At 60.9% G+C, this 105,284-nt stretch carries 90 protein-coding genes, 2 tRNA genes and 3 rRNA genes; 40 read left to right on the top strand and 55 right to left on the bottom strand.

Annotated elements, in window-relative coordinates:
* On the top strand, positions 1–575 hold a 575-nt coding region (locus tag HMPREF1219_RS00470), incomplete at its 5' end, for an IS110 family transposase (protein ID WP_016457022.1).
* A 326-nt stretch (positions 576–901) separates the two neighbouring features.
* Here the strand turns inward: HMPREF1219_RS00470 and HMPREF1219_RS00465 are convergent.
* Entirely contained in the window at positions 902–2,377 is a 1,476-nt protein-coding gene (locus HMPREF1219_RS00465) for a C4-dicarboxylate transporter DctA (RefSeq protein ID WP_016457021.1), read from the bottom strand.
* Between the two features lie 168 nt (positions 2,378–2,545).
* On the opposite strand from HMPREF1219_RS00465, the gene HMPREF1219_RS00460 reads away from it, so the two are divergent.
* The 3 genes from HMPREF1219_RS00460 (at position 2,546) to HMPREF1219_RS00450 (ending at position 6,022) form a co-directional block, all read left to right on the top strand.
* Positions 2,546–4,183, top strand: coding sequence for a peptide chain release factor 3 (locus tag HMPREF1219_RS00460; protein WP_016457020.1), 1,638 nt, complete (start codon positions 2,546–2,548; stop codon positions 4,181–4,183).
* Between the two features lie 130 nt (positions 4,184–4,313).
* Positions 4,314–4,910 carry a TetR/AcrR family transcriptional regulator gene (locus tag HMPREF1219_RS00455; protein WP_016457019.1) on the top strand — a complete coding sequence of 199 codons (597 nt, stop codon included), beginning with the start codon at positions 4,314–4,316 and terminating at the stop codon, positions 4,908–4,910.
* A gap of 20 nt (positions 4,911–4,930) precedes the next feature.
* Complete coding sequence (locus tag HMPREF1219_RS00450) at positions 4,931–6,022, top strand: DUF6882 domain-containing protein (protein WP_016457018.1); 1,092 nt, start codon at positions 4,931–4,933, stop codon at positions 6,020–6,022.
* A gap of 318 nt (positions 6,023–6,340) precedes the next feature.
* Here HMPREF1219_RS00450 and HMPREF1219_RS00445 read toward each other — a convergent pair whose 3' ends face one another.
* The 8 genes from HMPREF1219_RS00445 to HMPREF1219_RS00410 all read right to left on the bottom strand — a co-directional run bounded on the left by HMPREF1219_RS00445 (position 6,341) and on the right by HMPREF1219_RS00410 (position 15,222).
* Positions 6,341–7,312, bottom strand: coding sequence for a hypothetical protein (locus HMPREF1219_RS00445; protein ID WP_016457017.1), 972 nt, complete (start codon positions 7,310–7,312; stop codon positions 6,341–6,343).
* Positions 7,313–7,631: 319 nt separating this feature from the next.
* Positions 7,632–8,690, bottom strand: a complete 1,059-nt coding sequence (locus HMPREF1219_RS00440; RefSeq protein ID WP_016457016.1) for a 3-hydroxyisobutyryl-CoA hydrolase — start codon at positions 8,688–8,690, stop codon at positions 7,632–7,634.
* A 63-nt stretch (positions 8,691–8,753) separates the two neighbouring features.
* Positions 8,754–9,077 carry a putative quinol monooxygenase gene (locus tag HMPREF1219_RS00435; RefSeq protein ID WP_016457015.1) on the bottom strand — a complete coding sequence of 108 codons (324 nt, stop codon included), beginning with the start codon at positions 9,075–9,077 and terminating at the stop codon, positions 8,754–8,756.
* Between the two features lie 99 nt (positions 9,078–9,176).
* On the bottom strand, positions 9,177–10,976 hold the full coding sequence (locus tag HMPREF1219_RS00430; protein ID WP_016457014.1) for an ABC-F family ATP-binding cassette domain-containing protein: 1,800 nt from the start codon (positions 10,974–10,976) through the stop codon (positions 9,177–9,179).
* A gap of 38 nt (positions 10,977–11,014) precedes the next feature.
* Positions 11,015–11,905: a 4-(cytidine 5'-diphospho)-2-C-methyl-D-erythritol kinase gene (locus tag HMPREF1219_RS00425; protein ID WP_016457013.1), complete on the bottom strand. Its 891-nt coding sequence runs from the start codon at positions 11,903–11,905 to the stop codon at positions 11,015–11,017.
* Positions 11,899–12,756, bottom strand: coding sequence for a 16S rRNA (adenine(1518)-N(6)/adenine(1519)-N(6))-dimethyltransferase RsmA (rsmA, locus tag HMPREF1219_RS00420; RefSeq protein WP_016457012.1), 858 nt, complete (start codon positions 12,754–12,756; stop codon positions 11,899–11,901). The genes HMPREF1219_RS00425 and rsmA overlap by 7 nt, the downstream gene beginning before the upstream one ends.
* A 65-nt stretch (positions 12,757–12,821) precedes the next feature.
* Entirely contained in the window at positions 12,822–14,042 is a 1,221-nt protein-coding gene (locus tag HMPREF1219_RS00415; protein WP_016457011.1) for a resuscitation-promoting factor, read from the bottom strand.
* A 328-nt stretch (positions 14,043–14,370) separates the two neighbouring features.
* On the bottom strand, positions 14,371–15,222 hold the full coding sequence (locus HMPREF1219_RS00410) for a TatD family hydrolase (protein ID WP_040426681.1): 852 nt from the start codon (positions 15,220–15,222) through the stop codon (positions 14,371–14,373).
* Here HMPREF1219_RS00410 and HMPREF1219_RS00405 point away from each other — a divergent pair.
* Entirely contained in the window at positions 15,221–15,865 is a 645-nt protein-coding gene (locus HMPREF1219_RS00405; RefSeq protein ID WP_156823182.1) for a GNAT family N-acetyltransferase, read from the top strand. The two genes, HMPREF1219_RS00410 and HMPREF1219_RS00405, sit on opposite strands and share 2 nt — an antisense overlap.
* A gap of 280 nt (positions 15,866–16,145) precedes the next feature.
* On the opposite strand, the gene metG is transcribed toward HMPREF1219_RS00405, so the two are convergent.
* The 3 genes from metG to rsmI all read right to left on the bottom strand — a co-directional run bounded on the left by metG (position 16,146) and on the right by rsmI (position 21,144).
* Positions 16,146–17,972 (bottom strand): methionine--tRNA ligase, encoded by a 1,827-nt coding sequence (gene metG, locus HMPREF1219_RS00400; RefSeq protein WP_016457008.1) that lies wholly within the window; start codon positions 17,970–17,972, stop codon positions 16,146–16,148.
* A 267-nt stretch (positions 17,973–18,239) separates the two neighbouring features.
* On the bottom strand, positions 18,240–19,967 hold the full coding sequence (locus tag HMPREF1219_RS00395) for a BCCT family transporter (protein WP_016457007.1): 1,728 nt from the start codon (positions 19,965–19,967) through the stop codon (positions 18,240–18,242).
* 289 nt (positions 19,968–20,256) lie between these two features.
* Positions 20,257–21,144 carry a 16S rRNA (cytidine(1402)-2'-O)-methyltransferase gene (gene rsmI, locus HMPREF1219_RS00390; RefSeq protein WP_016457006.1) on the bottom strand — a complete coding sequence of 296 codons (888 nt, stop codon included), beginning with the start codon at positions 21,142–21,144 and terminating at the stop codon, positions 20,257–20,259.
* A 24-nt stretch (positions 21,145–21,168) separates the two neighbouring features.
* Here rsmI and HMPREF1219_RS00385 point away from each other — a divergent pair, with 24 nt between their 5' ends.
* Positions 21,169–22,689, top strand: a complete 1,521-nt coding sequence (locus HMPREF1219_RS00385) for a dolichyl-phosphate-mannose--protein mannosyltransferase (RefSeq protein ID WP_016457005.1) — start codon at positions 21,169–21,171, stop codon at positions 22,687–22,689.
* Positions 22,690–22,755: 66 nt separating this feature from the next.
* Here the strand turns inward: HMPREF1219_RS00385 and HMPREF1219_RS00380 are convergent, their stop codons facing one another.
* From HMPREF1219_RS00380 to HMPREF1219_RS00350, 7 genes are all read right to left on the bottom strand, one after another.
* On the bottom strand, positions 22,756–23,427 hold the full coding sequence (locus HMPREF1219_RS00380; protein ID WP_016457004.1) for a zf-HC2 domain-containing protein: 672 nt from the start codon (positions 23,425–23,427) through the stop codon (positions 22,756–22,758).
* Positions 23,420–23,827 (bottom strand): DoxX family protein, encoded by a 408-nt coding sequence (locus tag HMPREF1219_RS00375; RefSeq protein ID WP_040426988.1) that lies wholly within the window; start codon positions 23,825–23,827, stop codon positions 23,420–23,422. Before HMPREF1219_RS00375 ends, HMPREF1219_RS00380 begins: the two co-directional genes overlap by 8 nt.
* Before the next feature lie 578 nt (positions 23,828–24,405).
* A tRNA-Ala gene (locus HMPREF1219_RS00370) sits at positions 24,406–24,478 on the bottom strand.
* A 47-nt stretch (positions 24,479–24,525) separates the two neighbouring features.
* A complete protein-coding gene (gene sepX, locus HMPREF1219_RS00365; RefSeq protein ID WP_016457002.1) occupies positions 24,526–25,647 on the bottom strand; it encodes a divisome protein SepX/GlpR in 1,122 nt (373 codons plus the stop codon).
* 103 nt (positions 25,648–25,750) lie between these two features.
* Positions 25,751–26,416 carry a GNAT family N-acetyltransferase gene (locus HMPREF1219_RS00360; protein WP_016457001.1) on the bottom strand — a complete coding sequence of 222 codons (666 nt, stop codon included), beginning with the start codon at positions 26,414–26,416 and terminating at the stop codon, positions 25,751–25,753.
* 3 nt (positions 26,417–26,419) lie between these two features.
* The gene (gene glp, locus HMPREF1219_RS00355; protein ID WP_016457000.1) at positions 26,420–27,691 is read right to left on the bottom strand and encodes a molybdotransferase-like divisome protein Glp; all 1,272 of its coding nucleotides are present in this window, start codon (positions 27,689–27,691) and stop codon (positions 26,420–26,422) included.
* A gap of 165 nt (positions 27,692–27,856) precedes the next feature.
* A complete protein-coding gene (locus HMPREF1219_RS00350) occupies positions 27,857–28,756 on the bottom strand; it encodes a UTP--glucose-1-phosphate uridylyltransferase (protein WP_016456999.1) in 900 nt (299 codons plus the stop codon).
* A gap of 71 nt (positions 28,757–28,827) precedes the next feature.
* On the opposite strand from HMPREF1219_RS00350, the gene HMPREF1219_RS00345 reads away from it, so the two are divergent.
* The 3 genes from HMPREF1219_RS00345 (at position 28,828) to HMPREF1219_RS00335 (ending at position 30,825) form a co-directional block, all read left to right on the top strand.
* Positions 28,828–29,376 carry a 5-formyltetrahydrofolate cyclo-ligase gene (locus HMPREF1219_RS00345; protein ID WP_040426677.1) on the top strand — a complete coding sequence of 183 codons (549 nt, stop codon included), beginning with the start codon at positions 28,828–28,830 and terminating at the stop codon, positions 29,374–29,376.
* 14 nt (positions 29,377–29,390) lie between these two features.
* Positions 29,391–30,197, top strand: a complete 807-nt coding sequence (locus tag HMPREF1219_RS00340; protein ID WP_016456997.1) for a hypothetical protein — start codon at positions 29,391–29,393, stop codon at positions 30,195–30,197.
* An 85-nt stretch (positions 30,198–30,282) separates the two neighbouring features.
* The gene (locus HMPREF1219_RS00335; protein WP_016456996.1) at positions 30,283–30,825 is read left to right on the top strand and encodes an SAF domain-containing protein; all 543 of its coding nucleotides are present in this window, start codon (positions 30,283–30,285) and stop codon (positions 30,823–30,825) included.
* On the opposite strand, the gene HMPREF1219_RS12690 is transcribed toward HMPREF1219_RS00335, so the two are convergent.
* From HMPREF1219_RS12690 to HMPREF1219_RS00305, 7 genes are all read right to left on the bottom strand, one after another.
* Positions 30,770–31,006, bottom strand: a complete 237-nt coding sequence (locus HMPREF1219_RS12690) for a hypothetical protein (RefSeq protein ID WP_156823181.1) — start codon at positions 31,004–31,006, stop codon at positions 30,770–30,772. The two genes, HMPREF1219_RS00335 and HMPREF1219_RS12690, sit on opposite strands and share 56 nt — an antisense overlap.
* Positions 31,007–31,012: 6 nt before the next feature.
* Complete coding sequence (locus tag HMPREF1219_RS00330) at positions 31,013–31,543, bottom strand: MogA/MoaB family molybdenum cofactor biosynthesis protein (RefSeq protein WP_016456994.1); 531 nt, start codon at positions 31,541–31,543, stop codon at positions 31,013–31,015.
* A gap of 10 nt (positions 31,544–31,553) precedes the next feature.
* Positions 31,554–32,705 (bottom strand): S1C family serine protease, encoded by a 1,152-nt coding sequence (locus HMPREF1219_RS00325; RefSeq protein ID WP_016456993.1) that lies wholly within the window; start codon positions 32,703–32,705, stop codon positions 31,554–31,556.
* An 11-nt stretch (positions 32,706–32,716) separates the two neighbouring features.
* Positions 32,717–34,105 (bottom strand): HAMP domain-containing sensor histidine kinase, encoded by a 1,389-nt coding sequence (locus HMPREF1219_RS00320; protein WP_245554355.1) that lies wholly within the window; start codon positions 34,103–34,105, stop codon positions 32,717–32,719.
* A 110-nt stretch (positions 34,106–34,215) separates the two neighbouring features.
* Positions 34,216–34,908: a response regulator transcription factor gene (locus HMPREF1219_RS00315; RefSeq protein WP_016456991.1), complete on the bottom strand. Its 693-nt coding sequence runs from the start codon at positions 34,906–34,908 to the stop codon at positions 34,216–34,218.
* Between the two features lie 499 nt (positions 34,909–35,407).
* Entirely contained in the window at positions 35,408–35,581 is a 174-nt protein-coding gene (gene rpmF, locus HMPREF1219_RS00310; protein ID WP_005391778.1) for a 50S ribosomal protein L32, read from the bottom strand.
* On the bottom strand, positions 35,581–35,856 hold the full coding sequence (locus HMPREF1219_RS00305; RefSeq protein WP_016456990.1) for a type B 50S ribosomal protein L31: 276 nt from the start codon (positions 35,854–35,856) through the stop codon (positions 35,581–35,583). The genes rpmF and HMPREF1219_RS00305 overlap by 1 nt, the downstream gene beginning before the upstream one ends.
* 416 nt (positions 35,857–36,272) lie before the next feature.
* On the opposite strand from HMPREF1219_RS00305, the gene HMPREF1219_RS00300 reads away from it, so the two are divergent.
* From HMPREF1219_RS00300 to rpsR, 5 genes are all read left to right on the top strand, one after another.
* Positions 36,273–36,827 carry a GNAT family N-acetyltransferase gene (locus tag HMPREF1219_RS00300; RefSeq protein ID WP_211212587.1) on the top strand — a complete coding sequence of 185 codons (555 nt, stop codon included), beginning with the start codon at positions 36,273–36,275 and terminating at the stop codon, positions 36,825–36,827.
* A gap of 172 nt (positions 36,828–36,999) precedes the next feature.
* On the top strand, positions 37,000–37,236 hold the full coding sequence (gene rpmB, locus HMPREF1219_RS00295; RefSeq protein WP_005391774.1) for a 50S ribosomal protein L28: 237 nt from the start codon (positions 37,000–37,002) through the stop codon (positions 37,234–37,236).
* Positions 37,237–37,241: 5 nt separating this feature from the next.
* On the top strand, positions 37,242–37,406 hold the full coding sequence (rpmG, locus tag HMPREF1219_RS00290) for a 50S ribosomal protein L33 (protein ID WP_005391772.1): 165 nt from the start codon (positions 37,242–37,244) through the stop codon (positions 37,404–37,406).
* A gap of 3 nt (positions 37,407–37,409) precedes the next feature.
* Positions 37,410–37,715, top strand: coding sequence for a 30S ribosomal protein S14 (rpsN, locus tag HMPREF1219_RS00285; RefSeq protein ID WP_016456988.1), 306 nt, complete (start codon positions 37,410–37,412; stop codon positions 37,713–37,715).
* A gap of 18 nt (positions 37,716–37,733) precedes the next feature.
* Positions 37,734–37,982 carry a 30S ribosomal protein S18 gene (rpsR, locus tag HMPREF1219_RS00280; protein WP_016456987.1) on the top strand — a complete coding sequence of 83 codons (249 nt, stop codon included), beginning with the start codon at positions 37,734–37,736 and terminating at the stop codon, positions 37,980–37,982.
* A gap of 61 nt (positions 37,983–38,043) precedes the next feature.
* Here rpsR and HMPREF1219_RS00275 read toward each other — a convergent pair whose 3' ends face one another.
* From HMPREF1219_RS00275 to HMPREF1219_RS00260, 4 genes are all read right to left on the bottom strand, one after another.
* Entirely contained in the window at positions 38,044–38,895 is an 852-nt protein-coding gene (locus HMPREF1219_RS00275; protein ID WP_016456986.1) for an HpcH/HpaI aldolase/citrate lyase family protein, read from the bottom strand.
* Positions 38,896–39,241: 346 nt separating this feature from the next.
* The gene (gene purH / locus HMPREF1219_RS00270; protein ID WP_016456985.1) at positions 39,242–40,789 is read right to left on the bottom strand and encodes a bifunctional phosphoribosylaminoimidazolecarboxamide formyltransferase/IMP cyclohydrolase; all 1,548 of its coding nucleotides are present in this window, start codon (positions 40,787–40,789) and stop codon (positions 39,242–39,244) included.
* Complete coding sequence (gene purN, locus HMPREF1219_RS00265; protein WP_040426668.1) at positions 40,776–41,348, bottom strand: phosphoribosylglycinamide formyltransferase; 573 nt, start codon at positions 41,346–41,348, stop codon at positions 40,776–40,778. The genes purH and purN overlap by 14 nt, the downstream gene beginning before the upstream one ends.
* Positions 41,263–42,951, bottom strand: coding sequence for an ICP22 family protein (locus tag HMPREF1219_RS00260; RefSeq protein ID WP_016456983.1), 1,689 nt, complete (start codon positions 42,949–42,951; stop codon positions 41,263–41,265). Before HMPREF1219_RS00260 ends, purN begins: the two co-directional genes overlap by 86 nt.
* Before the next feature lie 434 nt (positions 42,952–43,385).
* On the opposite strand from HMPREF1219_RS00260, the gene HMPREF1219_RS00255 reads away from it, so the two are divergent.
* Positions 43,386–44,108, top strand: a complete 723-nt coding sequence (locus HMPREF1219_RS00255) for a M23 family metallopeptidase (RefSeq protein ID WP_016456982.1) — start codon at positions 43,386–43,388, stop codon at positions 44,106–44,108.
* Positions 44,109–44,453: 345 nt separating this feature from the next.
* Here the strand turns inward: HMPREF1219_RS00255 and pcrA are convergent, their stop codons facing one another.
* Positions 44,454–46,658 carry a DNA helicase PcrA gene (gene pcrA / locus HMPREF1219_RS00250; protein WP_016456981.1) on the bottom strand — a complete coding sequence of 735 codons (2,205 nt, stop codon included), beginning with the start codon at positions 46,656–46,658 and terminating at the stop codon, positions 44,454–44,456.
* Positions 46,659–46,680: 22 nt separating this feature from the next.
* On the opposite strand from pcrA, the gene HMPREF1219_RS00245 reads away from it, so the two are divergent.
* Positions 46,681–46,956 carry a chorismate mutase gene (locus HMPREF1219_RS00245; protein ID WP_016456980.1) on the top strand — a complete coding sequence of 92 codons (276 nt, stop codon included), beginning with the start codon at positions 46,681–46,683 and terminating at the stop codon, positions 46,954–46,956.
* 64 nt (positions 46,957–47,020) lie between these two features.
* Here the strand turns inward: HMPREF1219_RS00245 and HMPREF1219_RS00240 are convergent, their stop codons facing one another.
* From HMPREF1219_RS00240 to HMPREF1219_RS00220, 5 genes are all read right to left on the bottom strand, one after another.
* The gene (locus HMPREF1219_RS00240) at positions 47,021–48,721 is read right to left on the bottom strand and encodes a dipeptide ABC transporter ATP-binding protein (protein WP_016456979.1); all 1,701 of its coding nucleotides are present in this window, start codon (positions 48,719–48,721) and stop codon (positions 47,021–47,023) included.
* A gap of 53 nt (positions 48,722–48,774) precedes the next feature.
* Entirely contained in the window at positions 48,775–49,737 is a 963-nt protein-coding gene (locus HMPREF1219_RS00235; protein WP_051120492.1) for an ABC transporter permease, read from the bottom strand.
* A 154-nt stretch (positions 49,738–49,891) separates the two neighbouring features.
* The gene (locus tag HMPREF1219_RS00230; protein WP_016456977.1) at positions 49,892–50,818 is read right to left on the bottom strand and encodes an ABC transporter permease; all 927 of its coding nucleotides are present in this window, start codon (positions 50,816–50,818) and stop codon (positions 49,892–49,894) included.
* Between the two features lie 218 nt (positions 50,819–51,036).
* On the bottom strand, positions 51,037–52,632 hold the full coding sequence (locus HMPREF1219_RS00225; protein ID WP_016456976.1) for a peptide ABC transporter substrate-binding protein: 1,596 nt from the start codon (positions 52,630–52,632) through the stop codon (positions 51,037–51,039).
* 484 nt (positions 52,633–53,116) lie between these two features.
* Entirely contained in the window at positions 53,117–54,529 is a 1,413-nt protein-coding gene (locus tag HMPREF1219_RS00220; RefSeq protein ID WP_040426664.1) for an NAD-dependent succinate-semialdehyde dehydrogenase, read from the bottom strand.
* Between the two features lie 448 nt (positions 54,530–54,977).
* On the opposite strand from HMPREF1219_RS00220, the gene HMPREF1219_RS13020 reads away from it, so the two are divergent.
* Positions 54,978–55,958, top strand: a complete 981-nt coding sequence (locus HMPREF1219_RS13020) for a hypothetical protein (protein ID WP_040426662.1) — start codon at positions 54,978–54,980, stop codon at positions 55,956–55,958.
* A gap of 190 nt (positions 55,959–56,148) precedes the next feature.
* A complete protein-coding gene (pgi, locus tag HMPREF1219_RS00210; RefSeq protein WP_016456973.1) occupies positions 56,149–57,789 on the top strand; it encodes a glucose-6-phosphate isomerase in 1,641 nt (546 codons plus the stop codon).
* A 102-nt stretch (positions 57,790–57,891) separates the two neighbouring features.
* Here the strand turns inward: pgi and HMPREF1219_RS00205 are convergent, their stop codons facing one another.
* Complete coding sequence (locus HMPREF1219_RS00205) at positions 57,892–58,305, bottom strand: YccF domain-containing protein (RefSeq protein ID WP_016456972.1); 414 nt, start codon at positions 58,303–58,305, stop codon at positions 57,892–57,894.
* 290 nt (positions 58,306–58,595) lie between these two features.
* On the opposite strand from HMPREF1219_RS00205, the gene HMPREF1219_RS00200 reads away from it, so the two are divergent.
* Positions 58,596–59,216, top strand: a complete 621-nt coding sequence (locus tag HMPREF1219_RS00200; RefSeq protein ID WP_016456971.1) for a DedA family protein — start codon at positions 58,596–58,598, stop codon at positions 59,214–59,216.
* A 61-nt stretch (positions 59,217–59,277) separates the two neighbouring features.
* Here the strand turns inward: HMPREF1219_RS00200 and HMPREF1219_RS00195 are convergent, their stop codons facing one another.
* Positions 59,278–60,099, bottom strand: coding sequence for a DNA-formamidopyrimidine glycosylase family protein (locus tag HMPREF1219_RS00195; protein WP_016456970.1), 822 nt, complete (start codon positions 60,097–60,099; stop codon positions 59,278–59,280).
* Positions 60,086–65,107, bottom strand: a complete 5,022-nt coding sequence (locus HMPREF1219_RS00190) for an Lhr family ATP-dependent helicase (protein WP_016456969.1) — start codon at positions 65,105–65,107, stop codon at positions 60,086–60,088. Before HMPREF1219_RS00190 ends, HMPREF1219_RS00195 begins: the two co-directional genes overlap by 14 nt.
* A 34-nt stretch (positions 65,108–65,141) precedes the next feature.
* On the opposite strand from HMPREF1219_RS00190, the gene HMPREF1219_RS00185 reads away from it, so the two are divergent.
* From HMPREF1219_RS00185 to HMPREF1219_RS00170, 4 genes are all read left to right on the top strand, one after another.
* Positions 65,142–65,900 carry a 3'(2'),5'-bisphosphate nucleotidase CysQ gene (locus tag HMPREF1219_RS00185; protein ID WP_016456968.1) on the top strand — a complete coding sequence of 253 codons (759 nt, stop codon included), beginning with the start codon at positions 65,142–65,144 and terminating at the stop codon, positions 65,898–65,900.
* 93 nt (positions 65,901–65,993) lie between these two features.
* The gene (locus HMPREF1219_RS00180) at positions 65,994–66,794 is read left to right on the top strand and encodes a thymidylate synthase (protein ID WP_016456967.1); all 801 of its coding nucleotides are present in this window, start codon (positions 65,994–65,996) and stop codon (positions 66,792–66,794) included.
* A gap of 8 nt (positions 66,795–66,802) precedes the next feature.
* Positions 66,803–67,315 (top strand): dihydrofolate reductase, encoded by a 513-nt coding sequence (locus tag HMPREF1219_RS00175; protein ID WP_016456966.1) that lies wholly within the window; start codon positions 66,803–66,805, stop codon positions 67,313–67,315.
* A gap of 11 nt (positions 67,316–67,326) precedes the next feature.
* Positions 67,327–67,590, top strand: coding sequence for a mycoredoxin (locus tag HMPREF1219_RS00170; RefSeq protein ID WP_016456965.1), 264 nt, complete (start codon positions 67,327–67,329; stop codon positions 67,588–67,590).
* 105 nt (positions 67,591–67,695) lie between these two features.
* Here HMPREF1219_RS00170 and cobF read toward each other — a convergent pair whose 3' ends face one another.
* Positions 67,696–68,448 (bottom strand): precorrin-6A synthase (deacetylating), encoded by a 753-nt coding sequence (gene cobF / locus HMPREF1219_RS00165; protein WP_016456964.1) that lies wholly within the window; start codon positions 68,446–68,448, stop codon positions 67,696–67,698.
* Positions 68,441–68,719 carry a cg0963 family protein gene (locus HMPREF1219_RS00160; RefSeq protein WP_016456963.1) on the bottom strand — a complete coding sequence of 93 codons (279 nt, stop codon included), beginning with the start codon at positions 68,717–68,719 and terminating at the stop codon, positions 68,441–68,443. The genes cobF and HMPREF1219_RS00160 overlap by 8 nt, the downstream gene beginning before the upstream one ends.
* Positions 68,720–68,850: 131 nt before the next feature.
* Between HMPREF1219_RS00160 and HMPREF1219_RS00155 the strand changes: the two genes are divergently transcribed.
* A tRNA-Arg gene (locus tag HMPREF1219_RS00155) sits at positions 68,851–68,923 on the top strand.
* 306 nt (positions 68,924–69,229) lie between these two features.
* Positions 69,230–70,114, top strand: a complete 885-nt coding sequence (locus tag HMPREF1219_RS00150) for a DUF1906 domain-containing protein (protein WP_016456962.1) — start codon at positions 69,230–69,232, stop codon at positions 70,112–70,114.
* A gap of 713 nt (positions 70,115–70,827) precedes the next feature.
* Here HMPREF1219_RS00150 and HMPREF1219_RS00145 read toward each other — a convergent pair.
* From HMPREF1219_RS00145 to HMPREF1219_RS00135, 3 genes are all read right to left on the bottom strand, one after another.
* Positions 70,828–72,192, bottom strand: coding sequence for a cation:proton antiporter (locus HMPREF1219_RS00145; protein WP_016456961.1), 1,365 nt, complete (start codon positions 72,190–72,192; stop codon positions 70,828–70,830).
* 121 nt (positions 72,193–72,313) lie between these two features.
* The gene (locus HMPREF1219_RS00140; RefSeq protein ID WP_016456960.1) at positions 72,314–73,015 is read right to left on the bottom strand and encodes an enoyl-CoA hydratase-related protein; all 702 of its coding nucleotides are present in this window, start codon (positions 73,013–73,015) and stop codon (positions 72,314–72,316) included.
* Positions 73,016–73,018: 3 nt separating this feature from the next.
* Positions 73,019–73,867, bottom strand: coding sequence for an aldo/keto reductase (locus HMPREF1219_RS00135; RefSeq protein ID WP_040426985.1), 849 nt, complete (start codon positions 73,865–73,867; stop codon positions 73,019–73,021).
* 90 nt (positions 73,868–73,957) lie between these two features.
* On the opposite strand from HMPREF1219_RS00135, the gene HMPREF1219_RS00130 reads away from it, so the two are divergent.
* Complete coding sequence (locus HMPREF1219_RS00130) at positions 73,958–75,499, top strand: carboxyl transferase domain-containing protein (RefSeq protein WP_040426984.1); 1,542 nt, start codon at positions 73,958–73,960, stop codon at positions 75,497–75,499.
* Between the two features lie 54 nt (positions 75,500–75,553).
* Here the strand turns inward: HMPREF1219_RS00130 and HMPREF1219_RS00125 are convergent, their stop codons facing one another.
* Both HMPREF1219_RS00125 and HMPREF1219_RS00120 read right to left on the bottom strand, forming a co-directional pair.
* On the bottom strand, positions 75,554–75,922 hold the full coding sequence (locus HMPREF1219_RS00125) for an FKBP-type peptidyl-prolyl cis-trans isomerase (protein ID WP_016456957.1): 369 nt from the start codon (positions 75,920–75,922) through the stop codon (positions 75,554–75,556).
* Positions 75,923–76,148: 226 nt separating this feature from the next.
* Complete coding sequence (locus HMPREF1219_RS00120) at positions 76,149–77,447, bottom strand: citrate synthase (RefSeq protein WP_016456956.1); 1,299 nt, start codon at positions 77,445–77,447, stop codon at positions 76,149–76,151.
* Positions 77,448–77,986: 539 nt separating this feature from the next.
* Between HMPREF1219_RS00120 and serC the strand changes: the two genes are divergently transcribed.
* From serC to HMPREF1219_RS00105, 3 genes are all read left to right on the top strand, one after another.
* Positions 77,987–79,111 carry a phosphoserine transaminase gene (serC, locus tag HMPREF1219_RS00115; protein WP_016456954.1) on the top strand — a complete coding sequence of 375 codons (1,125 nt, stop codon included), beginning with the start codon at positions 77,987–77,989 and terminating at the stop codon, positions 79,109–79,111.
* 147 nt (positions 79,112–79,258) lie between these two features.
* Complete coding sequence (gene sepH, locus HMPREF1219_RS00110; protein WP_016456953.1) at positions 79,259–80,170, top strand: septation protein SepH; 912 nt, start codon at positions 79,259–79,261, stop codon at positions 80,168–80,170.
* On the top strand, positions 80,171–81,070 hold the full coding sequence (locus HMPREF1219_RS00105) for a DUF6928 family protein (protein WP_016456952.1): 900 nt from the start codon (positions 80,171–80,173) through the stop codon (positions 81,068–81,070).
* Positions 81,071–81,180: 110 nt separating this feature from the next.
* Here the strand turns inward: HMPREF1219_RS00105 and HMPREF1219_RS00100 are convergent, their stop codons facing one another.
* From HMPREF1219_RS00100 to HMPREF1219_RS00085, 4 genes are all read right to left on the bottom strand, one after another.
* Positions 81,181–82,707 (bottom strand): peptide MFS transporter, encoded by a 1,527-nt coding sequence (locus tag HMPREF1219_RS00100; RefSeq protein WP_016456951.1) that lies wholly within the window; start codon positions 82,705–82,707, stop codon positions 81,181–81,183.
* 40 nt (positions 82,708–82,747) lie between these two features.
* Entirely contained in the window at positions 82,748–83,566 is an 819-nt protein-coding gene (locus tag HMPREF1219_RS00095; RefSeq protein WP_016456950.1) for a TrmH family RNA methyltransferase, read from the bottom strand.
* 10 nt (positions 83,567–83,576) lie between these two features.
* A complete protein-coding gene (locus HMPREF1219_RS00090; RefSeq protein ID WP_016456949.1) occupies positions 83,577–85,127 on the bottom strand; it encodes an NCS2 family permease in 1,551 nt (516 codons plus the stop codon).
* Between the two features lie 301 nt (positions 85,128–85,428).
* Positions 85,429–86,223 (bottom strand): DUF3027 domain-containing protein, encoded by a 795-nt coding sequence (locus HMPREF1219_RS00085; protein ID WP_016456948.1) that lies wholly within the window; start codon positions 86,221–86,223, stop codon positions 85,429–85,431.
* A gap of 58 nt (positions 86,224–86,281) precedes the next feature.
* Between HMPREF1219_RS00085 and HMPREF1219_RS00080 the strand changes: the two genes are divergently transcribed.
* A complete protein-coding gene (locus HMPREF1219_RS00080) occupies positions 86,282–87,154 on the top strand; it encodes a glutaminyl-peptide cyclotransferase (RefSeq protein ID WP_016456947.1) in 873 nt (290 codons plus the stop codon).
* A gap of 18 nt (positions 87,155–87,172) precedes the next feature.
* Positions 87,173–87,685 (top strand): DUF2771 domain-containing protein, encoded by a 513-nt coding sequence (locus HMPREF1219_RS00075; RefSeq protein ID WP_016456946.1) that lies wholly within the window; start codon positions 87,173–87,175, stop codon positions 87,683–87,685.
* A gap of 179 nt (positions 87,686–87,864) precedes the next feature.
* Here the strand turns inward: HMPREF1219_RS00075 and HMPREF1219_RS00070 are convergent, their stop codons facing one another.
* A complete protein-coding gene (locus tag HMPREF1219_RS00070) occupies positions 87,865–88,254 on the bottom strand; it encodes a cold-shock protein (RefSeq protein ID WP_016456945.1) in 390 nt (129 codons plus the stop codon).
* 674 nt (positions 88,255–88,928) lie between these two features.
* On the opposite strand from HMPREF1219_RS00070, the gene HMPREF1219_RS00065 reads away from it, so the two are divergent.
* Entirely contained in the window at positions 88,929–89,573 is a 645-nt protein-coding gene (locus HMPREF1219_RS00065) for a resuscitation-promoting factor Rpf1 domain-containing protein (RefSeq protein ID WP_016456944.1), read from the top strand.
* Between the two features lie 311 nt (positions 89,574–89,884).
* Here HMPREF1219_RS00065 and HMPREF1219_RS00060 read toward each other — a convergent pair whose 3' ends face one another.
* Positions 89,885–90,112, bottom strand: coding sequence for a hypothetical protein (locus tag HMPREF1219_RS00060; protein ID WP_016456943.1), 228 nt, complete (start codon positions 90,110–90,112; stop codon positions 89,885–89,887).
* 67 nt (positions 90,113–90,179) lie between these two features.
* On the opposite strand from HMPREF1219_RS00060, the gene HMPREF1219_RS00055 reads away from it, so the two are divergent.
* From HMPREF1219_RS00055 to HMPREF1219_RS00020, 8 genes are all read left to right on the top strand, one after another.
* Positions 90,180–92,618 (top strand): helicase-associated domain-containing protein, encoded by a 2,439-nt coding sequence (locus HMPREF1219_RS00055; protein ID WP_016456942.1) that lies wholly within the window; start codon positions 90,180–90,182, stop codon positions 92,616–92,618.
* A 149-nt stretch (positions 92,619–92,767) separates the two neighbouring features.
* Complete coding sequence (locus tag HMPREF1219_RS00050; RefSeq protein ID WP_016456941.1) at positions 92,768–94,435, top strand: DNA repair helicase XPB; 1,668 nt, start codon at positions 92,768–92,770, stop codon at positions 94,433–94,435.
* A 3-nt stretch (positions 94,436–94,438) separates the two neighbouring features.
* Positions 94,439–95,071 carry a DUF3239 domain-containing protein gene (locus tag HMPREF1219_RS00045; RefSeq protein ID WP_016456940.1) on the top strand — a complete coding sequence of 211 codons (633 nt, stop codon included), beginning with the start codon at positions 94,439–94,441 and terminating at the stop codon, positions 95,069–95,071.
* A 144-nt stretch (positions 95,072–95,215) separates the two neighbouring features.
* The gene (locus HMPREF1219_RS00040) at positions 95,216–95,419 is read left to right on the top strand and encodes a heavy-metal-associated domain-containing protein (RefSeq protein ID WP_016456939.1); all 204 of its coding nucleotides are present in this window, start codon (positions 95,216–95,218) and stop codon (positions 95,417–95,419) included.
* Positions 95,420–95,485: 66 nt separating this feature from the next.
* On the top strand, positions 95,486–97,756 hold the full coding sequence (locus HMPREF1219_RS00035) for a heavy metal translocating P-type ATPase (protein ID WP_016456938.1): 2,271 nt from the start codon (positions 95,486–95,488) through the stop codon (positions 97,754–97,756).
* Positions 97,743–98,048, top strand: coding sequence for a metal-sensitive transcriptional regulator (locus HMPREF1219_RS00030; protein ID WP_016456937.1), 306 nt, complete (start codon positions 97,743–97,745; stop codon positions 98,046–98,048). The genes HMPREF1219_RS00035 and HMPREF1219_RS00030 overlap by 14 nt, the downstream gene beginning before the upstream one ends.
* 12 nt (positions 98,049–98,060) lie before the next feature.
* Positions 98,061–99,077 carry a cation diffusion facilitator family transporter gene (locus HMPREF1219_RS00025; protein WP_016456936.1) on the top strand — a complete coding sequence of 339 codons (1,017 nt, stop codon included), beginning with the start codon at positions 98,061–98,063 and terminating at the stop codon, positions 99,075–99,077.
* Between the two features lie 106 nt (positions 99,078–99,183).
* Positions 99,184–99,477 carry a DUF2316 family protein gene (locus HMPREF1219_RS00020; protein WP_016456935.1) on the top strand — a complete coding sequence of 98 codons (294 nt, stop codon included), beginning with the start codon at positions 99,184–99,186 and terminating at the stop codon, positions 99,475–99,477.
* A 537-nt stretch (positions 99,478–100,014) separates the two neighbouring features.
* On the opposite strand, the gene rrf is transcribed toward HMPREF1219_RS00020, so the two are convergent.
* The 3 genes from rrf to HMPREF1219_RS00005 form a co-directional block, all read right to left on the bottom strand.
* A 5S ribosomal RNA gene (gene rrf / locus HMPREF1219_RS00015) occupies positions 100,015–100,131 on the bottom strand.
* A gap of 133 nt (positions 100,132–100,264) precedes the next feature.
* A 23S ribosomal RNA gene (locus tag HMPREF1219_RS00010) occupies positions 100,265–103,351 on the bottom strand.
* Positions 103,352–103,704: 353 nt separating this feature from the next.
* Positions 103,705–105,232, bottom strand: a 16S ribosomal RNA gene (locus tag HMPREF1219_RS00005).
* Together the 16S, 23S and 5S rRNA genes form the textbook arrangement of a ribosomal RNA operon.
* Between the last annotated feature and the right edge of the window lie 52 nt (positions 105,233–105,284).

Genomic DNA, 105,284 nt, shown 5'->3' with positions numbered 1-105,284 from the left:
GAAACCCCGAGAAAATCATCGATGGCCTGCTGGATGCCATCAAGAATCAAACCGTCGTCATCCCTGGATCTGAATATGTCGAACTCGGTGTCGCCATGTCCGCCACTGATGCCTTGGCAAAGCTTGACCACCGAAAAGTCATCGAAGAAGAGGTATGCGCCCTCATTGAGGACATCCCCCACACCCACATCCTCTTGTCTATGCCCGGCATCGGCCCGAAAACCGCAGCCCAGATCCTCATGACCGTCGGCGACTTCTCGGACTTCAAGACAGCTTCCCACATGGCCTCATACGCAGGGTTATGTCCTCAGACCAACCAGTCAGGCACATCCATCAACACGAAATCACCGAACAGGGCGGGAAACAAGAAACTAAAGAACGCCCTATGGCAATCCTCATTTTCAGCGATCAGATACCACGAGCGTTCACGCCAATACTACGAGCGGAAGCGTAAAGAAGGCAAGAGACACAACGCCGCAGTCGTAGCCCTAGCAAGAAGACGCCTCACCGTCTTGTTCACCATGATGGCAAATCACAGCCTCTACCAAGAACCAGAAGAGCAGAAAATAGCCTAGCCGGCTAGGCACCACCCCAGCCGATTGGCAATACGCCAATCGGCTCCTAGGCGTACCCAAAAACAACCCCACATCGAACGTCACCCCCATCCAATTACCCCCTCAGGTTGACGAACTATATAGGAACACCCCCCCAAGGGTGTCACACAAGCCTTTCACAGACACCCCCAAACGGGAGCAACCCAAAACGGGCTTCGACGTCAGGACCAGGACATCGAAGCCCGTTTCACATACCCCCACAAATCTGCCACACCCCGTGCCGGTGAGAGGGTACAACGCCAAAGAAGCCGGGTACCCCAGCGGGTACCCGGCCGTAGCGCGTGAGTTTATAAGACTGTCTGGTTCTCGTAGTGCTTGAGGTTCACCTGAGGCGTTGGTGCCAGCGTGTGGGTTGCCGGGTTTTCTACGTCCGGTTTGCGCATGTCCACACGGGAATCCTCGTCCGTCTCCTTGTAAGGAATCTTGCCGGTAAGAACGTCGTGAACGCGGTCGAGATCAGCGGTACCGGTCCACTTGCCCACGAGGATTGTTGCCACCGCGTTACCGGAGAAGTTGGTGAGGGCACGGGCCTCGGACATGAACTTATCAATGCCCAGCAGCACCGGCACGCCGGAGAGCAGCTGCGGCGAGTGGGACTGCAAGCCGGCCGACAAAACGGCGATGCCGGCGCCGGAGACACCGGCTGCACCCTTGGAGGCGATGATCATGAACACGAGGAGCCCAATCTGTTCATCCAGCGACAGCGGCATGTGCATCGCGTCGGAGATGAAGATGGCGCTCATGGTGAGGTAGATGGCTGTGCCGTCCAGGTTGAAGGAGTAGCCGGTGGGGACCACGATGCCAACAGTGGACCGCTCGACGCCCACGTGCTCCATCTTGCGCATGAGGTTTGGCAGAGCCGACTCGGAGGAGCTTGTCGCCACGATGAGCAGGTACTCGTGGGCGAGGTATTTGGCCAGACGGAAAATGTTTTGCCGTGTGAATACCCACAACACGAATCCCAGCACGACGAAGATGAAGAGGAAGCACGTGATGTAGAAGGCGAGCATGAGGATCGCCAGCTGCTTGACGGCGTTGAGACCGGTGGAACCAACAACGCCAGCCATGGCGCCAAAGGCGCCGACAGGCGCGAGCCACAGGATCATGGTCAACAGCTTGAAGATGACCTTTTGCAGGTGCCCCACGAAGTTGAGGATGGGCTGGCCTGCCTGCCCCATGGACTGGACGGCGAAGCCGAACATGAGGGCGATAAACAGCACCTGCAGCACCGACCCGGAGGTGAACGCAGAGAAGAAGGTATCAGGGATGATGTCAGAGATCATCTTCCACATTCCGCCGCCAGTATCGTCGGCTGCCTTAGCGGCGGCTGCGGCTGCGGCCTCCTCGCTTGGCTCGATCTTCATCCCGGAGCCCGGCTCAATGATGTTGCCCACCACGAGTCCCACGGCAAGCGCCAGGGTGGACATGGTGATGAAGTAGATGAGTGCGAGCCCACCAGCTTTGCCCACGCTGGCGGCGGCGCGCACGGAGCCAATCCCCAGCACGATGGTGCAAAAGATAATGGGCGGGATAATCATGGTGATGAGCTTGACAAACAGCGTGCCAAGCGGCTTGAACATGACGGCCACACCGGGGGCGGCAATACCGAGGATGATACCGCCGACCACGGCGACGATCACGCCGATATACAGCCAGTGCGTCCTATCTTTCGGAGGTTGTTTTTCCTTCGGGATCTGCGGAGAATCGGACACGTAGTCCTCAATGTCCACCTTGTGTGAATCCGCCTGAGATTGTTGGGTCATCAGGGTCCTTTCTGCATGATTTTATTGCTTAATTGTAACCACCATCACACCTTAAAATTCATTTTTTTCTCCGGTTACCCCCCATTTTCTTACCTTCGGTTCCGAAGCCTGTCACCGTGTCCACCGCGATTCTGTCCGTCCGCACACCGCCGGGTAGCCTTAAACGTTATGAATCAATCCATCCTTTCTCAGGCCTCACGCCGCCGCACGTTCGCCGTTATCGCGCACCCCGATGCCGGTAAATCGACGCTCACCGAGGCGCTTGCCCTGCATGCTCACGTCATCGCCGAGGCCGGCGCGGTCCACGGTAAAGCCGGGCGCAAGGCGACGGTGAGCGACTGGATGGACATGGAGAAGGACCGTGGAATTTCCATCGCCTCCTCGGCGCTGCAGTTTGAGTACAAACCCGAGGGCCACGAGGGCGAGCCCTACATGATCAACCTCGTAGATACCCCCGGCCACGCCGATTTCTCCGAGGACACCTACCGCGTTCTCACCGCCGTCGATGCCGCCGTCATGCTTATCGACGGCGCCAAGGGCCTCGAGCCGCAGACCCTCAAGCTGTTTCGAGTGTGCAAGGCCCGGGGGTTGCCTATCATCACCGTGGTGAACAAGTGGGACCGCCCCGGTAAGGAACCACTCGAGCTTGTCGACGAGATCGTGAGCGAGATCGGGCTCCAACCCACGCCCCTCTTCTGGCCCGTAGGGGAAGCCGGCAACTTCAAGGGACTGGCCAAACTCTCACTCGAGGGCGAGCCGGAGGAATACATTCACTTCCTGCGCACCGCCGGTGGCTCCACCATCGCACCCGAGGAGCACTACGCCCCGGAGGAGGCGGGCGAGAAGGAACCGGAGGATTGGGCGCGCGCGGTTGAGGAGACGGAACTCCTCGCCATGGATGGTGCCGTGCACGACGAGGAGCTGTTCCTCGACTGCGTCACCTCGCCGATGATTTTCGCCTCGGCGATGCTCAACTTCGGCGTGCACCAGATCCTCGATACCCTGTGTGCGCTGGCTCCCCGCCCGCACTCGAGGCAGGGGGACCTGAAAGCCGTGGAGGAGTCAACCACCGCCATCGACAGCGCCCGCGAGGTGGACGACGAGTTCTCCGGCGTGGTGTTCAAGGTACAGGCGGGCATGGACAAGAAACACCGCGACACGCTTGCCTTCATGCGGGTGGTCTCCGGCGAGTTCGACCGCGGAATGCAGGTCACACACGCGCAGTCTGGGCGCACCTTCTCCACCAAATACGCGCTTACCGTCTTTGGCCGTTCCCGCGAGACCGTTGAATCGGCGTTCCCCGGCGACATCGTGGGCCTGGTCAACGCGGGGTCGCTGGCCCCGGGCGACACTATTTACTCCGGCAGGAAGGTACAGTTCCCGCCGATGCCGCAGTTCGCGCCTGAGCACTTCTGCACCCTGCGGGCGAAATCGCTGGGCAAATACAAGCAGTTCCGCAAGGGGCTCGAGCAGCTCGATTCCGAGGGCGTGGTGCAGATCCTCCGCAACGATGCCCGCGGCGATGCCAACCCGGTCATGGCGGCCGTTGGCCCCATGCAGTTCGAGGTTATGCAGGCGCGGATGGAAAACGAGTACAACGTGGAGACGGTGACGGAGCCGGTTCCCTATTCCGTGGCGCGCAAGACCACCGAAGAAACGGCTGAGGAACTGCGCAAGCAGCGTGGTGTGGAGATCTTCACGCGGTCGGACGGCGAGCTCATCGCGCTGTTTGGGGATAAGTGGCGCCTCCAGTTCATTGAAAAGGAACACCCCGAGTTCACCCTCGAGACGCTCGTGGCAGACTAAACCTGAGACTAGGCAAAGAAACAGTTTAATTCAATTAATTGAGGTATTTTCCTTTCCATTTGGAAAATACCCCTCTTCTATGCCCTGGGGTTTACCTATCTAGTTTTGCAAGGTAGAGTTTGGTATTATTATGAACGGTTTGAGAGAGTCCAAGAAAGCGGCCACAAAGGAACTCATCGCCGAGTGCGCCGTGAAGATTACCCTTTCCGAAGGAATCGATAAGCTGACCGTCGCCCGGATTACCGCCGATGCAAACGTGTCTCCACGGACTTTCCACAACTATTTCCCCACTCGTGATTCAGCTCTCCGCTGGTACCTTGACACTCACCTAGAGGTGCTCAAGGAGCGTGTCGTCGAGCATGTTCACCGCGAGGAATCCATCCTCACCGCCTTCGAATCCATTATCATTGAGGGGCTCAAATCTGATCCATACTCCCCCGATTCCCTCCTCTCGCTGTATCACCTGGCGCGAATCATGGAAAACGTCGAGCTCGGGTCCGTGACTAAGCTGTGGTCCGATAAACTCGCTGATGGCCTCAATAAGGTGGAGCCGATGACGGATCTCTCGGAGTTCGAGTGCTACACAATCGTCAATCTCGCCGCAGAGGCAGGACTCAAAGCCACCGGTTACCAGTACCCGCACCAGCCCAAGGAGTCGGTGGTAAAGAATGTGCGGTGGACATTCGATCTCCTTCGCAACGGCGTGGACGCAACATTCCATACGTAGCGGTTCGCTACCATAGTCGGGTGAGCACCATCGAACCGCACGAGTACCAGCCTCAGCAACCCGTGGCGCGGGTGGGCGTCGACAAGTTGCCACTGCCCCGTACCCTGGGCGAGGTGATTGCCGACGGCATCATCACCCGCGTAGGCTCCACAGTCCCCACAACCGATGTCACGTCGGTCCAGCTGGGGACAGATGAAAACACCGTTCGGATCGTAACCAGCCGGGGCACGCAGGATTTTGACGCGCTCGTCCTGGCAACCATCGATGGCGCCACGATGCGCTGGGTCGCCCCCGAGGTCACTGAGCGTGGGCTCGGGATCCCGGAGCTCACCACCACTGAACCGCAGCCGTTGCGTGACGAGCTGTTCACCGCAGCGTGCGCACTGTTCAACGCAGGACCCGTCGTTCTCATCCCCCGCGCCGCCACGCAGCCGGCCCGCGGCGTGTGGAAGCGTGTCGGCTCCCTCCTCAGCAGGTGGACAACCGAGGAGCCCGAACCAGGTGCCGAATGCGTGGCCGTGCTGGTCAACGGCACGCGCCTGCCTCCCCGTGAGGCGATCCTGGCGGCCAGTACTTTCCTCATCAACAAGCCGAATCTGGCGCGACGCGCGCTGGCGACGTACTTGCACCGCAACCCCGCGCGCATTGAGCTTCACGTGCATCCGCACGGTCACCTGGTGGGAATCGGTGACGCGGACCTTGACTCCCTCACGGCGAAGGCCGCCCCCGCCTCGGCGGCCGCGCAGGCGTCTCTCGTGCGCGCGATGGGCAACACCCCTCCGCGGTTGTCAGACGACATGGCTACCGTCGCGTTTCCCAACGCCGCAACGGCCCGCTGCGTGCCCGTCGCCACGGTGACGGCTGGCACGTGGACGTGGGCGTGGGCGGACGGCACACTTCCTCGGTCCGCGGCGTTCAAGTTGCGGCAGTTTGGGGAGCGCAACGGGATTTTCCCGCTCGCCGCCACCCACCTGGCCAAGTCCGTGGCCGATGATCTCAAGCTCACGGAGGTGGCGAAGGCAATCTTCGGTCTTCCCGGTCACGCCTGGGTTCCGCTCACCGACACAACCTCGGTGCTTGTTTTGTTCCATCCCCTGGACGCCGGGCTGTAGCCCCCAACCCAGGCGGGCTGAGGGGCCCCAATCAAGGTCTGCCCGGGTCTCTGTTCCTCCCGGCTTCAGGTCGCCCCGGCTTCAGGTCGCCCCAGCTTCAGGTCTGCTTCAACTCCAGAGCTCTGTCTCGCCTCAGGTTGTGGCTTGTCGACGATCAATGCCCGCAAGCCGTGTGCCGGGAACCATCCCCGTGCTACCCCGCCAAGATCCGGGCTTCAGCCCCTCACGAGCCATTGCGCAAGGTAGCAAAATTAAAAATCCCCGCCACACCAGGTCGCGATCGACCTGACGGACGGGGATGCGGAGCAAGTACAGCCCTTACTGCACCACAGTCGCGGGGATGTTGCCCTTGCTCATCTGGCGGTAGACAAGCGCGCGACCGATCATAACGGGCCCCTGTACTAGGGGAAGCAGAATACCGAAGGAAACCGCACCGATCACCAGCGTGATCAGCCCAGCAACAATCTCAAAGCCGAGAACATTGGCGTAGTTCTTCAGGCCGTCGTTGAATCCACCGGAGATGGAGCCGCCGATACCTGCGCGGTGGTCTGCCGCGTAGTAGGTCCAGTATTCCAGCAGCGGGGCGAGAAGCACCCCGATAATGACAACGACGATGATGGAGAGGCCAAAGCCGCCCCACGGCAACTGGCCCAGGAGCTCAAACACCTTCGATGCTGCAGCAGGGTCGTCCGGCGCGTACCCATCGAGCGAGTCCCAATCCAGGGTGATCAACTTGTTGAGGAATCCCCTGGTGGTAGGCAGAAGGAAGAAAATTCCGACGGAGATGAAAGTACCGATGAGCCCACTGATGATGGACACGACGATAATCTGCAGCCACGCCACATCCTTGGGGAACTCACCAAAGGGGAGCTTCACGCGGTCGACCGACTTCACGGCACCCGTCAGCAAGATGCAGGCGAAAACAACCGAGAGGATGCCGGAGATCGAGCCACCAATCAGCTGGCCTGTGGGCGTGCGGATAGCTACCGATACAGCGAAGGAAACAGCAAAAGTGATGAGCATCCAGCCGATCCACGGAAGGAAGTTCTTGAAGAACCGCGAGAAGCCGAATCCGATCGCACCGACTGGGGTCACCTGACCGTTGGACTGCACCATTTCCTCATCCGGCTCGGTGTACGTAAACGGCTGGTAGCCGGGTTCGCCCTCGAACTGCGGATACGGCTGGTAGCTAGCGCCTGACGCAGACCGGTCCCCTGGAGTGTCAAACCCCTCAGGGATGCGGTCACCATCAAGCGGTGACTGACCAAACGGATCGTTGCTGTTCGTCATAGCTCCTTCTTTCTATCTATCGATCCCCTCGTGGGGGAAGCCAAGCCCGGGACCGCCATGGTCTGAAGCGCCAACACACCGGCGCTTGAGCGTGATCGCTCAAGGCCTGAGCGTGGTCCGCTCATTTCTGAGCGTGGTCGCTCGTGCGTGCGCAGCGTGGAATCACGGGGTTTAGTTCTCACGGGCTTTACGCGGTTCCCACAATACTGTTCAACAGCCACGGGGAACCAGGAAAAATAGCAAACGTAATAAAATCGTTACTGAAGTCGCATTTTGCTCACAGGACTTTCCGGGAGATCACACGAATCGTCAGCGTCCTTTACGCGACACCCGTGCGGGCAAGCGCCTCCAGGTACAGGGCGGGATCGACATCGTCGGTGCTCGCCGGGGCAAACGAGGCAGCCCGGTCCTTATCCACCAGCACCGCGCGCACGCCCTCGGCAAAGTTGGGCTCACGCCGCAGCAGGGCTCCCACCGCGAACTCGTTATCGAGCGCATCCCGAATGTCATCCACCTGCTCGTTAGCGGTGTACAAGGCGGTAGCGGCCACGAGCGAGGCGGGATTCGCGTTGGACTGCAAGTCCCGCACGTAATCGACAAACTCGGCGTCACCGTGTGAAGACAAGGCGTTGTCGATGTCCTTCCACGTCGCGCCGGAGAAACACGCCTCGATGCTGTCGATCATTCCCGCGACACGCGAGGTACCCGCGGCGGAATTGTCCACAAACTTTTCCCGCGCCTCATCGAGCGATTCGGAAATCATCATGTCCGCAAAGGCATCGATATCGGTGGAGTGGACGAAGTCAGTGGCCAGCCCACTCCACAAACAATCCGCAGGTGTCATCCGGTAACCCGTGAGGCCGATGAACTTCGCCAGCGCGGGGCTTGGACCGTACTCCCCGCGCATCCGCTGCGTCATGTAGGTGACCCCGGTGTCCGGGACGAAACCGATCGCCATCTCTGGCATGCTCATCCACGCTCGCTCGGTGACCACGCGGTGCGAACCGTGGACGGAAACCCCCAGCCCGCCGCCCATGTTGAGGCCGTCGATAAGCGCCACCACGGGCTTGGCGTAGCAGGCCAGGAGTTCGTTCATGTCGTACTCGCGGGCCAGGCCGTAATCGCCAAAATCATGATCGCCCCGCACCGCGTGCTCGCGGACGAGCTTCATATCGCCGCCCGCACAGAAAGCCCGCGATGAGGTGGAACGGATGATCACCCGGTGGATGCGGTCATCACCGGCCCACCGCTCCAACACGCTGTCCAACGTTTCAAACATGTCCACGTTGAGGGAGTTGAGGGCCTGCGGGCGGTTGAGTTCAATGACACCCGTGGTGTGCCTCGTGGTGGCAAGAACGAAGTCTGTGTAGGTCTCCATAGGAACCAGTGTGGCACAAAAAATCCGGTCACCGCCGCCGCGGCAACCGGAGTTTCTGTTTTATTACTTCACCTGGAATTCGGCCATCTCGTCCCACTCCGTCTTCCCCGGAATGAGGGTGTTGATGATCGTCGGGGTTTCTACCAGGTACTGCGGGATATCGTCGCAGGCCTTGACAAAGTGATCGGACTTCACGTGTGGCTCGGCCGCATCGTCCTTGAATCCTTCAACGAGAATGTACACGTCGTCCTCGTCCGTGGAGCGGAACCACTCGAAGAAGAGGTTGCCGTCCTCAGCGAGGGTGGCCTCCGTGAAGTCGTTGACGAGCTCGCGGAAGTTGTCCTTGTATTCGGGCTTCACCTTATATTTCACGTTGATCAAAATCATGACACCAGGGTAACGAGGTTTACCGATCTTCGCTATCCACTGCGACCATGATGCCTCAGCATTTAGGCGTTTTTATGGGGTTGAGCTCGGCGAACGTGCCTAGTCCAACTTCTCTCCCAGCGTGAGCCACTCCTCCTCCAGCTCGTCCTTTTCGCCCACGAGCTCGTTGCGCCTCTCCGCAAGGCTGATGACGGCCTCGGTATCCGCCTTCTCACTGGCCTCGGCGAGCTGCGCGTCAACCTTGGAAAGCTGCGCGTCGAGCTTGGAGATTTTTCGCTCCAGCGAGCTCATCTTCTTGGATACGGCGTGGAACTCCGCGCCGCTGAGCTTGTCATCGTGTTCCACCTCGGTGGCGGTGGGAGCGGCCCTGTTTTTCTGGCTAGAGTCATCCGCCCGCGAAGCTGCCTTGCGCCGTGACAGGTACTCCTCGATGCCGCCGGGGAGGTTGGTGAGCTTGCTGTCGCCAAAGAGCGCCCACGTGGAATCGGCGATCCGCTCGATGAGGTAGCGATCGTGCGAGACGACGATGAGGGTTCCCGCCCACGAATCGAGGATATCCTCAAGCTCCTGGAGGGTGTCGATGTCGAGATCGTTGGTGGGCTCGTCGAGGATGAGCATGTTCGGCTCGTCCATGAGCACGCGGGTGAGCTGGAGCCTGCGCCGCTCGCCACCGGAAAGATCGCGCACTGGCGTGCGCTGCCGTTTCGGGGTGAAACCGAGGCGCTCGGCGAGCTGGGAGGCGGAGATTTCCTTCTTCCCCAGCGTGATGTAGTTCTTCACCGCCTCGATGGAATCAATGACCTGCTGGTTCTCGTCGAGATCGTCGAGCTCCTGCTTGAGCCACCCGATGTGGGTGGTCTTGCCCTCGACGCGCTTGCCTGCCGCCAGCGGGCGCTCGCCGGCGAGCGCTTTGAGCAGCGTCGTCTTGCCGCTGCCGTTGACGCCGACGAGGCCGATGCGCTCCCCCGGCGCGAGCCTCCACGTCAGGTGATCGACGAGTGTCCGGCCGTCGGGGGTAGTGACGGTGGCATCCTCCAGCTCGACAACAACTTTGCCCTGGCGGCGCTGGGCAAAGCTCATGAGCTCGACGGAGTCGCGCGGCGGCGGCACGTTCTTGATGAGTGCCTCGGCCGCCTCGATGCGGTAGCGAGGCTTGGACGTGCGGGCGGGCGCGCCGCGACGCAACCAGGCGAGCTCCTTCCTTGCCAGATTCTGGCGCCGCTGCTCGTTCGCGTCGGTCTGGCGGGCGCGCTCGGCGCGGGCGAACGTCCAATCGTTGTAGCCGCCCTCGTACACGTCGACACGCCCATCGTGAACCTCCCACGTGTGGTTGGCGACGGTATCGAGGAACCAGCGATCGTGGGTGACAACAACGAGCGCCATGTCTGTGGAGAGGAGGTAGCGGGCGAGCCACTCGACGCCTTCCACATCGAGGTGGTTGGTGGGCTCGTCGAGGATGAGCACATCGAGGTCGCGGACGAGCGCTGCTGCAAGCGACGTGCGGCGCTTCTCGCCACCGGACAACTCGCGCACCGGGGTGTCGAGCCCGAGCGCCGTGATGCCGAGGCCATCGAGCACGGTGCGGATCCGGGCGTTGGAGGCCCATTCGTGTGTTTCGAGGCCGAGCGGGCCGACGACGTTATCGGCTATGGAGGCGTCGTCGTCGAGGTTGGGAGTCTGTGTCACCACAGCCAGACGGAGGTCCTGCATGTGGCTTACGCGCCCGGAGTCGGGCGCGAGCTCGCCGGAGAGGATGTTAATGAGCGTGGATTTTCCGCCACCGTTGAGCCCCACGACGCCGACGCGGTCACCGGAATTAAGCCCGAGGGAGACTCCATCGAGGAGAGTTTTCAGCCCAAAGGACTGCGAGACTTTTTCCACGTTGATGAGGTTGACCATGCTTCTTCCTAGTCGTGTTGAGCTGTGTGCGCTTCGTATTAGTCGCGGGCGTTTGAGGCCACGCGGGCGCCGGGCGACGGGGTGGTGGTGATGACGGTATCGAGGCAGGTTCTCCCGTGCTTGAGTGCCTCCGCCACAGTGCGGGCTTCGCTTTCTCCCGCGCACAGGAAAGCGGTGGTGGGACCGGAACCGCTGACGATCCCGCGCAGGGCACCCGCGTCCTCCCCGGCGCGCAGCGTCTGCTCGAGCTCGGGACGAAGTGTGAGCGCCGCCTGCTGGAGCCGGTTGAAGAGCAGCGGTGCCAGCTCCGCGGCGGTCGCTCCGGCGGACAGCGCCTCGGTGAGCGGGGTGACGCTCTTTTGGTCGCTCCATGCGTGGGCGCGATCGTGCTCGCGGAACACGGCGGGGGTGGATAGGCCCTCCCGTTGGGTGGCAAACACCCACCACAGCGCGCCTGGGGAGGTAAGCGGAGTGAGCACCTCCCCCCTGCCGGAGCCCAACATGGTTCCTCCATGGAGGACGAAGTTGATATCGGAGCCGAGGCTCGCCGCAATCGCGTCGAGCTCCTCCACCGTCAGCGGCTCATCGCGCAGCTGGTTGCAGGCGACCAGGGCCGCGGCCGCGTCGGCGGAACCACCCGCCATCCCGCCGGCGGTGGGGATCGCCTTGGTGATGTGCAGGTGCACAGGAACCTGAGGCAGAACCTTCTCCGCCACCTGCCACACGAGGTTGGAGCTGTCGGTGGGAACGTCCTCGGCACCGCGGCCATCCACAGTGATGCGCATTGTGGACGCTGTCTCAACGGTGACCGTCTCCCGCAGGGCTGTCGCCTGAAACACGGTGGTGAGCTCGTGATAGCCGTCCGGGCGGGGTCCCGCAGTTTCCAGGAACAGGTTGACCTTGCCGGGGGCGGTTGCTGTGACTAGCACCTGGCCTCCTTTGCGATGCGGACGAACTCCTCCACACCGAGTTTTTCTCCCCGCTGTTTGGGGTCGATTCCCGCCGCGGTGAGGATCTCCTCGGCGCGGGACGCGCCGCCGAAGAACCGACCGAGAGCCGCGCGGAGAGTTTTGCGGCGCTGGGCGAAGGCGGCGTCGACAAGCGGGAAGAGCTCCTCGAGTGAGATCCCCCACGGGCTTACCTCAAAGCACTCGATGCGCACGAGCCCCGAGGAGACATTGGGGGCGGGCCAAAAGACGTGTTTGCCCACCGTGCCAGCCTTGGACACCGTGCCAAAGTAGCTCGCCTTGACACTGGGCACGCCGTAGATCTTCGTGCCGGGCGAGGCGGCGAGGCGGTCCGCTACCTCCTCCTGCACCATGACCAGCACCCGGCGGATCGTGGGAAGCGTGCGCAGCGCGTGGATGAGGACGGGCACGGCGACGTTGTATGGCAGGTTGGCGACGAGCGCGGTGGGCGAATCGGCGAAATCGTCCGGGCTGACCGTCAGGGCATCCTTGTTCACCACGGTCAGCCGATCGGCCACGGCCCCGGCACGGTCGGCCACGGTGAGCGGGAGCTGGTGTGCCAGGCGCGAATCGATCTCCACCGCGGTGACGGAACCGACGGTGCCAAGAAGTCCGAGGGTGAGCGAGCCCAGGCCGGGGCCAACCTCAACGACGTGGTCTGACTCCCCCACGCCGGCGGCGCCCACGATCATCCGCACGGTGTTCGGATCGTGGAGGAAGTTCTGCCCCAGCTTTTTCGTGGGAACAATGTCCAGGTGTGAAGCCAGGTCACGGATCTCGGCGGGGCCCAGCAGGCGCGGTGAATCGTTCATATCGATTCACATCGTAGCGCTATACCGGGGACCCGGGCTAGCCGCACGCATACAACCGGAGGGAACTAGCGGATCCCGAGCGAGGCGGTGCAGGCCGGCCACGCGCCCCAACCCTGTGCAGCCTGCACTTTCTGCGCGATTTCGATCTGCTGGTCACGGCTGGCCAGGTTGGCGGTGGGGGCGTACTGCCCGCCGCCGTAGGCGCTCCACGTGCCGGCGTTGAACTGCAGGCCACCGTAGTAGCCGTTGCCGGTGTTGATGGCCCAGTTGCCGCCGGATTCACACTGTGCGATGGAATCCCACACGGAGCCACTGGCGACCGCGGGGGCCGTCTTCGTTCCGCGAGCGATGACCGCGCCTGTGGACGGTGCGGTGATGGTCTCGTTCAGGACCTCGTTGGTTGCCTCGTGCCCGTTGACCGTGACGATCTTGCGCGTCACCGTTTTCCTGCCCGGCTTTGCGGGGGTGACCTCGGTTTCCTGCCCCTCGGGCGAGTTCGGATCCTCGGTGTAGGTGGGCTCGGCGGTGAATTCCTCGCTCGAGGTGACCTCTGTGGTAGTGATGCGGTCGATCTTGATGCTGCTCAGGCCCTTGGTGGGCGTGCCCAGCGACGGGGTGACCACGTCTTCGGCACCGAGGGTGATGCCACGGGCTTCCAACACATCCTGCACCGTGTCCGCGGCGATGGAATCGTACACGACGCTGCCGCCGTCATCGATGGAGACGATCTTGGGCGTGGTGACGGTGAGCTTGAGCCCGCTGACGGGGATGACCTCATCCGGGCTGGTGGAGATCTTGGCAGCCTTGGTGATGCCGGCCTTCTTCTGGCTCTCGTTGAAGTGCTGGATGAGCTCGTCCACCGTGAGCGCGTTGGAGGTGACCTCATGCTCGACGCCGTCGACGACGAGTGCCACCGGCTTGGCGGAGCGAACGGTGATGTGGGTGCCGTCGACAAGCTTGTCGGTGACCGAAGGAGACACGAGGTCTTGCGCGGTGGTCTCGTAACCGACGGACTTGAGCGCATCGCCCACGGAGGCGGACATGGTGGACAGCTCGGTGTTGGTGCCGTCGATGTCGAGGGTGACCGTCTTGGTATTCCCCACGGCAAAGACACCACCCGCAACGACGGTGGCGAGAACGCCGCCTGCGGCGATCTTCACCGGGCGGGCGTAGGACGAATCGTTGATCCGCTTACGCATCCTTGCCGCACGGTGTGATCCGTGGGAGGCAGTGTCCTCCGCAGAAGCCTGCGGGCCCAAGCCGTCGTGCCCAGCGTGTGCTGTCATCACAAAACCTTTCTCCGCCTCGAGTACCCCGTCTTCCTGCCGGCGACGTGTCGGCGGCTCACCGCCGCGCAGACGGTGGGCCATCGCTCACCGCCATCGGTTGCCAGGTCTTCCGGGGCACTACGCGCGCGATGACGGTTTCTCATCATCACACGCACGGTTACTTCTTAGTATGTTGTGCGCGTCGGCGGTGGCGCTGTTACCACGTGTGTGGCTGCACGGAGGCCGACACCTCACATGTTCAATGTAACAATAAGGTAACAAAACCGGATTGTCCAGTAGTTGTTCCCCACCTGTGACAACTGAATAATGGTGTGAAAACTGTGACTTATGAGCCTTGCGGGACGAGCCCGAAGACGCGCTCAAACGTTGCCGCCACGTGCTCCGCCAACTCCTCCGGCTCCTCACCGCGCGCCTTGGCCACGCACGCGTAGGTGTGACCGATGAGCGACGGCTCGTTCTTCCCGCCGCGGTACGGCTCCGGGGTCATGTACGGCGCGTCCGTCTCGATGAGGAGCTGGCCTGCGGGGGCGATGCGGGCGGCCTCACGCAGCTCCTCGTTGCGCTTGAACGTGACGTTGCCCGCAAAGCTAAGAATGTAGCCCCGCTCAAGCGCCTCTTCGGCCACGGCCAGCGGTGAGGAGAAGCAGTGCAGCTGCACGTAACGCGGCGCCGGGGAATCGGCGAGGATCCGCAGCAGGCCCTCATCGCCCTCGCGATTGTGGATCATGAGGGTCTTGCCGGCCTGCACCGCCAGGTCGATGTGGAAGCGCAGGGCCTCCTCCTGCTGCTCTTTGCTCGCCGTCGTCTCCGGCTCGTGCTCCAGCCAGTAGTAATCGAGGCCGGTCTCCCCCACGGCAACGCACCGCGGGTGCGCCACGAGCTCCGCAAGCCGCGTGCGGGTGGCGCTGTCGAGGTCCCCGGCGCGCGTCGGGTGAATCGCGCACGCCGCGTACACCGCCGGGTCCCACGTTGCCTGCTCAACCACTGCTTCGCTTTCTAACAGGTCGTCACCCACCGTGACCATTTTTTCCACCCCCGCGGCGTGCGCACGCTGCACAAACTCGGCCACCGCACGCGGGTCCCGCGCCCCACACGACCACAGGTGGGTGTGGGCATCAACGATTCCGGGGATCGGATCGTGCGGGACGGGAACGGGGCGGGGCTTCTTTCGCGACATGCCCCACACTGTACTCACCTGCTCCTTGCCCGCCGCTCATTGCGCCGGGTCACTTCCGCTTCGCCCGCCGCTCAACGCGCCGGGTTACCCTCTCGCCGTGCACGGCAATGGTCACCGCTGCGTGGCCGGTGTGCTAAAAATTGACACCATAAGAATCCGCCCCGCTGAACTTTCCGACGCTCCGGTGCTTACGGTCATCCGCAACTGGGCCGCCGACGAGACCGTTGCGCTTTTCGACGACTCCCACATCACCGCCACCGACCAGGCCGACTGGATCGCGAGTTCCCAAGAGCAGGGCTTCCCCATCATCGTTGCGGAAAACGAGGCGGGCACCGTGGTGGGTTACGCCTCCTGTGGCACGTACCGCGCCTATTCCGGTTACCGCCACACGGTGGAAAACTCCGTCTATGTTCTGCCCGGCAACCAGGGCCACGGGATCGGCACGGCGCTACTTTCCGCTGTGCTCGACCACGCCCGCACGAACCCCGCGGTGCACCGGGTGGTGGCGTGGATTGAGGCTGGCAACGCGGCCTCCATCGCCTTGCACGTAAAGTCCGGCTTCACTGTCAAAGGGACGCTAAGCGAGGCCGGTTGGAAGTTCGGGCGCTGGCTCGATGTCACCGTGCTAGAGCTCGCCGTTTAGCCTCCTCAGCCAGCACCTTCCCCGAGCCCCACACGCACCCGTCCCTGCCGGGCCCGCTCACTAATATCCCCACCTGGGCCCACGCCCAGGGCCCCCACCGAGCCGCACGCCCAGGGTCCCAGCACGTAAAAAGTGGGCACAACCGGCTCTTCACCGATTGCGCCCACCCGGTTTTCACTTCACTGGTGCCAGCAGGCAGCGCCCCGCAACCAACAGTGGCACGCACGGCCACGCACACAGCACCCAGTTGTACGGGTGGTTGTGGCTAGGCCGGGGTCCCTTACTGCACGGGAGCCCACTCGGGGCCGGTCTCCGCCAGCTTGGTATCCAGCTTCTGCACGATCGGCTTCGGCTTCTTCAAAGGAGTACCGGGAACCATCTCCGTACGCTTCCACGCAGCCTGCTGCCTGGTGTAATCACCCTGAATGGTGAGGTACAAGCGACCCTCAGGCGGCAAATCCACGCCCTTGAGCGGACGCTCAGAATCGTCGACAACCTCAACCACCTGCGGCTGCGCAGCCCACTCGCCGTCGCGGCCGAGGGTCTCGTGCACCGTCTGCGCGATGTGCGGAATGTAGGGCGTGAGCAGCGTGTTGCAGTCGCTCACCACCTGCAGGGCAACCCACAAGACGGTGGCGAGTCGCTCGCGCTGAGACTCGTCCTTGGCAAGCTTCCACGGCTCCATCTCCGCAATGTACGCGTTGGCTTCGCCCACCACGTGCATGGCGTGGTTAATGCCCTGCTTGAAGCGGGAATTCTCAAGGTGATCTCCCACCACGTCGTAGGCCTCAGCGGCAAGGGTGAGAAGCTTCTCATCCTCCGCGGTAAACGCACCCGGCTGGGGCACCTCACCGAAGTTCTTGTACGCCATGGAGACGGTGCGGTTGACCAGGTTACCCCACGAGTTTGCCAGCTCGTTGTTCACGCGACGGACGAACTCTTCCCACGTGAAGTCCGTATCATTCGTCTCCGGGCCAGCGACGGAAATGAAGTAACGCAGCGGGTCCGGCCCGAACTCCGCGAGGAAGTCCTTGACGTAGATGACGATCCCCTTGGAAGAGGAGAACTTAGACCCACTCATGGTGAGGTACTCGCTGGAGACTACCTCTGTGGGCAGGTTGAGCACGCCCAGCTCGTGGGGCTCACCGCCGTGGGCACCCTTGCCCGCGTAGCCGAGCAGCATGGACGGCCAAATCTGCGAGTGGAAGGTGATATTGTCCTTGCCCATGAAGTAGTACGAGCGCGTCTGCGGGTCATTCCAGAAATCCCGCCAGGCCTCCGGGTTACCCGAGCGGTGGGCCCACTCAATGGAGGCAGACAGGTAACCAACCACGGCATCGAACCACACGTACAGCTTCTTCGCGTGATCGTCCTGCCAGCCCTCCACCGGGATCGGTACACCCCAGTCAATGTCGCGGGAAATGGCACGCGGGCGGATATCCTCCAGCAGGTTGAGGGAGAACTTGAGCACGTTGGGGCGCCAGTCCTCACGGGTGCGCAGCCACTGGGCCAGCGCGTCGGCCACCGCCGGAAGGTCGAGCATGAAGTGTTCGGTCTCAATAAACTTCGGGGTTTCACCGTTGATCTTGGACACGGGATCAATGAGGTCCACGGGATCAAGCTGGTTGCCGCAGTTATCGCACTGGTCGCCGCGCGCACCGTCGGCGCCACAGATCGGACACGTGCCCTCGATGTAACGATCGGGAAGCGTGCGGCCCGTCGACGGCGAGATGGCCCCCATGGTCGTCTGCTTGATGAGGTAACCGTTCTTGTACAGGCCGTCGAAAAGCTCCTGAACAACCGCGTAGTGGTTGCGTGTGGTCGTGCGGGTGAACAGGTCGTAGGTGAGCCCCAGGCCGGCGAGGTCGTGCACGATCTGCTCGTTGTAGCGGGTGGCGAGCTCCTGAACGGTGGTGCCCTCCTTATCTGCCTGCACCAAAAGCGGAGTGCCGTGCTCGTCCGTACCGGAGACCATGAGCACCTTCTCGCCGCGCATTCGCTGGTAGCGGGCAAAAACATCGGAGGGCACACCGAACCCTGCCACATGACCAATATGACGCGGGCCGTTGGCGTACGGCCACGCTACGTTCACGAGCACATTATTCATGGTCTTTACCTTAGAGGATTGCCCTCCAGGACACGAACACGGAGCCCTGATAAGCCCCTCACGCGCCTGGCACCGGCACCACAACTATTCCACGCCTATGCGCCCAGCGCGGGGGAAGAAAAGGAGCACGCCGCCAGACCCGTGCGCAGGCGCAGGGGTCCAACACCACACCGAGCCCCCGCTTGCAAAGAGAAAAGCAGCCCGCCCACTGGGGACGAGCTGCTGTGAGAAGCACGGGCTAGCGCGAGGCAAGCCGCGCGGTTGCTGCTACTTCGATTGCCTGCTCACGCGACGTGGCTCCTGGCTGATCACGGTCTTAGTGCCACGCACCTTGGGCATGAGCGGGTTGTGCTGCGCGCGATGGATTCTGCGCTGCGCCTCGCGGTGCAGGCGGCGTTCCCGCGCCAGTGCCATGGCGAACTTCCGCTGCGACTTGATGTCCAGGTAGTTCGGATCGTTGGCCAGACCCTTGACGATCGCCGCCATGAGTCTGATGAGGACGAGGAGGAACGGGCTTGCGGCAATAATCGTCACGTTCTGCAGGTTGTTGAGCGCATCGTCGCCACCGGAGATGAGGAGCACGAGGCCAATCGCTGCGGTGAGCACACCCCACGTGGCAGTCACCCAGCGGTTCGCGTCAGACTGGCCGTTCTGGCTCATCGATCCCATGACGGTGGATGCGGAGTCGGCGGACGTGATGAAGAAGGTGGCTAGCAGCGCCATCGCGATAAGGCCGACGATGTTGCCCAGCGGCAGGGCGTGGAGGAGGTCAAACAGCTGCGATTCTGCTGCGCCGTCGCCCCAGATTGACTTGCCGATCTGCTCGAAGCGGATCGCGGTTCCACCGAAGATGCAGAACCACACGAGGGACACAGCGGCGGGGACAGCCATCACGCCGATGATGAACTCCCGCACGGTGCGACCACGCGAGATGCGGGCCAGGAACATCCCCACGAACGGGGACCAGGAAATCCACCATGCCCAGTAGAAGATGGTCCAACCAGACAGCCACTCGGCGGCATCCCCGCCGGCCGTGTTCGCCGTTCGGGCCGCCATTTCGAAGAATAAATCGAGGTAGCTGCCGAGCGCGAGCGGGATGGAGTTGAGAATCGCAATCGTGGGTCCAGCGACAAACACGAAGATGGCCAGCAGCCCGGCGAGCACCATGTTGGCGTTGGAAAGGTACTGGATGCCCTTACCCACGCCACTCATGGCGGACACGAGGAAGCACGCGGTGAGAGCCAAGACCACGATGAGCGTCACGGTCTTGTTGGGCTCTGCAATGATCCCCGACTTTTGCAGGCCAGCACCGATCTGGAGGGCGCCGAGGCCGAGGGAACAGGCGGTGCCGAATACGGTGGCGAAGATCGCCAGAATATCGATGATCTTCCCCAGCACGCCCTCGGCGGCCTTTTCGCCGATGAGCGGGATAAAGGCGGCGGAAAGGAGTTGCTTCTTGCCCCTGCGGAAAGTGATGTAGGCAATGGAAAGCCCGACGATGGCGTAGATGGCCCAGGGGTGGAGCGTCCAGTGGAACAGCGTGGATGCCATGGCCTGGCGCATATTCTCGGGATCATGGCCAGGAACGCCTTGGCGGAAGAACGTGAGCGGTTCCGTCGTGCCATAGAACATGAGACCAATGCCCATCCCGGCTGCGAACATCATCGCGATCCAGGAAGGGGTGGAGAACTCGGGCTGCTCATCATCCCGCCCGAGCTTGATACTGCCGAACTTGGAAAAGCCGATGGCCAGAGCAAACCCCACGAAGATTGTGGTGAAGAGGATGAAGGCCCAGCCGGAGTTCGCCACGATCCAGTCCAGTGTGGAGGTGGCAAAGTTAGCAAAGTTTTCGGGCGCGATGAGGCCCCAGCACACCACGGCGAGTACCGCGATACCGGCGGGAGCGATGACGCTCCAGTTGAGGGGGTGGTCTTCTTCTTCCTCCTCCAGCCCCATCGTGGTGGGCTCCTCGTAGGTGCCCTCGTGGCTGAGCATCGAGGCGAGCTCACTGGTTGCCGTCTTGTGTGTACCCTCGTTCGCTTCCGGTTGGACCGACGGGTTACCTCTTTCGTCTTCGTTGTGGTCTACGTGTTATTCCATACTTATAAGAGTGGGTGACCGAAGCCCCTCCCCCAAATTGAGAGGGGACAAGCATCGCGGGAGTGACCAGCACGTTTCCAGTTAGTTACCGTACCGTGATTTACATCACCACCGCTCAGATTACTAATAACAGTAGTTTATAACGAATTGGTAACTTTAGCTGTTTTTACGGCGCTCGAGGGGATTATTCCGAGTTGTTGCGGCGCACGAGGCACGCATCGTACAAAGCCTTGGAACTGACCTGATACTCGGCGGACAGGCGCTTGGCCGCCGTCTTGAGACGCTCACCCTCGTCTACCGCTTGAAGCACGAGGGGGACGATCTCCTCCACATCAAGCTCCCGCTCCGTTGCCGGTGCCCCCTCGATCACCACACTGATTTCGCCGCGCACTCCCTCGGCCGCCCACTGCGCCAACTCGCCCAGCGTCCCGCGCTTGACCTCCTCGTGCAGCTTTGTCAGTTCTCTGGCAACTGCCGCGCGCCGGTCCTTCCCCACGATCTCCGCCGCCAAAGCGAGGGTGGCTGCGAGACGATGAGGAGACTCGAAGAAACACGTGGCCCGCTTTTGGGTGGCTACTTCCTTCAGCCACTCGCGGCGCGCCCCATCCTTGCGCGGGGCAAAGCCGTCAAAGCAAAACGTTCCCACGTGGAGGCCGGACAGCGCGAGCGCCGTTGGCACAGCCGACGGCCCGGGGAAGCACGTCACCGGAATCCCCTCGTCCAGCGCCCGATCTACAAGCGGGAAGCCGGGATCGCTCACGCTCGGCATCCCGGCATCGGTGACTACCAGCACGTTTCCCGTTCTGGCGTGCGCAAGCAGGGTGTCCACACGGCTTTCCTCGTTGTGGTCAAAGTTGGAAATGATCTGCCCCGTGATCGTCACGCCGAGCGCATTCGCGAGCTGGCGCGTGCGTCGCGTGTCTTCCGCCGCCACCACATCGGCATGCTCCAGCGCGTACACAAGCCGCGGGGAGGCATCGCCGAGGTTCCCCAGCGGCGTTGCCGCGAGGATGATCCCGGTACGGGGCAGTGTGACGGAAGCTCGGTGTGTGCCGTTTAGCTCATTGTCCATATTCCATACCTTATAGTTAGGTGCGTGAGTACTGCAGTTGCCTCCGCCCCCCAGAGCCACGTTCGCCCCCGCGTCCCGCGGCGCCCCGAACCCCGGTTGCCGTGGACCTCGAAGGACTGGACAACGCTCGGGGTGCTCTCAGCCTTGGCGTTTCTCACCCGCTTCATCGGCTTGGGCTCGTCCACCGACGGGGGCACTCCCATCTTTGACGAGAAGCACTACGTACCCCAAGCGTGGGAGATCCTCCAAAGCTCCGGTTTCTTACAGCCCGGCATTGAGGCGAACCCCGGCTTCGGGCTGGTGGTTCACCCGCCGCTGTCCAAGCACATCATGGCGCTGAGCGAGGCCGTGTTTGGTTACTCCCCGTGGGGGTGGCGCACGATGGTCGCGCTGTTTGGGGTCGCAATGGTCGGTCTCCTGTACCTCATGGCTCGCGATGTTTCTTCTTCCCGCGTCACTGGTGCTTACGCTGGCATCCTTGGGCTTTTCGACGGAGTTTTGCTCGTCAGCAGCCGTTTCGGACTCCTCGATATTTTCCTGGCGGTGTTCAGCTTCGCCGCGCTCTACCTGCTGCTCCTTGACCACAAGCAGATGAATGGGCGGTTCTACGCGCTGTATGAAAGGGGCGAATTCGCTGCCGCGGGCCTCGGGCCCCGCTCGGGTTTCCGTTGGTGGCGCTTCGGTGCCGGTCTGTGCCTCGGCGCCGCCCTCTCCGTGAAGTGGAGCGGCCTATATTTCATGGCGTTTTTTGGCCTCTACGCAGTAGGCCTGGATTACCTGCGACGCAGGCGTTTCGGTGTGGAGCGTCCGCAGTGGGGGGCCCTGATAAAGGATGCCTTCCCGGCGTTCGCCTCCATCGTCATCCTCCCCGTCGCCTGCTATTTGTGGTCGTGGCGGTCATGGTTCGCCTCGGAAACGGGCGCCTACCGGCACGCGTACGAGGCGGGCGACTTTGAATCTTCGTTGCCTCTCCCACCTGCCCTGCTCAACTTCATTCACTACCATAAGGAAGTTCTCGAGTTCCACAGCTCGCTGACTACCTCCGGCGGCCACTCCCACCCCTGGGATTCCAAGCCGTGGTCGTGGCTTGTGGCATCGCGGCCGGTGTTGTATTCCTCCGGGAACTTTGATGATTGCTACACCGGCGGCTCGTGCAAATCGATGATCTACCTGTTTGGCACGCCGATTATCTGGTGGCTCATCGTGCCCGCCATCCTGTGGTGCGCGTGGACGCTCATCACCCGGAAGGACATGCGTTTTTCCATCCCGGTCATCGGGTTTGCCGCGGCCTTCCTCCCCTGGCTGTTGGTGTTTGACCGGCAGATGTACTTCTTCTACGCCGTGCCGATGATCCCGTTTGTTCTCGTCGGCTTCGCCCTCACACTCTCGCAGTTGGACCGCTGGCGCAGGTGGGGTCACGCGATTGTGACCGGGTACCTCACGCTCGTGGTGGCAAGCTTTGTGTGGTTTGGTCCCATCCTCTATGGGCTCGTCATCCCCAACGAGCTCTACGATTTCATGATGTTTCTTCCCAGCTGGCGGTAGGCTGGCCGCATGCGCCAGGCTCTCCGCTAGTGTGGCGGAGCAGTATCCTCGAATCCTAAAACTGGACTAAAACTCAGGGCGCGCGTTTGCTGTCTGCCACGCGCGGAAGAGGAACGACCGGCCGTCTTGGCTTAACCAGGTCCACACGAGCACGAGCGTCGCGCAGAGAAGAATCATAAGGCCCACCACGTCGCCTGTGGCGATAGTCCCCAGGACCACATCACGAGCAGCGAAACCAAAGCTAAACGTCCACAGCGTGGCAAAGATCGGCAGCATCCCGGTGACCAGCCGCGTCTTCCATGCGGCAAAGAAGAGCCCAAAGCCGAGCGCAACGCGGGCGGCCGCCAGCTGGATGACCATCTTCGTCACATTCGGATCCACCGAGAACACGTCGTCTTCAATGAGCCGGGTGGACTCCACCAACGTGCCCACCGACCAGACCACGAACACAAACCCTGTCAGCACAAGCGCGATGCGCGCCAGCGCGAGGCTTGTTGCGCGACGGTTTTCCGCCTGCCTTACCTGCGGGCCGACACCAGCCAAAATGAGGTCGGTGAGATCGGGTGCCTCGGTATCGTCGTGCTCAAACTGGGCCTTCATGATCCGCGCGTTGTCCAGGTAGGCACGGCACTCGGCACAGCCTTCCAAATGAGCCTCGATGATCGTGTCATCAATATCTGCGGGCTCGTTATCCAGCCTCGCCGAAATAGCTCGTTGGATGTCCTGGCAGTTAATCATCCGCGAACACCCGATCCAGGCTTACACGGCCCGCACCGAACACGACGATGATCACCAGCGCGGCGATGAGCACCATGACGAGCTCGGGGCCCCCATCTCCCACGAAGAACCCGTTGCCCCAGTGGGCAAAGAAGATCGCGGCACCCATCTGGAGGATGAGGATCCCTGCGACGATGGTGCTGAGGAAACCGAGGATGAGCAGTCCCCCGCCGAGCAGTTCGACGATGCCGGCGGCATACGCAGAGAATTGGGCGTTCGGGACACCCATCGCACTGAACTGCCCCGCGGTTTCTACCGGCCCGGTGATAAACATCTTGTCCCACCCATGGGCAATGAACACCACGCCAAGAACCAATCGAAGCAGGAGCAGAGCGCTTTCTCTAATGAAAGGACGATCCATGCCCATTAGGATACCTGTCCCACTCATTCCCCACCGGGTGTCCCCGGGAAAACAGACTTCACCAGACACTCGGCCCTGTCCGCCATCTGGCACGGACCCGCAACCGCCACCGTGTATTTACGGGACGTGAGCACCCCCCACTTATCCCTTCAAGCCCGGTGGCCAATTCGGCGAGCAGGCTTCTCGCAGGCACCACGCACTACGCATGCACGTGCCCCGGCCCGCCTCATTCCCCACCCGTATCATCGCCTTGCTCCCGGACCCATCTCACGCATCACTGTCCCGCCGCGCGCACCCACGGCCGTGCCATGAACTTCGAGGCATCCCACAACCAATTGTCTGCGCAGCCGTTTGTGCAGCGCGAGTTGATTGGTACATCCTTGGTACTTACTCACACGGATCTCGATTTGCCGAGGACTGTCCAGAAAGGCGGAGCGCAAAAAGACCGCATCCGCTAACACACCGCCCCACCACGCGACACGCCGAACCAGACACACATTTTGCACCTTAACCCGAACCTAAGCAGCAGGTAGACAGAAGAAAACCCCGGTAGAAGACCTACCGGGGATACCCATTTGTGGAGCCTACGAGAATCGAACTCGCGACCTTCTCATTGCGAACGAGACGCGCTACCAACTGCGCCAAGGCCCCTGAATCGGTAACTAGTACGATACTCCTTCGCTCTTGGATTCTACAAACTACCCCGCCTGTTGCATCTCGCTGGAGACAAACTGCACCTCGGCGAGGGAACCGTCAAAATCGGGCGACGCTTCATCAACTTCGAGCACTACACCGGCCGGCGTGCGGAGGCGCGGAGGAATTGCCTGTTTTTCATCCTCGTTCAGGCGTACGCCCAAGCGAGACCGGCGCAGGTTACGGATCCGGCGCGCGCGGACCCGATTTTCCGCCTTCACCTGCTGACGCAGCGCCCACAGGTACATCGCAATAGTGGCTACAACAAGTACTGGCAGCGCCCACATCCAGCGCCCGACAAGGAAAGCAATGGGGATTGCCACGACGAGGGCAACGACCAACGCCAGGAGGGTCCGCTTACGTCTCTCGTACCTGTCCAACGTGACTTCGGCATCCGCCTTCGGATCAAAACCGCCACGCCCCTTACGCCGCTCGGCAAAGGCGATCTCCTCGGCACTGAGCTCTTCAGGTTCAACCTCGGTTTCTGCGGTCTCATCGTGCTCCGACACAGCGAGCTCATCGGTTTCCGGCTCGCCGGGATACATGAGATCTGCAGGCTCAATGAAGGAGGAGTCAGTTGCGTACACATCGGTGGCATCGTCGGTCTGGTCCACTGCCTCCGACGCGTCTGCAAGGCTTTCGTCTGCAGCGCTATCGTTTGCAGTAGCCTCGTTCGCCGGCTCCACATCAGGGTTAATGGTCCCATCAGCGGCAAGCATGCTGGCATCGACCCGGTAGGCGACGCTTCCGGTGGAGGCGGTGATGACCTCTCCGTCGACAACGGTGTCATCTCCGGTTTCCTGCTCGGCTACAGCGCCGACCTCGCCTTCGGGTTCCTGGTCTTCTGTAGTGTCGTCGTAAGCCTCGGCATCGTCGTCGGTGAGCTCGTACGCATCGACGAGATCATAATCTTCGTCCTGAGGTTCACCAACGTGAATATCGCTGCGGGTAAACCGCGGGCGACGGCGTGGAACCTTGATCTCTCCTGTGCCACCCTCGTACACCACGCGGGTTTCCTCCAGAGCCTTGTTGGTGCGTCGGATCGGCTTCTGTCCGCGCAGCAGAAGTGGTGCGAGGACGAAAATCCACATCACCACGATGAGAACGATGGGTAGATTGCCGGACACGAGATGCCACCTTCAAGCTTGGTAAAAACGGACTATTTTCCCTAAAAATCGTAGCCACCAGGCACCGCTGCCTGGTCATGCCACGCGGAACGGCGGGACTATTTCACCTGATTCGACCGGCGTGCCACAGGCGGTTAACCGCCAGAGTTGCGAAGTCATCCTGATTGAGTGCAACAAAATGGTGATCCCGCCATTCACCGTCGATGTGAAGGGCCTTGCGCAGGTAGCCTTCCTCATGGAAACCGGCATGCGCGAGGACAGCATGAGATGCCTCGTTACCAGGCAAGTACGTTGCGGTCAGGCGATGCAGCTTCATCCTTGCAAAGGCGTGATCGACTCCCAAGGCGACTGCAGCCGTGGCAACGCCCATCCCCTGGTACCTGGAGCTCACCCAGTAGCCGATCCACGCCTCGCTGACCGCACCGCGCTGCACATTCCCTAGCGTCAATTGGCCCGCAAACTGGTGATTACAGGTGATGGCTAGAGGGACCAAGCGGCCGGCGTAGGCTTCATCCTCCATGAAAGCAAGACTTTGCGACCAAGCGGCCAGCGAGGTGGAGGCTTTCCAGTCATGAGTTGTGGGTTCGACTGGGCGGAGTATCGACTCGTCTTCCCTCCTGAAGCTCGACCACAGTCCTCCATCTTTACGCGTCAAAGGACGCAGCTGCACCACGGCCCCGTTCGGAAGGGCGACAGTAGGCGTTGCCTCGGGCCATCCCGGATGGGATTCGGGGTCGCTAAAAAGAGGGCGAACAAAGCGCGAGAACATGTACTAGCCCTGCGCCAGGAACATGACGTCGACAACATCCCCGGGGCGAACATCCGGCTGCTCTTCGGGGATCACGATGTAGGAGTTAGCTTCGGCCAGACCGGCAAGCAAGTGCGCGGGGGATCCGGTGGCACCCGAAAGCCCCTCGACGAGGTAATCCTGGGTCTCCGCATCGCGCATCAACCGCGCACGGATGTATCCTCTGCGGCCCACCCTGGACTCCAGTGGCCCGAGTGCGCGGGCCTTCACCAAACGCCTCTCGATGGGGCGCTTTCCAAGGCCAGCGCGGATCATGGGACGAACGAATACTTCAAAAATAACCAGCGCGGAAACTGTGTTGTCCGGCAACAGAATGCAGGGGACCTCATCGGAGCCGAGCACACCGAACCCCTGCACGCTGCCGGGGTGCATCGCGACGCGCGTGGTATCGATCTCGCCTAGGTCTTCCAGAATCATTTGGATCTGCTGGGCACTCGCCCCGCCCACTGCCCCGGAGATGAGCAACAGCTCGCTGCGAATCGTCTCGCCTTCAATTATCTCCCTGATGCGACGTGGCTCTCCCTCAACGATCCCCACACGCCGTACCTCTGCGCCGGCATCGCTGGCGGCAGCGGCCAGTGCGTAGGAATTGATATCGAACACCTGGCCACGCCCGGGGGTGCGGTCGATATCGACAAGTTGTTTGCCCACCGACAGTACGGATACACGTGGCCGTGGGTATGCAAGCACTTTGGAACGGCCGACAGCTGCCAGTAAGCCGATTTGTGCAGGGCCAAGAATCGTGCCCGGGCTCACGGCGACATCGCCGGTGTTGATGTCTTCCCCTACTCCGCGGACGAACTCTCCTGTTCCCACCGGACGGAGTGGGCTGACGAAGGACTTTCCTTTATCGGACCACGCCAGGGGGAGCACGGAATCCGCCAACGCTGGAAGGGGCGCACCCGTGTGGACACGCATAGCTTGCTTCGGCTGGAGGCGGGTGGGTTGCTGCGAGCCGGCGGGAATTTCTCCCACCACGGGCAACCTCACTTCACCTGGATGTGGGTTTTCGGCAGTGTCCCCGTGACTGCCCACGATCGCACGCGTGCCTCCGACATCGACGGAGCGCACGGCGTAGCCGTCGATAGCTGCCATCGCAAAACCCGGCACGGCCGATGTTGCTTGGACTTCCTCGGCAGCAAGGAGGCCGAGGGCATCGGTAATAGCCATGCGTACTGGGTCGGGCACTAGGGCGTTAGCCAGTGTTACTTCCTTGTGTGCCTGCACAGAACGCATTACTACTCCTCACATCCCGCTGTCTTCTGAGCCTTGGGCCCCTGGCTGCGCCGTGGCCTTAGCCCGTCGCTTGCGTCATAACCGTCGGGACCGTCGTTGGCGTCGGGGCCGTCGAAAACAGCGGGCTCACTCAGATCGCAGTGAAAACTACCTCGATAAGCAATGCTACCCGAGCAATTCCTTCAAAAAGCGACGAATCCCCGGGCCGTACACTGGGTTTTTCAGACCAAAGTCCACGCACGCCTTAATGTAGCCGCCGGGATTACCCAAATCATGGCGAGTTCCGCGGTGAACAACCACGTGAACGGGCTCACCCTGCTCGATAAGAAGTTCAATAGCGTCGGTGAGCTGCAACTCTCCACCTTTGCCCGGAGTGATCTTGCGAAGAGCGTCAAAAATCTTGCGATCAAGCAGGTAGCGGCCGGTAGCTGCGAGCGTCGAGGGAGCGTCGGCGGCAGCAGGCTTTTCCACCATTGCCTTTACGCGGCACACATCGTCCATGGAACAGTCGGTGACGTCGAAAACGCCGTAGTTAGATACTTCATCGCGCGGGACGTCAAACGCGCACAAAACGGAACCCCCGAATTTCGCCCGCACGGCGGCCATCTTCTCCATCACGCCCATGGGTAGAACCAAATCGTCGGGAAGCATGACAGCAACCACATCTTCATCGTCGTCAAGCGCGGACTCAGCGCAGGCAACGGCATGCCCAAGTCCCAGTGGCTTATCCTGAATCACAGCGATGGCATCGATGATTTCCGGTGCACGCCGCACCCTGGCCAGCTGCTCATCCTTTCCCCGCTCCTCGAGGGTCTGCTCCAGAATTTCGTTGGGGCGGAAGTGATCCAGAACTTCCTTCTTATTCGGGGATGTCACCACGGCCAGCCTGGAAGCACCCAGTGCTGCCGCCTCCTCCGCGATAAGTTCAATACCGGGGGTATCAACGACGGGAAGGAGTTCTTTTGGAACCGTCTTCGTGGCAGGCAGAAAACGTGTACCCATGCCTGCAGCAGGAACGATGACAGTCTTCACCGCATGCTTGTGATCGGAAATTGATAGGGCCATGGCACTAGACTACCCAGTGCAATTTTCCCACCACCCACTAGGTGCACGTTGGCGTGTCTAAACTTGTGTGCATGGAAACTAAAACTGAGTGTAGAAAACGGTTGTTCGCACAGCGGAAACAGAGGGCTCTCTCCCCTACCATCGATGAGCTGGATCGACGGATCGCGGCGAACGTGGTGCAGGAGATCACACGGGTGGGCTCAACACGCGTTTCCGCTTACTACCCCACTTCGGGGGAACCAGGGGGACGCTTCCTCGTCCCGACCCTCAAACAAGCTGGTTTTACGGTTTTCCTTCCGCTTTCACTCGACGGTGGGCAGCTCGCGTGGGCGGAGTACATCGACGATGACCACATGGCCCCCGGGGCCTACAACATCCCCGAGCCCACCACAGACCGGGTAGACCAGCTTACGGACGCGCACATCGATTTCGTTATCGTGCCAGCGCTTGGCGCCGATCGGGCCGGCCACAGGTTAGGCAAAGGCGGTGGCTACTACGATCGCCTGCTCGCAGCCAATCCTTCCATTCCCCGGGCAATGGTTGTGTACGCAGACGAAGTGCTGGAGCACATTCCCTATGAGGCGCATGACACACAGTGCGACGTAATCATTACGGACTAGTAGACTGTCTCGACATGAAGTTCTCCCTCACCGCCACTTTCTCCGCAGCGATGCTGGTGCTGTGCGCCCCCATTGCCTCCGCCTACGATGTCAACGTCGGTGTCGACCCACGGGTCGGGCCGGTCTGCCAGATCACCGATAATTCCGGCGCACAATCCGCGCTCAAGGATCAGGTAGACGCTGTTCAACGGTTCGACTCTGACCTGCGCAACGGAATGCGAAACGACCTGCCATCCGGAGTGCGGAAGAATTTCAAGGTTATTGATCGCCTCGCCGAAAAAGTACAGTCCACCGAGGCTCTCTCTGAAGACGAGTTGGCCGCGGCACAGAAATCCTCGGATGCCCTGGCCAACAGCGCCATTGCCGCCGGTTGGAACCAGGCAGAGTTCCAGGTTGCAACCTCTCCTGCCCCGGAGCAGACGGCAACCGTGCTGCAGGTTCCCCAAGAGCAGGCCAAGGACTTTTTGGAGACGGATAATATCTACGCAGCGCTTGCCACTCTGACTGTATCCAGCACCGGTCAGGTAGGTCAGATGCTCAGCGATCGTGGCGCACACGTAGGCCAGGTAGCTCTCAGCTCGCTTGAAGAGCGCATGCACGCCGTTGCCGATGGTGCCGACGATACTGCCCTGCGCAGCGCGCTGCAGCTTTGCGCCGACGGTGTGTCCGCACAAGATGGGGCATACGACGCTTCCACCGTGCAAAGGCTTCCGCTCACGGGTGGCTTTGGCAACGGCTCGGCTGCAGGCATTGCGGGCCTTGCCGGTGTGGCGCTCCTCCTCGTCATCGCTTTCGCTGCAGCGGGCACCAAGTTTAACTAATCCTCTTTTTCCGGGAACCTGGGAGTAGTTTGGTCACGTCTAAGTAGATGTGAATGTTTTAACTACTCCCGGTTGGCATCGCAGCATGTGGCTGCGCAGATGCGTCGCGTGTGGCCTTGTGCTGTGCGCCCTCGCTGTATCACTGGCGAAGAGGGACCCCACAGTTATCACGCTGAATCACTCCGTCTCGGCCGGGGAAACACTATCGGCAGCAGACTTGGCTCACACCCCTATTCCCAAGAACTTGGTACCTGACAAGGCGGTGCGCGACATTGCCGTAGCTGAAGATAAAGTCGCCGTCGCAGAGCTTACCCGCGGCCAAGTGTTGACGGAGGGGGCGTTCACCGGCGAGGGGGTCACCCCTCCGGGGAAGACGTCGGTCCCCCTGCGTTTATCGGACCCGGCCGTCGGAGAGCTCCTCAAAACCGGCGACACCGTCACCGTTGTCGCCTCAGACGGCTCCATCGTGTGCGACAAAGCAACGGTCATCCTTCCCCGGAAAGAAACGGTACTCATTTCGTTGGATAATGACCTCGCCCCGGCCGTGGCGAGCGCCACGTTAAACGGGCCGGTTACCGTCGTTGTGCGTAGTGCGGGGGCATCTGCTCCCGCCAAAACTCCTCGGTGAAGTGTCCCCCGGACATCGCGGCCCCGTCGGTATCATCGCTTTCGTCGTCGAGGGGAACCACACGGTCCGGTTGCATGAACGACGAGCCCGCCGGGCCCGAAGCGCCGACGGCATCGGCCGTGCGGTCGTAATCATGAGGTGATTTCTTCACCACACGGCGACGCTTCTTATGCTCACCCACTGGTGGTTACCCCTGAAGCTGGCCGACGATGTAGTGCGACAGCGGAAGCACCGTGGCAACCCCATCCCTGATGGCGGCGCGCGAGCTGGCCAAGTTCACGATGAGTGTGGAACCGGATACGCCAGAGATGCCACGTGACGTAGCCGCGTCGAGAGCCCCGCAGGCGATCCCCGAGGCGCGAATCGCCTGGGATATACCGCGGATTTCCATATCCAGCAGCGGCCTCGTAGCCTCCGGCATCTTGTCCCTCGGCCCCACGCCAACCCCGCCTACAGTGAGGACCAGGTCCACACCGCCAACTACGGCGGTCTCTATGGCCTGGCGGATGGCCGAGCGCTTCGACTCCACCTCGAGCAGGCCACCGACGTGATAACCACCCTCGTGGAGGAGCTCCGCAAGCAGCTTGCAGTTCTGCTCACTTTCGTGGTCTTGAACCACCACGATAAGGGCACGATGCGGAGTCGGCTTGAGGTTTGCTTCCTCCTCCGCACGCAGGCTGGCAAGGTCCGGCTCAGCAACATCGTCAAAGAACGTCATACCCATGAACCTACTCGCTTGTCAGTGTTACCTCTACCGTTCGCGTATCTCCGGTCTCCGGATTAGTCACTTCAAGGGTAACCGTCGAACCAAAATCTTGGGAGCGAACAGCTGCAATGAGAGCGTCGGCGGAATCCACTCGGCGATCGTTAATACGCGTGATGACATCCCCCGGGTTGAGGTCCGCATCGGCCGAGGCCCCTTCAGGATCCACGCCTGCCACCAGCGCCCCATCCAGACGCGCGTTGGCGGCAAGCTTGATGCCAAGCATCGGATGCTTCACTGCCCCTCCGTTGAGCAGCTGGTCCGTGTAACGCTTGAGATTCTTCACGGGGATGGCAAAGCCGAGCCCGATGGAGCCGCTTTGGCTCGAGCCCGAGGAAAGGCTGGCGATGACGGAGTTCATGCCGATGAGGCGACCGTCCATATCAACGAGTGGACCACCCGAGTTGCCGGGGTTAATCGCAGCGTCCGTCTGGATGGCGTCGATAAGCGAGGACTGACCGGACTCCCCACCGGCGGCGCGGACCGGACGCTGGAGGGCCGAGATAATACCGGTTGTCACCGTGGCCGACAGCCCCAGCGGCGAGCCGACGGCGACCACCTGCTGCCCCACGTTGAGGTCGTCCGAATTGCCCAGCTCAATGGCCGGAAGCCCGGACACGTCCCGGATGCGCACGAGCGCGATATCGGTCGAGGCATCGCCGGCAACAAAGTCCGCCTTATGGCGCTCACCGTTGTTGAGCGTCACCTCAATGTCGCGCGCGTTTTCCCCCGCGACGTGGTTATTGGTGAGGACAAGGCCGTCGCTGCCGATGATGGAGCCTGATCCCTCACCTACCTCCGTGTCGGAGATGACCCTAATGGATACAACGGAGGGGAGCACCTTCGCGGCGACCGCCTCCACGGAGCCTTCGGGTGCGGGCTCGGTATTGACGGGGGCCTGTTGAGAGAACGTGGTCTCCTCGGGACCTTTTTGGGTTGACGAGACTGCAATTCCTGTCACGGAACCAGCGCCTACGGCACCGACGAGCATGAGCGCGAGCGCGGTGGGAAGGCCTACCTTGCGGGTTTTCTTTTCGTTTTCTTCATGAGAAAGCTCCGCATCGCCCATGCCGTTGGGGGCTTGCGGAGCATTCCACATCGATTCACCGTATGTCATAGGACAACATCTTAGGTTGTTGTCCTATATTTTCTCCTTTGCCACAGCTGTGTAAGGAAATCGCTTCTGCTGCCATGATTCTGGGAAACCACAACATCGTCGTCGTCAGATTCTGGGAGTTCGCCAGCAGTACCCGGAAGCAGAACTGTCATCAGGTTACCGCCATCGTCCGAATCGCCCACCGAAATGGTGCCGTTGTGGCGGTTGATCACGCTTTTCACAATGGCCAACCCAAGTCCGGAGCCGGGCATGGAACGCGCCTCCGCGGAACGGTAGAAGCGCTCGAAGACCTTTTCCCTATCGGCCAGCGGGATGCCGGGGCCGGAGTCCGCGAACGTGAGCTCGATGAGGCCGTTGTCCACCGGCTTCATGTTGATGCGCACCGTCGCGTTGCGTGGCGACCACTTGGCTGCGTTATCCATCAGGTTGAGCGTCGCGCGGCCGAGAGCGAACGGGTCACCCTTCAGCTTCCACGGGTACGGGTTGAACACGAACGCGACATCCGGGCGACGCCTCTTGACCCGCTCGAGGGACGTATCCATGACCTCCATGAGGTCAACATCCTCGGCGACGAACTCGCGGCTGCCGTCCTCACGTGCGAGGTCGACGAGGTCGCCGATGAGGGTGGACATCTCTTGGATCTGAGCCACCACGTCCTTTTCGATCGCCTGCCGGTCCTCCTCGGAGATCATGGCGTTCTTCTGCTTGCTCACCATCATGAGCAGCTCGACGTTCGTACGCAACGAGGTGAGCGGAGTCTTCAGCTCGTGGCCGGCATCGGCAACCAGTTCGGTCTGCCGGTCGCGGGAGGCCTGCAATGCCGCAAGCATGTCGTTGAAGCTGCGCGTTAGTTGTGCGATCTCATCGGAGCCGACCACGGCCATCGGCCGCAGCTCGTCGGTACGGGCAACGTAGTTCACCGCTTGCTGCAGGCGAGCGATGGGGCGCAGACCCGTCGAGGCGACAACTATGCCTGTGGCGATAGCCATAAGCACGCCAGCCACGGAGATGAGAAGCAGCACCATCCCCAGGTTGGAGATGATCCGGTGCGTGGTGGACATGTCCTGCGCGAGCACAACAGTTGCGCCCGTGCTGCCGTGGAGCGCGATGACGCGCTCTTCGCCCGCGTTGCGGATGCTCAACTCTTGTTCACCCTGGACAACAGGGATTTCGGAAACAAGCTGAATCGAATCCCCAACGGGGTTTGGCGAGCCCGGCACGTAGACCATCGCCCGCATGTCCGGGTTGTAGCTCTTAAAGGCCGTCACCTCGGCTGCGGGATCCCTGAGAAAGCTCGGATCCACCGTTTCGGCGATGAGGGATTCCGCCTTCTCTTTCAAGGCGACATCGACGTTGCGGGTGAGGGCTGTGGAGACCACCCAGTAGGTGACAACTGTCATCAGTCCAACCGCGATTGCGACCATCAAAGCCGTCACGAGTGACAGCTGCCACCGGAGCGGTGCACGCCGCCCCCACTCAGAACGTTGACGCGCCGATCCTCGGCGCAATATCACGGTGCGGTCTCTCGCAATACGTATCCGACACCACGAACGGTGTGAATCAGGCGAGACTCACCGTCGGCTTCCGTCTTCTTTCGCAGATAGCCGATGTACACCTCAAGCGCGTTGCCCGACGTTGGGAAGTTATATCCCCATACCTCTTCCAAAATGTCGGAGCGGGTTAGCACCTTACGCGGGTTGCGCATCAGGTACTCGAGCAACGCGAACTCGGTACGAGTCAGGCTGATGGGCTTGCCACCACGAGAAACATCGCGGGTGTCGGGGTTGAGAACAAGATCCTCAAACTCCAGTTCCTTCGGTTCCTCTGGTTTCTGGGCCTCCGTGATGGAGCGGCGGAAGAGACTGCGTACTCGGGCGAGGAGCTCCTCAAGCGCAAACGGCTTGGGGAGGTAATCATCAGCGCCCGCGTCAAGACCAGCAACGCGGTCGGATACACCATCCCGCGCGGTGAGCAGCAAGATGGGGCGATCATCGCCGGAGCTGCGCAGTGTGCGGCACACCTCAAGGCCATCCATTTGTGGCATCATGACATCGAGAATGACAAGTTCAGGCTGCTCTGCCTCAATGAGCTTGACAGCCTGTGCTCCGTCTTCCGCCAGCACGACATCGTAGCCGTTGAAGCTCAACGATCGTCGAAGTGACTCACGCACCGCCTGTTCATCATCAGCAACAAGTATCTTCATTTCTTCCCTTTTAAAAGCGGTCTTTTAAGGAATAATATCATTACACAACTGGAATTTTGATTCTGTCTCAGGCTGGCCCACAGCTTCGGTTTATCTTTGCAGTGCCAATGTCAATAGAACCCCAGCTCGGCACGGGTTGGCAGGCTTCTCCCCTATCATCTGTTCACCCCCATTTCCGGGAACCAGCTTTGCCACTTCTCGTTGCGCAATGTTCATTCCACTTCTTTCGCACGCACCGCGAGCCCCTTCTCACCCCCGTTTCCTGAGAAGCCGTCCGGCCACTGGGTAACACAATCGGCGCTCAGCGCACCTCGCCTTCTTCGGCACCTCCTGCCGTTATCTCCGAGCGCCCCGCACTGTTCAGAGGAACCATTGAGAGAGCCACATTGTGGCATCTCACCCCCCTATGTCGAGATCCCCAGCGCACCTGCTTCGCAAACGCAGGGCACAAAAATGACCCCAGCCGAAGCTGAGGTCATTGATTATGTTCTACCAAGTGTTAGAACTGCTCGACATCGACGAGTCCGAGCTTGGCTGCCTTGACCAGGCGACGAGGAATGAGAACCTCGCGGCCGTCGATCTTCACAGCCTGCAGGTCAGCGTTGTGAGCCTTCCACTGCGAACGACGCATACGGGTGTTCGCGCGGGACTTACGAAACTTTGGGACTGCCATTACTTCGTCGCTCCCTTCTTCTTACGGCGAGCCATGCCGCCGAAGCGACGCTGGAACTTCTCGACGCGGCCGGCAGTGTCCATGAGACGCTGTGCACCGGTCCAGAAGGGGTGGGACTCGCTGGTCACATCAACAACAATGAGCGGGTACTCGTTACCGTCCTCCCACTCGACCGTGCGATCGCTCGTCACGGTAGAGCGGGTGAGGAACTTGTGTCCCGTGCCCGCATCCTGGAATACCACTGCGTGGTAGTCAGGGTGGATATCTTTCTTCATAAAATTAGTTCCCTCAGGATTGAGACTTCAGGTCGTCCCTACGCTCCCGGCGTAGGTCGTGCCTGAGTTGGGTACTTATTTCTTACCTGTGCTTCGTGCAACCAGAAAAGGAATATGTTTCTCAGCAGCACATCGAGCAACCCCTGGGATAATACACGTCACCGTCCGGTTTGCCAAACCTCAACTTCTGCTTCGGTCACAGCATACCTATAGTGTTCGGTCACAGCATACCTATGGTGTCCGGTCACGGCATGCCCAGAGTGTCCGGTCACGGCATGCCCATAGTCGCACAGAAAGATACGGTAAATAGTCACGCGAGGAGCCGCCGCGCGAGATTAGTCCCCCAGCGCCCCTTCGCTGTCCCCGGGCTGCTCCTCCACAGGCATCGGTGGGTGGGACTCGGGGAGACTGCAATAATGGCACGCATGTCGGATTCCGCCACTCCGCAGGCCCTCGTCCCCGCCACCGACGGAGGTAAACGTACGGTTCGCACCGCTTCGCTTGCCGACGCCTCCGCCCTCGCTGATCTCGAATCGTCCTGCTTCCCACCGGCTGAGGCCGCAACGTACGAGCAGTTTGTTGAGCGCCTGTCACACTACGGCGATCACTTTTGGCTCTTATATGTAGGCGATCAACTAGTCTCCTGCGTCAACGGTTTCCTCACCAACTCGACGGTCCTCACCGACGAGATGTTCGAGGATGCCTCCATGCACAATCCCGCGGGTACGTGGCAGATGATCTTCGGGGTGCTCACCCACCCGGACCACCAGGGACACGGGTATGCGCACCAGCTTCTTAGCCACGTTATCGATGAAACGGAGACCGCGGGTCGCAGTGGCCCCATCCTCACGTGCAAGCGCGAGCTGATACCTTTTTATGAAAGCCTCGGCTTTGAACTTGAAGGGGAATCCCCGTCGGTCCACGGCGGTGCAACATGGTACCAAATGCGGCGCAGCTTTCCGCGCGCATAAGCGTCGCCAGGGAATTAGGAATTTTGCGCCACGCCGTGTAAGGTAGTCGCTTGCTGTTGTCAAAAGTATACGTTTACGCCCTCGTCGACCGGCTAGTCGCAGCACATCCGCCTTTCACGGTGAGTTTTGTGCGCGTTTGTCACGATGTGGGCGGTTAGGAGAAAGAAAGTCCATGTCGGCAATTTGCCAGGTAACGGGACGCAAGCCAGGCTTTGGCAAGTCCGTCTCGCACTCCCACCGGCGCACCAACCGCCGTTGGAACCCCAATATTCAGCGTCGTAAGTTCTACCTCCCCTCTGAGGGTCGTACCATCACGCTGAACGTGTCCACCAAGGGTCTGAAGGTCATCGACCGCGACGGCATCGAGGCCGTTGTTGCCCGCATTCGCGCACGCGGAGAGAGGGTGTAAGTCAGATGGCACGTAACGATATTCGTCCGATCATCAAGCTGAAGTCTACGGCTGGCACCGGTTATACCTACGTCACCCGTAAGAACAAGCGCAACAACCCGGATCGCATCACCATCAAGAAGTACGATCCGGTAGTCCGCAAGCACGTCGATTTCCGCGAGGAGCGATAATTCATGGCTAAGAAGTCCAAGATTGCCAAGAATGAGCAGCGTAAAGAGATCGTCGCCCGTTACGCGGAGCGTCGCGCTGAGCTCAAGAAGATCATCAAGAACCCGAATTCCACTGACGACGAGCGTCTCGACGCTCAGTTCGAGCTGAACCGTCAGCCCCGCGACGCCAGCCCTGTGCGCCTTCGCAACCGCGACTCGCACGATGGACGTCCGCGTGGCTACCTCCGCAAGTTCGGCCTGTCCCGCGTTCGTATGCGCGAGATGGCTCACCGCGGTGAGCTTCCCGGTGTTCGTAAGTCCAGTTGGTAATTTCTAGGGAGATTGTAAATGAAGCGCAATAACGCAAAGAGGGCGCGCATCGAGCAGTCCCGCCGCCCCAAGAAGAACCCGCTCAAGGCCGCTGGCATTGAGACGGTTGATTACAAGGATCTGAACACGCTCCGTCAGTTCATTTCTGATCGTGGCAAGATCCGCTCTCGCCGCGTCACCGGGCTTACCCCGCGTCAGCAGCGTCAGGTTGCTACCGCGGTGAAGAACGCCCGTGAGATGGCTCTCCTGCCGTTCACCAGCCGGTAAACGGCCGAGGAGATAACAGCTTAAAGCCCACCAGGAATTTTCCCGGTGGGCTTTGTCATGTCTACACGCTATCCCCCGCCCTGCGGGCGATGCGGAACGCCTGCTTGATCAGCGGCGCGTCACACATCTGGCCGTCCAGCTTAAAAGGGCCGGGATGGTTGTAGGACTCCTTTACCACCCGGCGAGCCCACGTGAGCGTTTCCTCGTCGGGCAGGTAGGCACGGCGGACCGGCTCCGTCTGTGCCGGGTGAATCGTGGCAGTGGCGGCAAACCCGATCCGGGCGGCATCCACGGCCTCCCGGTACTGGCCCTCGGGATCGGAGAAGTCCGCAAACGAGGCATCGATGGTGAACTTTCCGTGGGCCGCTGCGGCGACGTGCACCATGGTGCGGGCGATCTGGATGGTGTCCCGGTACAGGTGGGTTGGCCGGTTGGTCTCGTCCTCCTGGTACCTGGAGTGCGTACCGCCCAGTTCCATGGTGAGGTCCTCAGCACCCCAGTACAGGCCGATGACATCGGGGTGGGCTGCAATCTCATTGACGTGCACGAGGGCCTGCGGGGTCTCGATGAGCGCAATGATGGGGAATCCTTCGACCTCCGGCGGGATGCCATCCCTTAGCATCGGGACGATGAGTGGCCCGTAGCCGGACTTCTTGTAGGCTTCCAGGTCTTCCAAGTAGCCTGGGGCCTCCGGGCCGTTGATCCTCACAATGACGTGGGAAGGGTCCAGGTTGGAGTGGATGAGGTTTTGGCGCGCTTCTTCACGCGCCTTTTCATCGTGTTCAGCCCCCGCGCCGTCCTCCAGATCGAGGATGATCATGTCCGCTCGCTGGATGCCCTTTTCAAAGCGTTCTGGACGGTTGCAGGGCACAAACATGATTGCCGGCCCCAAAATGATGTTCTCGTTCGTCATGGGTTTATCGTACCCAGGAAGTACATTAGAGGCAGGCAGTCGAGCGTCTATTCGCCACAGTAGGCACGATAGGTTGGTAGAGGCGATTTCGCTTTTTTGTTTGCTGCTTCCGCTGAAAAACCATAAGCAAAATACTCAGCACTTTGCTCTTTCCAACATGGTGCTTTTTCCACCATGGTCTTCGGTCTCACTCAGCATGTGAAATCCCCCCTTGAAAGTCTTTCGAACGCACACAGTCTTTTCCGTGCAGCTGGTGTGACCCCACAAGTGTGGATAAACAAACCCCGTGGGAGGGCTACCATTCAAGGTGGTCCTCCCACGGGGCTATTGAACAGGAAACTCGTTGCTAGTGATAGAAGTGGCGCGTGCCGGTTAGGTACATGGTCACGCCGGCCTTCTTAGCGGCCTCAATGACCTCCTCGTCGCGGATGGAGCCACCGGGCTGGACAACAGCTTGGACGCCGGCGTTGGCGAGGATCTCAAAGCCATCTGCGAAGGGGAAGAAAGCATCGGAGGCGGCGACGGCACCGGCAGTGCGGTTCGTGCCGTCGGCAAGCGTGTTGGCGCGCTCAACCGCAAGCTTTGCGGAATCGACGCGGTTCACCTGCCCCATCCCCACGCCCACGGTCGAGCCGTGGTTGGCAATGAGGATGGCGTTGGACTTCACGCAGCGGATCGTGCGCCACGCGAACTCCAGATCGGCGAGGACCTCAGCAGTCGCGGGCTCACCGGACACCAGAGTCCAGTTCTTCGGGTCATCCCCTTCCGCCTGGAGCACGTCGCGGTCCTGCTCCAAAACGCCACCGGAGATGAAGGTGGTCTGTGTGCCACCGCGCTCCGGTTTGGCGGAAAGCAGGATCCGCAGGTTCTTCTTCTCTTTGAGGAGCTCCAGGGCCGCGGGCTCGTAGGCCGGGGCGATGATGACCTCGGTGAAGATGGGGCGCACCTGCTGCGCCATCTCCAGGGTGACCTCGCGGTTGACGGCGATCACTCCGCCGTAGGCGCTCATCGGGTCACACGCGTGTGCCTTCTTGTGCGCGTCAGTGATGGACACGTCCGAGATGGCCACACCGCAGGGATTCATGTGCTTGATGATGGCCACACACGGTTCCTCGTGGTCCCACGCTGCGGCCCAGGCTGCATCCGCGTCCCGGTAGTTGTTGTAGCTCATCTCCTTGCCGTTGAGCTGCTCGGCGGCGGCGAGACCGTCGCCGGTGACCCGGATGCTCGCCTTCTGGTGCGGGTTCTCACCGTAGCGGAGCTCATGGGTGGCACCTGGTGCTTCTCCGCCGAGCTGTGCCGCGAACCAGGCGGACACGTGGGCATCGTAATCGGCGGTGTGGGTGAACGCCTTGAGGGCGAGGCGCTGGCGCTCCTCGTAGCTAAATCCGCCGTTGCGAGCAGCCTCGGCTGCCTTTGAGTAATCGGCAGCGTCAACAACCACGGCAACGGAGGCGTGGTTCTTGGCGGCGCCGCGCACCATGGAGGGGCCTCCGATATCGATCTTCTCCACGCACTCCGCGTAGCCCGCACCGGACGCCACCGTCTGTTGGAAGGGGTACAGGTTAACCACAACAAGCTGGAAGCCCTCGATGCCGAGTTCTTTCAGCTGCTCAACATGCTCCGGAACGTGAGTATCCGCGAGGATCCCCGCGTGGACGGCGGGGTGCAGGGTCTTCACGCGCCCGTCGAGGCACTCTGGGAAGCCCGTAACCTCGCTGACATCGGTAACAGGGACCCCCGCGTCGCGGATCACCTGCGCGGTGGAGCCGGTGGAGACGATGCTCACCCCCGCTTCGTGCAGCCCTGTGGCCAGTTCATCCAGCCCTGTCTTATCAAACACGCTAATGAGAGCGCGTTTGATGGCAATTTTGTCGGTATTATTTTCGGTCACGCCACAAGCCTTCCTCGAGAACCTTCACTATCAATTGACGTTCGACTATCTTAATTCGCTCATGCAATGTTGCTTCGTCGTCACCCTCGGAAATGGTGACCGGCCATTGTGCGACGATGGGGCCGGTGTCCATCCCGGCATCCATCTTGTGCACGGTTGAGCCCGTCACTTTCACTCCGTAGGCGAGTGCATCCCGCACTGCGTGTGCCCCCTTAAACGCTGGCAAGAGCGCCGGATGCGTGTTGAGCACCACGTCGAAGGCGGACAAGAAATCCGCCGAGACGATCCGCATAAACCCGGCGGAGACCACCACATCGGGAGAATACGCGGCGACGGCATCGCGCAGAGCGCGGTTCCAGCCGTCGCGGTCGTCCGCCGTAAGGGTGACTACCTGGTACGGAATTCCAGCACGAGCTGCCCTGTCGACCGCCTCACACGGCCGATCGGTGATGACGGCGGCTATGGAATAGGCTTTACTGCTCCGATCGATGAGAGCTTGGAGCAGTGTTCCCGTTCCAGAGGCGAGAACCACTATCGTGGTCGGTTTGTCCGGAGGCATCGTTTTCTCCGGAGGTACTAGGCCGAGGTCGCTGGGGATCGTCGGCAGGGTGGGAGGCTTTAGTGCCATCGTCGGTTACGACTTTCGTTTCGAAGTTCGCGGTTTGCTCTCCCCATTCTCCCCCATCACCGCCAATATCGGAACTCTCGCGTCCACCTTGGGGGAGGTTCGCGGTAGACACCTGCGGATCCGAATCCACGCCACCGTTTCGCTTTTCAGCGTCTCCCTCCTCGCCGTTGGGCCCCGGCTCACCGCTCTCAGCTGCACTTTCAGCAGAAATAGGACCCTCGTGTGACAATTCAGACGATTCCGGATGAGACTCACCGTCTACGTCACCCGAAAGTTCGACCTCAGCACCGTTGACTTCCGGTGCCTGCTTCTCCTCGGCACCGATGCCTTCGGCACCACTACCCTCGGCATCATCGAGCTCGCCATCCGCGGGCGCTGGTGAAGCGATGTCGGCGGAATCCGAGGCTTCGTCTTGGTCACTTGCATTTTCCTCGACCACGGGTGCCTCTGCGTTTGACGATTCAGCCTCCTGCGAGTCCGCCGTGTATTCCGAGTTCTCCTCCGGCTTCTCGGTTCCGGTATTATCGTCGCTCACGGCCTCTCCCCACAGGCTCTTCTTGCCCGTGACCAGTCGGACGATCACCGCGCCCAATCCTATGGCCGCCGGGTACACGAACGCCATGACCATCGTCAACCACCATGTTGGCCCCACATATCCCAGCACGCCTACGGTTCCTGCGGACCACAGCTGCAGGAGGCCAGCCCACACGGCTGCGAACGGCGCAACGGCGAGCCCGTACTCAGGGCTGGAAAACAGAGCGTAGACGGCGATAACAAAGGCAACCATGAGCAGCAATGCGGCCGCCGGGTGTACGGTTTCCGGCATCGCGACGAGCCACTGCACTGGCGGAAGCAACCCGGGGTTGGCGGAAAATGCAGATACCCACGCGTCGCCCACCCGGAAGTCGGAGCCCAACAGAACGGCGCCACCGGCGATCGCCGCATTGGGGAGAAACCCCGCCGCAACGAGCGGATACCCAACGGGTTGCCACCGCACAACCGTCATTGCGATGACAAGGACCAACCCTGCCCCGAGCCACAGGCCGGTGAGCTTGAGAGCTGTGTACGCCGCGCTGACCCACGCTTCGGGCACACCAAAGCGGCAAGCCAACGCCTTCCATAGGCGGGGTCCCATCCCCACGGCTACCGCTGAGCCGTGGAGCATGACAACACGGACGTAGGTGACCGCCGGTGGGATCCCCATCTCGAAGACTTGGGAGGCACTCCACAGCATCGCCGCCGCTGTGAGCGTCAGCGCCAGTGGCAGGAGCACCGCCACAGCTGCAATGATCTCCAGATCGCGAATCGAGGCCTTGTATCGCACCAGGTTAAAGGTGGTACGAGCGATGAGTGCCCACACGCACGCTGCCGGCAACAACGGCACCGCGCTGACGACCTGACCACTGCCCGAAATAGCGCCGGCATTGAGTACCACATAGGTTTGGGCAATCGTCCCCGGCAGTGCAACCAATGTGGTGGAAGTAAACAACAGAGACGCGAGCGATACAGCGACACAAATTGTGATAATTATCACATTTGCAAAGATAAAAGGGGTCACTAATTGACGAGTGCGAGAACCTCGCCCACCAAGGAGGCCAGTGGTTGACAAGTCACCTTTTGCCTGCCCGGGGCGCCTTCCGCGGCGCGACGATCCTCCGGGACGTGCGGAATTACGAGAAGGTCCTACATTTACATTCACGCTTAAACTCTGCCATGAATCGCGATTCAAGTGAGGGAGGCGTGCGCAACAGCCCCAAGTACACCATCCAACCTTCGGACGATATGTAACATTCCAAAACTTAAGAACGACTAAGAGAGGAACGAATTCTGCTTGCTCCGACGTTTTCGTTACGCTATCGTTACAACTCGTTAAGCAATATAGGTAACAGAATGGTCACGATTAAGTGAAGCAGCTATAACGGCAAGCGCTTCGCACGTGGCCATTTACAGAGGTTGGAGGAGTCAAACATGGCTCATCAGCGGTCGGCAGCTGGGGCACATCGCAAGCCCTCAAGCGCGCCTAAAGGTCGCATCAGTCTTGTTGCAGTCACTACTGGTGTTGTTTCTACCGCCGGTGCTACGGGCGCCGTAGCAGCAAATACGTTTGCAGAAGCTGCACCTACCGTTCACAACGAGGTGCAACTCGTTGCGGAAACGACCACTACCACCGCTTCTACCGCTGAGGAATCCCCTCAGGTACTTAACATCGCCGAATTTAAGCCGGCGGCCAATGTCCAAGATCAGATCGCCAAAGCCGTTCAGTACGACAACGAGCGCGCAGCCGCCGATGAAGCTGCCCGTGCTCCACTAGTCGTTCGCCCCGCTGAAGGCGTTCTTTCCTCCGGTTTCGGCACCCGCTGGGGCGTTCTCCACGCAGGTGTCGATATCGCCGGCCCGATGGGCTCCTCCATCGTCGCCGCCGAAGATGGCGTTGTCATCGACGCAGGCCCCGCATCCGGCTTTGGTAACTGGGTCCGCATCCAGCACGAAGATGGTACCGTCACTGTGTACGGCCACATGGAGACCGTCGAGACCACGGTAGGCGCTCACGTTACGGCTGGACAGCGCATCGCAGGTATCGGAAGCCGCGGCTTCTCCACCGGCCCCCACCTTCACTTCGAGGTTCACCCCAACGGAGGCGGAGCAATCGACCCTATCCCGTGGCTCGCTGAGCGCGGAATCAACCTTTAGAATTTTATCTACCTAATTGCAAAAACAAGGCCTGGCGATTCAGTCGGGCCTTAATTTTTACTAAGTACGCCTTAATCAACACTGAGAGCTCTTCTCGCGCTCTCAGGTACTGATTTCAGGTAAAGGAGCCGCGAAGCGGCGTTCGGACCGTGAGAGGCCCCTGCAAACGGCGATTTCTCACGCACCTGAGTGGGCTCCCAGATAAGGTTCCTCCCCCACACTCGTTGTCAGGTCCGGTGGACGGATCAACTCCAACCGAGCCTGGGAAATGGAAACTCCACACGAGGATGGCCGTCACCATCTGTGTGTGGAGTACATCACCCCTGTGGGGTCTACCAAGTGAAGCTACAGCTTCTCCATAGGGATATTCCCGATGAGCATCAGTCTGATCGTTCCATGGGACCCGAAGTCGATGGTCACGGTCGTGTGCTTACCAATGCCACTGACCTCTTTGACCGTCCCCACACCATACTTCTCGTGGTTAACCATATCCCCTACCACCAGTTTCAACGATGATGCGGGAACGGACTGCGATGACGCGGGCTTCTTCTTTACCCGGCGCGGGCCTCCCAGCCAACCGTCGCTTCCCGGGTATCCGCCGTAACTGCCGGCACCGTAGCTCGGTTCTTCACGCTCCCACTCGATGAGCGAGGCGGGGATATCCGCAAGGAACCGGGACTCGGGGTTGGTTTGGGGGTTGCCCCACGCAATACGCATGAGTGCACGCGAAACGAACAGCTGCTTACGGGCACGGGTGATGCCCACGTAGGCAAGGCGACGCTCCTCTTCAATCTCCTCCGCGCTCCCCAGGGAGCGCATGTGGGGGAACTGCCCTTCTTCCCAGCCGGGCAGGAACACGTAGGGGAACTCGAGCCCCTTCGCTGTGTGCAGGGTCATGAGAGTGACAACTCCTTGGCCCGCATCGGGGATTTGGTCGGCATCCGCAACGAGCGAGACCCGCTCCAAAAAGGCCTGGACCGAATCGTCCTCGTCGTTGGCACGCGCCTGGCTCGCGAAGTCGCGGGCGTAGGCAACCAGCTCGTTAAGGTTATCCAGGCGCGCCTCGTCCCGGGGATCCTTCGATTTCTCTAGCTCCTCCCGGTACCCAGACACGTCCGTGATGAGGTTGATGAGATCGCCCACCTCGGGTGTCTCACTCCTTAGCTCCTCCATCATGGTGACGAACTTGGTGATCGCATTCTTACCTTGCGCCCCCAGGTAGTCAACCTCATCGGCCCGCTTCATCGCCTCGTACAGAGAAATGTTCTCCCGCGAGGCAAAGGCGGTGACGAATGCGAGGGCCTTATCGCCGATGCCACGGCGAGGCGTGTTGACAATCCGGCGCAGGCTCACCTCGTCATCGGGGTTATCCACAACACGCAAGTAGGCGATGATGTCACGCACTTCCTTGCGCTCGTAGAACCTTGTTCCACCAACGACCCGGTAGGGAATTCCCGTGCGGATGAACACGTCCTCAATGACACGTGAGGCCGCGTTGGTCCGGTACATGATGGCAACCTCGTTATAAGGCAGGTGACGCTCGTCGATGGTTCTGGCGATGAATTGGGCCTCGTCTTCCTCACGGTCAGCAACATAGCCGATGATCTTGGTGCCTTCTCCCCTGTCCGTCCACAGATTCTTCTTACCCCTGTGCTCATTGTGGGCGATGACGGCGTTGGCTGCCGACAGGATGTTCTGTGTGGAGCGGTAGTTCTGCTCCAGAAGGATCGTGGTGGCGTTAGGAAAGTCTCGCTCAAACTCGCGAATGTTGCGGATGGTCGCGCCGCGGAACGCGTAGATCGATTGGTCGGCATCGCCCACCACGCACAGCCCCGAACCGTCCTTGCCCACGAGAGCAGAGATGAACTCGTACTGTGCGTGGTTGGTGTCCTGGTACTCGTCGACAAGCACGAACTTGAACCGACGGCGGTAGTAGCTAGCGACGTCCGGGTGCTCGTGAAAGATCCTCACGACCTCACCAATGAGATCGTCGAAGTCGAGCGCGTTCGCCCGCCGCAGGCGCTGCTGGTACGTGGCATACACGGAACCGAAGAGCGAGGACTCTTTGGTTGCCTGGTCCACACCGACGAGCTCGTTTTTCCACCCGGAAATCTTGTTTCCCAGCACCCGGGGACTGTACTTCTTAATGTCCAGATCCATGTCCTTAGCGATCTGTTGCAGGAGCCGCTTGGAATCGTCGGAATCGTAGATGGTGAAGTTCGAATTCAGCCCCGGTACGAGCTGCGCGTTTCTCCTCAGGATCCGCACACACGTCGAGTGGAAGGTCGACACCGCCATGGTGTTCGCCTCGGGCCCAATGAGGTTAATCACGCGCTCGCGCATTTCCTTCGCCGCTTTGTTGGTAAAGGTGATCGCGAGGATCTGCCACGGTTGAACCCCTCGGAACTTGAGCAAGTGCGCTATCCGGCGTGTGAGTACTGCTGTTTTGCCGGAACCAGCGCCAGCGACGATGAGCAACGGGGACTCATCGTGCAGGACGGCCTGGCGTTGCTGCGGGTTAAGGTCTGAAACGAGATCTGTAGGTGCCATAACGAGTAATACAATAGCGGGTATGAGTAACACCGGCGCAGAAGATCAGTTAAGCGATGCTGAAATTACCCAGCTCAGGAAAGAAATCGACCGCCTCGATCGAGTGATCCTTGACGCGGTAAAAAAGCGCAGCGAGATCTCTCAGCGCATTGGACGCACTCGCCGCGCCTCGGGTGGGGTACGGCTTGTTCACACCCGCGAGGTGGAGATCGTTAACCAGTTCCGCGAGGAGATTGGGGAAGAGGGCCCCGCCCTCGCTGCGATACTCCTCCGCATGGGGCGAGGAAAGCTCGGCTAGGAACCGTCGAAAAGCGAACAGCGGGGCCAGCCCAACAGCCGGCCCCGCTTTCTACGTGGTATCCCTAATCCAGGTTGATTCCCAATTCGTGCCCCGCGCCGAGCTCAATATTGAGGCCCGGAACGGCGGCGATGAGTTCTTGGGTGTACTTTTCCTGGGGCGAATCGAAGATGCTATCCGCAGTGCCTTTCTCTACGATTCTTCCCTTCTCCATCACGACGATATCGTCGGCAGTCTGGCGGACCACCGCCAAATCGTGCGTGATGAACAGGTAGGACAGGCGGAACTCCTCTTGCAGATCGGCGAGAAGCTGGATGATCTGGTTTTGCACCAATACATCGAGCGCACTTACCGCCTCGTCCAGGATGAGCACCTCCGGCTGGAGGGCCATGGCGCGAGCGATCGCGATGCGCTGACGCTGACCGCCGGACAGCTCGTTGGGGTACCGCCGCATGGAGGACCGGGGCATGTTCACCATGTCTAGTAGCTCTGCCACGCGCTTCTCCCGCGCTTTTCTGTTCCCCACCTTGTGCAGGCTCAGGGGCTCCTCGATGCAGCGGTAGATGGAGTACATCGGGTCGAGCGAACCGTACGGGTTCTGGAACACCACCTGGAGCTTCTTGCGCAGCCCGAAGAGCTCCTTCTCGCTCATGGTGGAGATGTCTCGATCCTCGTAAGTGACGGTGCCGCTGGTAGGCTTTAATAGCCCGAGCACCATGTTGGCGACGGTCGACTTACCAGAGCCGGATTCACCCACGAGCGCCGTTGTTGTCCCCCTGCGGAGGTAGAACGACACGTCATCCACAGCACGAAGAACCTTCTTCGCGCCGCGAGCACCGCGGATCTCGAATTCCTTGACCAGGTGCTGGACGTCGATAACGGTTTCCTCGCTATCGCCACGTGAGGCTTTAAGTTCAGAGGAGGTGAGCCCCTGATTCCGTGCGGATTGGATGCGCGCGGAGGCGAGCGACGGCGCGGCCTTCACCAACCGCTGCGTGTACGGGTGCTGGGGGTTGCGGAGGATGGTCAGGCTCGGGCCCTTTTCCACAATCCGGCCACGGTGCATGACGACGACGAAGTCTGCACGCTCGGCGGCGAGACCCAGGTCGTGCGTAATAAAGAGCAGCGCGGTGCCCGATTCCTTGATGAGTGTTCCCAGGTGATCGAGAATGCGCTTTTGCACCGTCACGTCCAACGCGGAGGTCGGCTCGTCGGCGATGAGGAGCTTCGGGTTCGCAGCGAGACCGATGGCGATGAGGGCACGCTGCCGCATGCCACCGGAGAACTCGTGCGGGAACTGCTTCGCACGACGCTCCGCGTCCGGCAGGCCCGCATGTCTGAGGAGCTCAACTACCTTCTCGTGGGCCGCGGAACCCTTGGCGATGTTGTTGGCACGCAGCGACTCTTCCACCTGCGTACCGATTCTCCACACCGGGTTGAGGTTGCTCATCGGATCCTGTGGCACCAGACCGATCAGGGAACCGCGATATTCTTGCCACTGTTTATCGGTGAGTCCCGTGAGCTCCTTGCCCTCAAATCGGATCGACCCGTCGGATACCTTTCCGGTGCCGGGAAGGAGGCCCAAGAAACTCATGGCTGCAGTGGACTTTCCGGAGCCTGATTCACCGACGATCGCCACGGACTGCCCGGGGTAGATGGTGAGGTCGAAATCGCGAACGGCCTCCACCACGCCCGTGGTTGACTCGAACTCCACCTTCAGGTTGTTCACCTGCAAGAGCGGAGTGGCATTGCTGGTCGCTTCCATCTGGTCTCCTACTTCCACTGTGTTGTTCATGTTGTCGTTTGCTGGTGATCCCATTAGCGCTTCCTCGCCTTCGGATCGAGCGCATCGCGAACGACATCACCCATCATGATGAAGCTCAACACCGTCAACGCAAGCGCGATTGCCGGGTAGAACAGCACCATGGGCTTGGTTCGTAGCGAGGCCTGCGCCGCGGAGATGTCTCCGCCCCAGGACACAACCGTCGACGGCAAGCCGATGCCGAGGAAGCTCAGCGTCGCCTCCGCAACGATGAACGTGCCAAGGGCCACGGTGGCGTACACGATGATGGGGGCCGCGGCGTTGGGTAGGATGTGGTTGGTAAGAATCGTGAACCTCGACGCACCAACCGCGCGTGCGGCGGTGACGAACTCCTCGTTCTTCACGCTCATGACCGCGCCACGAGTGATACGTGCGATGTTCGTCCAACCAAAAATACTCAGGGCCACAACCACCGTCCACACGGTGCGTTGCTCCTTGAACATCTGCATGACGACGATTGCTGCGAGAACGAGCGGGACGGCGAAGAAGATATCGGTAAGACGGGACAGAATCGTGTCCCAAATGCCGCCGACGAATCCGGCGATGGAGCCGATGACTGTGCCGAGAACGGTCACCGCGATGGTGGTGAGAACGCCCACTGTGACGGAGGCGCGAGCACCAAAGATTACTCGCGAGTAAATGTCACAGCCCTGCCTGTCAAACCCGAACGGGTGGCCCGCGGAGGGGTTAGCCAGCGAGTTGCTCAGCTCGCAGAAGCGAGGATCAGTGGATGTGAACATCTGCGGGAACATCGCCAGCAGGATGGCGCACAGAATGAGGGCTGCGGAAAGCCAGAACATGGGGCGACGGCGAAGATACCGCCACGCCTCTCCCCACATGGAGCTGGGGGCAGAATCGTCGGGCACAGCGTCCACCGCACCCAGGCCTTGCTCGTCGACAGCAGAAACGTAGTACTCCTGCCCCGGCAACACCTCGCCTCCGGTGACGGTATCGTTCATGAGCCCACCCGTGCGCCGTTCGATGACCATCTGCTCCTCGGTAGCGGGATCCGCAATACGGATAGCATTTTCTGGCACGCGGATCATGTCGTCTGTGGTACTCGCCGTGTTGTCAGCGATCGAGTTGGGAGAAACAGGGCGCGAGTCTTTGTTATTAGGCATAGCGAATCCTCGGATCTAGAAGCGCGTAAATGAGGTCAACGATGAGGTTGGCGATGATGTAGACGATGACGAGCACCGTGGTGAAGCTCACCACCGTGGCCGGTTCACCTTTGAGGATCGCCTGGTAGATCGATCCACCAACGCCGTTGATGCCGAAAATTCCCTCCGTCACGATCGCGCCACCCATGAGGGCACCAAGGTCAGCCCCCAGGAAGGTAACCACGGGGATGAGAGAGTTTCTTAACACGTGACGCCCCATGACGGAGGTTTTGCTCATGCCTTTCGCAGTGGCCGTCCGTACGTAGTCGGCGTTGAGATTCTCACTCACCGATTGCCGCGTCAAGCGCAACACGTAGGCGAAGGACAGCGCTCCCAACACCACCGCTGGCATGAGTAACGCGGTAAAGGACTCGTTTCTGCCGACGGTCACCGGTAACAGCCCCCATTTCACCCCGACGAGGAACTGGAGGACGAAGCCGATGACGAAGGAGGGAACCGCGATGACAAAGAGCGACACGAGGAGAACCGTCGAGTCGAAGATTCCACCACGGCGAATACCAGCGATGACACCGATGGAGATACCCAAGATGGCCTCAAAGGCGAGAGCCATAAGGGCAAGTTTGATGGTGACGGGGAAAGCGTTGGCCATCACTCGAGCCACGGGCTGGCCAGAGAATGTGGTGCCAAAATCAAGAGTGAGGATGCCCTTGAGGTAGAGAAGGTATTGAATGAAAAAGGGTTTATCCAGATTATATTCTGCTTCGATACGAGCTCGTGCCGCCTCGCTGATGCCTCGGTCTCCGCCGAGCGCTGCCACGGGATCGCCGGGCATGAGGAAAACAAGAGAGTAAAGAAGCAATGTTGCGCCGATGAACACGGGGATCATCTGGAGCAAGCGCCGCCCGATGTAACGGAGCATGGTGCGCGACGCTCCTTTCTAAAAAAGTACAGATTGTGTGGTCGTGGGATCTTCCGCCGTTACAGGCCGAATCCGCGTACTAGGAGTGAAACGAACCCACCCCGCGTGCAGGAATCGCACCTGCGGCGATTCCCAGCAGCGGGGTGAATGAAACAATTCGTGACATCCTCACGGATGGGGTGAGGGGACCCGACAACTGCCGAGTACCCCTCTACGTGTTACTTCTTGGTGATTTCGTAGTACACCGGGACGGACTTCCAGGAGAACACGACGTTATCGACGTTCTCGGAGTAGCCACCGGTCACGTTGGCGTACCACAGCGGGATGGCGGGTAGATCCTTGAGCAGGATTTCCTGAGCCTGGTTGTAGAACACGTTTGCTTCCTCCGGGTTCGGTGCCCCGGCTGCCTGCTTGAGGAGGGAGTCGAACTCCGGGTTGGAGTAATCGCCATCGTTGGAACCGCCGCCCGTGGAGTACAGCGGGGTGAGGAAGTTACCCAGCGACGGGTAGTCGGCCTGCCAGCCGGTGCGGAATGCACTGTCGATGGTGCGGTTGGTGATCTCGTCACGCAAGCTCTTGAAGTCGGGGTACGGATCGCCCACTGCCTCCACACCAAGGGTGTTGCGGATGGAGTTGGCCACAGCATCGACCCACGCCTGGTGACCGCCGTCCGCGTTGTAAGAGATCTTCACTGAACCTTCGAACGGCGAGATTGCGTCGGCCTTAGCCCACAGTTCCTTTGCCTTCTCCGGGTTGTACTTGAGAACATCTGCTCCCTTGAGCTGATCGGTCTGGCCGGGGATAACCGGCGAGGTGAAGTCCGTCGCGGGGGTGCGAGTGCCACCGAAGATGGTGCTGGTAATTTCGTCGCGGTTGATGGCGTACGAGAGTGCTTCCCTACGCAGCTGTCCCTCTTCACCGTCGAAGTGCGGAAGGCGCTCGGGGATGGTGAAGGACTGGAAGATCGCGGCGGGCTGGTTGACCGCGCGGTCGCCTAGCTCCTGCTCGAAGGTGGAGAAGGCGGAATCCGGGATGAGGTCGGTCACATCGAGGTTGCCGGCCAACAGGTCGGAGTATGCGGCGTCACCCTTGGCGTAGAACACGAACTGGACACCGTCGTTCTTCGGCACGCGGTCGCCCTTGTATTCCTCGTTAGGAACGATGATGGCGTCCTTGTTGTGGTTCCACTCGGCGAGCTTGTAAGGACCGTTGCCGATCGGGTTTTCGCCGTAGGCTGCAAGATCATCGAAAGCCGATTCGTGCATGGGGTAGAACGCAGAGTAACCAAGGCGGGTGGGGAAGTCTGCTTCCGGCTGGTTGAGCTCGATGGTGAACGTCTTATCGTCCACAACCTTGAGGCCTTCCATGCTTGCGGCACCGTCCTTGAAGCCGAGGATCGGCTCGAAGAAGTCGGCTGTGAGCATCGAATCTTCCACGACCTTGTTCCACGCCTTGACAAAGCTTTCCGACGTCACCGGCGAGCCGTCGGAGAACGTGATCCCGTCCTTCAGCGTCACGCGGTAGGTCTTCTCGCCTTCGAGGTCGATGGACTCTGCCATGTCGTTGTGGGTATTACCGTCGGCATCGTAGTAGACGAGGCCGGAGTAGATGAGGTCGACGATGTTACCGCCGCCCACCTCGTTGGTGTTGCCCGGAATGAGCGGGTTTTGGGGCTCAGACCCACGAGCGGTGATGTAGTTTGCGCTCTGCGTCGAACCGCCCGCCTCCGAGCTGCTCTCCGAGTTTGAGCACGAGGCGAGGCTGAATGCGAGGCACCCAGCTGCTAGCGCCGCGATGGTCTTCTTTAAGAACACTGGCTCTCCATTTCATGTGCAATGTATTTGGCTATGCAGGAATTGCACCACAATTTGTGAATGGAATTTGCATTTTATTCAGTTAATTTGCAATTAACTCGCCATTAATACAGTTCACAGCGCCTTAACACCTACAGAAAGTACCCCTTTTGGATAACCCCCTAAAGGGGTACTTACGGGAGATTGCTCAACAAAATCCAGCCATGTTCAAAAATATTCGGAACGTGTAAAATTATTTTCCCCCATTGCAGCACGTGACATTCGTGCGTATTTTTTCACATCCAACGAATATTTTTCCAGAATAGATAAGTTTAACGGCATTAATTCCAGTGACCTCACCTCCCACTGAAAAACGAACGTGTCGCCGCATTATTCACGGCCACTCCACCATGCCATCCGCCGACATGGAGGCACAGTGAGGACGGAACCGTCGTAGGGCGTCGGGACCGTCCTCACCATCGAGAGAGTTATGACCGCAGGCTTATTACTGCTGCGCCGGGGCTGGAAGGGAGATGAGCTTACACTCGAGGAATTCCTCGATCCCCTGGAACCCGCCTTCTCGGCCGAGTCCGGAATCCTTGACGCCACCAAACGGCGCCGCAGCATCGGAAATGCCGCCCTTGTTAACGCCGACCATGCCAGCTTCCAAGCGCTCCGCCGCATCGAGCGCATGCTGCAGATCCGCACTGAAAAGGTAGGCGGCGAGCCCAAAGTTGGTGTCGTTAGCCATGGCGATGGCAGCCTCGTCGCTTTCCGCTTCGTACACCGCTACAACGGGGCCAAAGATCTCCTCCTTGTACATCCGCGCAGAGGTGGGAACGTTGTCAAGGATGGTGAGCGGGAACCAGGAGCCTTCGCTTGGAACGGTGTCCTGCCACACCACCGTGGCACCCTGCTTCACGGCATCGTCGACAAGCTCGGTGACCTTGTCCACCTGGTCATCCCCCGATAGCGGTCCGTATTCCGTCCCCTTGAGGGAATCGGTGACCGCAGAGACGAACTGCGAGTGGAGGTCCTTGTGGATAATAAACCGGTTGGCAGCGATGCAGACCTGGCCGGCACCGCGCATCTTGGCCACGCTTGTGGCCTCGACGGCGGTCGCCACGTCGGCATCAGAAAGTACAACGAAGGGGGCGTTGCCACCGAGCTCGAGTGAGACACGGGCCGTCGGAACCTTCGCGGCGAGCTCCTTGCCCACCGCGGTGGATCCAGTAAACGTCAGCTTGCGCAGGCGAGGATCACTGTACAGCGGCTCCAACACGGACGACGAGCACGGAAGGATAGAAACAACCCCCTCATCAAGCCCGGCATTGCGGAGAACCTCGGCGAGCAAGAGCATGGTCAACGGCGTTTTTGAGGCCGGCTTGAGAACCACGGTGCACCCTGCGGCAAGCGCCGGCCCCAGTTTCCGTGTCCCCATGGCGAGTGGAAAGTTCCACGGAGTGATCGCGAGCACCGGCCCCACGGGCTGCTGGACCTCAACAATGCGGGCGTTGCCCGTTGGTGCGAGCCGATAATCCCCCTGCATCCGCTCAGCCTCGGCCGCGAACCAGCGGAAGAACTCCGCACCGTAGGTGGCCTCGGACTGGGAATCCGGCAGCGCGCGCCCCAGCTCGAGCGTCATGAGCTCGGCTATTTCATCCTTGCGCGCGGTGAGCTCCTCGTACGCGCGCCACAGGATGTCGGCTCGGTGTCTAGGGCTCGTGGCGGCCCACTTTTTCTGAGCTGCGCACGCCGCATCGAACGCCTTCTTCACGTCGTCTTCAGTAGCGGATGCGACCTGGGTAATCACTGACCCATCGCGCGGGTTCGTGACTTCGAACGTGCCACCGTCGGATGCGTCGACAAAGTGGCCGGCAAGGAAAAGCTTGTTTTGATAATTCTTCTTATCACTCATAGTGCCAACTGTATTCACCACCGCGTCCCCCTCCCCCACATGAGGGGAAACGATCTCCTTACACTGCGGGCCCGCCACCCCTGACCTACGATAACGGCGAGAGATCGGGGCACAGGGGGAATCACCACCCAACCGTCAGCGTCGCGGCGAAGTCGCACGGCACGCGGTTAGCTTGAGCCACGGCACCACCACGCGCCGTCACGATACCCTCCGCGCACGCAGTCTCTCACTGCCAAAGCACACATCAGCGGAGGAACAGTCCTCTGCCGGGAAAACCACAATCAAAGGGGGAACAATGTTTACTCGCTTGCTTTCACGCACGCTTCCTCGCTCCGGCGCACGTGCCGGGACCCACACAAACGTCACAACAAACCGTACTTCTTGCACTCATTCACCGCTGACGGCAGGAGGCAAAATTCCACGCCGGGCCATCGCCACCGCAGCTCTCGTGGCAGCTCTCTCCTCTGGCATTCTTCCTGGCACCCCGGGGGCATTCGCTCTCGAGGTCCACGACAACGGCGACACGTGCACCATCCTGCCGTCACGTGATGATGAATCTGAAGTCCGGCGCTTAAAAGATGCCACACATCAAGCTGCTGAGAACGCAGCATCAACCATCTCAGCGGAGAAATCCCCAGCAGAGGCTGTGGCCGGCGTGGCGATCGGCCTACCCGATTCTTTTTTTGCCTCATTGGTTGCCTCCTTGGAATTGTCCACAGATATCGTGTGGCCCCTGACCATCAGCAAAACTGAGGCCGAGTCCATGTACGAGACGAACCGGCCATCACCATACTTTCCCCAGGGGAACCCTTTTCTCAAGCGATACGACGCTTTCAGCGATCAGCGGGCGAAAGACATTGCGCGGGAGGCCGCACGAAATGTTGCCCCGGCTGTGGAAAGGATGGAAGAACGGGTAGGTGACAAGGCATTCCACCGCGCGTTAGGCACCTGCATTGGTGTCAGCCCACTCGCCCAGCTCTCATCGGATGACAGTGCGCTGGCAAGCAGCGAGGATCTCGGGGGAGCTTTGTCCTCCGAAGAGGGTGGGCAACACAACGAAACAACCGTCGCCGTGGAGATCACCCTCGGCGTGGCAAGTGCCCTGGCGCTGCTCGGAGGATTCATCGCGAACCTCGATCCGGCGTGGATCCCCGCACCACTGCGCACCCAGCTAGCCGTGGTGTTCCCGCAGTTCTCGCTCCGGCAAGAAGCCCATCAGGTGCAGCCTCCAGCTGCACCTGTGCCTGCCCCTGCGCCCGCTGTGAAAGCAGCGCCTGCACCTGCTCCTGCGCCTGCACGAAACTGGCAGCCGAGGAACTCCGCATCCCGCCCGGCTAACAAGCACAGCGCTGCACCTGCACAGCACAAGCGGGCATCCAAGCCACGGCTCAACATTGATATCCGGACGATCGGACCCTTTCCAGGCTAAAGTATGAAGTTACTGGTTCCTTCACCGGCAGGAACGGAAATTCCATACACTTTGCTGCTCGTCGCCAGCGCGGTCGATTCGGTCGATTCGGTCGATACCGCCGGCGGGCCCGCAAGGTTCGTAGCAAAGTGTGGTTCCGGTGAAGCGACTGACACACTGTGATTTACGTAGAAAACACGAAGGAGCGTTCATGTCCACGGATATCACCACCACTCACGAGTGGAAAGACCTCGAGGCACACCAGGCAGAAATCAGCGAGACGAACCTGAGGGAGTTGTTCGCCGATGATCCGGAGCGTGCAAACCGGTTCACCTTTGATGCCGCAGGCTTGCACGTTGACCTTTCCAAGAACCTCATTTCCCAGCAGACGGTTGAGAAACTGGTTGCTCTTGCCCGCGCCGCCGGCCTCAAGGAAAAAATCGAGGACATGTTCACCGGCACGCACATTAACAACACGGAGGACCGCGCGGTTCTCCACACTGCATTGCGCATCCCCGCTGAGGATGATCTCAGTGTCGATGGACAGGATGTGGCCGCCGACGTCCACGAGGTGCTGGGGCGTATGCGCGACTTCGCTTCGGCTCTTCGCTCCGGCGAGTGGTTGGGCTACACCGGCCACACGATTAAGACCGTGGTGAACATCGGTATCGGCGGATCTGACCTCGGCCCCGCCATGGCCACGAAGGCTCTGCGCAACTACGCGGTGGCTGGTATCCACGGGAAGTTCGTGTCCAACGTCGACCCCGCTGATCTCGTTGCAACCCTCGATGAGCTCGATCCGGAGTCCACCTTATTTATTATCGCCTCCAAGACGTTTACCACGCAGGAGACGCTAGCCAACGCCCACGCAGCTAAGCGCTGGCTCGTGGAAAAGCTCGGCAGCGAGGATGCGGTGGCCAAGCACTTCGTCGCTGTGTCCACCAACGCGGAAAAGGTGGCCGAATTCGGCATCGATACAAATAACATGTTCGGCTTTTGGAATTGGGTCGGGGGGCGCTACTCCGTCGATTCGGCTGTGGGCCTCGCCCTCATGTGCGTCATCGGCCCCATGGATTTCATGCGGTTCCTCGATGGCTTCCACCAGATGGATGTTCACTTCCGCGAAACCCCACTGGAGAAGAACATCCCGGTGCTCATGGGTCTCCTCGGCGTGTGGTACACCGATTTCTTCGGCGCCGATACTCACGCCGTTCTCCCCTACTCCGAGGACCTGTCCCGGTTCCCTGCATACCTGCAGCAGCTGACCATGGAAAGCAATGGTAAGTCCGTGCGCCACGATGGCACGGTGGTGACCACTGACACGGGCGAGATCTACTGGGGCGAGCCCGGAACCAACGGCCAGCACGCTTTCTACCAGCTGATTCACCAAGGAACCCGCCTTATCCCGGCCGATTTCATCGGCTTTGCCCGCCCGGCGCAGGATCTCCCCACCGCCGACGGCACAGGTTCGATGCATGACTTGTTGATGAGTAACTTCTTCGCGCAGACGAAGGTGCTCGCCTTTGGCAAGACCGCGCAGGAGATTTCCGCCGAGGGAACCCCCATCGAGCTGGTCAATCACAAGGAGATGCCGGGCAACCGCCCGACCACGACGATCCTCGCCGAGGAGCTGACCCCGCGCGTTCTCGGTGCGCTCATTGCCCTGTACGAGCACATCGTGTTCACAGAGGGTGTGATCTGGGACATCAACTCCTTCGACCAGTGGGGCGTGGAGCTGGGCAAGAAGCAGGCCGGCGATCTGTTGCCTGCCGTCACCGGCGCTGAAACACCTAATTCAGGCGATTCCTCCACGGATGAGCTCATCGGCTGGTACCGCACCAACCGGTCATAACGGCCCGCATTAACTAGAAAAGCTGCCTCCCAGTCCTAAGACACGGGGGCAGCTTTGTCAATAAAAAGCACACACTTTTAGCACGTTACCGCGTTGAGCAACCTACATTTTCACTACTTGCTCGTACCCCGCAGGGATATGGCCTGAGTCCACGATCTTCTTCCCAAACGGGAAGCATGTAACCGGGATGAGCTTGAGGTTGGCCCACGCCATGGGGATGCCAATGATCGTGACGGCGAGGCTAGCGGCCGTGGTGATGTGGCCGATTGCCAACCACACCCCGGCGACGACGAACCAGATCGCATTGGAAATACCGCTCAGTGCACCGGAGCCATCAACTGGCTGGACGAGTGTGCGACCAAACGGCCAGATCACGTAACGTGCCATCCGGAACGAGGCCACACCGGCGGGGATAGTGATGATAAAAATGCAGGCGATGACGCCGAAGAATACGTAGCCGATGGCGAGCCACAGCCCAGCAAAGAAGAACCAGATGATGTTAAACAGTGTTTTCATGGGCCCCAGTGTACTGACCCCACACCTTTTGGTTCATGCCGAAGCATCTTCTTACCTTTAGCATCTTCTTACCTTTATGGCAACGAGTGACGGTGCACCCCTGTCCCCTCGCACAATCATCGTATTCCCGCCATATGTGCGCTTCTTTGGCCACACCCGTACCCAACTAGTTCTTCTCCTCCTAAGGCGCTTTCCAAAGCTCTCGCATCGTGCCCGCCCGGGACCGTGGCCATACTTTGGTATAGTGAAGGGCCAATTTACGCACGAGAGCGAGAACGGATAACGATTATATGATTGATGCGATAACGTCGTGGGTTACTTCACTAATGGAAACTTTGGGAGCACCCGGCGTGGGTATCGCTATCTTTTTGGAGTCGGCTTTTCCGCCTATTCCCAGCGAGGTCGTCCTGCCACTGGCCGGCTTCACCGCAAGCCAGGGATCGATGGGGCTTGTCGCCGCCATCGTCTGGGCCACTGTGGGCTCACTCCTCGGCGCGTACCTCCTGTACTTTGTCGGCCACCTCGTCGGTGCAGATCGGCTGCGCAAGATCGCGGACTGGTTGTGGCTCGTTGAAGCAGCTGACGTGGACAAGTCCATCGCCTGGTTTGATAAGTACGGCTCGCCGTCGGTGTTCTTCGGCCGGATGGTTCCGGGTATTCGTTCCCTCATCTCCATCCCGGCGGGCATCGACCGCATGGGGCTGGTGAAGTTTACCCTGTGGACGACGTTGGGCTCGGCGATCTGGAACTCGATCCTCGTCTACCTCGGTTTTACCCTTGGTGAAAATTGGCACACGGTGACCGATTACATGGAGGAATTCTCCCTCATCATCAAGATTCTCCTGGTCATCGCGTTTGTCGCGCTCACCATCTGGCTCGTGCGCCGCCAGCGGAAGAGCTCCAAGAAATAACGGTGGCCCGGGTTGGGCGCCACCTTTCACCCGGCTCTCTCCGTGAGACTGCCTTTCCGCGTCATAGCAGCAGCTGGCAGTGCGGGCACCACCAGATAATGCGCTCGAGTTCGTCCGCGTTCCCGCCAAGGTCGATGCCGCCCAACGCTCCCTTGGTAATGAGCGTTCCGCAACGCCGGCATGGCTTGTTGTTGCGCCCGAAGACGTAGCTCGTCTCCCCTGCCCTGCGCACCCCCGTGGTGACTCTCAGCGGTGAGTTCCGGTTGTCCCACATGAGTTTCCGCGTGATGGTGAGCACCCGTTCTACACCCTCGCGCCCCAGCGCTCGCACGGGCGTGGCGGGGTGGATCCCCGCAAGGAAGCAGATTTCCGCGCGGTATTCGTTGCCCACCCCGGCGAGGTTTTTTTGGTCGAGGAGCGCGGTACCGATGGGGCGCTCGGGGCGTTGCATGATTCGCCGCAGCGCTTCCTTGGCATCCCAGGCGCCGAGAACGTCGGGCCCCAGGTAGCCGATTTTTTGCTGGTAGTCCACTGTGGGGAAGACGCGCACGAAGCCGAGGGAGAACCCCACGATCTCAATGGGCTGTGGGTCGGGTGCGCCGTCGAGCTGCAGCACGACCCGGGCCGTGTAGCCGGGTTTGTGCCACCGCTCCCCGGCGCGGTGCACCGACCAGGTACCCTCCATCTTCAGGTGGGTGTGGAGAATGCGGTCGCCAAACTGCATGAAGAGGTGCTTGCCGTAGGGCCACACATTGTCGCACAGGCTGCCGTCGAATCGTTCGAGCGCGAAGGCGGGCACCCGCAACTGTGAATAGAGCACCTGGCGCCCTCGCATGAACTGGAGTTTCTTTGCCAGCTGGTAGACGGAATCACCTTCGGGCACGTGGGTAGCCTCCTCTCCGTCTCGTCCTCACCAACGGAGGCGTGCTCTGAGAACCGTCGTCTTCTCCCCCGCGGGCCCCGGGTGCCACACCGGTCCCCGGTGTTGCACGGGTCCCCGGTGTCACACTGGCGGTGCCCCGGTGCCCACCGATGCGGATCCCCTTCGGGGTGATCCCAGTCCCGGCGCGCCGGAAGGCTTCCGTCAGTGGGCTGGTCAGTGCTGGCTCACCGTCTAGCTTTTCGACGTTAAACCGCACCCGACTGACCGACTCCAGGGCAGTCACCACACGCTGCACGGAGCTTTCGACGGGCTCGGGCAGGCCGTCGAAGAAGGTGGTGAGGACGCGACCGCCACGGGTGAGGTGCGCGGTGAGGAGGCCGTCGACAAGCACAACAAGGGCACCGGCGGAACGGGTGACGTGGGCACCCTCCGGCCACGGGAGCGCGGCACCGTAGGGGTTAGCGGGATCCGTGGCGGCGAGCACGTACGTCTGGGGCTCCTTCGTCCCCGAGGGCCAGCCGTCCACATCGGCCGAATCACTGTGGGCACGGATGCGGTCGATCACCGCGGGTGTGGAGAACTGGGCGGCACCCAGCCCTTCCACCACGTAGCCACGCATTGCCTTGCCGGTCTCCTCAAAACCGCTGAGCACCTTGTAGGCCAGCGCGAAACCGCCGATGACGTTCTCGTTCACCACGCTTCCCCGGGTCACAACGCCGTACCTGTCCAGCCACGCCTCCCCGTAGGCGACCGACCGGTTGGTGGGCTCGGTCTCCGGGGCGGGCGGGACCGACCAGCGTCCCTGCATGTCAGGCGGGGTGGACGGGCGCTGGGAGTGGGAGAAACTCGTGCGCCCCATCCGCAGGCGGGAACGGCGCGGGCGGCGTTTGACCTTGTGGGCGGTCTTGCCACCGTTCAACCGTGCACGCACCGGCTCGAACGTGTCCGGGGAGAGGAGCCCGAGCTCCACCAGGCCCCACATCGCCTCCTGGACGGTCGCCGGTTCGACGGTGTTACCAAGCCCGAGGTCGAACTCCCCGCCGCGGACCTCGGCAACGATCTGCGGGAAGAAGTATCCACCTCCGCGGCTGACCACCTCGAGGATCGATTCCTGCACCGCAGTGAGCGTCGCCTCGGGTTGCTCCGGTATGAGCTGCGGGGCGTACTCTGCTGGTAGCAGCATGATCCACGGATCTTGCGCGCCGGCCGAACCAGCGCCCACGATGAGCACTTCCCCGTCGGAGGTGAGGGCATCAAGCATCTGTGGCGCGTAGTCGCCCACGCGCGACGGCAGGACGACGGATTCCCACGCGGAGGCAGGAAGGCGCACGCCCGCCAGCTGCTCGATCACCGAGAACACGCCGTCCTCACCCCGCAACGCGGGGGTCACGCCCACCGGTGCCACCTGCTGCCACTGTGGCAGGAAGCGGGCGAACGCCGAGTGGCTCACGGGCTCCGCCTCCGCACGAGCGGCGGCGAGGCTGCGCGTCCTGATCTTGCGCAAAACGTCGGCTGCGCAGTATTCGAGTTCCTCCACGCCCTCCCGGAAGTGGCCTTCCACCAGCTTCTTCGAGTGCACGAGCTGGCGGATAACGCCGTGCACCACGGAGACCCCCACGCCAAACGCGTGCGCCACGTCGGCCGAGGTGAACGGCCCGCGCGAGCGCGCGAATCGGTTGACCAGCTGCTCCAACGCGTCTGGAACCTCGTCGCGCTTGGCGGTCACCCCGGCCGGGATGGGCACGCCCAAGCCGTCCCGGATGAGGGCCGCATCCTGCGCAAGCGCCACGTGGTCACGCCCGCCAAAGCGGATCTCCATCACCCGGTTACCCAGGTGCTGCCGGATGAGGGCAAGGGCCCGCTCCCCCTCACCGAACTCCACGTGCTCGCTCACCTGGTCCACGGGAATGGGCCCCACGATGCGCAGCGTATCGGCGAACTCCTCCGGAGTCCGGGCGCGCCGGCCGTCGGCCACGCGCCGCAGCTCCCGGTCCACCTCATCGATCACCTCCTGGCTGAGCAGCTCACGCAGCTCCACGGTGCCCAGGAGCTTGGCCAGAAGCGACGGGTCAAGGGCCAGGGCCGCAGCCCGCTTTTCCGCCAGTGGCGTATCGCCCTCGTACATGAACCCGCCGGTGTAGTTGAACAGCAGCGAGGAGGAGAACGGGCTCGGCTGGTCCGTGGTCACCTCGGCGATGCGGACCTGCCTAAGGCGCAGGTTCTTCATCAACCGGATCAGCGCGTCGATATCGTACACATCCTGCATGCACTCGCGGACGGTCTCCAAGATGATGGGGAAGCTCGGGTATTTTCTGGCCACGTCAAGGAGTTGCTCCGCCCGCTGCCTCTGCTGCCACAGCGGGGCGCGCTTGCCGGGGTTGCGCCGCGGGAGGAGCAGCGCCCGCGAGGCGCACTCCCTGAACCGGGAGGCAAACAGGGCCGAGTTGCCCACCCGCTCGGTGACGAGGGACTCTATCTCGTCCGGGTCGAAGAAGAACAGGTCACTGCCCGGCTCCTTATCCCCCTCCGGAAGGCGCAGCACGATCCCGTCGTCGCCGGCAACAGCCTGCGCATCCATGCCCGTCAGCTCCGCCACCCGTGCCCCCACAGCGAGCGCCCAGGCAGCGTTGACACCACGCCCGTACGGGGAATGCAGCACCACACGCCAATCACCAAGCTCGTCGCGGAACCTCTCCAGCACCAGCGTCTTCTCATCCGGCACCACGCCGGTGGCCTCCTGCTGCTCAGAGAGAAACTGCAGGAGGTTGTCCTCCGCCCACTGGTCCAACCCCAGCCCACTGAGCCTCTCGCGGTTGCCCACCGCTTCCCTGCGGAACTCCCCCACCGCCTCGCCGAGCTCCGCCGGGCGACCCTCCTGCCCACCGGACCAAAATGGCAACCGGCCGGTGTGACCCGGCGCGGGGGTCACCAGCACCTGGTCGCGGGTAATCTCCTCGATTCTCCAGCTCGTCGCGCCGAGCGTGAACACGTCCCCCACCCGCGATTCGTACACCATTTCCTCGTCGAGCTCTCCCACCCGCCGCGGGGCAGACCCCTCACCCCCGCCAACGAGGAACACGCCGAACAGCCCGCGGTCCGGGATCGTTCCGCCGCTCAACACTGCCACGCGTTGCGCGCCGGGCCGTGCGCTGAGCATCCCCGTCACGCGGTCGAAGACGATGCGGGGTTTGAGATCGGCAAAGTCCGTCGAGGGGTAGGCCCCGCTGGCGAGGTCGATGACGGAATCGAACACTTCCCTATCGAGTGTGGTGTAGGGGTAGGCGCGGCGCACGATGTCGAACCAGGCATCGGCGGAGATATCGTGTTGGGACACGTGGGCCACTGTTTGTTGCAGCAGCACGTCGAGGGCGTTGCGGGGAACGGTGAGTTCCTCGATGAGGCCTCTCCGCATTCTTTCCACGGTCACCGCTGTTTGCACGAGGTCGGCCCGGTGCTTGGGGTAGAAGGATCCCTCGGAGATCGCACCAACGGCGTGCCCGGCGCGCCCCACGCGTTGCAGGCCGGAGGCCACCGACGGCGGGGATTCCACCTGGATGACGAGGCCGACGGCGCCCATGTCGATGCCGAGTTCCAGCGAGCTTGTGGAGACCACGGCCTTGAGCTCGCCGGATTTGAGTTGGTCCTCCGTGAGCGCCCGTTCCTCTTTGCTCACTGAGCCGTGGTGGGCGCGTGCGATCGCGGGTGCCGCTGCCCCCGCGACGTCGGTTTGCTTCATGAGTTGCGCGGGGTCGCGTCGCCCCGGCGGGTTGAGTGCCTCGGGTGCGAACTTGGTGGCGTACAGCTCGTTGAGGCGGGAGGTGAGGCGCTCGGCCGACCGCCTGGAGTTCACGAACACGAGGGTGGAATCGTGCTCCATGACCTCCTCGAATAGCTGCTGTTCAATGAACGGCCAAATTGAGTTGGAGGTGGGCAGCGCTGAATCTTCCGCCACCGGGGCAGCGATTGGTGCCGGTGTTTCCGTTTCCGCGGGCGTTTCCGAGCAGGCCGGATCCGGAACAACCGAGACGAGTGGCGTGGGCGACGGTTCGCCCGCAACGCTCGGCACCACCGGCCCGCGGGTAAAGACATCGTCTTCGTCATCGCCGTCATCATCTTCCTCGGAACCGATGGGGACGGTGAGCGAGTGGGGGTCGTCGACAAGCGAGGAACCGATCCGCGAGCCAACCTCGGGGGTAGGAAGGTCGCTCATGTCCTCCACAGGAACGTGAACAGTAAGGTCCCAGCGCTTCTCAGCCGCGGGTGCAACGATGGACACGGGCTCAACCCCACCGAGGAAGCTCGCCACCCGCTCAAGCGGGCGAACCGTGGCGGACAGCCCGATCCGCTGCACGTGGCCGGGGTGCGCGCCGGAGGAAACCAGCTCAACAAGCCGTTCCAACGACAACGCGAGGTGCACGCCTCGCTTTGTTCCAGCCAGCGCGTGAATCTCGTCCACGATGACGGTATCCACGCTGGACAGAATGTCTTTCGCCTTCGAAGTCAACATGAGGTACAGCGATTCCGGAGTGGTGATGAGAATATCCGGAGGATTGCGGACTTGCCGCGATCTCTCCGACTGCGGTGTGTCACCACTGCGCACGCCGATGGAAATCTGTGGCACAGGCTGCCCCAGCTTTTCGGCCGTGTGGGAAATCCCCAGCAGCGGGGCGTGAAGGTTGGACTCCACGTCCACCCCCAGCGCCTTGAGCGGGGAAATATAGAGGACACGAACGCCTGCCCCCTTATCCCGCGCAGGTATGGCCGAGCGTGATGCGCCCACAGAATCCGTGGTGAGCGTCAGCTGCCCCTCCGGAACGACAAGTGAGTTGATGGCCCACAAGAAGGCAGCCAGGGTTTTGCCCGACCCCGTGGGAGCCACAACAAGGGCATTTTTCCCCTCCGAAATTTCTCGCCACGCGCTCTCCTGAACTGCGGTGGGCGCTGCGAAAACGTCACTGAACCAGGTGGATACCTGGGGACGAAAACGCGAAAGGACGGAATCTGCCATGCCTTTAATCTAGTGGAGACCGTATTATGTAACCATGACTGCTCACTTGGATGATGCCACTCTCACCCACCGCCTCGCCGTAGGGACGTCCGAGATTCTCAAGGGAATCCGTGGCGTTGGCCTGCTGCAGGCCCTCAACCTTGGAGATGCAGGCGATGACCTCGCCCAGAACTGGATCGCCCGCGTCCTCGCACAGCACCGCCCAGACGATGGCTTCCTTTCCGAGGAGGCCGCCGACAACCCGGACCGCCTCAACAAAGACCGCGTGTGGATCATCGACCCGCTCGACGGCACGAAGGAATTCGCTACCGGGCGCCAAGACTGGGCCGTCCACATCGCGCTGGTGGAGAACCACAAACCGATTCACGCGGCGGTCGGACTGCCAGACATTGGTGTCAACTTCTTCTCCGACGAGGCACGCGCCGTGCTCGGCCCCAAGTCGGGCAAGATCATCGTGTCCCGCAACCGCGCCCCCAAGGTCGCCGACTACGTGGCAGAGCACACGGGCTCTGAGATCACCACGTACGGATCCGCCGGCGCAAAGGCAATGCGCGTGCTGCTCGGCGATGCCGACGCCTACATCCACGCCGGTGGACAGTACGAGTGGGACTCCGCCGCACCTGTCGGCGTAGCCCAGGCCGCAGGCTTGCACTGCTCCCGCCTCGACGGCAGCGAGCTCACGTACAACAACGCCGACCCGTACCTTCCGGACGTGCTCATCTGCCGTCCCGATATGGCCGACGAGATCCTTCAGCTGTGCGCGACCTTCAAGGAAGAACACGGCTCGTACTAATAAGCGTGGGAGAATCCGCTAAGTCACAGCAGTGCCACCGGCGCGGGTGAGTTTCGTACCCCGCCGGTAGTCCCGTGGGTTACACTTACCGGCATGAGCATCCCGACACCGTACGAAGACCTACTGCGCGAAATCCTCGAGGAAGGAACCCACAAGGATGACCGCACCGGCACGGGTATAACCAGCCTGTTTGGTAAGCAAATGCGCTTCAACTTGGCGCAGGCCTTCCCCCTCATTACCACGAAGAAGGTGCACTGGAAGTCCGTCGTAGGGGAGCTTCTCTGGTTCCTCCGTGGGGACTCCAACATTGCCTGGCTGCACGAAAACGGTGTCTCTATCTGGGACGAGTGGGCAGATGACAAGGGGGAACTCGGGCCTGTGTACGGCGTCCAGTGGCGCTCGTGGCCAACGCCCGACGGCCGCCACATCGATCAGATTTCCCGGGCCCTGGAGCTGCTGAAAACGGACCCTGGTTCCCGCCGCAACATCGTCTCCGCGTGGAATGTCTCCGAGCTGGAAAACATGGCGCTGCCCCCCTGCCACCTGCTCTTCCAGCTGTACGTGGCGGACGGAAGGCTGAGCTGCCAGATGTACCAGCGCTCGTGCGACATGTTTCTCGGGGTGCCCTTCAACATCGCCTCGTACTCACTCCTCACCCACATGTTTGCCCAGCAGGCCGGCCTTGAGGTGGGAGAGTTCGTGTGGACCGGTGGCGATTGCCATATCTACGATAACCACCGCGACCAGGTGCGCGAACAGCTGTCGCGCGAGGCGCGCCCCTACCCGCGATTGGATCTCACCAAGGCACCAAGCATCTTCGACTACACGTTTGAGCACATCAACCTCGTGGGATACGACCCCCACCCGCTTATCAAAGCACCGGTGGCGGTGTAGTCAGACTGATGAAGGCTATCTGGGCACAGTCCCTCGACGGAATCATCGGAGATGGCTCTGGAATGCCGTGGCATCTTCCGGAAGACCTGGCGCACTTTAAAAAATCGACCATGGGGGAAGACATCCTCATGGGACGCAAGACGTGGGAATCGATCGGCTCCCGAGCCCTGCCGGGGCGGGACAACCTTGTTTTATCTTCCCGCGAACCGGGCGAATGGTCACGCGGTGCGAGCGTCATCCACGAGGTTCCTGAGGCTTTTTCCGGCTGGCTGATCGGCGGCGGTTCGCTCTATAACAAGCTTCTCCCCCAGCTGGATGAGGTGCTGGTTACCTATGTTCGCACCCGCCTTACCGGCGTGTACACGTCGCCGGTGACAGTACCGGATCTCGCGTCACTGCCGCAGTTCACTGTGGCTGCGGAAACCCCGTGGCAGCGTTCCGCAAAAGGGACGGTCACCCATAGCGGGCAGCCCGCGACCTACCGTTTCGTGCGGTACACGCGAACCGCCACCGATGACTAGGCTGGGGAACCATGAGTACACAGCATGCGACGATTTATATGACTGACTGGTGCCCCTACTGCGCCAAGTTGCTCAAAGCTCTGGACAGGACCGAGACACCGTACACGGCAGTGAATGTGGAGGAGGACGAGAGCGCCGCCCAATTCGTTGAATCCGTCAACGACGGCAACCGGGTTGTGCCCACGGTCCACTACTCCGACGGCTCCACTCAGACGAACCCGCCGGCAAGCGCCGTGCGACAAAAGCTCCGCGAGCTCGAGGGCGAGGAGGCCTAGCGCACCGGATAACGCTGCCGGAACCTCCTCCCCACGCCATGATCCCCTTGTTCCACACCATATAAAGGTGGGTGGAACAAGGGGATCACTTGTTGTTTCGAACTCCTACGGCATGAGGACATCCGCGCGGTCAACTTCTCGGAGCAGGTAGATATCCATGATCCAGCCGTGCTTTAGCCGCAGATCCGCTTTCAGCTGTGCAAGCTCGTCTCCGATGTCTTTGACAAAGCCCTCGCGGAGCACTTCGTTCTCGGTGCCGAGGTAGGCGCCCCACCAGATGTAGGTGTTATCCGTCACGTGGGCCTGCCATGCCGCGTGCCCATCGAGCATGACGACGGTGTTCTCCGTCGGATCCAGTGCGGACGAGTTTTCCAGTTGCCGGCCTGTGGTTATGGTGATGGGGCCACCGATCTTGTTCAGGACCAGGCCGAACGTGGCCGTCAGCGCCTGGATTGAGGTGATTCCGGGGATCACCTCAATATCTGAGATCCTCATCCGCTCGATGATGCGGAGGGTCGAATCGTAGAGATTGGGGTCTCCCCACACCAAAAACGCGACGGTGCCCGACGGCATTGCCGCCTTGAGCTTATCGGCGCGGGCCTGGTGCCACCGCTCCACCTCGGCCTTGTAATCGGCGGGGTTGCGGTCTCTTTCCGGGTCGGTGACGGTGATGAGGGGTGTATCAGGGGCGTATTTTTCCAGGAAAAACTTCCGCAGCTGCAGGAGGTCGGCCTTCTTATCCCCCTTGTCCATGGCCATGACGGCATCCGCTTCACGCATCGCCTCGATGGCCTGGACGGTGAGGTGTTTGGGGTTTCCCGCACCGATCCCGATGATGTAAACGCGGGGTTTAGTCATCCGCCGGTCCGAAGAGCTGCAGCATCTCTTCCGGGGAGAGGGACGAGCTGTCCTTTGCAAAGGCAGCGGAGAAAATGGTCTGGAGGTACAGCTCGCACGCTGCGGACAACTTCTTTGCGTCGAACTTGTTCAGCAGCATGACACGCTTGCGTTCACCATCTTCTTTGATGCGGTCGACGGCGAGGACGAGAACCCCATCCTTTTCGATCTGCTCGCAGATGAAGTCACGCCGATTGACATCGGTAAACGTGGGATTTTTCTTTTCAGTCATGTTCGCGCCACCCTTTGGCAAAGTCGGTTATGGTTACCCTCCAGCCTATATTTATTCCCGCGATAATTCTTGGCCGTGGGGCAATTTTCCCCCCCGTAAGAGATGTTGTACCCTGTTATCCGTTACCCCTTGCCCCAGTAGCTCAGGGGATAGAGCACCGCTCTCCTAAAGCGGGTGTCGGAGGTTCGAATCCTCTCTGGGGCACTTTCGATTTTCACCTCGTTTCCTACCTTTTACGCTGGTTACGGGGTGTTTTTATATACATTCTCAACCCTCAAAACCGGCTCCTGCCCCACCCCGGATCCGGCATGCATACAGCCAGCAGGAACGTTGAGAGCCGGTGAGAATGAAGGGAATCGTCATGCGATTTCCTCCCCAATCGCCCAGCTCATCGACGGCCTTTCCCAAGAGTGCTTCCTCCCCTGGAGCACCCCAAAATTTTCCACTTACCGGCGTTTTCACTTCCTTTAACTGTGTACCAGTGTGACAAATGTTGCTATTGTTACAGCTATGGATCGTCGCAGTTTCTTAAAAGCTTCCGTTCTCGCAGCGGCAGGCGCTGTCGTAGCCGCACAGCCAGCCTCCGCGGTAGGCCCGATCGTGGGCACCGTCATCGACTATTCCGGTGGCGTGCCTTCGGCAGGCAGCGTCAAGGCAGCCGGGCATCTCGGTGCTGTCCGCTACGTGTCCGAGCGTCGCCCCGGCGCGGACTGGATGGTGGGCAAGCCGGTCGGCCGCGCAGAAACCGCCGATTTTGCAGCCCACGGGCTGGGTGTCGCCTCGGTGTACCAGTTCGGTCGCGCTGAGACTGCCGACTGGCTTTCCGGTGCTGCCGGGGCTGTACAGCATGCCCCCAAGGCGATTGCTCTTCACGCGGCGGCGGGTGGCCCCAAGGGGCGCCCCATCTACGTCGCTATCGACGACAACCCCACGTGGGACCAGTACGCGGGTCAGATCCGCCCGTACCTGCAAGGGTTCAAGCAGGCCCTGGAAGCCGCAGGCCTGCGCCTCGGCGTGTACGGCAACTACAACGTTATCGAGTGGGCCGGCAACGATGGCTTGGGCGAATTCTTCTGGATGCACGACTGGGGTTCCGGCGGACGCATTCACCCGCGCACGACCATCCACCAACCGGCTAAGCGCACGGCGACGATTGATGGCGTGACCGTTGACGTGAACAATGTCTATTCCAGGGATTGGGGGCAGTGGAACACAACCTCGTCGGCACCACTGATCCCGGGCCTAGATAGGCTACTCAACGACACTTCCCTATCGTCGCGGTTCATCAACATGGACGCGCCCATCACGATCCCCGGCGTGCAGCTCCCCTTCGCTCTACCGACTCCCCGTGAAATCCTGCAGATTCTCCAGCGCGGGGCAGCACTGTCCAGCTAGCCTGAGGCGGCCACCCCGCTTTAGTCTCGCCTTCCCCGGCATCTAGCGCCGCGCCCAGTCACCGATGGTTCCGGGAACCATGGGCGGGGCCTCGCCGACGATGGCTTTGATGTTGGCTTCCTGCTCCAACTCGGGAGTCACAGTCTTTATGGCGTGCGATTTCCTGCGTGAGCTCTGCGCACCCACGCCCATCGGCATTATGCTGCGGGTGCCTGTCGCCGCCCCACGGAGACCGGGAGCAGAGGAGCCACTAGGCCTCGGCCCGACCCCTGTTGGAGGCTTCGCGTGGGCACCGTAACGGGGCGCAGCGTTCCACATGCTGCCTACCCCAGACAGCCCACCTGCTCCGCGCAGTCGGCTCCCGGAACTAACACCAGCGCTTGGCGCACCCCCGAAACCGCGACGACGGGCACCCCTGCGGTCATCGGTGGGCATCGACGGTGCCGTTTCCCGGACAGGCCGCGCTGCTGTTGCAGCCTCCTAGGGACGGGCAGGATGCCGCTGGGCGAGATGGCGCACTAGTGCCTGTGGCGACTTGGTTGCCCTGGCTATCCCGGTTGCCTCGGTTGCCTCGGTTGCCTCGGTGCGAGAAGGCGCCGCGAAAACGCGACGTGAAAACGCGCTGCGGGAACCGGCCGCTTTGTCGGCGGCACCGTGTGCTTTGGACCGGTTGCAGGTCAGGCGATGCGCAGTGCTGCCCTGGTCAAGCCCGCTCAGTGGCCGGAACTCGGCTTCTTAGGCTCCGTGGCGATCTGGTCATCCGTCTTGAGCACGCCGAGCTTTTCCCCCTCTTCCAGGTGCCCGTTATCCTTTTCGCGCTCGGCCGACGTTCGCGTGTCCGACGGGGCGACAGCAACCCGGATCCAGGTGTAATTCGGTTCGGGCACGCCGTCGCCTTCCGCAAGCGGGTTGTACCGCTCCAACGTGGAGGCGAGCAGAGGGAACAACAGCACCGTTGCAGCTCCACCGCACACGAGGAGGTTTGCCGCATCGGAGCTGATGAGCTCGCGGGAGTAGGCGATATCAGTCACCGCGACAATGATCGGCAGGGCCGTAGCGCTGTAGAGGCCCAGCTGGAGGCGTTCGTTGACGTTTTCGATCCCCGAGTGCGTGGGCAGCAGCTGCTCGGAGAGGAAGATGGGGAGGCCACGGGCGATGAGGATGACCACGATGATGCCCACAAACACCCACGGGTAGTTGGGGATGACCAGCGGGTCGATCGACATTCCCGAGGTGACAAAGAAGATCGGGATGAGGAACCCGTAGCCCACAGCGTCGATGCGGGCATTCATGGTCGCCTTGAACTTTTTGGGCACGAGCACTTCGAGGATGATTCCCGCCGCAAACGCGCCGAGGACGATATCGAGCTCGAACACGGCGGCGAGCGCCATGAGACTGGTGAGGAGAACCATGACGCTGCGGATGACGGTCTGGGAGGTCTGGGAATGACCGTCGAGAAGCGCACGTTCGACCCACGGCATGAAGAACCGAACCGTACGCGGAACGAACGCGATGAACAGCGCACCGACAAAGAACAGCACCAGGATGGTGAGCGTCAGCCACGTCGCGCGCGTGGAGAGCAGGAGCGCCATGGCGAGGATCGGACCGAGCTCGCCCACAGCCCCGTGCTGCATGACGGCCTTGCCCACGGGCCGATGCGCGATGCCGTTGTCCTTCACCACCGGCAGGAGGGTACCCATCGCGGTGGAGGAGACAGCGATGGCCAAAACGATAGCCTGCAGGATGTCGGTTCGATCGAAGATAAGCCAGGCGGCAAAGAACGCCACGGTAATGGAGATCACCCACGTGCCGATAGCTGCCCGCCCGGAGCGCCCGCGCATCGATTGGAGGTCGATCTCCCAGCCGGCAAGGAGGAAGAGCATGCCGAGCCCCAGCTCACGCAGGAGGCTCACCGCCCCCTCCGAGTGCGCGAGATCCAGCACGTGCGGGCCGATGACCACGCCCAAAACGAGCATGAACACGACACCGGGTACGCGCTTTCCAGTGGCGAAGCTAAGTAGCGGGCTGAGAAGGCCTGCGATCATGATCCACATGACCGAAACAATTTCACCAGTCATCGTTCACCATGGTCCTTTCATCGATCGGTTCCCCCACGGTGCACGCTCCTATCGGGCACGGTGCAGGCTGACAAACGTAGAATAGCGAGATTTTACCTGTTCACAGCCCGCGCACCAATTGCTACCGCCGCTGGCGCCGCGCCTCGGCCCAGGCGGCGTCGAAAAGCCGCTGGTGCGCGGGGGACAGCTCGTGCGTGTAACAAGCGTCGTTGAGTACCGCTTTGAGCTCCGCGATCCCCAGCGGCGGGTACGAGCCCACCCGTGCGCACAGCGCGTGGGCATCGTCGAGGTTCCCCACCTCGTGAGCCAAACCAATCTCAACCGCCCGCGTCGCCGTCACCCGCTTGCATGCCAGGAGGATCGAGCGCGCGTGTCCCAGGCCAACAATGTCCGCCAGCCGCCGGATCGACCAGTTATCCAGAGCGAAACCCAACCGTGCCGGCGGGAGCTCGCACCACGCGCGCGGTTCCATCACAACAAGGTCGCTTGCGAGCATGATCTCCATCCCCGCCCCCACCGCGGGGCCGTGAACGTAGCTCACCACAATGCGGTGCTGGTGAACGAACTCGTCGAGCATGGCGAATAGTCCCCGATGGAAATCATCCGAGGCTGCGGAAGCTGCCAGGTCCGCACCCCCACAAAACGCGGGGCCCGCACCACGGACGAGGATCACCCGCACCGATTGAGGCAGCCCGCGCACGAACCGCGTGATGGTGTCCACCATGGCGGTGGTCAACGCGTTGCGTTTGGCCGGGCGATTGAGGACAACCTCGGCAAGCGCCCCGTCGACGGTGACGCGGACCTCCGCGTCAGCACCACCCACCGGTTAGCTTTCCAGCTCTGGCCACTGCCGTGGGTCGTTGTACGAGCGCCCACCGTCGGCATCCAACGCGGTGATGGCATCGATCTGCGCGTCGGTGAGAGCCACGTCGAGGGCCACGAAATTCTCCTCAATCCGCTTGGCGTTTCCGGACTTGGGAATGACCACGTTGCCCAGCGCCACGTGCCAAGCGATCACTACCTGCGCGGGAGTGGCCCCTGCCTCCTCAGCAATCTGGACGATCGTTTGCTCAGTGAGGCTATCGCCCCGCCCCAGCGGCGACCACGCCTCGGTGACGATGTCCTTTTCATCGTGGTACGCCCGCAGCGAGGCTTGGGAAAAACCAGGGTGCAGCTCCACCTGGTTCATCACCGGGATCACTCCGGTGGCATTCTCCAGATCGTCGAGGGTTTCCTCGTAGAAGTTGGCCACCCCGATGCTGCGCACACGCCCAACACCTTGGATGCGGATGAGGTCTTCCCAGGCCTTCACGTACTTTCCGGCGGCCGGGAACGGCCAGTGGATGAGGTAGGCATCCACGTAGTCCAGGCCCAACCTGTCCAGGGAGGCCTCGAATTCCTCCGGGGCGTGATCGTGTCCGTCGTTCCACAGCTTGGTGGTGATGAACAGGTCTTCCCGGTCCACCTCCCCGGCAGCGATGGCGTCTGCCACCGCACGGCCGACGGGTTCCTCGTTGCCGTAGATTTTGGCCGTGTCGATGTGACGGTACCCGACGCTGATGGCGGTGCGCACCGCGTTGTAGCACTCGTCGCCGGAGAGCTTCCACGTGCCGAATCCGAGTTGGGGAATGGTGTTTCCATCGTTGAACGAAACAAGCTGAGAGGGGTTAGTCATATCCCCATTCAACACCATTGTGAGGGTAGCTGGGGAGAAAATACCCACATTCCGTGTATGTCGAATGCCTTTTTTGACTACCGTTGCCGTATGGCACACACTACAGCTGACGAATTCCTCCGGGTTGTCCTCGACCCGGGTAGCAACATTTCCTGGGACACACCGCCGGATTACGGCGCAATTTCTGACGAGTACGCGGTAACGCTTGCCCGCGCACGGGAGCGTTCCGGCGTGGACGAGGCCGTGATTACGGGTGAGGGCACGATCGGTGGCCGGCCGGTGGCGTACGTTGTCAGTGAGTTTCGGTTCCTTGGCGGCTCGATTGGCGCCGCCACGGCGCGGCGCATTATCGACGGCATCCACCAGGCAACGGCGCGCAAACTGCCGCTTATTATTTCCCCTTCGTCCGGCGGTACCCGGATGCAAGAGGGGACGAAGGCCTTTGCTCTCATGATTTCCATCACCACTGCGGTGTACCGGCATAAGGATGCGAAGCTTCCGTTCCTGGTGTACCTGCGCAATCCCACCACCGGGGGCGTGATGGCGAGCTGGGGTTCCTCGGGGCACATCACGTTTGCGGAGCCGAACGCGCTCCTCGGGTTCCTGGGCCCCCGCGTTGTTGAGCTTGTCACCGGCTCCCCCATGCCCGAGGGGGTTCAGACCGGGGAGAACCTCACGCGTGTGGGTGTTATCGATGGCGTTGTTCCTGTCGATGAGCTCAACCGCACCGTCGCCTCCCTCATCGATATCCTCACCCCGACGGTCACGACAGTCCCGACGGTGACGACGGACCCGACGGACCCGACGCCCACGACGGACCCGACGGGCTTGACGGATCCGGTCGTGTACTCAAGCGCTGAGTTGGGTGGCATTGACGCGTGGGAATCGATCCTCACCACCCGGGTCCCGAGCCGCCCCACGCTCGGAGACGTGCTTGCCCAGCTCCCCCACGACACGATTATGCTGTCCGGCTCCGGCGACGGGAGGCGTTCCGATGCGGTGAAGGTGGCACTCACCCAAATCGCCGGCCGCCCAGTCATGCTCATTGGACAAGACCGGGCATCCACGGAACCGCTCGGAACAAACGCGTTTCGCATGGCACGCCGGGGCATCAGCCTGGCCAAGGCACTCGATCTGCCCCTTGTATCCATCATTGACACGACGGGTGCGGAGATGTCTCAGCAGGCCGAGGAGAAGGGGATGTCCGGTTCCATCGCCCGTACGTTGGGTGAGCTTGTCGACGCCGACGTGCCCACCGTTTCCATCATCCTTGGGCAAGGCTGTGGTGGCGGTGCGCTCGCGATGCTTCCCAGTGACCGGGTACTATGCGCGCAAAACGCATGGCTATCCCCCCTGCCCCCGGAGGGCGCCTCGGCGATCTTGTACAGGGATGTCGATCACGCCGCCGAGATGATGGAGTACCACGGCGTGAAGTCCACAAACCTCCTCGACGACGGGATTATCGACGGCATCATCCCCGAATACCCCGACGCCAAGGAGGAACCACAGGCTTTCCTCGCCCGTCTCCAGGCCGCCATTGAGGTCACGCTGCGGAGGCTTCACCAATCCCCGGACCGTGTCGGCCGCGAGCAGCGCTTCGCCCACTACGAACGGCTCGCCGCCCAGGTGTAAAGACGTTAAAAGGGTGGCGGCACGCATTCGTGCCGCCACCCTCGCTGTAGTTATTTAGCCCTTGACCTCAACGAGATCGATCACAAAGATGAGCGTCTTCCCGGCCAGCGGGTGCGCTCCGCCTGCCGGACCGTAGGCTGCCTCCGGCGGGATGATGAGCTTGCGACGCCCACCCTCACGCATCCCGGGGATGCCTTCCTGCCAGCCCGCGATGAGGCCGTTGAGCGGGAAGGTGATGGCCTTGCCGCGATCCCACGATGAATCAAATTCTTCGCCAGTAGCAAAGTCAACGCCCACGTAGTGGACTGTGACGGCACCACCGGCAAGGGCTTCAGCACCGTCACCCACGACGATGTCCTCGATGACGATGTCTTCGGGGGCGGGGCCTTCGGGTGCCTCAATGACGGGTTTTTCGTCCAACATGAATCTAGTCAAGCTCCTTTATTACACAGCCTCTCCCACCGGGGCAGGAAGCCTATGCGTTGCTAAGAACAATGGGCAGAAATAAACGTTAAAGTACGCCGACAAACGTCAACGAACGTTGCCCAGTCTATGTGAGGGTGGGCGCCGATTTCCACTCCCACCACCGGATTAGCAACCGCCGAGGGCGCAAACCTGCTGGTGAGGGAGCGAAATCGAGGTAAAGGAGCTACTTCCGCTCGGAGCGTGGGATCCACTCGCGCTTGGCGTAGCCGGTGTACACCTGGCGGGGCCGGTAGATCTTGGACTTCGGATTCTCCACCAGCTCGCGGTACTGAGCAATCCAGCCGGGCAGACGGCCGATGGCGAAGAGCACCGTGAAGAAGTCCTCCGGGAAGCCCATTGCCCGGTAGATGAGGCCGGTGTAGAAGTCGACGTTGGGGTACAACTTGCGCTCGATGAAGTAGTCGTCGGCGAGCGCGATTTCTTCCAGCTCGAGGGCGAGTTCGAGCGTATCGTCCCCACCGAGCTTCTCCAGCAGCTCGTGAGCGGTGGACTTGATGATGCGCGCACGCGGATCGTAATTCTTGTACACGCGGTGCCCAAACCCCATGAGCTTGACACCGTCCTCTTTGTTCTTCACCTTCTCCATGTACTCCTTGGCATTGATGCCTTCCCTCTTGATCTTCTCGAGCATCGCCAAAACAGCCTGGTTGGCGCCACCGTGGAGGGGACCAGACAGGGCGTTAATGCCTGCAGCAATAGCCACAAACATGTTGGCGTGGGAGGAGGCGACCATACGAACCGTAGAGGTGGAACAGTTCTGCTCGTGATCCGCGTGAAGGATGAGCAGCTGGTCGAGAGCCTTCACCATGATGGGATCGACCTCATAGGGCTCCGTGGGGAACCCGAACATCATGCGGAGGAAGTTCTCGCGGGCATTGAGAGAGTTATCCGGGTACATGTAGGGCTCACCGTTGCGGGCACGCTGTGCGTAGGCCGCAAGCATCGGCACCTTAGCCATGAGGCGAACGGTGGCCTTATCCAGGTGTTCCGGGTTGAGGGGGTCGAGAGTGTCCTGGTAGTACGCGGACAAAATGTTCAGCGACGAGGCGAGGATTGCCATCGGGTGCGCGTCGCGCGGGAAGATGGAGAACGCCGCCTTAAAGTCCTCATCCAACAAAGTGTGGTGACGGATAGAGTCACTGAACACCTCCAGCTGGTGCTGGGTGGGGAGCTCGCCGTGAATGAGCAGGTAACTCACCTCGTTGAAGGTGGCCTTTTCAGCAAGGTCCTCGATGGCGTAGCCACGGTAACGAAGAATGCCGTTTTCGCCGTCGATGTAGGTGATAGCAGATTTGGTAGAGCCCGTGGACTGGTACCCCGGGTCATAGGTGACAAGCCCAGTGGATGTGCGCAACTTGTTGATGTTGATGCCGTCGTCACCCTCTGTGGCATGGACGATGTCCATCTCGTATTCGCCACCGGGGTATTGAAGTACAACCTTGTCCTTGTTTTCCGAAGCCATATGTAATTACACCTTCCTACGTCGTCCGCCATTAAAGCAGCTAAGACTGTCTCGGTACGCGCGTTCGTGGTGCTTTCACGCACATCGTCGTCTGCATATGCCTGTAGCCCCGTAACCATCACGTACGTGGTCACTGGGATTAATCCTACGCGGAAAAACTATGCGCTATGAGAATTTCTCTATTTTTGTAAAGCTCACACTCACTGAACGCTCTACCGTCCGAATTTTACCAGCCAACTTCAAATACCGTACGTACGTACCGCTAACAATTCCCCCACTGGTCAGACCATTAGCCCACGCTACCGCTAGATTTACAAGCAACTCCGCACCTAAACACGTAAAGCCCGGTTTTCGCACCTACCCCCTTTTCACCCCCTCAAGTATCTTTTCCGTCACCCCCATTTGTGGCGACGCTCTCAGCCTTCACCAGCAAACAACGCTCATATTTTGCATCTTTACGCAATTTATGCGGTATAGTCTCTAGTCATCGTACGGGTGCACCCTTTCTCCCGCTACGGAGCAACACGTGAGGAGTAGAAATGACAGACACCATGCTCAAGATCCCGGCCGAGCTCCTTCCCCAGGACGGGCGGTTCGGCTGCGGACCTTCAAAGGTCCGTTCCGGCCAGGTCAACGCCATCACTTCTGCCGCGACTACGGTGCTGGGCACATCTCACCGCAAGCCGGCAGTGAAGAACCTCGTAGGAGACATCCGTGAAGGACTGTCTAGCCTGTTCTCTCTCCCCGAAGGCTACGAGATCCTCCTCTCACTCGGTGGGGCCACGGCTTTCTGGGATGCCGCCACGTTTGGACTCATTGAAAAGAAGTCCGGACACCTTGCGTTTGGTGAATTCTCCAAGAAGTTCGCTACCGCCTCGTTGAACGCGCCCTGGCTAGATGCCCCCGAAATCCGGGAAACGGAACCGGGTAGTGTGCCGTCCCCCGTCGCCATGGAAGGCTGCGATATTTTGGCGTGGGCCCACAACGAAACCTCGACGGGCGCGATGGTTGAGGTCACGAGGCCGGAAGGCGCAGGGGATGCACTCATCGTGGTTGACGCGACCTCCGGGGCTGGCGGACTTCCCGTGGACATCTCTCAGACTGATGTCTACTACTTCTCTCCGCAGAAGTGCTTCGCCTCCGATGGTGGACTGTGGTTGGGAGCTTTCTCCCCGGCGGCGATCGAGCGCATTGAGAAGATCGCGGCCAGTGACCGTTTCCAACCAGCTTTTCTCTCTTTGAAGAAAGCGGTGGACAACTCGAGGAAGAACCAAACCTACAACACTCCCGCCGTCGCTACCCTCCTTATGCTGGCCGATCAGGTTCGCTGGATGAATGAGAACGGCGGACTTGAGGGAATGGTGAAGCGTACTTCCGCGTCTTCGACCATCTTGTACACGTGGGCCGATAAACATGAGGTGGCCACGCCGTTTGTGTCCGACCCGGCAGGCCGGTCGCTCGTTGTGGGCACCATCGACTTTGCTGACACCGTAGACGCAGCCGAACTCGCGGCAACGTTGCGCTCCAACGGCATTCTCGACGTGGAGCCCTACCGCAAGCTCGGGCGCAACCAGCTGCGGATTGGTATGTTCCCTGCAATCGAACCGAGCGACGTAGACAAACTCACCCAGTGCATCGACTACGTGCTGGAAAAAACCGTCTAAGCCCTGCCCTACAGACCCTCCGCCCCGGCCTTCGACTCTCCATTGCCGGGGCGGAGTTTTTGCGGTATGAGTAAATTTCGGATCGAACAGTTAGGCTAGAGGGTACAAGGCTATTTGTTCGTCCCCGCCTGACAAGGAGTGTATTCCATGCGAGAACTACGGTTTGTGCCCGAGGAATCGACGGCATCATCGCTCGTTTTTGCTAATGCCGACACCGCAGCGGCTGGCGGCGGCGCCGAGGAATACTTCGTGGAAGTCACTCCGGCACTACGCAAGCTCCTTGTTGGTGAAGAGAAAGTACAGGACGAAGCTCCCCGCGTAGAGCAAGTTCAACCGCCGGCGGACAAGCCGAGGGAAACGACGTACTCCGCACCACTGAGCCTGCGCCCGAGGGAAATCCAGGAACGGATCCGGTCCGGTTCCTCGATCGAGGAACTGGCGCAGGAAATGGGGGTTATTCCCGAGCGGATTGAATCGTTTGCTCACCCTGTGATGACCGAACGCCACCGCATGGCCGAGCTGGCGCGCGGCGGATATCTCCAGGCCCCCTCTGCCCCGGGCACACTCACTCTGGGAGAACAGGCCGCTCAGGCATTTTCCCGCCACGATTACGACATGGAGCGGGCCACCTGGGATGCCTACCGCGACAGCGCCGGCTCATGGATTGCCACGCTGACGTGGACGGCAGGGTTTACCGAGTACGTCGCCGAATGGTACGTCACGGTCAAGGCCACAGGCCCCACCATGGTGGAGGCGAAGAATTCCACGGCGACCGATCTCATCGCGCCACGGTCGACGTGGCATGAGGAGCCGGAAGTTAGCGACGATGTGGAAGCGGAGCCCGAGCAGAGTCCCGAGTCCTCCTCTGCCGAGGAGGACACCATCACCGGCGAGCTCGTCGCTGATGACGAACTCTTGCAGAACCCGCCTGCGCAGCAAGCGCGCAACGGTGGCGAACATCGCAAGCGCCGTCGCCGGAAGTCCGCCACACCTCACTGGGAGGATGTCCTCCTTGGGGTTCGCGCGACACGGCCCAAAAACGGTGGCAAGGATTCTTAGATGACAGCCCCGAACGTCTCGAGTTCAGCTGACCCGGTTGTTGTCTCGCTGTGGTTTGTGTCCGTTCCCAACGCAGCAGCTGTGCTTTCGGCCGAGCCGTCACCGGATCGTGGATTTGGACGAAAGTATCTGAGCCAACTCGATTCGTCCAAGCCAATCACCGCGATCGGGACTTTCCCCTTAAACCGCTCGACGGTTCCTGGCCACAACGAGTTTTACATCGGTGGCTTCCCCGGTGTCATCGTCGTGCAAACCCTCGTCGATACCCTGACCAAGTTGAGCGAGTTACCTCGCACGCTCATGCTCTCCGTGGACGCGCCAGATCTCTACGTCTTTGCGGAGGGCCAAGGCGAATCCACTTTCGCGGGAATCGCCCATTTTCAAGGCGACAAGCTGCGTCGCAGCTTCTGCGCTACCCGGTCTCGCGTGTATGAGGATAAGGGCCTTCCGGAGCCCTTTGAGTACAGCTTCTGGTCTGGGGATTCGGAAGGCATCGACTTGCCGTTCGCACCCAAGGATCTCGTCGCTGGTGCGGAAGTCGGCTGGCTTGGCGTGCCGATTACAGCGGATGGTCCTGATATCAACGTGGTGGGTTTTGCCACGGACGGGCGCAAGGAACCCCGCATTGAGAGCCATGCGACCCCCACGCCGCTTGATGAATTAGTGGTGACCAGCTCAACCAAGCTGGGATTCTCGGCCACGAACCCCGATTACGATGATTACGAGGGAGACTCCGAGGACGGGACCGACGACGACACACCAGGAGCCGAGCTCGCCCAAGTGGCAAAGGACGTTGCCCGCATCGGCTGGCTTACCAGTAAGAAGCTCGCCCGCTACGCCTCCTCCCGCTTGAGTGAAGCAAAAGAACGTCTAAGGCATCTGGACCGAAAAGAGAAATAAAAAGAACGCGCAGGGTCTCCCCTGCGCGTTTCGTACTTACGCATGTGAGGCTTTACGCCCCACATGAGGTATTACGCCCCACGTACGTTGCACCTGGCGGCTAACGCGGGTTACCGGATATCCACGAACTTCTTCAGGATCCAGTTCTTCAGCGCGAACATCACGATGCCCAGGATGACGAGGATCACTGCCAGCGTGGTGAAGAACGTGTTCTCAGAGGCTGCGCTCGTCGGGTCGTAGTAGGCAGCCAGGCTGCCTGCCAACGCTGTACCCATCGCCAGGGCCATCATCCACATGGCCATGGACCGTGACGGGAACGCCTCAGGCGCGACCTTTGTGGCCAACGAGTTACCCACCGGGGACAGGAGCAGCTCACCCACGGTGAAGAGGAAGAGGATCCACACGAGTGCCCACAGAGGCGTGGTGTTGTCCGCGCCACCGGAGAACGGAATGAAGAAAAGCAGCGAAAGGCCGATGATGACGTTTGCCACACCGAACTTCACAGGTACAGACCACTGACGGTTGCCCAGCCGCGTCCACATCGTGGCGAACACACCGGAGAAAGCACAAATGAACAGCGGGTTGATGAGCTGCACAAGTGAGGGCGGAATCTCGTAGCCGAACACCACGCGGTTCAAACGCGACTCGGAGTAGAACGCCAGCACGGTGAATTGCTGCTGGAAGATGGCAAAGAACAGCACGCCGGAGATGAACATGGGGATGAAGCCCACGAGGCGGCTCTTCTCCTTCTTGGTGGTCAGCTTGGAGAAGTACATCTGGCACCACAGGCCGATGGCGGAGAAAAGCGCCACGACGGTCACGATGTTGGACAGCCACACAACCTTGACAATTCCCGATACCACGAGCCACACGCAGATAGCGACCACCACGGCAGCCCCGCCGAGCCACACCGGGTAAGCCTTGGCGGGCAGCGGGTTCGGGGTCTCCTGGCCGGCGCCCTTAATGGTTTCCTTCCTCATCAGCGTGTACTGCGCAAGACCGAAGAACATGCCGATAGCAGCGAGGCCAAAGCCCCAGTGGAAGCCTCGCCAGCCCCATACGAAAGAGGTGAGGGCGGGGCCGAGCAGGCCACCGATGTTGACGCCCATGTAGAAGATGGTGAACCCGGCATCGCGACGCGGGTCGTTACGGCTGTACAGCTGGCCGAGCACCACCGACGCATTGGTTTTCACGCCACCGGAACCCACAGCGATGAGGACGAGCCCCAGCGCCAGCCCCGCGTACCCCGGCACCAGTGCCAGGGCGATGTGGCCACACATCACCAGGACGGCGGAGTAGAACAGGGTGCGCTCGGAGCCGAGCATTCGGTCGGCAACAAGCGCCGCTGCGAGGCAGGCAAGGTAGACCAACCCACCGTAGGCGCCCATGATGGAGGCGGCCGCGGCCTGGTCCATTCCGAGGCCACCACGAGTCACCTCGTAGTACATGTAGTAGATGACGATCGCCTGCATGCCGTAGAAGGAGAAGCGCTCCCACATCTCGACACCGAAGAGGTTGGCGAGGCCACGTGGCTGCCCGAAGAACGTTTTTTCTTCTGTCGCGCCCGCCGTGGCGTCTGTCACGTCTTGGGTGGCGACGTCTTCTTGCTCATTTGTGAGGTTTGACATAGGGGGCATAGTACCCCCGTTGGTCTGATGTCCTACACATGAGGTGCTATTAATGGTGGCGCAGGGCCTCGTAAAACCCAATCGCCGCTGCGGTCGCCACGTTGAGGGAATCGGTCCCTGGCTGCATGGGGATCCGCGCCCGCACGTCGGTGGCGCGCATCGCGTGTTCCGTCAGCCCAGGTCCTTCGGCACCGACGAGGATGGCCGTCTTCCTCGTTGGATCGATAACGTCCTGGAGGTTCGCCGCCGTGGGGTTGGGGGTAAGAGCAATGACCTGGAACCCGGCCTCCTGGAGCCTGGCGAGACCGTGTTGCCAGTTGGTGGTCTTGCCCTCCATGTGGGCGAACGGCAGTCGCAGCACATGTCCCATGGAGACGCGGACCACGCGCCGGTACAGCGGATCGGCGCAGCTGGCACCAAAGAGCACGCCATCCACGCCGAGCCCCGCGGCGTTGCGGAAAATGGAGCCAATGTTTTCGTGGTCACCCACGCCCTCGAGGATGCACAGTGTGGAAGCCCCGGCGATGACCTCGTCAACGGTCATTTCCGGCGCGCGATCCGCAGCAGCGACGAGGCCACGGTGCATATCAAAGCCGGCCACCTTCGCAAGCACCTCGCGGGTTACCTCATAGACCGGTACGTCGACCTCACCCAGCGTCTCAAGCAACCCGCTGAGCTTGGGTTCGAACCCGACGATGCTGCGCACCGGGAAGCGGGACTGTACGAGGCGCGGGATGACGAGGGATCCCTCGGCGATGACGAGCCCCTTGCCTCCGGGGAGGTCGGGGCGGGTGTCCGAGTGGTTGAGATCCCGGTAATCGTCCAGGCGCGGATCGGCCGGGTCATCGATGCGAATCACAGTGGTCATGTGCTTCAACCTACCCGTGAACCGCGTTCATGATCGGATCCATACCGAAGTAGACGAGGAATAGGGCAGCGATGAGCCAGATGAGCCAGTGCACCTTGCGCGCCCGGCCGGACAGCAGCATCATCGCGGCGTAGGACACGAAGCCCACGCCGATGCCATTGGTGATGGAGTAGGTGAACGGCATGACGATCATCATGAGGAACGACGGCAGGGCGATAGCGAAGTCGGTGAAATCGATATCCTTCACCTGCCCCATCATCATGCAGCCCACGATGACGAGGACGGGGGCGGCCGCTTCGATGGGCACGACTTCGTACAGCGGGGTGAGGAACATTGCGGCCAGGAAGAGTCCACCTGTGACGATGTTGGCAAGGCCTGTGCGGGCACCGTCGGCGATACCGGCGGCGGAATCCACGAACACCGTGTTGGACGAGGAGCTGGCGGCACCGCCGATGATGGCACCGCAGCCCTCCACCACGAGGGCTTGCTTCATGCCCGGGAGAATATCGTTTTCGTCCGTGAGACCCGCCTGCTTGCCCAGTGCGGTCATCGTGCCCATGGCGTCGAAGAAGTTCGCCAGCACGAGGGAGAACACGAGGAGGGACGCGGTCAGTGCGCCGATGCGGGCGAACGCGCCGAAGGGGTCCACGCTTCCCACCAGTGAGAGGTCTGGGATGCCACCGATGGACGAGGGAAGCTCCGGCACAGCGAGGTTCCAGCCCGCGGGGTTGGGTTTGCCGTCGACAAAGCTGGGGCCGGCGCCGGTGAGGGCCTCGATGATCATGGCGATGATGGTGTTGACTACGACACCGATGAACAGGCCGCCCGGCACGTTGCGGGCGACGAGCAGGCCACAAATGATGAGCCCGATGACGAAGGTAAGGGTGGGCCAGCTGGCGATCGATCCATCAATACCGAGACCGACGGGGACGGTGGTCCCGGCGGCGTCCGGAACACGACGGACGAACCCGGCGTCGACAAGCCCAATCATGGTGATGAACAAACCGATACCCACGCTCATGGCCGCTTTGAGGGAGCGGGGGATAGCGAGGAACACGGCGGTGCGGAAGCCGGTGAGCCCCAGGATGACGATGATGACACCGTCGATGACCACGAGCCCCATCGCTTCTTCCCAGCTCAGCCCCTCGCTGGCGACGAACGTGACGGCGACCATGGTGTTGATTCCCAGGCCTGTGGCGATGCCGAACGGGTACTTGGCAAAGATGCCGAAGAGGATGGTCATGACCCCCGCGGCGAGCGCCGTCACGGCCGCGACCTGGGGGATGCCGAGTGCACGCCCGGTGAAGTCCTCGGTGGTGCCCAGGATGAGCGGGTTCAAAATGACGATGTACGCCATGGCGAAGAAGCTCACCAACCCGGCGCGCATCTCCGTGATGACGGTGGAGCCGCGCTCCGTGATGTGGAAGAAGCTATCAAGGCGCCCGACCCGTCGCTGCGGGTCCGTGCGTTGCCGCGTCGGGTCCGTGCGTTGCCGCGTCGGGTCCGTGCGTTGCCGCTGCGGGTCCGTGCGTTTGTTATCGGTGTGTGTGCCGTTTTCCATGAATTTTCGTGTCCGATCCGTGTGAGTACTTATTCGCGTGAGCGACGACACCACCACGCAGCATTCCTAAAGGCACAAAGAAGCGCCCTTCACAGGTGTTCTTCGCTTTTGCGGGGTGGTGCCGGGCCGGATGCGTCACGTCACCGGTGCTATTCACCCCATGCGAACGCACTGGAAGTCACGAGGTCCACCGGGCACCGTGAAGAAACCGCAGCCCAAGGTAAATGTAGGACGGCACCCAGCCGAACACAAAATGCGCCCGCGTCCTCCCCCGGCGCTCCATCCGACACGGCAGTGGAGGCTACAGCCGAATTTCTTTTTCGTCGTCGTACGGCGACGCGAGGCGCTGCCCCAAGGTCTCCTTGGGCGGTGTATCCGAGTGCGCACCGCAGCCGAAAGCCGAGTGCACCACGTGGCCGTCGGCGGAGTATTCGTTGGCACACACCCCGAAGTTGGCGCTCACCTCCGGGTCGAGCGGCAGGTAGAAGGCACAGGTGGTGCATGTAAGCGCGGCCTTTTCAGCGAATTCCGAGGTGGGCCCGTAGGCACCGCCACGCCAGCGGGACAGGGACTCGTCCAAGCCCCGGCGCGTGATGTCCTTACTCTTGGTGGACTTGCCGCGACGTGGCTGCACCGCCGTGAAGTGGAGTCCCTTCCCGGCGTCGGTGAGGCGGGGGTCATTCTCCTCGGGGGGAAGCTGCCCGCCCGGGGTGAGGTCGCCGGGCTGGACCCGTTCCGCGTACGGCACCCACCGTGGTGCCCGCAGCGCATCCCGGCCAGGCATGAGGCTCACCTCGTTGACGGTGACGTAACGGGAGCCGTGGGCGACGGCGATGACCACGTTCCATTCCCAGCCGCGGTAGCCGGGTACATCTGCGGCGAAGCGGTGGATGGCCGTCTCCTCGTCAAGGCATTCGGCGCCGATGTGGATGCCCACGTGGCCTTCGTTCATGTCTTCTGCCGCGTGGCGGGCGATAGATTCGGCGATACTGCTGACAAGCGGATTGTCGGTTTGTGTGTTCCCTCTCGCCACCGTGTCCCCGGCGCGGCGCGCGTTGCGAACCGAATTCCCCCCACGGGTTGTCGCACGTCTCAAGTTTTCTTTCCTTCTTGTCACACCCCTATTATTCAGCATTGCTGGCACAATAGTGCACATGGGTCGGTTCTTCCACGTATTAACGTCACTTATCTGCTCTTTCGCGATTGTGGGGTGCACCCCCGTTGATGAGTTCCCCGCCCCCGGGTCCTCTGTGGGAAGCTCCGTGTCCACGGCGTCGGCGGCCCTGTCGAACTCGTCGGCGGATAAGGCGGCGTCTATTCCCCGGCTCCGCGTGGAGGTTCTCAACCAACTGTTTTTTGACCCGTCCACTTTTACCCAGGGCTTGGAGGTGAATGAGGACGGAACTCTCCTCATCTCCCACGGCATGTACCGGCAAAGCGGCATCTACAGGCGCACGCTCGATGGACAGGTGCAGGAAAGCCATCGGTTGGCGGACCAGTATTTCGGCGAGGGCTTCACGCGCGTCGGCTCCGATGTGTGGATGCTGACGTGGAAGGAGAACACGGCGTTCCGCCTGGACGCCGCTACGCTCGCAGTGAAGGAAACTGTCTCCTATCCCGGCGAGGGCTGGGGCCTGTGTTCCTTTGAGGGGGACGGCCAGGCGCAATCCATGTACATGAGTGACGGGACGGCTACCCTTCAGGAGCGCGATCCGCAGACGTTCGCCTTGCGGCGCACCGTTGCCGTCACCGCAGGTGGCAGCCCGGTAACAAAGCTCAACGAGCTGTCCTGCGCGCCCGACGGTAGCCTCTACGCCAACATTTTCCTCACCGACGAGATCGTCCGGATCGACCCCGCTACGGGCGAGGTTACTGGGCTTATCGACGCCTCCGAGCTGCGCCCGGAGGGGGCGAGTGACCCCAACGCGGTGCTCAACGGAATCGCGCACATTCCTGAAACCGATCATTTTTACCTCTCCGGAAAAATGTGGCCCACCCTGTACGAGGTGCGATTCGTTCCTGCCTAGCAAGTAGAATGCGTAACCATGGCGAGAAGGAAGAATTCAATTAAGAACGTCGCTCTCATGGCGGGGCTGTTCATCGTCGCTGTGGCCGTGGTTCTCGGCGTTATTTTGGGTGTCAGCGCAGTACGGGATCACCAAAGCTATGTGGATCCGGCATCGCTTCGCACCACACTCACCATTGACAGCACCGCCACCGAGGTCGCCCCGTACGCGGTGTGTGAGATCGGCGCCAGTGGCGAGGACTGCGACGGCACCGTGTTCACCACCGATTTCAGTTCCGCTGAGAAGATCACCGTGACTGTGCCGGAGGATGTGAGCGACCACGATTGGTCACTCCTGGCCATCTACGATGATCCCGCCAAGAACGACGAACACTACTTCCGCTCAACGGACCCCAACGAGGTTGAGATCCCTGCGACAAAGGACACGGCGAAGCTCATGGTTGTGGAGGTGAGCTCCATGCAGGTGCAGCGGGACGGCAAGGAAGAAACACCCGTGGTGGTCACCTGGTCGATGGCCGACGACGAGGCCTAGCTCAGCCTGCCCCTCGTGTCCTCCGCCAATTGCGGGGGTTGGAAACCCCGGAAACTACGCTGCTCCCCATCAGTTCGAATCCGATTTCTCGGTCCAACTGGTGGGGAGCAGAGTTGTGTTCAGGGGAAAGTTTTCTTTCCCTCGGGCCACCCCTACCTGATGAGAGGCGACCGTGGGTTTTACTTATCCAGTTCCTTGGCCACTACGCGGAGGATCTCCGCCACCTGGCGGCCGGCCTTACGGTCGGGCCAGCGACCATTTTGCAGGTGCGGCTGGACGCTATCCTCCAGGAGTGTCATGAGATCACCCACGATGGAGTTGAGCTGCTCCGCCGTGTACTTGTGCTCCGGCTTGCGGGGTTTACGCGGCGGATCGACAAGCCGCATCCTAAGGATCTGCGGGCCGCGACCGCTTGCCGCGAAATCAAACTCGATCCTCTGCCCAGGGTGAAGCGTCTCCACGCCCTCGGGAAGGACAGATTTAGAAATGTGGACGTCCTCCTGCCCAGGGTTGGAGGCAAACCCGAATCCCTTATCCGGGTCGTACCACTTCACTTTGCCGATCGGCATGGTTGTCAACCACCTTTCTTACAGGGTTTTTCTCACACGCTTGTCATCGCCGCACAGCACGCCCCGGCTGCGCGAAATTTCTGGCTACATATATAAATAAGGACGCTTTCCGGCGCTCTTTCCAGGCTATTTTATCTGCAGTCTTAACTACCTATAGTCCGCTTAACTATACACGCGCCTTCACGTTGCGCGAAGACCTTACATTACAGGTAACGTTCACAATCCGCTATCCATTCCCACGTCGGTCCCGGTGTGCAGCGAACGGCACGGTGTGCAGCGAACGGATACACGCGGCACTCGGCACCGTGAAAGTAGGCCTTTGAGGGGAAAATCTCGTATTTTGTGACCAATCACACAATAACTGGTTCTTCGCTAGTCAGCGTATTTTATGTGGCCGATCCAGGCGGCAAAAGAGGCCAACAACACCTAAAAAGTAACGCTTTCGTTACCGTTGCGTTATATTTGTGCTCATGCATCGCGGACACCGTGGTCGCCACGAGTGATGCGCGATGGGTACAAGGTGCATGAGCCAGAGCACCAGGAAACTGAAAAAGGACATCGCGTCCCCAAAGGGAACAGACCAACTGCTTGCCGCACCGCCTTAACATATTGCGTGCGCGTGAGAGTGGCTCGCACCTTCACTACCAATTGATCTTGAAAGGATACTAATTCAGATGGCACGACACGCCGCGCCGAAGAAGAACACCTTCGCAAAGATTGCAGCCTCCGCCACCGCCGTTGCTGCAGCAACCACAATCTCCACCCCGATCGCGAACGCCGCACCGGATTCGGACTGGGACCGCCTCGCACAGTGCGAGGCCGGTGGCAACTGGTCCATCAACACGGGCAACGGCTACCACGGTGGCCTCCAGTTCAGCCCCAGCACCTGGAACGCTAACGGTGGCCGCGAGTTCGCCCCCTACGCCTACCAGGCCACCCGCGAGCAGCAGATCGTTGTTGCTGAGCGCGTTCTCGCCTCCCAGGGTTGGGGCGCATGGCCTGCGTGCTCCGCACGCCTCGGGCTCAACTCGGCTCCGACGCCTCGCAACACCCCCTCGAACGAGTCCTCGGCTCTGGAATCCACCGAGAACGTCATCGAGGCAGTTGCAGAGTCCTCCTCCGACGAGAAGCTGCCCGTCGATATCCTCTTCAACCTTCTGGTCAACCGCCTCGCCTCCGTGGGCATCCAGGTTCCCGCCGAGGTTCACGGTGCATACGATTTCCACCGCCAGGACATCCAGAACTTCTACTCTGCTAACGCCGAGTTCATCGACGCTAACCTCCCGCAGGTGAGCGCCGCTGTAAAGAACGCTCAGTAGTGTAGAGCATTTCTTCGCAAAAAATTGGGCTGCCTCCCGTCCACTGAGGACACGGAAGGCAGCCCTTTGCGTCACCCCACCCCACGGTGAGGTGACAGGAAACGGGGGAGGAAAACGTCAACTAGCCACACCAGCACAGTGATCCTCGCGAGGGGCCCACAGGTGAGGCCGCTTCCCCCATTGGGCCATGCAGTAACCACCTACACCCCTCATGGCCTCGCACACCTGTGGCAATATGCAGGCACACCAAAGCGCCCCTGGACCGTGTCACACGGGGGCGATCGGCGGGGCGCGCTAGCGCGTGAAAGCTACTAGTGGTTGATGTTGGTCACGGGGTGGACGTACCCGGTCTCCTGGTACGGACGCGGGAAATCCGTCTCGTTACCAAACGGGCTCATCGCACCGTTGACGGTGGCGAGGATCTCAGTCACCGGGTGTTGCCCCGGGGTGTGATTACCCCAGCCTGGATCTACATAACCCTTCTTGGCGGGCTTAACAGCCTTAGTCTGGCGGTCCGCCTTCTTCACAGTCTTAGCCATATGATCATTGTTCCAAATTTCCACCCGAAAAGTCACACACATAACCACGGTAGAATGTGTTGGTGTTATGACTCCTCGCACGAACGATACTGCTCCGCAACTACGGTTTGTGGACTGGCTCGCCGCCAGATCGGACTCCGAGCTGGCCACCATACTGCGGCACAGGCCGGACACAGCACTGCCACTGCCACCTAGTTTCCGTTCACTAGCGGCCAGACTTCACGTGAGGGAGTCGGTGTCCCGGGCGCTCTCCCACCTCACTGCGACCGAGCTCGCCACGCTCGAGGCGGCTGTCGAATGCCGCGCAGAATTCAACCCTTGTGCCTACCCCGATGTGGTGGAAAAGTTCCACGAGTCACTCGGTTCGGGGGCACGGGAAGAGGAATCATCTCGCATCGACGCTGCCATCACACGCGCCCTCGATACTCTCCTGTCCTACGCCCTCATCTACGGCACAAGCGACGGTTTCCTCCTCTCCCCCGAGGTAGTCAACGCCCTCCCCCACGGTTTCCGCGTTCTGTCTCAATCGACTCGCCTCACAAGAGCGGAGGTGAGCGACCGCCTCGAGCAGCTCTCCGCCCCGCAGAAGAAGATTCTTCGCACTCTTCTCTCCGCCGGTGGTTCCGGTCGCACAAAAGACGCGGCCTGCGATGCCGATCCCGCCCGCCCCATCCCGCGTCTCATCACATCCGGGCTGCTCGACCGAGTGGACGAGCGCACTGTCCGGCTCTCGGCGCCCACCAAGGCGCTTCTCACCGGCACCCTGCCCGTCCCGATCCCGTTGTTCCCGCCGCGCCTTGATGTCGTGGCGCAGAAAGTAGCTCCAACCAGCAGTAGCCTCGATGCCACCGCCACCGCGCAGGGGCTTGACGTTGTACGCCAGGTAGAGGAGCTCATTGCCGCGCTGTCCGTCACCCCCGCCTCCACTCTCAAGCAGGGTGCTCTGGGGGTACGGGTGGAAAATCGCCTGTGCGAGGAGCTGAAGGTTGAACAGCAGACGCTCGCCCGGGTGGTCTCCCTCGCCTACTCCGCGGGAATTGTCGCCCGCGGGGTTCCCGATCCGCTCCCCGAGGACGACGACGGCGGAGACTACGTGGCACCTACCCCCGCCGCCGACGCTTTCCTCAGCCAACCACTCAGCGTCCGGTGGGCTGAGCTGCTGCGCGCCTGGGTCGGCTCGCACCTTGCCAGCTGGAAGGTGGGAACCCCGGATACCAAGGGAAAGCCCACTCACCTGCTCTCCCCTTCCGTCGCCATCGGGCTTCTTCCGGCGATCAAGGCGGACCTCCTCGCGATCCTCTCAACTCCCCCTGCGTCCCCTGCCGGGTCGGACTCCACCGCTGCGCCCGCTCCGGTCACTCGCACCGATATTGCTCGTCTCTACGTCTTCCACAACCCGATCACGAGCCGTCGCGTGAGGACCGAGACGTTCGACGGCATCCTCGATGAGCTTCAGTGGCTGGGTCTCACCACCGCTGGGGCAGGCGAGGCACTCACGCCCTCGTCGCTCGTGAGGTCCCTTTATGAAAGCACGCTGCCCCCGCACGCCGGTGCCCCAAACTCCTCCGCAGACGGCACCCCCGCCGGTGGCCCCCTTGAAAGGGCCACCGCAGCACTCACCCCGGAGCTGACTACCACGCTCATCGCGCAGGGGGATAACACGATCCTCGCCCCCGGACCGGTCTCTCGCGAGCTCGGGGCCACCCTGTCTTTGCTTGCCGACGTCGAGTCGCCGGGGCTCGCCGCCGTCTATCGAGTCACCGAGGGCACGATTCGTCGCGCGCTCGATGCCGGTATGTCCGCCTCCCGCATGCTGTCATTCCTCGACGAACACGTCGCCGGGGGCACCCCGGAGAGCATCGCTTTCATCGTGAAAGACGTGGCCCGACGCCACGGCACGCTGCGCGGCGGCCCCGCGGAAAGCTACCTGCGGTGCGACGACGAGGCCCTCCTCATCAACGCGTGTCGGACCGCAGACGCCGAGTCCGTGGGCCTGCGCATCATCGCCCCCACGGTGGCGATCGCGCAGGCGCCACTGATCAAGGTGATCGAGGCACTGCGCAAGGCGGGGTTCCACCCCGTCGCCGAGGACGCGACCGGTGCCAGCATCAACCTCAAACCCCGTGCCACGAGGGTCGCCCCCTCGGTGAGTACGCGCGCCCGTGACGCGAGCCCGGCCAGCATGAAGCCGCGCAGAAACGCGCTTTCTGATTCTGACATCGAGGCGGCTGTCACCGCCATCAGATCCACCAACTCCGCCGAACGGCGCGCCCGCATCGGCACCGCGATCACAGATTCGCACGAGATCCTTGCGGCGGTGTCCCACGCCGCGCGCGGTGGCGCGACGGTGACCATCGGTTCTGTGGACAAGAGTGGCATTGCCAGCCACCGGGTGATCAAGCCGCTGACGGTCACCGGCGGTCAGCTCGATGCCCTCGATGTCGCCTCGGGCAAGATCCGCCGCTTCCTGCTTCACCGGATCACGGAGGTCTTTACCGACGAATAAGTTGGGATAACCACTACTACTGGTTTCTTCTCGCAGCGGCGCAATCAACCACGGTTTAAAGGCGAATGCGCGGCGCGCCGATGGAATAATTCCGCGACTAGGATGGGTTGTTTAGAGTCACGACAGAAAATCGGCATGGAAGGAAAGCTATGGGTTTTGGAGATGGGCCGCTCATCGTACAGTCCGACAAGACTGTTCTGCTCGAGGTGGACCACCCGCAGGCCGACGAGGCCCGCGCGGCGCTGGCACCGTTTGCTGAGCTGGAACGCGCTCCCGAGCACGTCCACACCTACCGCATCACCACGCTCGCGCTGTGGAACGCCCGCGCGGCCGGCCACGATGCCGAGCAGGTGGTCGACGTGCTGGACAGGTTCTCCAAGTTCCCGCCCCCGCAGTCCCTGCTCATCGATATCGCTGAGACGATGTCGCGGTACGGGCGCGTGCGGCTCACCAAATCCCCCATCCACGGCCTCCTTTTGGAATCCGATGAGAAGCCGATCCTCACGGAGCTGTCGCGCCACAAGAAGCTCAAGGGGATGCTGGGCGAGCAGATCGACGATCACTCCATCGTGGTCCACCCGTCCGAGCGCGGTCGGCTCAAACAGGAGCTGCTCAAAGTGGGCTGGCCTGCCGAGGACCTCGCCGGCTACGTCGACGGCGAGGCGCACCCGATCGATCTTTCAACAGAACACGGCGATTGGGAGCTGCGCGATTACCAGCGCTACGCCTGCGATTCCTTCCTCGCCGGTGGCTCCGGAGTCGTCGTCCTGCCGTGTGGCGCAGGCAAGACCATCGTCGGCGCGGCCGCCATGGCGAAGCTCAAGACCACCACACTCATCCTCGTAACCAACACGGTGGCGGGCCGCCAGTGGCGCGACGAGCTGCTGCGCCGCACAACTCTCACCGAAGACGAGATCGGCGAGTACTCCGGCGAGAAGAAGGAGATCCGCCCGGTCACCATCGCCACCTACCAGGTGGTCACGAGGAAGACGAAGGGCGAGTACCGCGCGCTCGAGCTGTTCGATTCGCGCGATTGGGGCCTCATCATCTACGACGAGGTGCACCTCTTGCCCGCCCCCGTGTTCCGCATGACCTCCGACCTCCAGTCACGCCGCCGCCTGGGCCTTACGGCCACACTCATCCGTGAGGACGGCCGCGAGGGCGATGTGTTCAGTCTCATCGGCCCGAAGCGCTACGACGCGCCGTGGAAGGACCTGGAATCCCAGGGCTTCATCGCCGCCGCCGAGTGCATCGAGGTGCGCGTCACGATGACGGAATCCGAGCGGATGGTGTACGCCACCGCCGAGGCCGCCGACCGCTACAGGCTAGCCACCAACGCCTCCGGCAAGATGAGAGTGCTCAAACAACTCGTCGAGATGCACAAGGACGAGCCGACCCTCATCATCGGGGCCTACATTGACCAGCTGGAAGAGATCGGTGAGGCGATCGGAGCCCCCGTCATCGAGGGCAAGACCTCCACCAAGAAGCGCCAGGAGCTCTTTGACAAGTTCCGCGCCGGCGAAATCACTACCCTCGTGGTGAGCAAGGTGGCAAACTTCTCCATCGACCTGCCGGAGGCTTCCGTCGCCATCCAGGTCTCGGGCACCTTCGGGTCCAGGCAGGAGGAGGCACAACGCCTCGGCCGCCTGCTGCGCCCCAAGGCGGACGGGGGGACCGCGACGTTTTACACCATCGTCACTCGCGATACGCTAGATGCAAACTACGCCGCACACAGGCAGCGATTCCTGGCGGAGCAGGGCTATGCCTACCGCCTGATCGATGCCGATGATGTGCATCTACTGGAGGAGAAGAACTAAGCCGTGTTTTCGTTCACCGTCGACGCTGAGCACAACAAGAAGCACAACGAGCTGTACCGCGATTCCAGCCGGATCGGGACTGCCGCGTTCATCTTCGCGGCGGTGTTGTTCGTCTTCGCCTTCATCATCACCCGCGTGTACCAGGGCCAGGTGGGATACCTCATGGCTGCAGGGCTCGCCATCATGGGAATCATCAGCATCTTCATGGGATTCACGCTGCCAAAGAAGATGGGGACACCCCAGGAGCTCTTTGATCAGTTTCCGCTCTGCCCCGCCATCATCGCGGAGGTCAACGGCAAGGACATCACCCTCCTTGCGCTGGTAAACCGGTCGGTCAACCCGGAGGCCACGCCGATCTGGGCGCTGACCACCCGGGTTGTGTTCGGGCTTCCCGGGCACACCATTCGCGTGGGCGAGCGCGTGCCGTCCGTCGCGGTGGGCGGCCGCCGTGGCCTCACCAGCCAGGAGCTTCGCGCCGAAGTCACTCCCATGCCGATCGCTTGGGGTACGCCTGATAAGCACGTCATCGACGAGGCAGCGCAGCAGATTCCGGCCAACCAGTGGCGGCGCCTGGCCTCTCAACGGTCGCGTTTGGCGGAGGTAAAGGCCCGCAGGGACAACTTGGTCACCCTCTAGGGTCCCGCCACTGAGTGCGTCACCTCGTCATGAGCCATTGAGCCACCGGCATTCCGCCGGTGGCTTTTTCACACCTTGACACATACCCATAGGGGGTATAGGTTTAAGTGGTACCTAAAAGAACAACCGAAAGGATTGTGCATTATGACCACCACCACGTACTCCGTCGAGGGCATGACCTGTGGCCACTGCAAGATGGCAGTGGAGAAGGAAGTTGGCGCCATCGAGGGCGTCACCAGCGTCGAGGCCAATGTGGAGGCCAAGAACGTGACGGTCACCGGCGACAACGTTTCCGTGGACGACGTTGCGGCAGCCGTCGAAGAAGCCGGCTACACCCTCGTCAAGTAACTCTTTGATGAACCAGCCGTGCCCCGCTCCGCGGGGCACGCTTTGACTTTCAAGGAAAGGTCCCCCATGACTCAAACCCAACAGCCACCCGTGGAGCTCCTCCACGTGGATCTCGGCGTCACCGGGATGACGTGTACCTCGTGCTCGTCCCGCGTGGAGCGCAAGCTGAACAAGCTCGACGGAGTGGAAGCAACCGTCAACTTTGCCACCGAGTCCGCCTCGGTTGCCTACGACCCGGACAAGCTCTCCCCAGCCGATCTCATTCAGGCGGTGGAAGACACCGGCTACGGCGCATTTGAGATGGGGGCCTCCTCCGGCGACGAGGATGCAAGCACGTCCAACGTGAGCCAGATCGATGCGGCACGCGACCAGGAGGCCGACGAACTCAAGCGGCGGCTCATCATCTCCGCCATCCTCGCCGTCCCGGTCATGCTTCTCTCCATGATCCCGGCCCTGCAGTTCACCAACTGGCAGTGGGCCGTTCTCACGATGTCCACGCTTGTGTACTTCGTCGGCGGCGCCCCCTTCCACAAGGCAACCATCACCAACCTCAAGCACGGCGCGTTCACCATGGACACGCTCATCTCCATGGGCACCACCGCCGCCTACCTGTGGTCACTGTGGGCCCTCTTCATCGGCAACGCGGGAATGCCCGGCATGAAGATGGAGATGCACCTCTTCGCATCCGATTCGACGATGGACGAGATCTACCTCGAATCCGTCGCCGTGGTCATCGCCTTCCTGCTGCTCGGCCGCTGGTTTGAGACCCGCGCCAAGGGGCGCTCCTCCGAGGCCCTGCGCGCGCTGCTCACCATGGGGGCCAAGGATGCCTCCGTGATCCGCAACGGAAAGGAAGAGCGCGTCAGCATTGACTCGCTCGTCCCCGGCGATATCTTCGTCGTCCGCCCGGGCGAAAAGATCGCCACCGATGGTGTTGTTACCGAGGGTGCCTCGGCCATCGACGAATCCATGCTCACCGGCGAATCAGTGCCGGTAGAGGTGACCGAAGGCGACAGCGTCACCGGCGCGACCATCAACACGACGGGTCGCCTGTTGGTTAAGGTCACGCGCACCGGCGCGGACACCACGCTCGCGCAGATGGCGCAGCTCGTCACCGACGCGCAGGCCAAGAAGGCCCCGGTGCAGCGCCTGGTGGACAAGATTGCACAGGTGTTCGTTCCCGTGGTGATCGGTGTCTCGCTCATCACCCTCATCGGCCACTTGCTTGCGGGCTCCGGGCTTGCCCCGGCGTTCACCGCGGCCGTCGCCGTTCTCATCATCGCCTGCCCCTGCGCGCTCGGGCTCGCAACGCCGACGGCACTGCTCGTGGGAACCGGCCGTGGCGCGCAGCTCGGGCTCCTGATTAAGGGGCCGGAGGTGCTGGAATCCACCAAAAAGGTGGACACCATCGTGCTGGACAAGACCGGCACCGTGACCTCGGGAACCATGTCAGTGCACGGCATCACCGCCATCGCCCCCTACTCCGAGGCGGAGATCCTGCGCCTCTCCGGCGCGGTGGAGCATGCCTCCGAGCACCCCATCGCCCAGGCCATCGCCACGAACGCCGCCGAGGCCGGTGAGCTCCCGTCCGTGGACGATTTCTCCAACGAGCCGGGCGTCGGTGTCCAGGCGACCGTCGAAGGACGGCGGGTGAACGTCGGCAAGCTACAGGGAGACCTCGGTGAGCTGGCGGGGGCCTTCACCACCGCCCAGCGTGACGGCGCAACAGCCGTCGTCGTCTCCGTCGACGGAACCGCCGCGGGCATCATCGCCGTGCGGGACACCGTCAAGGAGACCTCGGCCACGGCCATCGCCAAACTGAAGGAACTGGGGCTGACCCCCTGGCTGCTCACGGGCGACAACGAGGCCGCGGCACGCGCCACGGCCGCCGAGGTGGGCATCGACCCCGCCAACGTCATCGCCGGCGTGCTACCCCAGGACAAGGTCCACCACGTGGAGCACCTGCAAAACGAGGGCAAGAACGTGGCCATGGTGGGCGACGGCGTGAACGATGCTGCTGCGCTCGCCCAGGCCGACCTCGGGCTCGCCATGGGCGCCGGCACGGACGTCGCCATTGAGGCCTCGGATATCACCCTCATGAACAGCGACCTCATCTCCGCGGTGGACGCCATCCGGCTCTCGCGCAAGACCCTCGGCACTATCAAGGGGAACCTATTCTGGGCGTTTATTTACAACGTTTTGCTCATCCCCATCGCCGCGATCGGGTTCTTGAACCCCATGCTCGCCGGCATCGCGATGGCGTTCTCGTCCGTCTTCGTTGTCACGAACTCGCTGCGCCTGCGCACCTTTGAAAGGACTCCCCATGAATCACGATAATTGCGACCACGATCACTACGGCTATATCCAGGACAAGCAGCGCTACCTCGCCCGCCTCAAGCGGATTGAGGGGCAGGTGCGTGGCATTCAGCGGATGATCGACGAGGATCAGTACTGCATCGACATCCTCACCCAGGTGAGCGCCGTCAGTTCCGCACTCAAGGGGGTTGGGCTCCAGCTTCTCGACGATCACATGCGCCACTGCGTGAAGAACGCCGTCATCGAGGGCGACGAGGCCGCTGACGTGAAATTCAAGGAAGTCTCCGACGCCATCTCCCGTTTTGCACGCTAGGAATTTTTCGCAATGACTGATACACAGGCTCATGCCCATGGGCAAAGCCATGGGCATGCAGACAGCCGTGACCACTCTCATGAGCACGACGTAGACCACAACCATTCTCATGCGCACGGTCACGACCATGGACACGGACACGGGCATGACCACAATCATGAATTTAAGGGCTCCCTCAAGGCACTGCTCGTCACCTTCTCCATGACCGCGACAATCTTCGTCGCCCAGGTCATCGGTGGCCTCATCTCGGGGTCCCTGGCACTGCTCTCCGACGCCATGCACATGCTGTCGGATTCCACGGGCATGCTCATCGCTATGACCGCCCTGTTTATCGGGCGCAAGGCGGCCACACCGCGGGCGACGTACGGCTACCGTCGGGTGGAAGTCATCGCCGCGATGATTAACGCCCTCGTAGTGACTGGCGTGGTTGCGAGCATCGTGTACAACGCGATCAAGAGGTTCGGTGCCGATTACGAGATCCAGACCGGCATGATGCTCATCATCGCCATCATTGGCCTCCTGGCCAACGGGATTGGTGCACTCATCCTGATGAAGAGGCAAAACGATTCGCTCAACATGAAGGGCGCCTACCTCCACGTGTTGTCCGATCTGCTAGGCTCCGTCGCCGTCATCATCGCCGGCATCATCATCCGGTTCACCGGCTGGACGCACGCCGACTCCATCGCGTCGCTCATCATCGCAGCCATGGTGCTTCCCCGTGCACTGGGACTGCTCAAAGATTCCGTTTCCGTTCTTCTCAACCGCGTGCCCAAGGACATTGACGCAGAAGAGATCATGGAGACCCTCGAGGCGCTCCCCCACGTCCAGGCGGCACACGATCTCCACGTGTGGACTACCGACGGCAACGACCCGCTGGCCACGTGCCACATCGTTGTTGCCGAATCCGTCCACACGGACTGCGACGTTCTCGACGCCGTGCAGGCTGCCCTGCGCGAGTTCGGTATCGAACATTCCACCATCCAGCTCGAGCGCCCCGCGCACATCAACCACGAGATGGTCTGCGACTAGCACCTGCTACGGCTGGGCCCTGTTCAGCGCCTAAACACATGAAGCCCCGTTCGCCTTATGCGAACGGGGCCTTTGTGTACCCCGAAGAGAGCTACTATTGGACGCTATGAGTCTGAACAGACTTCAAAAGAAGCAAAATTCCAGAGAGCTCAACGCCAACTTCGAGCTTTCCGGTCTCACGCTGGAGGAACTGGCCGACCGCACGGGGTTCAGCACCGACCGCCTGGAGGCTGCTCTTAGCGTCGTCCGCACCTACGATCCCGCCGATTGCTGGCTCGTCCGCGACGTGTTGGAACAGGCCGTGATCGATGCCGGGAAAACCCCCGTTCCTTTCACCGTGCTCTCCGAGGACAAGCGCTCTTCCGCAGAGATGTGGTTCGGCTACCGCAGGCCCTGGTAGCCGACGATTCAATGAAACGCTGCAGTTGAAAGAGCCACACCGCCACCGTCTCCAGCCCCTGCGCCGCACCGGTGCAGCGCGGCTTGCAACCGCATTATCCGCGTGCGGATGCACGGGCCAAAGCCATAGCGCAAACGTAGGATCAAACCCGGCACTTAGAGATACCAGTCAGTGGGAAGCACCAGCGATCAATTAACAAAGCATCATTGAGCTATCTCTTAAACTCCTGGAGCAAGCCGTAACACTAAGAGGTGAGCTCCCCGCACGGGTCGCGTTGTACAGACTATCTACTCCGCTGACAGACAGCCTCTCCAGCGCTCAGATAGCAAACCATGCTCACGAAACCGTTCGATTCACAAGCTGGCAGGTCCCCTTCAAAGCCGATTCTTGTAACGGCCTCGTAGAGGTAGTCATTCTTCAATTTTGATCCTCTGTCCTAAATACTCTCGGATCTGCGGCACCAGAATCGAATTTCACCAAACAATGCAAAAGGAGGCCACCAACTTTGATTGTTGGTGGCCTCCGTATTTTGTTTGTGGTCGGCGGTGTCCTACTCTCCCACATCCTCCCGGGTGCAGTACCATCGGCGTGGGTTGGCTTAGCTTCCGGGTTCGGAATGGGTCCGGGCGTTTCCCAACCGCTATCGCCACCGACACGTTTGTTCAGGGCTTGTTCACTTCTTGGGTTTTGGTGCTCGCGCATGTTTGTGCGTGTGTGTGGTGTGTCTGATATTGCATAGTGGACAACGTGTGTGTTTGTGTTTTTTAGTTTTGCGGCTTTTGTTTGCGTGGTTGTTTATATTGGTTATTAGTACCAGTCACCTTCACACCTTGCGGTGCGTCCAATTCTGGCCTATCAACCCCATCGTCTGTGGGGAACCTCATGGAAACCTTATCTTGAAACAGGCTTCCCGCTTAGATGCTTTCAGCGGTTATCCTTCCCGTACGTAGCCAACCAGCCCTGCCACTGGCGTGACAGCTGGCACACTAGAGGTACGTCCATCCCGGTCCTCTCGTACTAGGGACAGCCTTTCTCAAGTTTCCTTTACGCGCGCGGCGGATAGAGACCGAACTGTCTCACGACGTTCTGAACCCAGCTCGCGTGCCGCTTTAATGGGCGAACAGCCCAACCCTTGGGACCTACTCCAGCCCCAGGATGCGACGAGCCGACATCGAGGTGCCAAACCATCCCGTCGATATGAACTCTTGGGGAAGATCAGCCTGTTATCCCCGGGGTACCTTTTATCCGTTGAGCGACACCACTTCCGTACATCGGTGCCGGATCACTAGTCCCTACTTTCGTACCTGCTCGACATGTCCGTCTCACAGTCAAGCTCCCTTATGCACTTACACTCTTCCACCTGATTGCCAACCAGGCTGAGGGAACCTTTGGGCGCCTCCGTTACACTTTGGGAGGCAACCGCCCCAGTTAAACTACCCACCAGGCACTGTCCTTGAAACCAGATCATGGCCCGAAGTTAGACATCCAATCCGATCAGAGTGGTATTTCACCTTCCGACTCCACACACACTAGCGTGTGCGCCTCAACGTCTCCCACCTATGCTACACAAACCGAACCGAACACCAATACCAAGCTATAGTGAAGGTCCCGGGGTCTTTTCGTCCTGCCGCGCGAAACGAGCATCTTTACTCGTACTGCAATTTCACCGGGCCTATGGTCGAGACAGCAGAGAAGTCGTTACGCCATTCGTGCAGGTCGGAACTTACCCGACAAGGAATTTCGCTACCTTAGGATGGTTATAGTTACCACCGCCGTTTACTGGGGCTTAAATTCTCCGCTTCGACCAAAAAATGATCTAACAGGTCCTCTTAACCTTCCAGCACCGGGCAGGCGTCAGTCCGTATACATCGAATTAACCTTCTTCGCACAGACCTATGTTTTTGGTAAACAGTCGCTTCCCTCTATTCTCTGCGCCCCACAACCGCCAAAATGCTGTCAGCAACGGTCATGGGTCCCCCTTCTCCCGAAGTTACGGGGGCATTTTGCCGAATTCCTTAACCATAGTTCACCCGTTCGCCTTAGTATTCTCAACCTGACCACCTGTGTCGGTTTAGGGTACGGGCCACACTTGCACTCGCTAGAGGCTTTTCTCGACAGCACAGGATCACCACCATCACCCTTAAAAGGGCTACGCATCACGCCTCACACATATGACAGTCGCATTTAACAAACCATCGTGCCACACGCTTACACCACAATCCACTCAGTGGCGCGGCTACCCTACTGTGTCACCCCATCACTTGGCTACTACCACCTCAGGTCCCACCACCACACACAACCAGCAGAACAAAATCCTGCTATTGGAAGCACATGGAAGTGGTTAGTATCAATGATTCACCACTTGTCGCACAAACGCGGGTACCAGAATATCAACTGGTTATCCATCGACTACGCCTGTCGGCCTCGCCTTAGGTCCCGACTCACCCTGGGAAGACCAGCTTCACCCAGGAACCCTTAGTCATCCGGCGGGTAGGATTTTCACCTACCATTCGCTACTCATGCCTGCATTCTCACTCGCACACACATCCACAAACCGTCACCAGCCTGCTTCACACCATGCACGACGCTCCCCTACCCAAAAACAAAAAAATTATCCTTGCCGCGGTTTCGGCGGTGTACTTCAGCCCCACTACATTGTCGGCGCACAACCACTAAACCAGTGAGCTATTACGCACTCTTTCAAGGATGGCTGCTTCTAAGCCAACCTCCTGGCTGTCATCGCGATTACACATCCTTTTCCACTTAGCACACCCTTAGGGGCCTTAACCGGCGATCTGGGCTGTTTCCCTCTCGACTACGAAGCTTATCCCCCGCAGTCTCACTGCCATAGAACATACATGCGGCATTCGGAGTTTGGCTGACGTCACTAAGACAAAATCCCGCTCAATCAACCAGTAGCTCTACCTCCACAGCACTACTATAACGCTGCACCTAAATGCATTTCGGGGAGAACCAGCTATCACGGAGTTTGATTGGCCTTTCACCCCTACCCACAACTCATCCCCGCAGTTTTCAACCTACGTGGGTTCGCGCCTCCACAAAGTCTTACCCTTGCTTCACACTGGCCATGGGTAGATCACCCCGCTTCGGGTCCAGAACATGCCACCAACACCCTACTTAGGATTCGGTTTCCCTCCAGCTACCCCCAACAAAGGGTTAACTACAAGCGACATGCCGCTGACTCGCAGGCTCATTCTTCAAAAGGCACGCCATCGCCCACAAAAAGGCTCTGACGGATTGTCAACACACGGTTTCAGGAACTATTTCACTCCCCTCCCGGGGTACTTTTCACCATTCCCTCACGGTACTAATCCACTATCGGTCATTGGCAAGAAATCAGACTTACCGGACGGTCCCGGCAGATTCACAGCAGATTCCACGAGCCCACTGCTACTCGGGGACACCACGCACACAGCCACACACACATTTCACGTACGGGACTCTCACCCACTCCGGCAGGCGATTCCACACCACTTCCGCTACACGCGCACAGCCACTGGTGGCAAAAGGTTGACCACCCACGCAGACCCCACAACCCCACACACAACACCCCAACCAAGGCATCAACGCTGCATGCAGTTTAGTCAAAAATTCGCTTTCGTTCGCCACTACTCACAAAATCACAATTGTTTTCTTCTCACACCAGGTACTAAGATGTTTCACTTCCCTGACCACTCCTGCCTGACTATGAATTCACCAGACAGTAACTCCCATCACTGAAAGCTAGGTTACCCCATTCGGACACCCTCGGATCAACGCTCATACGGCAACTCCCCGAGGCTTAACGCAGCCCACCACGTCCTTCATCAGCTTGCCATGCCCAGGCATCCACCGTGTGCCTAAAAAAACAAAACACACAAACAATCAGGCGCCAAAAAACTAAAACATGAACAAAAAAAGAAATCACACGCGTCCACTATACAATTCACACACACCACACCACCCCACCCACACAAAACAACACAACGTTTCGTGCACACAAGGCGGCACCAGGAACAAACATATTGCCCCAGACACCCAACAGCATGCCAATGCACCACTCACAAGCCTTGTCGCCAACACAACACGGTACCGAATCCATGAAACAAACGTTTTGCGTCCACACTGGATTAAAAAAAGGTGCGGCAACACACACGGCCACCAAACACCCACAACCACCAGCCGTAAGCGCCAATGATTGCAAAAAACTAAAAATAAACTCCTTAGAAAGGAGGTGATCCAGCCGCACCTTCCGGTACGGCTACCTTGTTACGACTTCGTCCCAATCGCCAATCCCACCTTCGACCACTCCCCCCGGCAAAAACCGGTTAGGCCATGGGCTTCGGGTGTTACCAACTTTCATGACGTGACGGGCGGTGTGTACAAGGCCCGGGAACGTATTCACCGCAGCACTGCTGATCTGCGATTACTAGCGACTCCGACTTCATGAGGTCGAGTTGCAGACCCCAATCCGAACTGAGACTGGCTTTAGCGATTAGCTCCACCTCACGATGTTGCTCACGCACTGTACCAACCATTGTAGCATGTGTGAAGCCCTGGACATAAGGGGCATGATGATTTGACGTCATCCCCACCTTCCTCCGAGTTAACCCCGGCAGTCTCTCACGAGTCCCCACCACAACGTGCTGGCAACATAAGACAAGGGTTGCGCTCGTTGCGGGACTTAACCCAACATCTCACGACACGAGCTGACGACAACCATGCACCACCTGTAAACAGACCACAAAGGGACGACACATCTCTGCGCCCATCCTGCCTATGTCAAGCCCAGGTAAGGTTCTTCGCGTTGCATCGAATTAATCCACATGCTCCGCCGCTTGTGCGGGCCCCCGTCAATTCCTTTGAGTTTTAGCCTTGCGGCCGTACTCCCCAGGCGGGGCGCTTAAAGCGTTAGCTACGGCACAAACCCCGTGGAAGAGGCTCACACCTAGCGCCCACCGTTTACAGCATAGACTACCAGGGTATCTAATCCTGTTCGCTACCCATGCTCTCGCTCCTCAGCGTCAGTAACTGCCCAGAGACCTGCCTTCGCCATCGGTGTTCCTCCTGATATCTGCGCATTTCACCGCTACACCAGGAATTCCAGTCTCCCCTACAGCACTCAAGCAATGCCCGTATCGCCTGCCAACCAAAAGTTAAGCCCCTGGATTACACAGACGACGCAACACACCACCTACGAGCCCTTTACGCCCAGTAAATCCGGACAACGCTCGCACCCTACGTATTACCGCGGCTGCTGGCACGTAGTTAGCCGGTGCTTCTTATCCAGGTACCGTCAAACAAACTTCGTCCCTGACGAAAGGAGTTTACAACCCGAAGGCCTTCATCCCCCACACGGCGTCGCTGCATCAGGCTTCCGCCCATTGTGCAAAATTCCCCACTGCTGCCTCCCGTAGGAGTCTGGGCCGTATCTCAGTCCCAATGTGGCCGCACACCCTCTCAGGCCGGCTACCCGTCGCCGCCTTGGTAGGCCATTACCCCACCAACAAGCTGATAGGCCGCAAGCTCATCTCCCACCGCAAAAGCTTTCCACCACACCAACCACGGCATAGTGAATATCCGGTATTAGACCCAGTTTCCCAAGCTTATCCCGAAGTGAAAGGCAGATCACCTACGTGTTACTCACCCGTTCGCCACTCGAGCACCCTTGCAAGCAAGGGCCTTTCCGTTCGACTTGCATGTGTTAAGCACGCCGCCAGCGTTCATCCTGAGCCAGGATCAAACTCTCCAACAAAAAACGTCGAATAAGCAAAAAACCAACCCAACAAAACACCAAAACAGTGCTT

Source organism: Corynebacterium pyruviciproducens ATCC BAA-1742 (assembly GCF_000411375.1).
Classification (GTDB): domain Bacteria; phylum Actinomycetota; class Actinomycetes; order Mycobacteriales; family Mycobacteriaceae; genus Corynebacterium; species Corynebacterium pyruviciproducens.
This window is presented reverse-complemented; position numbering and strand designations above follow the sequence as displayed.

Coding starts and splice junctions, on each gene's coding strand:
- HMPREF1219_RS00465 (WP_016457021.1), bottom strand. CDS start 2,377: ATGACCCAACAATCTCAGGCGGATTCACACAAGGTGGACATTGAGGAC.
- HMPREF1219_RS00460 (WP_016457020.1), top strand. CDS start 2,546: ATGAATCAATCCATCCTTTCTCAGGCCTCACGCCGCCGCACGTTCGCC.
- HMPREF1219_RS00455 (WP_016457019.1), top strand. CDS start 4,314: ATGAACGGTTTGAGAGAGTCCAAGAAAGCGGCCACAAAGGAACTCATC.
- HMPREF1219_RS00445 (WP_016457017.1), bottom strand. CDS start 7,312: ATGACGAACAGCAACGATCCGTTTGGTCAGTCACCGCTTGATGGTGAC.
- HMPREF1219_RS00440 (WP_016457016.1), bottom strand. CDS start 8,690: ATGGAGACCTACACAGACTTCGTTCTTGCCACCACGAGGCACACCACG.
- HMPREF1219_RS00435 (WP_016457015.1), bottom strand. CDS start 9,077: ATGATTTTGATCAACGTGAAATATAAGGTGAAGCCCGAATACAAGGAC.
- HMPREF1219_RS00430 (WP_016457014.1), bottom strand. CDS start 10,976: ATGGTCAACCTCATCAACGTGGAAAAAGTCTCGCAGTCCTTTGGGCTG.
- rsmA (WP_016457012.1), bottom strand. CDS start 12,756: ATGAACGATTCACCGCGCCTGCTGGGCCCCGCCGAGATCCGTGACCTG.
- HMPREF1219_RS00415 (WP_016457011.1), bottom strand. CDS start 14,042: ATGACAGCACACGCTGGGCACGACGGCTTGGGCCCGCAGGCTTCTGCG.
- HMPREF1219_RS00405 (WP_156823182.1), top strand. CDS start 15,221: ATGCCCCACACTGTACTCACCTGCTCCTTGCCCGCCGCTCATTGCGCC.
- HMPREF1219_RS00410 (WP_040426681.1), bottom strand. CDS start 15,222: ATGTCGCGAAAGAAGCCCCGCCCCGTTCCCGTCCCGCACGATCCGATC.
- metG (WP_016457008.1), bottom strand. CDS start 17,972: ATGAATAATGTGCTCGTGAACGTAGCGTGGCCGTACGCCAACGGCCCG.
- HMPREF1219_RS00395 (WP_016457007.1), bottom strand. CDS start 19,967: ATGCTCAGCCACGAGGGCACCTACGAGGAGCCCACCACGATGGGGCTG.
- rsmI (WP_016457006.1), bottom strand. CDS start 21,144: ATGGACAATGAGCTAAACGGCACACACCGAGCTTCCGTCACACTGCCC.
- HMPREF1219_RS00380 (WP_016457004.1), bottom strand. CDS start 23,427: ATGATTAACTGCCAGGACATCCAACGAGCTATTTCGGCGAGGCTGGAT.
- HMPREF1219_RS00375 (WP_040426988.1), bottom strand. CDS start 23,827: ATGGATCGTCCTTTCATTAGAGAAAGCGCTCTGCTCCTGCTTCGATTG.
- HMPREF1219_RS00360 (WP_016457001.1), bottom strand. CDS start 26,416: ATGTTCTCGCGCTTTGTTCGCCCTCTTTTTAGCGACCCCGAATCCCAT.
- glp (WP_016457000.1), bottom strand. CDS start 27,691: ATGCGTTCTGTGCAGGCACACAAGGAAGTAACACTGGCTAACGCCCTA.
- HMPREF1219_RS00350 (WP_016456999.1), bottom strand. CDS start 28,756: ATGGCCCTATCAATTTCCGATCACAAGCATGCGGTGAAGACTGTCATC.
- HMPREF1219_RS00345 (WP_040426677.1), top strand. CDS start 28,828: ATGGAAACTAAAACTGAGTGTAGAAAACGGTTGTTCGCACAGCGGAAA.
- HMPREF1219_RS00340 (WP_016456997.1), top strand. CDS start 29,391: ATGAAGTTCTCCCTCACCGCCACTTTCTCCGCAGCGATGCTGGTGCTG.
- HMPREF1219_RS00335 (WP_016456996.1), top strand. CDS start 30,283: ATGTGGCTGCGCAGATGCGTCGCGTGTGGCCTTGTGCTGTGCGCCCTC.
- HMPREF1219_RS00330 (WP_016456994.1), bottom strand. CDS start 31,543: ATGACGTTCTTTGACGATGTTGCTGAGCCGGACCTTGCCAGCCTGCGT.
- HMPREF1219_RS00325 (WP_016456993.1), bottom strand. CDS start 32,705: ATGACATACGGTGAATCGATGTGGAATGCTCCGCAAGCCCCCAACGGC.
- HMPREF1219_RS00320 (WP_245554355.1), bottom strand. CDS start 34,105: ATGACAGTTGTCACCTACTGGGTGGTCTCCACAGCCCTCACCCGCAAC.
- HMPREF1219_RS00315 (WP_016456991.1), bottom strand. CDS start 34,908: ATGAAGATACTTGTTGCTGATGATGAACAGGCGGTGCGTGAGTCACTT.
- rpmF (WP_005391778.1), bottom strand. CDS start 35,581: ATGGCAGTCCCAAAGTTTCGTAAGTCCCGCGCGAACACCCGTATGCGT.
- HMPREF1219_RS00305 (WP_016456990.1), bottom strand. CDS start 35,856: ATGAAGAAAGATATCCACCCTGACTACCACGCAGTGGTATTCCAGGAT.
- HMPREF1219_RS00300 (WP_211212587.1), top strand. CDS start 36,273: ATGGCACGCATGTCGGATTCCGCCACTCCGCAGGCCCTCGTCCCCGCC.
- rpmB (WP_005391774.1), top strand. CDS start 37,000: ATGTCGGCAATTTGCCAGGTAACGGGACGCAAGCCAGGCTTTGGCAAG.
- rpmG (WP_005391772.1), top strand. CDS start 37,242: ATGGCACGTAACGATATTCGTCCGATCATCAAGCTGAAGTCTACGGCT.
- rpsN (WP_016456988.1), top strand. CDS start 37,410: ATGGCTAAGAAGTCCAAGATTGCCAAGAATGAGCAGCGTAAAGAGATC.
- rpsR (WP_016456987.1), top strand. CDS start 37,734: ATGAAGCGCAATAACGCAAAGAGGGCGCGCATCGAGCAGTCCCGCCGC.
- HMPREF1219_RS00275 (WP_016456986.1), bottom strand. CDS start 38,895: ATGACGAACGAGAACATCATTTTGGGGCCGGCAATCATGTTTGTGCCC.
- purN (WP_040426668.1), bottom strand. CDS start 41,348: ATGCCTCCGGACAAACCGACCACGATAGTGGTTCTCGCCTCTGGAACG.
- HMPREF1219_RS00255 (WP_016456982.1), top strand. CDS start 43,386: ATGGCTCATCAGCGGTCGGCAGCTGGGGCACATCGCAAGCCCTCAAGC.
- pcrA (WP_016456981.1), bottom strand. CDS start 46,658: ATGGCACCTACAGATCTCGTTTCAGACCTTAACCCGCAGCAACGCCAG.
- HMPREF1219_RS00245 (WP_016456980.1), top strand. CDS start 46,681: ATGAGTAACACCGGCGCAGAAGATCAGTTAAGCGATGCTGAAATTACC.
- HMPREF1219_RS00240 (WP_016456979.1), bottom strand. CDS start 48,721: ATGGAAGCGACCAGCAATGCCACTCCGCTCTTGCAGGTGAACAACCTG.
- HMPREF1219_RS00235 (WP_051120492.1), bottom strand. CDS start 49,737: ATGAACGATACCGTCACCGGAGGCGAGGTGTTGCCGGGGCAGGAGTAC.
- HMPREF1219_RS00230 (WP_016456977.1), bottom strand. CDS start 50,818: ATGCTCCGTTACATCGGGCGGCGCTTGCTCCAGATGATCCCCGTGTTC.
- HMPREF1219_RS00220 (WP_040426664.1), bottom strand. CDS start 54,529: ATGAGTGATAAGAAGAATTATCAAAACAAGCTTTTCCTTGCCGGCCAC.
- pgi (WP_016456973.1), top strand. CDS start 56,149: ATGTCCACGGATATCACCACCACTCACGAGTGGAAAGACCTCGAGGCA.
- HMPREF1219_RS00205 (WP_016456972.1), bottom strand. CDS start 58,305: ATGAAAACACTGTTTAACATCATCTGGTTCTTCTTTGCTGGGCTGTGG.
- HMPREF1219_RS00200 (WP_016456971.1), top strand. CDS start 58,596: ATGATTGATGCGATAACGTCGTGGGTTACTTCACTAATGGAAACTTTG.
- HMPREF1219_RS00190 (WP_016456969.1), bottom strand. CDS start 65,107: ATGGCAGATTCCGTCCTTTCGCGTTTTCGTCCCCAGGTATCCACCTGG.
- HMPREF1219_RS00185 (WP_016456968.1), top strand. CDS start 65,142: ATGACTGCTCACTTGGATGATGCCACTCTCACCCACCGCCTCGCCGTA.
- HMPREF1219_RS00180 (WP_016456967.1), top strand. CDS start 65,994: ATGAGCATCCCGACACCGTACGAAGACCTACTGCGCGAAATCCTCGAG.
- HMPREF1219_RS00175 (WP_016456966.1), top strand. CDS start 66,803: ATGAAGGCTATCTGGGCACAGTCCCTCGACGGAATCATCGGAGATGGC.
- HMPREF1219_RS00170 (WP_016456965.1), top strand. CDS start 67,327: ATGAGTACACAGCATGCGACGATTTATATGACTGACTGGTGCCCCTAC.
- cobF (WP_016456964.1), bottom strand. CDS start 68,448: ATGACTAAACCCCGCGTTTACATCATCGGGATCGGTGCGGGAAACCCC.
- HMPREF1219_RS00160 (WP_016456963.1), bottom strand. CDS start 68,719: ATGACTGAAAAGAAAAATCCCACGTTTACCGATGTCAATCGGCGTGAC.
- HMPREF1219_RS00150 (WP_016456962.1), top strand. CDS start 69,230: ATGGATCGTCGCAGTTTCTTAAAAGCTTCCGTTCTCGCAGCGGCAGGC.
- HMPREF1219_RS00145 (WP_016456961.1), bottom strand. CDS start 72,192: ATGACTGGTGAAATTGTTTCGGTCATGTGGATCATGATCGCAGGCCTT.
- HMPREF1219_RS00135 (WP_040426985.1), bottom strand. CDS start 73,867: ATGACTAACCCCTCTCAGCTTGTTTCGTTCAACGATGGAAACACCATT.
- HMPREF1219_RS00130 (WP_040426984.1), top strand. CDS start 73,958: ATGGCACACACTACAGCTGACGAATTCCTCCGGGTTGTCCTCGACCCG.
- HMPREF1219_RS00125 (WP_016456957.1), bottom strand. CDS start 75,922: ATGTTGGACGAAAAACCCGTCATTGAGGCACCCGAAGGCCCCGCCCCC.
- HMPREF1219_RS00120 (WP_016456956.1), bottom strand. CDS start 77,447: ATGGCTTCGGAAAACAAGGACAAGGTTGTACTTCAATACCCCGGTGGC.
- serC (WP_016456954.1), top strand. CDS start 77,987: ATGACAGACACCATGCTCAAGATCCCGGCCGAGCTCCTTCCCCAGGAC.
- sepH (WP_016456953.1), top strand. CDS start 79,259: ATGCGAGAACTACGGTTTGTGCCCGAGGAATCGACGGCATCATCGCTC.
- HMPREF1219_RS00105 (WP_016456952.1), top strand. CDS start 80,171: ATGACAGCCCCGAACGTCTCGAGTTCAGCTGACCCGGTTGTTGTCTCG.
- HMPREF1219_RS00100 (WP_016456951.1), bottom strand. CDS start 82,707: ATGCCCCCTATGTCAAACCTCACAAATGAGCAAGAAGACGTCGCCACC.
- HMPREF1219_RS00095 (WP_016456950.1), bottom strand. CDS start 83,566: ATGACCACTGTGATTCGCATCGATGACCCGGCCGATCCGCGCCTGGAC.
- HMPREF1219_RS00090 (WP_016456949.1), bottom strand. CDS start 85,127: ATGGAAAACGGCACACACACCGATAACAAACGCACGGACCCGCAGCGG.
- HMPREF1219_RS00080 (WP_016456947.1), top strand. CDS start 86,282: ATGGGTCGGTTCTTCCACGTATTAACGTCACTTATCTGCTCTTTCGCG.
- HMPREF1219_RS00075 (WP_016456946.1), top strand. CDS start 87,173: ATGGCGAGAAGGAAGAATTCAATTAAGAACGTCGCTCTCATGGCGGGG.
- HMPREF1219_RS00070 (WP_016456945.1), bottom strand. CDS start 88,254: ATGCCGATCGGCAAAGTGAAGTGGTACGACCCGGATAAGGGATTCGGG.
- HMPREF1219_RS00065 (WP_016456944.1), top strand. CDS start 88,929: ATGGCACGACACGCCGCGCCGAAGAAGAACACCTTCGCAAAGATTGCA.
- HMPREF1219_RS00060 (WP_016456943.1), bottom strand. CDS start 90,112: ATGGCTAAGACTGTGAAGAAGGCGGACCGCCAGACTAAGGCTGTTAAG.
- HMPREF1219_RS00055 (WP_016456942.1), top strand. CDS start 90,180: ATGACTCCTCGCACGAACGATACTGCTCCGCAACTACGGTTTGTGGAC.
- HMPREF1219_RS00050 (WP_016456941.1), top strand. CDS start 92,768: ATGGGTTTTGGAGATGGGCCGCTCATCGTACAGTCCGACAAGACTGTT.
- HMPREF1219_RS00040 (WP_016456939.1), top strand. CDS start 95,216: ATGACCACCACCACGTACTCCGTCGAGGGCATGACCTGTGGCCACTGC.
- HMPREF1219_RS00035 (WP_016456938.1), top strand. CDS start 95,486: ATGACTCAAACCCAACAGCCACCCGTGGAGCTCCTCCACGTGGATCTC.
- HMPREF1219_RS00030 (WP_016456937.1), top strand. CDS start 97,743: ATGAATCACGATAATTGCGACCACGATCACTACGGCTATATCCAGGAC.
- HMPREF1219_RS00025 (WP_016456936.1), top strand. CDS start 98,061: ATGACTGATACACAGGCTCATGCCCATGGGCAAAGCCATGGGCATGCA.
- HMPREF1219_RS00020 (WP_016456935.1), top strand. CDS start 99,184: ATGAGTCTGAACAGACTTCAAAAGAAGCAAAATTCCAGAGAGCTCAAC.